The sequence below is a fragment of the Nocardioides daejeonensis genome, assembly GCF_003194585.1.
GTDB lineage: Bacteria > Actinomycetota > Actinomycetes > Propionibacteriales > Nocardioidaceae > Nocardioides > Nocardioides daejeonensis.
In genome coordinates, this window is record NZ_QHKZ01000002.1 from 55,989 (window position 1) to 171,331 (window position 115,343).

Sequence of the window (115,343 nt, forward strand, 5' to 3'; positions counted from 1 at the left end):
CCGCGGCGAGGTTGTCGCAGATCCAGTTGGAGGCGTAACCGTCGACGGTGCGCTTCACGGTGATGGTCAGCGGCTGGTCGAGCACCGGAGAGCTGCTCAGCGAGTAGCAGCGGGCAGCGAGGCCGGTCTGGTCGCTGGGCACCGCGACCGTCAGGAACTGGCCGGGCTTGTAGTCGAAGCGGTCCCGTACATCGTCGGCGATGTCGAAGACGACTGAGCAGGCGTCGGCGGTCTCTCGGATCACCTCACGCACAGGCAGGATGTAGGACTCAGTATCCATCTTCGGCTCCGATGGGGATCTGGCCGTCGCGAACAGCTTTCTCAATGCTCGCCGACAGTCGTTGGCAGGGGGTGTGCACGGCACGACCACTGGTTTCGTGGTCCATTCTTGCGAACTCCGCGCACGCGCCCAGCGCGCGTTCCGACCACTGGATAGATGTGTGGTGGTCTGAGTTCTTCTTCACACTCACCACGGCGAGACAGTCCTGACAGGCGACCTCGACCAGCCGCGCCTGCGTGTAGCGGCGCTGGTCTTCGATCGTCTCGGGGTCAGTAGGGACGAAGGAGGCCATCAGGCGTGCTCGGAGCCTGCACCGGCCAAGGCGTCCTCGGCCGCCTTCCGGGCGAGGTTCTCCTCGACCTCCTTGCGCCAGTACTCGTTGGCCTTGGTGGTGTCGACCTCGAACTCGAAGCGGTCGGTCATCTCGGCGACGACGTCGGCCTTGTCGACGTAGAACTGCTCGTACCAGCGGCGAAGCTGGTAGACCGGGCCGTCCTCCTCGCACAGCAGCGGGTTCTGCACCGGGGCCTTGTTGAGCCAGATGTGCACGTCCTGCTCGAAGCCGCCCTTGAACATGTCGGAGTACTTCTTGCCGATGTACTCCGCGGTGGCGTCGTCGATGCCCTCGGGCTTCTTCACGCACACGCCGTACTGCAGCTTGAAGGAGTTCTGCGAGGTCGGCACGTGGCAGTTGATCAGCACGACCTCGGTGACGAAGCCCTTGTAGTCGACCTCGAGCCAGTTGATCATGAACGACGGTCCGTAGTAGGACGCCTCGGACTTGAGCATCATGTCCTGGTCGCCGTAGCCGCCGGCAACGTCCGGTCGGCCGACCGACTCCATGAACTGCGTGGCGACGTGCCCCTCGAAGACGTTGCGGAAGTTCGTGGGGAACGCGAGGTGGATGTAGAAGAAGTGCGCCATGTCCACGACGTTGTCGACGATCTCGCGGCAGTGCGCGGTCGGCACGTCGAGGACTTCCCAGGTCCAGTCGGTGTACTCGTCGGTGCCGATGCCGGGGAGCTCGGGCGGGAGCACCTCCATGTCGGGCTCGCTGCCCTCCACGTCGTGCCAGATCATCAGCATGCCGTTGTGCACCAGGGCCGGGTAGCGCTGCGTGCGGGCCCGGAGGGGGACGCGGCGGGCGTAGGGGATCTGCTTGCAGCGACCGTCGCCGCCCCAGCGCCAGTCGTGGAACGGACACGCGATCTCGTCGCCCTTGACGGTGCCCTGGGAGAGGTCGCCGCCCATGTGCCGGCAGTAGGCGTCGAGCACGTTGAGGTTGCCCTGGGTGTCGCTCCAGACCACGAGCTTCTCACCGAAGGCATCCACCTTGTGTGGCTTGCCGTCGGTGAACTCCCGCGCGAGGCCGAGGCAGTACCACCCACGGGCGAAGCGCTCGGGAGGCGTGCCGGCGTCCAACAGTCGGGTGTCAGTCATGTCGACTCCTCGGTTTCTCGTACCTCTGGACCAAAACAAGAACAGGTTATAGTTTTCTCGGCAGCGATTCCACCGCACGTCCCAATGTTGTCGCGCCGCGGCGTCAGGAGCCACCCATGCACATCGCCCTCACTCCCGAGCAGGAAGCGCTCCGCGCGGAGCTGCAGAGCTACTTCGCGGAGCTGGTGACGCCCGAGCGCCGCGCGGCGCTCGCCGCAGCGACCGGAGAGTTCGGAGACGCGAAGGTCTACAAGGAGGTCATCCGCCAGCTCGGCACCGACGGCTGGCTCGGCATCGGCTGGCCCAAGGAGTACGGCGGCCAGAACCGCTCGATGATCGAGCAGCTGATCTTCACCGACGTGGCCGCCGTGGCCGGCGTACCGATCCCCTACCTGACCCTCAACACGGTCGGGCCGACGATCATGCGCTACGGCTCGGAGGAGCAGAAGGAGTACTTCCTCCCCCGCATCCTCGCCGGCGACCTGCACTTCTCGATCGGCTACTCCGAGCCGGGCTCCGGCACCGACCTCGCCTCGCTGCGGACCCGCGCGGTCCGCGAGGGCGACGAATGGGTCATCAACGGCCAGAAGATGTGGACCTCGCTCATCCAGTACGCCGACTGGATCTGGATGGCCTGCCGCACCGACCCGGACCTGCCGCGCCACAAGGGGCTGTCGATGATCCTGGTGCCGGCCGACGCACCCGGATTCTCCTACACGCCGGTGCACACGGTGGCCGGCGTGCACACCAGCGCCACCTACTACGAGGACGTGCGGGTGCCGGTCGGCAACCTGGTCGGCGAGCTCAACGGCGGCTGGGCTCTGATGACCAACCAGCTCAACCACGAGCGCGTCGCCCTCACCTCCTCGGCCGCACTGGTCGAGTCGATCGAGCAGGTACGCCGCTGGGCGGTCGAGACGAAGAGGCCGGACGGCTCGCGCGTGATCGACCAGGAATGGGTGCAGATCCTGCTCGGCCGGGCGCACGCCCGCACCGAGGCGCTGACCTTGGTCAACTGGAAGCTCGCCTCCACCATCGACTCCCTCTCCCCCGCCGACGCCTCGGCCACCAAGGTCTACGGCTCCGAGCTGGCCACCGAGGTCTACCGGGCACTGATGGAGATCGTCGGCCCGCACGCCGGGTTGACCGCCGACTCCCCCGGCTCCGCGCTGCTGGGCCGCCTCGAACGCTACTTCCGCAGCTCCCTGGTGATGACCTTCGGCGGCGGCACCAACGAGATCCAGCGCGACATCATCGGCTACGTCGGCCTCGGCCTTCCCGCCGCGAAACGCTGACCCCCCGGTGCTCGAACCGGCCCCGGTCGTCGGGCTTGTCGAGACCACCCACCACACCCAGCCGGTGGTCGAGCTTGTCGAGACCACCCAACACACCCAACCGGTGGTCGAGCTTGTCGAGACCACACGCCACAGCCCCCACCCCATCCCCCACCCAAGGACCTCCGATGGACTTCACCTTCACCCCCGAGCAGGACGAGGCCGCAGCACTGGCCGCACAGATCATCGGAGACCTCGCCACCCCGGAACGGATGCGGCAGGTCGAGCGGGCCGGTGACCGCTTCGACGCCGAGCTCTGGCGCGCGCTGGCCGAGGCCGGTCTCCTCTCCCTGCCGGTGCCCGAGCAGTACGGCGGCGCTGGGCTCGGCCTCATCGAGGCTGCTCGGGTGGTCGTCGAGGTCGGCCGCGGCGTTGCCCCCGTGCCGTTGGCCGTGCACGTGCCCGCTTCGATGGCAGTCGTCGAGTTCGGGAGCGACGAGCAGCGGACCGCGTGGCTGCCCGGTGCCTCGGACGGCTCGAAGGTGCTCACCGCGGCGGTCGCCGAGCCCATGGACCACCTGCCTGTCACGCCGACGGTGACCGCGATCCCGGACGGCGACGGCTGGGTCCTCCAGGGGACGAAGACCCTCGTCCGGGCCGGCACGCATGCCGACCTGCTGCTGGTCACTGCCTCGGCGCCGACGGGCTCCGTCGTGCTCCTCGTGACCCCCGGCGATGCGGGCGTGACGCTCGAAGAACAGCATGTGAGCGACGGCGACGCCACGGCGCTGGTCCGGCTCGACGACGTACGGCTGGGAGCGGAGCGACTGCTCGGCGCGGCCGACGGCGTGGCGGCGGAGCGGCTGGGGCAGCTGCTCACGGTGGCGGGTGCCGCCGAGCAGCTTGGCGTGGTGCGGGGTGCGGTCGCGCTGACCGCGGAGTATGCCAAGACACGGGAGCAGTTCGGGCGCCCGATCGGCACCTTCCAGGCCGTCTCGCAACGCTTGGCCGATGGCTACATCGACGCGCTCTTCGAGGAACTCGTGCTGTGGCAGGCGGTCTGGCGCCTGCAGGAGCGGCTGCCCGCAACCACCGAGGTCGCCGTGGCGAAGCTGTGGGCGGCCGACGCCGGTCACCGGGTGGCGCACACGACCGTGCACGTGCACGGGGGCGTGGGCATCGACCTCGACGGCGTCGCGCACCGCTACTTCACCACCGCGAAGCGCTTCGAGTTCCTCTTCGGCGGCACGACGGAGCAGGCGCTGGTGATCGGTCGCCGGATGGCCACCAGCGCGTGACGCGCCGAGCCCCGAGCGCCAGTGCCTAGTGCCCGTGCCTAGTGCCAGTTCTCAGTCGAGGAGCTTGCCGACGCCGTTGGTGAGGCGCACCGCGAAGAACCCGGTGTTGGCGTCGGAGTACCAGATCGAGCGACGCTTGCGATCCCAGGCCGGCTGCGACATCGCATAGGCGCCGATCGGGTCGGGCACAGTGAGCGTCTTGCGCTTGACGGCGGGCTTGTTGAAGTAGGCGACCTCGCGCGGGTTCTTGACGTCGCGGATGTCGAAGACCCGCAGGCCCGACATGATCATGGAGCAGGCCGCCAGCTTCGGGTTCTTGCGCTGGGGCAGCGAGCAGTAGTGCGCGGAGTAGCCCTGGGCGGGGAACCATGCCCCCGGGTCCTGGTACTGCGGCCCGGAACGCTGATCGGGCTGGTGCACCTTGAGCCGGATGTCGGAGACCACCTTCGGGTGGGCCGGGTCCTCGACGTCGATGATGCGGGCCGCGCCGACGTTGGCGTTCTTGAGGTTCTTCAGGCCGCCCACCGTGAAGAGGTCGATGAACTCGTCGACCTCCAGCAGGTAGTGGCGGCCGTTGCGGGTGAAGGGCTGCGCGACCTGGGGGATGGACATCTCCCGCCAGGTCACCGTGGAGAGCACCTTGGTCTTCGGGTTGCGCACCCTGTCTTGGATCTGGCTGACGTCGACGATGCGGATCCCGCCGCCGGTCAGGCCGCCCGGCCCGGGCTCGCCGTACCAGGTGGCGTACATCGTGCGGCCGTCGTCGGAGAGCCGCAGGCCGTGGTACTGCACACCGAGCTGGGTGTGGATGGTCTTGGGCCGCCGGGGATCGGCGATGTCGATGGCGACCATGCTGACGGTGGAGCTCGCCGCATAGAAGGTCTTCCCGTCGGGCGACATGCCGCTCTCGTGCCCGAGCAGCGCGGCAGGCGTCGAGGAGAGCAGTCGCGGCTTGCGGCAGTTCGTCTTCACGTCGTAGAGGTCGAGGATGCCGGGTGCCGTCGCGAGGGTGCCCATGGTCGCGGCAAGGATGCCGCGCTTCTCGTGCAGCAACAGCGACTCGTGGGGGCTCAGCATGGCCGGCGTCACCAGGTTGGCCGTACGCCGCGGCTTGCGCGGGTTGTTCATGTCGAGGACGACCACACCGAGTCCGGCACCCGTAGCCATGTTGTAGAGGATGTCGCGCGGCACGGTGAGCGTGGAGTCGTAGAACGCGCACACGTTGCCCTTCGCGTCCTTGTAGCGCAAGACCTTGAAGCCGCCCGAGGTGCCGTGGTGGCTGACCTGGCGGGTATTGCACCGATAGCCCTTCGCGGCGCGGCCGTTGGCGTAGTCGGCCTTGGGAACCCGCCCCTGAGAGGCCTCTGGCAGCGAGCCCTTGCCGCACTTCGCGGTCGGCGTCGCGTCAGGGAAGGTGTAGTTGCTGCCCAGGCTGTTGGCCACGCTCACTCCGGCGGCGAGCATGCCGGCACACACGACGGCGGCCAGCAGACGACGACGGGCGGCCCTGGGCGATGACTCCATGCCCGCTCAACGTCCGCTCCCCGGCGTTGGTTATGCCGGTCGCAGCATCGGCACGAGCCTCATCGCCAGGCGAAGGTGGGCTGCTCGAGGTGGTCGACCGGGCTGGGGTCGCCGTCCAGACCGAGCAGGCGGAACTGGAAGAGCACCGCACCCGTAGGCGCGTGGATCAGGTCGTTGCCCAGCGGCAGCTGGATGACCGGACGGTCGCTCTCGGGGATGTCGATGTAGCGAGGCGAATCGGGTCGCAGCAGGTTGTGCAGGCCGATCCGGTAGGCGGCCAGCACCTCGTCCGGCGAGGGCGCGAGGTCGAGCCGGCCACCACCCCAGATCACCACAGGTGTGATCACGTAGCCGGAGCGCGTCGGGTAGTCGTCGAGCAGTCCGAGCACCTCGCTGCGCGGCAGCGGGACGCCGAGCTCCTCGTGGGTCTCCCGGAGCGCTGCGTCGACGGCGTCCTCGCCTTCGTCGAGCCGGCCGCCGGGGAGCGCCCACTGGGCCGCGTGGGCGCGCAACCGCGACGAGCGTCGGCAGAGCAGGAAGGCGGCCCCGCCGGAGACGTTCTCCATCCGACCGTCCAGCCCCTGGGCACCGCCGGGGATCTGGTCCATCGCACGGATGTCCCACGGAGCCGGGTCGATCCGGTCCTCCCCCACCTCCGAGTCGACGAGGACGACGGCTACGGCAGCACGACGCCGGTCGTCGAGCGGCACCTCCCGGCGGACGTGCCCCGACAGGTGTCGGTGCACCCGCTCCTTGAGCTCGCCGTCGTAGGGCACCACCGGGGGTACCTCGACCTGCTGACCTGCCTGGGGGTCCCGCACCTGCATCTCCACCTTGCTCCGAGGCGCTTGGTCGCGCGCTTTCGAGCGCCAGCCTAGGCCTGCAGCAACATCGGCATCAGGCCGCGCACCTGCTCGCGCAACCGGTCGAGCACGTCCTCGCGCTCACAGAGGTGCTCCAGCAGCGCCTGCTGGAACAGGCCGTCGAGCAGACCGTAGGCAGCATGAGGGGTGAGAGCAGGCTCGCGGCCCGACAGGGCGGCGTACGTGCTGACGACCCGCCAGATCATCTCCTCGAGGGTCTGGTCGATCTGCAGGACCGCCTCGCGCAGGCTCTCCTCGAACATGCTCTGCGAGCGCAGGTCGTACCAGAGCCGGTGCATCGGCGCCTCGTCGACGATGGTCTCGACGAGCTTGTCGGCGAACGCTGCGACCAGGCCGTCAGCGGTTGTCGCGTCGGCCACGACACCGTCGTAGCGATGCACGCAGGTGGCCTTGTAGTGACGCACGCAGTAGACGATCAGGTCGAGCTTGTCGCGGAAGTAGTAGTGCACCACCCCGTGGGAGAACTCGGAGTTGTTCGCGATCTCCCGGAGGCTGGCGCGCGCGTAGCCCAGGTCTCCCAAGGTCTGCAGGGCGGATTCGGCGAGGGCCCGTCGACGCTCGTCGTGCTTGTCGGCGGGCGTACGACGCGCAGTTGCGGTCGTCATGGCACCGGAGAGTACCCCCTCGACGCTCCTTTGTGACGCACTGACAACGAATGTCTTGACGCTTGTCATGAAAAATCTTGACAGTCGTCAAGGAAACGGAGTTGTGTGTCTTGCATCACCCCAACGACAGAGGAGTCGCACCTCATGACCGAACCAGAACTCGCCGGGCGCAAGGCGCTGGTGACCGGCGGAGCCCAGGGACTGGGCAAGAAGTTCGCGGAGTTCCTGACCGCGGCCGGCGCCACCGTGGTCGTCGCCGACCTGCAGGACGACAAGGGCAAGGAGGTCGCCGACGCGGTCGGCGGTGCCTACGTCCATCTCGACGTCACCGACGACGCCTCGTGGGAGGCCGGGATCGCCTCCGCCGTGGAGCAGGTCGGTGGGCTGGACATCCTCGTCAACAACGCGGGCATCGAGATCGCCAGCCTCTTCGTCGACCTCGACCCCGACGTGCTCCGCCGGATCTTCGACGTGAACGTCGTCGGCACCTCCCTGGGCGTGAAGCATGCCTTCCGGACGATGGGGCCGGGCGGCGCCGCGGGCCAGGGCGGCGCAGTCATCAACATCGCCTCGGTCGCCGCGACCATCGCCTTCCCGGCGCTGTCGGCGTACTCCGCGTCGAAGTCGGCCGTCGACCGGCTCACTCGGGTGGCGGCGATGGAGAGCGGCAAGCTCGGACTCGGCGTACGCGTGAACTGCGTGTGCCCGGGTCTGGTGCCCAACGAGATGGGAGCGGGCCTGGCCAACGAGATGACCAGGCTCGGCTTGTTCCCTTCGCCCGAGGAGGCCGTCGCCGGCGTCGTCGGGCTGACCCCCTCCGGCCGCCTGGCCACCGAGGAGGAGATCGCGGACGCGGTCGTCTTCCTCGCCTCCGACCGCTCCAAGTTCATCAATGGCGTCGCCCTCTCGGTCGACGGCGGAATGGGAATGTGATCACCGATGCCTGAAAAGAAGCCCGTCATCGTCTACGGCGCCTCCGGCTACACCGGGCGACTGGTCTGCGAGTACCTGCGCGAGTACGGCGTCCCGTTCATCGCCGCCGGGCGCGACGTCGGCAAGCTGAAGGCCTCCATGGAGTCGAACGTCGCCGGGATCGAGACCGCCGACTACGAGATCGTCGAGGTCGGCCACGACGTCGCCTCGCTGACCGAGCTGTTCCGCGGCGCCTCGGTGGTCTGCAACACCGTCGGCCCGTTCAGCAAGCACGGACCCGAGGTGGTGGAGGCGTGTCTCGCTGCCGGCACCCACTACCTCGACACCACCGGCGAGCAGGACTGGCTGATCACCTGCGACGAGAAGTACGGCGCCGACTTCGCGGCCGCCGGCCTGCTCCTCTCCCCCGGGCTCGCCCAGATGTACACGACCGGTGAGATCGCCGCGGAGCTCTGCCTGGAGAAGCCGGGCCTGGACACGCTCGACATCGCGGTCTTCTGGGGCGGCTCGCCGACGATCGCCTCGACCCGCACCATCCTGGTGAACGCCGCAACGTCGGCGGCGCACTACCTCCAGCAGAACCAGTACGTCGAGTTCGACCCGTCGCAGGGACTCGTGCCGCTGGTCGTGCCGGGCCAGCACGAGCTCGCGCAGTCGCTGCCGTGGGGCGGCACCTCGCATCCCGTCTGGTATCGCAAGGACCCGCGGGTCGCCAACTGCAAGGCACAGGGCGGGGTCTTCAACGCCGCGCTGATGAACGGCGTCCCCCAGATCGTCGCGGGAGCGCTCGAGGCGACCAAGGACATGAGCGAGAGCGACCGCGACGCGGCCCTGACCGCCACCGCGGCGCAGGTCATGAACCAGATGCCGCCGCGCGAGAACCCGCGGCTCAACAAGTCGCTGGACTCCGTGCACGCCTCTGGGCCGCTGGGGCGCGCACACTGCGTGATCCATGGCAACCAGAACTACAAGCAGACCGGGATGCTCCAGGCGTACGCCGCGTACTCGTTGCTCCAGCAGCCGCCGTTGCGGGTCGGCTTCTCCTCGGGCTGCAAGGCGTTCGGCCACCGGGAGCTGCTCGGCCAGCTGCGCGCGTTCGGCCTGGTCTCCGAGCCGGTGCTGACGGTCGAGGGCTGACCCGGTGCGACTGGTCGACTACCTTGACAAGGGCGCGTCGCTCGACGGCGGCGCGCCCTGCCTGGTCCGCGACGGGCGGACGTGGACCTACGACGAGACCTCCGCGCTCGCCGGCCGGATCGCGTCCGCCCTCGTGGCCCGGGGCGTGCACCCCGGCGACAAGGTCGCGATCCTCTCAGCCAACGATCCGGTGGCCTTCACCTGTGTCTTCGGGATCAGCCGGGCCGGCGCCGTGTGGTGCCCCATCAACCCGCGCAACGAGGCGAGCGAGAACCGTGAGCTGCTGGAGCTCTTCGAGTGCACGACGCTGATCTTCCAGGCGGCGTACGCCGGGTTGGTGGCGGAGATCCGCAGCGACCTCCCGGGCGTCACCACGCTGGTCTGCCTCGACGATGCGCCGGAGTGGGCCCTGTCGTGGGAGGAGTTCCTCGCCGGTGGCGACGGCGTCGAGCCCGTTGACCGCCCGGCTGACGACGACCTGGCGATGATCGTCGGCACCGGTGGCACCACGGGGCGCCCCAAGGGGGTGATGCTGACCGGCACGAATCTCGAGACGATGACGGCGATCACGCTGATGAGCTACCCGTGGCCCGCGCCGCCGGCCCGCCCGACGTACCTCGCGCTGGCGCCGCTCACCCACGCCGCGGGCGTGCTCTGCTTTCCGGTGCTCGCCTCCGGCGGCTCGATCGTGGTGATGCGCAAGCCAGACGTCGGCGGCTTCCTGGCGTCGATCGCCGAGCATCGGGTGACGCACACGTTCCTACCGCCGACGCTGATCTACATGGTGCTCGACCATCCCGAGCTGGAGTCGACGGACCTCTCCAGCCTGGAGTGCTTCTGGTACGGCGCCGCCCCGATGTCGGCGCGCCGGCTGGAGGAGGCGCTCACCCGGATCGGCCCGGTGATGGCTCAGCTCTTCGGGCAGACCGAGGCGCCGATGATGATCTCGACGATGGCGCCACGCGACCACTACCTCCCCGACGGCTCGGTGGCTCTCGAGCGCTTGTCTTCCGCCGGGCGGCCAGCGCCGCTGGTCACGGTAGCGATCATGGCGGACGACGGGAGTCTGCTCGCTGCGGGTGAGCGGGGCGAGATCGTGGTGCGCAGCTCCCTGGTGATGCGCGGCTACTTCAAGAACCCCGACGCGACGGCTGAGGCGTCGGCCCACGGCTGGCATCACACCGGCGACATCGGCTACCTCGACGACGAGGGCTTCCTCCATGTCGTCGACCGCGCCAAGGACATGGTGATCACTGGCGGCTTCAACGTCTACTCCACCGAGGTGGAGCAGGCGCTGATGGCCCACCCCGCCGTCGCCGACTGCGCCGTCATCGGCTTGCCGGACGAGAAGTGGGGTGAGCGCCTGACCGCCGTGCTGCAGCTGCGCCCCGGCCAGTCCGTCACGCCGGCCGAGGTGCAGGCCTTCGTGAAGACCCGCATCGGCAGCGTCAAGACTCCCAAGCAGATCGAGGTCTGGGACGACCTGCCTCGGTCGAAGGTCGGGAAGGTGTTGAAGACGGAGATCAAGGCGACGCTTGGGTGAGGTGAGGATCGCGGAGGCCGGATCGCGTTCACCTCCGTACCACTGAGAACAAATCGTGCACCGCTGGCATGACCTGGCGCGTACGACACCGCTACTGGGAACATCACTCCACCCAGAATGACGCGGGTGGCATGTGCGGCGCCAGCCGGGAACAGCGGGAACTCGTTCTGTCGCAGGATTCCGCCGCAGCGGACCACTCGTGACGCCTCCTCCGCGGGGCGCTGTCCGGGTGAGCACCATAGGGTTGGCCTCTCAGCACGAACACGGAGGAATCGGCATGGCACAGAGGCAGGGCTCGTCAACGCAAGACGCACCGGGCTACGCGGCGTTCGAGAGCCGCGACGACCTGGCGGAGTACGGCGACAACGCGCTGTTGCTCTTCGTCGCCCAGTTGCGGCTCGGCTTCGACGACGTCGACACGTTCGCGTCCAACTGCCTGACGGACAGCAACAATGATAAGAAGTGCGACCTCGTCGCTGTCTCGGCCGACAAGCAGCGGATCGTGCTGGCCCAGGGCTACATGTCCAAGACCACCTCCGGCGAGGCGCCCGCGAACAAGGCGAGTGACCTGAACACCGGGGTCAGTTGGCTTCTTTCCGGTGATCTCGACGGTCTGCCCGAGACACTTCGAGGCGCAGCGCAGGAGGTGCGCGACGCCCTCGCTGGGGACGAGATCCGCGAGCTCCAGCTCTGGTACGTCCACAACCGCCAGGAGTCGAAGAACGTCGCCGACGAGTTGACACAGGCCCTGAGGACGGCGGACGGGATCATCAAACGGGAATTCCCGGACCGCGACGTCGACGTCTCCGCCGTCGAGATCGGTCGGGCCGCGCTGGAGGAAGAGTACGCCCGGATGCAGGCCCCCATCCTCGTATCAGACGAGTTCACTTTCGACGTCCCGGGTGGCTTCGAGATCGAGGCTGCGGACTGGAGCGCTTTCTCGACTGCCGTCGAGGTGACGGCCCTGAGGACCCTCTGGGAGACACACAAGACCAAGTTGATGTCGCCGAACATCCGCGACTACCTCGGCGTAGTCCGTTCGAGTGGCAACATCAACTTCGGCATCAAGGAGACGGCGAAGGGGCAGCCGGACAACTTCGCGATCTTCAACAACGGGATCACCGTGCTGGTCAATGACTACGAGTTGCAGTCCGGGGACGACGAGGGGAAGCAGAGTCTCCGCATCGAGGGCGCGGGCATCGTGAACGGCGGCCAGACCACCGGCGCGCTCGGCAGTCTGAACCCGACCGAGGCCGAGTCGACCGCGGGCGCAATGGTCATGGCGCGCTTCGTTAAGTGCACGAACACCGCGGTTCTGGGCGACATCGTGAAATACAACAACACCCAGAACAAGGTCGAGGCCACGGACTTCCGCAGCAAGGACGCCGTGCAGGACCGGTTGCGGAAGGAATTCGAGACCGTCCCGGACGCCGACTACCGAGGGGGTCGACGCGGCGGCGCCACCGACGCGATCCAGCGTTCGAAGACGCTCGTTCCGGACTCCTCCGTCGCGCAGGCCCTCGCTGCCTTCCACGGCGAACCGAACCTCGCCTACAACGAGACGCGGAGCATTTGGGACAACGACGCCGTCTACTCGCGTGTCTTCCGCGACGCCGTCACCGCAACCCACATCGTGTACGCCTACGGCCTACTGAAGGCGATCGAGCAGGCCAAACTGAAGATCCTCGGCATCGCGGAGGACGAGCGGACAGACGCCCAGAAGAGGCACGCGGCGTTCTTCAGCGCCCGCGGGTCGAACTACCTGCTGCTGGCGGCCATCGGTTCGTGCATCGAGACGATCCTGGGAGTCGCGGTAGCGGACCGCCACTCGCTGCGGTTCAAGAAGAACCTGTCGCCCGCGCAGTCGACCGCGGCGTGGCAGCCAGTGGTCGATCTGGCGATGGCGTTCTCGGGTCACCTGGCGCCCGCGACGGACCGTGGCTTGAAGGCCCAGGATCGAGTGAAGAAGGCGATCGAAGACTTCAGCTCCATGCTCGAGGCTGTTCGGTCGGCGAATCCCGTTCCGTTCGACGCGCTCGCCGCGGCGACCCAGAAGGCTTAACCTCGACCCGCAGGACCGGTGCGTATGGCAGACCGGCAACGCGGAGTTCTACTTCTCCGAGGAATAGAGGTCGCGACCCCGGACGGGGCTACTCCACGAACTGGTGTCAATCTGATGTAGCCCAATCCGCCGCAATCGTCGCGCCCTGGCCGACAAGCCTGCAGGTTCCTATCTGCAGGCAACTAACCCGGATCGTTCACGGCTCGGTGGCGTGATCGGCGCGTAGAAGCACCGAAGTGCCCTCTGAACAGGGGAAACTTGGACTTGTCGAAGGTGGTCTGTCCGTTACGGCCGATGGTGGTCACGACCGCGGCCAGGTGCTGGTCGACGTCGCGGTGATGCTCACTGACGGCGGCGAGGCGATCGCCCAGGTCCCTCGCCCCCACCGCCGAAAGCTGCTGATCCGTAGCGACGGTGCCGGTGCGTCCCACGGGCTTCTCGACTGGCTCACCGAACAGGGCAAGGTCCGTGGCCGCAGCGTGGGTTCGCGATCACCGAGAAGCTCCGCGACAATCGGCCACGCTTTGTCACCTCTTCTATTCACCGCGCGATCCAGTTCATCGCATCGGTCTCTGCGATCAGATCGGTCGCAGTGATGTAGGGCGTGGACATCGGCATGGCGACTCGGCTGCTTGCGAACGTCGAGAATCCGTCTGCCGAGATTGCGTACCTGCCGAACCTTTGCGTGGACCACAACTCGTCAACCGTCGCCATCGCTGCAACCTCATGTTCCGCCACCACCAGGAGCCGGCACCCCGGCTTCAGGTGAGTCGCCATCAGGTCGAGAAAGTGCCTCTCGCGCCCGCGCCACCCAACTGTTACAACGGTGGTCACGTCGCCGAGGTCTCTAGCGAGCGCATCGAGATGAGATTTAGGGCAAGAGAACGTGGCTTTGGACCGCGCTGGAACGGCTAGAGCGGGCAGCCAGTAGGTATGATTCTGTGAGTCTCTGTGAGGGTCGCCGTCCTCCGGATCATCAACGCGATAGTCATTGGGCAGCCACTCGAGATTCGCGGCTAGCTCGATGAGAACGTGAAGAACATCGTCTGGCTCCTGCTCTCCCAGCCAGAGATCTTGAGCCAACTTGGCTGCTTGGCTCCAGTTCACGGACCCGTGCGGTTTGTACAGGTGCACTTCAGGCGACGAGATGTAGTCCTCGATCTCCCGGAACCTCTTACCGTAGACATCCTGGATGGCATACTCCAGCAGTCGGTCATAATTGAACGTCACGAATCTCGCGCCTTGGCCACTCTGCTCGACTACCGGGGCCAGCTCGTTGAGCAGGGACACGTAGTTCGTCTGACCCACGGCATCCTCATGCCATTGATCTGGGAGTTTCGTCAGGAGACGCGACAAGTACGCCCGCAGCGCCGTCAACTGTGGCTGCAGAGCGCTGAACGACTGCCTCTCGCTCTGGTACGTCTCCAGAACCTCCTCAATATCGTCGCCCGCGGCCGCCGCACTCCTGAGATGCATAAGCAACGGGCTGGCGCGTACGAACTCAAGAGCACAGTCCCTTGCCTCACGGCTGGACGGCTCAAAGAGGCGCGTAGCCAGGGGCGGTCGCCACTCGCCGTCCTGCATCCGCTCCTCATGCGGATCGAGAATGAAGCGCCGCTTCGGGTCGCTGTCGAACGACGCGCCCGCGCCAAAGATGAACATGAACACAAGAGCATCGTGCCTCGTGCGCGCTTACCCTGCCCGCGGCGCGCTCATCGACATGCATTCAAGTGGTCGAAGCCGTCGCAGCAGCTACTCGGGCGTGTGACCAGTGATCAAACACAGCCCGCGGGGCAATCGCGCACCTGACCACTCGTGGGCGCCTCATTCCGCGACAGCGGCCAGCGTCATACCGCCGCCAATGCCCGCATCGCAGAAGCGGCGCCTCGGTGGTCAATCGTTCGCTGGACCGGGCATCTCTCGAAACACCCTGCGAACCATTTGATCGATGTGCTGGTCTACCAGCTCGTCGGTCTCGGTGCCCGCCTTCTTCGTCAGCTGACTAATCACGCCGCCGAGGACCACGGAGACCAGTAGAAGGATCCACGTCAAGTAGCTCGGCACTGGGCCGCCTCAGCGGTCATTGCAAGGATTAAGGCTTGAGTGACGCCAAGACCTCCCGCGAGGATCATCAGACATCGCACGAGTAGGAGCTTCCGCCGCACACCGACAACGGCTAACTCAGCGACGTGACGCTGTACGGCGGAGTTGAGGTACTCGGCGAGGCGATTCTTGCCCTCGCTTGCGGGCAGGGCAGCCAGTAGATCGGCATGCGCCTTCAGCGCACTCACTCGACGAGTTGAGGCTGATGCGAGCCAGTTCGCGCCAACCGCGAGGCCGATGGCCGAAATGACTAAGGAGCCGAGCGACTGCCACCACATGTGCGGCACCTTAGAGCGAGGCTCCGACACTCTGGACGGACCCGCGGGTTGCGCGCTTCCCGCGTGGGACTCGAGCTGCGCGCGTTGACCCTATACCGACGCAGGCCGCTTCCTTAGGTGCGTCGAACCGCCGCCTCTGACTGGGGGCCTGGCTTCAGGGAAGCGTGAATACGGGTGCGGGCTACGGCCGTCTTGGAGCCGTCGCATCACGCGACATCTGCTGCGGTCTGAAGCCGCATTTCATGTGAGGCGACGCATCTCGCCTCAGCCGCGCGTCCTCACCACCCAGCAGGCAACCCCGTGAAGTCGGGCGCGCGCCCCTCGGCGAAGGCAGTGAGCGCCTCGAGGTTGGCAGGCCCACCCATGAGCTCGGCGAAGCAGGCGTTCTCGCGGTCGCGGGCCTCGCGCACCGCCGTACGGTGGGGTTCGGTCATGGTGCGCTTGACGGCGCGCAGGCTGGAGATCGGCTTGGCAGCAAGGACTTCCGCATGATCGCGCGCCACGGCAAGCAACTCTTCAGGTGAGCAGACCTTCCAGACCAGTCCCATCTCCAAGGCGACCTCGGGCGAGATCCACTCCGAAGACATCAGCACCCAGGCGGCGTTCTGCCGACCGATCAGCTGGGGGAAGAGCAGGCTGGACGCCGCTTCCGGAGCCACCCCGAGCGAGGTGAAGGGGCACTTGAACTTCGCGGCCGTCGACATGAAGGCCAGGTCGGCGAAGCCGAGGATCGTCGTACCGATGCCGAGACCGAGGCCGTTGACGGCCAGAACCAGCGGCTTCGGGAACTCGACGAGAGCGTCCAGGAAGCCGATGAACCCGTGCTTGCCCGGCACGAACGCCGGATCGGTGGCCCGGGCGTGCATCTCCAGCAGATCCGTGCCGGCACTGAAACCACGACCGGCACCCGTCAGCAACACCACCGCCACCGAATCATCGGCAGCGGCCGCCAGGAGCGCCTCCGCGGTGGCGTCGTACAACTCCTCATTGAAGGCGTTGAGCGCGTCCGGCCGGTTCAGGGTGATCGTCCGGACGCGCTTCGCGTCCTCGATGAGGAGGACCATCAGCGACCCAGCTTGGTGAGCCGGTCGACGGTCTCCTCGTACTCGCGCACGAGATCTGCCATGACGTCGGCGACCGGACGCACCTCGTTGGTGCGGCCCACGATCTGGCCGGCCGGCATGGAGATGGTCTCGGGGTTGTCGCCCGAGTTCATCCGGTTGTGGGCGTCGGCGACCAGCAGGTTCTGCAAGGGCATCGGCAGCGGGGTCGGCGCGTCCTCGGTCTCCCAGGCGTCGGTCCATTTCGTCTTGAGCAGGCGCGCGGGCTTGCCGGTGTAGACCCGCGTGCGCACCGTGTCGCCGGAGCCCGCCTGCAACAACGCGTCGCGGATCCCGGTGCCGGCCGAGAGGTCGTACTCCTCCACCGTCAGCCACAGCGAACCGGTCCACGCACCCTGCGCGCCGAGTGCCATCGCCGCCGCCATCTGGCGACCGGAGCCGATGCCACCGGCAGCGAGCACAGGTACGTCGGGTCCCACCGCGTCGACGATCTCGGGGGTGAGCACCATCCCGGCGATCTCCCCGGTGTGGCCGCCCGCCTCGTAGCCCTGCGCCACGATGATGTCGACGCCGTTGCGCACGTGCGAGAGCGCATGCTTCGCAGCGCCTGCCAGCGCCGCCACCTTCACGCCCGCGGCGTGCGCCTGCTCGATGACGTCCACCGGCGGCGAGCCGAGCGCGTTGGCGATGAGCACCGGCCGGTGCGCCAGCGCGACGTCGACGTGAGAGCGGGCCACCGAGTGCAGCCAGCCCAGTACTCCCTCACGCCCCTCCCCCTCCGGCAGCGGCGGCACGCCGAGCTGCTGCAGCGTGCGCTCCACGAACGAGATGTGCTCCGGCGGGATCATCGCCGCCAGATCGACCGCCTTGCCCTCGGTCGGCACCTTCATCGGCATGACGACGTCGACGCCGTACGGCTTGCCGTCGGTGTTGTCGTCGAGCCAGTCGAGGGTCTTGTCGAGCTCGTCCGCGTCGTTGAACCGGACACAGCCGAGCACGCCCAGCCCACCGGCCTTCGACACCGCGGCGGCTACCTTCTCCGACGGAGTGAAGGCGAAGATCGGGTACTCGATGCCGAAGGCTTCACAGATAGGGCTACGCATAGTTGGTCACTCCTCGCCGTCGCGGTCGGCCAGGGCGATCTCCTTGGCCTGCGGGTACTGCGCCTTGCCGGTGGCGTTGCGCGGGATCTCGGGCACGATCGTGAGGCCACGCGGCAGCTTGTAGCCGGAGAGGTGCGCACGCAGGTAGTCACGCAGCTCCTCCAACGCCAGCTCGACGCCCTCACGCAGCTCGACCACCGCGTGCACGGTCTGGCCGTACCGCTCGTCCGGGAGGCCGACGACCAGCACGTCGTACACGGCGGGGTGGCTCTTGACGGCCTGCTCGACCTCTTCGGGGTAGACCTTCTCGCCGCCGGTGTTGATGCAGTTCGAGCCACGGCCGAGCAGCGTCATCCGGCTGCCCTCCTCCATGCGGGCGTAGTCGCCGGGGATCGCATAGCGCACCCCATCGATGTCGATGAAGGTCTTCGCCGACTTCTCCGGGTCCTTGTAGTAGCCGACCGGCACGAAGCCCGCCTTCGCGGTGCGGCCGACCTTGCCCACATCGGTGGCCGGGTCGAGCACGTTGTTGTCGTCGTCGATCAGCACCGTAGCGTGGCCGATGGAGACCACCGGGCCGTCGCTGGAGAGGGCGCTGGCATCCTGCAGCCCGGTGCCCTGGAAGCCGGTCTCCGAGGAGCCGACCGAGTCGGTGAAGACGGCGTTGGGGAACTTCGCCATCCACCGCTCCTTCACGGTCTTGGAGAAGATGGCCGCGCTGCTGGCGATCGCGAAGAGGCTCTGACCGTCGAAGTCGCCCTCCTCGTAGGCCTCGATGAGCGGGCGCGCCATGGCGTCGCCGGTCATGAACATCATCTGGACCTTCTCGCGGTCCACGATCTCCCAGGTGCGCACCGGGTCGAACTTGGGCTCGAGGATCGTCAGCTGGCCTGCGAAGAGGTGCATGAGCAGGCTGGACTGAGCGCCGCCGTGCATCAGCGGGCTGAGCGGCAGCGTGATCAGGTTGGCTCCCTCGGCGGCCGCCTTGGACTGGTCGTACTCGCCCCTGAGGTCACCGGTCATGAAGTCGACGCCACCGCCGAGCACCCGCCAGAAGTCCTCGTGGCGCCACATCACACCCTTGGGGAACCCGGTCGTGCCCCCGGTGTAGATGATGTGGATGTCGTCGGCACTGCGGGGCCCGAAGTCCCGCGCATCGCTCTGCCCGGCCATGGCATCGTCGAGCAGCACCCCGCCGTACGCCGTCACGTCGCTCTGGTCGTCCGGCTCCAGGCTGTTGGGCACGGCGATGATGGTCTTGAGCGCCTCGAACTTGGGCGCCACCTCGCCGACGAGGCCGGCGTACACGCGGTCGTGGACCAGCCCGACGAGGTCGGCGTTGCCGAACAGGTACTCGAGCTCGCCCGCGACGTAGCGGTAGTTGATGTTGATCGAGACCGCGCGCACCTTGAGGATCGCGACCAGCGCGATCACGTGCTCGATGCTGTTCTTGGAGTAGAGCCCGACGTGATCACCGACCCCGATGCCCTGGGCGGAGAGGTAGTGCGCGAGTTGGTTGGCCTTGCGCTCCAACTCGGCGAAGGTGATGGTGTCCTCGCCCACCTGGACGGCGAGCCGGTCAGGCACGGCGTCGACGGCGTGCTCGAAGAGATCAGCGATGTTCAGAGCCATGGCAGCACACTAGAACACGTTCTCGTTTTGGGCTAGCGTTCTTTGCATGTCAAACGAATCTCCGCACGCGCTGGTGGAACTGGTCGACCACAAGCTGGTCGTCACGATGAACCGCCCCGAGGCGCGCAACGCACTGTCCGGCGAGATGCTGTCGATCATGGAGCAGGCGTGGGAGCGCGCCAACACCGATCCCGAGGTGCGCGTCGTGATCCTCACCGGTGCGGGCGGCGCGTTCTGTGCCGGCGCCGACCTCAAGGCGATGTCGAAGGACTCCCCCGGCGAGAAGTTCGAGTCCGGCTCCTACGACCCCAGCATCATCAAGGCGCTGCTCAAGGGCTACCGCCTGACCAAGCCGCTGATCGCCGCGGTCGAGGGCGCGGCGATCGCCGGTGGCACCGAGATCCTCACCGCCACCGACATCCGCATCGCCGGCGAGTCCGCGCGCTTCGGCGTCTCCGAGGCCAAGTGGAGCCTCTACCCGCTCGGCGGCTCCGTCGTGCGCCTTCCCCGCCAGGTGCCCTACACCGTGGCGATGGACCTGCTCCTGACCGGACGCCACATCAAGGCTCCTGAGGCCAAGGAGATCGGCCTGATCGGTCACGTCGTGCCCGACGGCGAGGCGCTCGCGAAGGCACACGAGATCGCGGACCTGATCTGCGCCAACGGACCGCTGGCGATCCAGGCCATCATCAAGACCGTGCGCGACTCCGAGGGGCGCCACGAGGACGAGTGCTGGAAGGACGACGCCACCATCGGTGCTGCCGTCTTCTCCAGTGACGACGCCAAGGAGGGCCCCCGCGCCTTCGCCGAGAAGCGGAAGCCGAACTTCCAGGGGAAGTAGGCGACGCTCCCGTGCGGTGGTCGAGCGTGTGGTCTCGACAAGCTCGACCACCGAGGCGGCTCGACCACCGAGGCGGGGTCTCGACAAGCTCGACCACCGAGGCGGCTCGACCACCGAGGCGGGGTCTCGACAAGCTCGACCACCGAGGCGGCTCGACCACCGGGGCGGATCAGCCGACGGTGCGGCCGTGCCCCTCCCAGAAGCGGTCGCGCAGGGCCTTCTTGTCGGGCTTGCCGAGGCCGGTGAGCGGGAGGGCGTCGACGGCGAGGATCTGCTTGGGCGCCTGCACCGAGCCCTTGCGCTCCTTGACCATCGCCTGGATCTCCTCGATCACCGCATCGGTCAGCTCCTGCCCCTCGCGTACGACGACCACTGCCGTCACGGCCTCGCCGAACTTCTCGTGCGGCGTACCGATGACACTCACCTGGGCGACCGCCGGGTGCTCGGCGACGACGTCCTCGACCTCGCGCGGGAAGACGTTGAAGCCGCCGGTGACGATCATGTCCTTGGTGCGGTCGACGATGTACCAGAAGCCGTCGGCGTCCTCGCGGGCCACGTCGCCGGTGCGCATCCAGCCTCCACGCCACGTCTCGGCGGTCTGCTCCGGAAGCCCCCAGTAACCTCCGGAGACGAGCGGGCCGGCCACGCAGATCTCGCCCGGCTCGCCCTGAGGGACGGGCTCGCCGGCCTCGTCGAGCAGCGCCGCACGCACCAGGGCGCTCGGCCGCCCGCACGAGGTGAGCCGCTCCATCGCGGGCACTCCCTCGGCGTCCACGTGGTCGCCCTTGGCGAAGTAGGTGATCGCCATCGGCGCCTCGGACTGCCCGTAGTACTGGGCGAAGATCGGCCCGAAACGCTCGATCGCCTCCTTCAACCGCACCGGGTTGATCGCGGACGCGCCGTAGTAGACGGTCTCGAGCGAGGAGAGGTCGCGGGTGCGGCTGTCGGGGTGGTCCATCAGCGCGTAGAGCATCGTGGGTACGAGCATCAGCGAGTTGATCCGCTTCTCCTCGATCATCGCCAGCACCTCGGCCGGGTCGAAGCGCGCCGTCACGAAGAGGGTGCCGCCCTTGATCACCACTGGCACGAAGAACGCCGCGCCCGCATGGGAGAGCGGCGTGCACATGAGGAAGCGCGGCTCGGCCGGCCACTCCCACTCGCTCAGCTGGATGCTGGTCATCGTGTTCATCGACTGGGCGAGACCGATCACGCCCTTGGGCTTGCCGGTCGTGCCGCCCGTGTAGGCGAGCGAGACGATGTGGTCCGGTGGCAGCAGCCGGGCTGCCAGCGGCTCGGCGGCACAACCCGCGGCGACCTCGATGAGGTCCGCCGTCCGCCGACCCGAGGCGGCGGCCGCCTCCGCGAGCTCGGCGGGCACCGGGCCGAGGGTGAGCACCTGGCTCAGACCCGGGCAGAGCTCCAGCAGCTCGATCGCACGCGGTGCGAAGTAGGGGTCGACCACCAGCACCGTGATCTCGGCGTCGTTGATCACGTAGGCGTGGTCGGCAGCCGACCCGAGGGGGTGCAGCGAGACCCGGCGGAAGCCCTGGGTCTGCCCGGCACCCAGCACGAAGAGCACCTCGGGACGGTTCAGCGCCAGCAGCGCCCCGGAGACGCCGGTGCCGGCGTCCAGCTGCTCGAAGGCCTGCACGTACTGGCTGATCCGCTGCGCGACCTCGCCTCCGGTGAGGCTGACGTCGCCGAGGTGGATGATCGGGCGGTCCTTGTGGCGACGCAGCGCCGACACCATCAGATGGCCGTTGTGCGGCCCCCAGCGCAGGGTCGCGTCGGCGTCCTGGATCGCGGTCATGCCAGCACCTCCGCAACCTGGCGCACCTCGGCGGCCGAGCGCAGGCTCAGCAGGAGCGTGGTGACGCCGGTGGACTCCCACTGCGCCACCCGCTCCTTGACGTAGCCGGCGTCGCCGATGATGTGCATGTCGTCGACCAGCTCGTCCGGGATGAGGGCGGTGGCCTTCTCCTTCTCCCCCGCCAGGTAGAGCTCCTGCACCTGGTCGGCCAGGTCGCCGTACCCCATCCGCTCGAAGACGTTCTTGTGGAAGTTCGCCTCCTTCGCACCCATGCCACCCATGTAGAGCGACACGAACGGCTTCATGGCATCGAGGACGGCCTGCTTGCTGGCACCGTTGTCGGGCGTGATCGTCAGGTTGCAGGTGGCGGCGATCTCGAAGTCGTCGCGCGTACGCCGCGCCCCGGGCCGCGCGAAGCCCTCGTCGAGCCAGGGCTGGTACATCGCTGCCGACTTCGGCGTGTAGAAGATCGGGATCCAGCCGTCGGCGATCTCCGCCGTCTGCGCGACGTTCTTCGGACCCTCCGCACCCAGCCAGATCGGCAGGTCGGCGCGGAGCGGGTGCACGATCGACTTGAGGGGCTTCCCCAGGCCCGTGGCACCGGGGCCGTCGTAGGGCAGCGGATGCGCCGGCCCGTCAGCGGTCACCGGGGCTTCGCGGGCCAGCACCTTGCGGATGATCTCGACGACCTCGCGGGTCCGTGCGAGCGGCTTGGCGTACGACTGGCCGTACCAGCCCTCGACGACCTGCGGGCCGCTCACGCCCATGCCGAGGATGACCCGGCCGCCGCTGAGGTGGTCGAGGGTCAGCGCATGCATGGCGATCGAGGTCGGCGTGCGCCCCGACATCTGCACGATGGAGGTGCCCAGTCGGACCTTCTCGGTCTCCCGGCCCCACCAGGCCAGCGGGGTGAAGGCATCGGACCCCCAGGCCTCGGCGGTGAAGATCGCGTCGAACCCGGACTGCTCCGCGGCAGCGACGAGTTCCGCGGTGCCGGACGGGGGCTGCGCACCCCAGTAACCGAGTTGCAGGCCGAGCTTCATCTGGGTTCCTCCTGGCGGTGAGATGCTTGTCAGACACACTAGAACATGTTTCACTTCTGGGCCATGACCACTTCCCAAAGCAGGACCTTGAGTTCTCCGGTCCGCGTGAGTTTCGACTACACACGATCGACCGGGCCGGTGCTCGGTCGCTACCTGGAAGGGCTCCGCGAGGGCATCGTCCTCGCCGGTCGCACCTCCGACGGCCGGGTGATCACCCCGCCACTGGAGTTCGACCCCGGTACGCATGCTGCCACGACCGACCTGGTTCGTGTCGCCGAGAGCGGGACCGTCACCTCGTGGACGTGGTGCCCCGAGCCCGTGGAGGGCCAGCCCCTCGACCGGCCCTTCGCCTGGGCGCTGGTCACCCTCGACGGTGCGACGGCACCGATGCTGCACGCGCTCGACGTCGCCTCCCCGTCCGAGGTGCACACCGGTCAGCGCGTCCGGATCCGCTGGGCCGCCGAGCGCCAGGGACTGGTGACCGACGTCGCCTGCTTCGAGCCGGTCGACGCGCTCGCCGACGGCACCTGGCCCCAGCCGGCCGACGCCGTGCCTGCGCGGGACGCGGTCGCAGCCGACGGTCCGGGTGAGCCCACGCCGGTCGCGATCACCCCCGTTGCCCTCGACTACACCTACGCCGCCAGCCCGGAGGAGAGCTCCTTCTTCCGCGGGCTCGCCGAGGGCCGCATCGTCGGCCAGCGTTGCCCTGCCTGCAACAAGGTCTACGTGCCGCCCCGGGGTGCCTGCCCGGTCGACGGCGTACCCACCCATGACGAGGTCGAGCTCGCTCAGACCGGCATCGTCACCACCTTCTGCGTGGTCAACGTGCCGTTCCTCGGCCAGCAGATCAAGCCGCCGTACGTCTCGGCCTACATCCTGCTCGACGGTGCCGACATCGCGCTGCAGCACCTGATCCTCGACATCCCTGCCGACGAGATCCGGATGGGCATGCGGGTCGAGGCCGTCTGGAAGCCACGCGAGGAGTGGGGAACCACCATCGAGAACATCAGCCACTTCCGGCCGACGGGCGAGCCCGACGCCGACTACGACACCTACAAGCACCACCTCTGAGGAAGGAGCCTGCACATGCGTGACGTCGCCGTTGTCGGGTACGCCCAACGACAGACAGCCCAGTTCGACGGCTCCCCCACGATGGTGGAGGTGCTCGTGCCGATCTTCCAGGAGCTCTACGCGAGCACTGGATTCGCCAAGTCCGACATCGGCTTCTGGTGCTCGGGATCCTCCGACTACCTGGCCGGGCGGTCCTTCTCGTTCGTGCAGTCCGTTGACGCCATCGGCGCCCTGCCGCCGGTCAACGAGTCGCACGTCGAGATGGACGCCGCGTGGGCGCTCTACGAGGCCTGGTTGAAGATCCAGACCGGCGAGGTCGACACCGCGCTGGTCTACGGCTTCGGCAAGGCCTCGGCCGGCACCCTCCGGCGGACCATGAGCCTCCAGCTCGACCCGCTGACCATGACCCCCCTGTGGCCCGACACCGTCTCGATCGCCGGCCTCCAGGCACGGCTCGGCATCGACGCCGGACTGTGGACCGAGCGCGACATGGCCGAGGTCGCTCAGCGCTCACTCACCGACGCGGAGTCCAACGAGCACGCCGTCCGCAAGGGCGGAAGCAGCGTCGAGGAGCTCCTCGCCCGGCCGCTGTACGCCGACCCGTTGCGCAAGCACGACTGCTCCCCCGTGACTGACGGGGCGGCGGCGATCGTGCTGGCCGCGGGAGACGTGGCGCGGCGCGCCACCGAGCGACCCGCCTGGATCACCGGGCTGACCCACCGCATCGACCCGCTCCACCTCGGAGCCCGTGACCTGACCGAGGCGCCTTCCGTCCGCGCCGCGGCTGCAGGTGTCGACCTGGCTGGCGTGCAGGTCGCCGAGCTGCACGCGCCCTTCTCCCATCAGGAGCTGATCCTGCGCCGGGAGCTCGGCCTGGCTGACGACGTACGGATCAACCCGTCGGGCGGTGCACTCGTCTCGAACCCGCTCTTCACCGGCGGGCTCAACCGGATCGGCGAGGCGGCCCGACGGATCTGGGACGGCTCCGCCGACCGGGCGCTGGGCCACGCCACCTCGGGCCCGGCGCTGCAACAGAACCTTCTCTGCGTCATGGATGGGAGCAACTGATGGGCAAGCAGGCGGCCGCCGTCATCGGCGTGGGCCAGACCCACCACCGGGCGAAGCGCGACGACGTCTCCATCGCCGGCCTCTGCAGGGAGGCGATCGACCGGGCCCTGGCCGACGCCGGCGTGACCTTCGACGACATCGACGCGATCGTGGTCGGCAAGGCGCCCGACCTCTTCGAGGGCGTGATGATGCCCGAGCTCTACCTGGCCGAAGCCCTCGGCGCGGTAGGCAAGCCGCTGATCCGCGTGCACACAGCCGGCTCGGTCGGCGGCTCCACAGCGATCGTCGCTGCGTCGCTGGTGCAGTCCGGCGTGCACAAGCGGGTGCTCACCGTGGCCTTCGAGAAGCAGTCGGAGTCCAACGCGATGTGGGCGCTCTCGGTGCCGGTGCCGTTCGTCATGCCGGTGCACGCCGGCGCGGGCGGCTACTTCGCCCCGCACGTGCGCTCCTACATCCGTCGCGCCGGCGCTCCGAACCACATCGGCGCGATCGTCGCGGCCAAGGACCGGCAGAACGCCCTGCGCAACCCCTATGCGCACCTGCACAACGCCGACACCACGGTCGAGTCGGTGCTCGCCTCGCAGATGCTCTGGGACCCGATCCGCTACGACGAGACCTGTCCCTCCTCCGACGGCGCCTGCGCCATGGTGATCGCCGACGCCGACACCGCGGCCTCGGTCGACTCGCCGGCGTGGATCCACGGCACCGTCATGCGGTCGGAGCCGACCACGGCCTCCGAGCGCGACCAGGTGAACCCGCGCGCCGGCCGCGAGGCGGCGGCGTACCTGTGGAAGCAGGCGGGCATCACCAACCCGCTCGAGGAGATCGACGCTGCCGAGATCTACGTGCCGTTCTCCTGGTTCGAACCGATGTGGATGGAGAACCTCGGCTTCGCCGCCGAGGGCGAAGGGTGGAAGCTCACCGAGTCCGGTGCCACCGCCATCGACGGCAAGCTGCCCGTCAACAGCAGCGGCGGCGTCCTCTCCTCCAACCCGATCGGCGCCTCCGGCATGCTCCGCTTCGCCGAGGCCGCCCTCCAGGTCCGCGGTCGGGCCGGCGACCACCAGGTCGACGGCGTACGCCGCGCCCTCGGTCACGCCTACGGCGGCGGCTCGCAGTTCTTCGCCATGTGGGTCGTCGGGGCCGAGCGCCCCGCCTGACCGAATGTGGATTCCCCGCCCGGGCGGGGAATTGGTTGCCTGTGTGCTGTAGCTACAGCACACAGGCAACCAATTTCGTCACACAGTGTGACTGCTGAGGCGTTCCCGGGTTCGCCGGCCACTCCCCACCAGACATAGGCTCAGACCCATGATCGAGCTTCGCACCCCTGCCCAGATCGAAGAGATGCGCCCCGCCGGGCGGTTCGTCGGCGAGGTGCTCACGGCACTGGCCGACAAGGCCGCGGTCGGCGTGAACCTGCTCGAGCTCGACGAGTTGGCGCACCAGATGATCCGCGACCGCGGTGCGGAGTCCTGCTACATCGACTACCACCCGTCGTTCGGCGCCTCCCCCTTCGGCAAGGTGCTCTGCACCTCGGTGAACGACGCCGTCCTCCATGGCCTGCCGCACGACTACACCCTGGCCGACGGAGACCTGCTCAGTGTCGACTTCGCCTGCAGCGTCGACGGCTGGGTCGCCGACTCCGCACTCTCCGTCGTCGTCGGTACGCCGCGCCCGGAGGATGTGGCGCTCATCGACACCACCACCCGCGCCCTGTACGCCGGCATCGAGGCCGCGCAGGCCGGCAACAAGCTTGGCGACATCGGTCACGCCATCGGTTCGGTCGCCCGAGACGCCGGACTGAAGATCAACCTGCAGTTCGGTGGCCACGGCGTGGGGCGCACCATGCACGGCGACCCGCACGTCCCCAACGACGGGCGACCCGGACGCGGGTTCCCACTCCAGCCCGGCCTGGTGATCGCGATCGAGCCGTGGTTCCTGCACACCACCGACGAGATCTACACCGACAAGGACGGCTGGACGCTCCGTTCCGCGGACGGCTCCCGTGGAGCCCACATGGAGCACACCATCGCGATCACACCCGACGGTCCGTTGGTGTTGACCGCGCGCGCCTGACGTACCGAATCGCGGGAAGGGAACCCCGCCGACGGCCGGTTCGTCCTACCGTGGATCCCCACGTCGTCTCGGTCTCGGAGGTTCCCACGTGTCGCTCACCCGTCTTCTCGCTCCCACTCTTCCGCTGGCACTGCTGGCGACCGCGCTCGCCGCTCTCGGCAGCGCCTCCGCGGTCACCGACGACGACGGTGCCCGGACCGCCACGGACGCACCCACCATCCACACGCCGTACGCCGTCCCGATGGACAGCGCGGTGCGCCTGCGCTCCGATCGCGTGAGTCCTCGCAAGCGACCGTGGCCGGTGCGGCAACGCGTCGGCGTGACCGTGGAAGACACGGATCGACGCGGCGTCCCCGCCCAGCAGCTCCGCTCGGCTCGCATCGTGCAGGACTTGCCGACGGGCACCGTGAGCGCCTCCGTCACCCTGCGTGCCGCGCCGACGGCCGCGACCGACTCGATGGTGTTGATCGGCTTGGGCAAGGTCAGCGCCGACGGTGACTACTGCCAGTACCCCGGTGAGGCCACCGTCTACTGGAGCGCCTACGGCAGCAACGCGACCGGCCTGCTTCGCGATGGCGCGAAGATGACACTGCTGCCGTTCCCCGCCGATGTCTTCGCGCAGAACCGCTTCAACTGCGCGTTCGCCGAGACATGGCAGATCGAGCCCGAGGGGTCCGAGCAGTGGCAGGAGCTGCTCAGCGGCCGCGGCGCCTGGTCGCTGAAGACGGTCTACGACACCCCGACGCTGAAGCTGCGCTCGCCGAAGTCGGTCAAGACCGTCGGCAGCCGCTGGAAGACCGTCAAGGTCAAGGTCCGCAACAAGAGCCCCCGGGTCACGGCGCCGAAGGTGAAGGTCACCGTGAAGGCAGGCGGCGTCACGGCGACCACGGTGAAGCTCGGCAAGATCAAGCCCGGCGCGACCAAGACGGCCAAGGTGCGGCTACGGACTTTGCCCGGCGCGGCGCGCAAGGCGAAGGTCGTCGTCCGCACCCTCGACGTCACCAAGAAGCGCGCCCTTCGGCTCCGCTGACCTGCGCAGTTCTCATCAACGCCGACGTCCGTCGCACCTGGGTTCGACCCCAGGTACGACGGACGTCGGCCTTGTTCTGAGCCTCGGGCTCAGGCGGTGTAGTTGGCGTGCAGTTCCTTGACCCCGTTGATCCAGGCGCTGCGCAGGCGGCGCGGGGTGCCAGTGGGAACGATGTTGGGAATCTTGTCGGCGATCGCGTTGAACATCAGGTCGATCTCCTTGCGCGCCAGGTTCGCACCGATGCAGTAGTGCGCGCCGTGACCGCCGAAGCCGAGGTGCACGTTGTTCTCACGCAGGATGTTGAACGTGAAGGGGTCCTCGAAGACCTCCTCGTCGTAGTTCCCGCTGGTGTAGAACATCAGCACGCGGTCGCCGGCCTTGACCAGCTGGTCACCCACCATGACGTCGTTGATGGCGGTGCGCTGGAAGACGCTCACCGGCGTGGCCCAGCGCACGACCTCGTCGACCATGGTCGCGGGACGCTCACGCTTGTAGAGCTCCCACTGGTCAGGGTTGTCGAAGAACGCCTGCATGCCGTGGGTGATCGCGTTGCGCGTGGTCTCGTTGCCCGCAACGGCGAGCAGGATCACGAAGAACCCGAACTCGTCGTCGGTGAGCGCACCCTCGCCGTCCTCGCCGACCGTCACCAGCTTGGTGATGATGTCGTCCTTGGGGTTCTTGCGGCGGTCGTCGGCCAGCATCATCGCGTAGCCGAGGATCTCCGCCGCGGCAACGGCCTCGTCGCCCTCGACCTCAGGGTCGTCGTACGCGAGCATCTGGTTGGACCAGTCGAAGAGCTTGCCCCGGTCCTCCTGCGGGACGCCCAGCAGCTCTGCGATCGCCTGCAGCGGCAGCTCCGCGGCAAGGTCCTCGACGAAGTTGCCCGAGCCCTTGGCGATGGCGGCCTCCACGATCCGCTCGGCCCGCTCCTTGAGGGCGTCCTCGATGGCGGCGATCGCTCGCGGCGTGAAGCCCCGCGAGATGATCTGGCGCATCGAGGTGTGCGACGGCGGGTCGTGGTGGATCAGCATCGCGCCCTGCAGCTCCACCTGGTCACGGGTCATCTCCGGCGAGAACCGGACGATCACGCCGTTCTTGGCGGTGGAGAAGTCCTTGCTGTTCTTCGAGATCGCAGCGATGTCGGCGTGCTTGGTCACCGCCCAGTAGCCGGTGTCGAGGAAGCCGGCGCGCGCCTCGGGCGCCTGCTCGACCCAGACCACCGGTGCGGTCTGCCGAAGCTGCCGGAAGGCCTCGTGCGGGACTGCCTGCTCCATCTGATCGGGGTCGGTGAGGTCCAGACCGTCATAGGCCGGAGGGGAAATGGTCACGGTGCTTCCTCCACGTTTTCTGCAACACGTTCTAGTGAGGATCGTTACATACCAACGGTTTGTTTGGAAGGGGTACGGCCCCTGAATTTCCTCAGCGGGATCCGGAGTTGTCGGACCAAGGAACGTGTTCTAGTTTCACAGGCGGGCCCCCGGCAACCGCGGAGGTCGAACCACCCTGATCGGAGTGAGGCAAGCCATGGGCAACCCCGTCATCGTCGAAGCAGTGCGTACGCCGCAGGGCAAGCGCCGCGGTTGGCTCGCCGGGCTGCACCCGGCTGAGCTGCTGGGCGCCGTACAGACCGAGGTGATCAAGCGGGCCGGAGCCGACGCCGAGTTGATCGAGCAGGTCATCGGCGGCTGTGTCACCCAGGCCGGCGAGCAGTCCAACAACATGGTCCGGCGCGCCTGGATGCACGCGGGCCTGCCTAACCACACCGCCTCCACCGTCATCGACGCCCAGTGCTCGTCTGCCCAGCAGGCGACCCACCTCATCAACTCGATGATCGCTGCCGGCGCCATCAAGGCGGGCATCTCGTGCGGTGTCGAGTCGATGAGCCGGATCCCGCTCGGCGGGAACGTTCCCCAGGGTTTGGGTGACCCCCGCCCTTCGTCGTGGGACATCGACCTGCCCGACCAGTTCACCGGTGCCGACCGCATCGCCCACGACCGCGGCTTCAGCCGTGCCGACGTGGACCAGTTCGGCCTGCGCAGCCAGGAGCGCGCAGCTGCGGCGGTCGCCGAGGGTCGCTTCGACCGCGAGATCATGGCGATCGACGCGCCCGTGCTCGACGAGGAGGGAAAGCCCACCGGCGAGACCCGGACGGTCACCTCCGACCAGGGGCTGCGTGCCACCACTCTGGAGGGGCTCGCCGCGCTCAAGCCGGTCATGGAAGGCGGCATCCACACCGCCGGCACCTCCTCGCAGATCTCCGACGGCGCCTCCGCCTTGCTGCTGATGGACGAGGAGCTGGCCCGCTCGCTCGGCCTGACGCCGCGCGCCCGGATCATCACCTCCTGCCTGGTCGGCGCCGTCCCCTACTACCACCTCGACGGGCCGGTGCAGGCCACCGAGAAGGCGCTCAAGGACTCGGGCATGAGCATCGCCGACATCGACCTCTGCGAGGTCAACGAAGCCTTCGCCGCGGTCGTCATGTCGTGGGCGAAGGTCCACGAGGTCCCCGAGGACAAGTACAACGTCAACGGCGGAGCTATCGCGATCGGCCACCCGGTCGGCTCCACCGGCACCCGCCTGCTGACCACCGCCCTCCACGAGCTGGAGCGCCGCGACGCCAGCACCGCCCTGGTCTCCATGTGTGCTGGCGGCGCTCAGGCCTCGGCCACCATCATCGAGCGGATCTGAGGCGCCCGCATGTTCGAGTGGAGCGAGGAAGAGCTCGCCGTCCGGGACGCCGTACGCCAGTTCGTCGACAAGGAGATCCGGCCCCTGCGCGACGATCTCGAGCACGGCGGGATGCCGCCGTACGAGGTCTGCCGCAAGTACTACAAGACCTTCGGCCTCGACGAGGCCGGCGCAGAGCTCTTCGACTGGCAGATTCGCCGCGACGAGGCACGCGACGCGGGCGCCGAGTTCGACGAGCCTGCTCCCGAGGGCAGCGGCGTGGCCATGGGGCCGATCGCCAACATCGAGCTGGTGAAGGTCTCGATGGGCATCCCGACCGCCATCGGCGTCTCTGTCGGCATGGTCGCAGGCACCATCAACGCCCTCGGCACGATCGAGCAGCGCAAGCGCTGGGCGCGCGACATCATGACGCTCGACAAGATCGGCTCCTGGGCGATCACCGAGCCCGACGCAGGATCGGACGCCTTCGGCGGCATGCGCACCACCGCGAAGCCTGATGGCGACGGCTGGGTGATCAACGGCCAGAAGACCTTCATCACCAACGGCCCGTACGCCGACACGATCGTCGTCTACTGCAAGCTGGACGACGGCAGCGAACCAGACCGGCGCAAGCAGCCGGTCCTGATCTTCGTGCTGGACGCCGGCATGGAGGGACTGACCCAGGGCAAGCCCTTCAAGAAGATGGGGATGGCCTCCTCCCCCACCGGCGAGCTCTTCTTCGACAACGTCCGCGTCGGCCCGGACCGTCTGCTCGCGGGGCAGCCCGGGTCGGACGGTCGTGAGTCCGCGCGCAAGAACTTCATCGGCGAGCGGGTCGGCATCGCCACCTTCGCCCTGGGCATCATCGAGGAGTGCCAGCGGCTCAGCATCGACTACGCCAAGCAGCGCGAGCTGTGGGGCCAGCCGATCTCGGGCTTCCAGCTGATCCAGCTGAAGCTGGCCGAGATGGAGATCGCCCGCGTCAACGTGCAGAACATGGTCTTCAAGGGCATCGCGGCCCAGCGCTCCGGGAAGATGGATCTGGCCGAGGCATCGGCCATCAAGCTCTACTCGTCCCGCGCGGCCTGCGAGGTGGCGATGGAGGCGGTGCAGCTCTTCGGCGGCAACGGCTACATGGCGGAGTACCGCGTCGAGCAACTGGCTCGCGACGCGAAGTCACTGATGATCTACGCCGGCTCCAACGAGGTCCAGGTCACCCACGTCGCCAAGGGCCTGCTCCGCCGCTGACCGCCGAGAAGCCAGCTTCAGCACGTTGAGAAGCCACGTCTAGCACGTTGAGAAGCCAGTTCCAGCACGTTGAGACGCCAGTTCCAGCACGTTAAGACGCCAGTTCCAACGCACCCGAGTAGCGCGGAAAGCGGCGCACCGTGCTGAAGTTGGCGCCTCAACGTGCTGAAGCTGGCGTCTCGACGAGTCAGGCGCGGACGCGGAGGACGCTGACCGCGAAGTCGGACTCGCGGGTGAAGGGCTCGAGGTCCCAGGTCGCGAAGCGGTGCTCCAGGGTGAGGCCAGCGGCCGTGATGTCGGCGTCGAACCGGCCGTAGGAGTACTCGTCTGCCCGACGGAAGCCGATCACGATCCGTCCGCCCGGGCGGACGTGGGCGGCAAGTCGCTCCAGGACGCTGCGTTCGGTCCCGGGTGCCACGAAGAGCATCACGTTGCCCGCGACGACTGCGATCTCGAACGGCTCCTCGTCCGCCAGGTCGAGGGTGGCCAGATCGCCGACCAGCCACCGCGGCCCGGGGTGATCCTCCTCGGCGGCGGCGATCAACTCGGGATCGACGTCGACCCCGACCACCACGTGTCCGCGGGCATGCAGCTCCCCACCGAGCCGGCCCGGCCCGCAACCGGCGTCGAGCACCCGTGCGGTCCGCGGCAGCATGGCGTCGATCGTCCGTGCCTCACCGGCCAGGTCCACTCCCTCGGCGGCCATCGTCCGGAACCGGTCGATGTACCACTGCGAGTGTCCGTCCTTGGTGTCGGTGAACCAACGTGGCTGGGTGCTCATGCCGCCAGTCTCCCCCGCTCAGGTGCGGGCCGTCGTACCGGGTCTGCAACGTCCTGCGCCCCGGTCGCCAGAGCAACCAGGGCGCAGGACATTACGGGGGACGTCCTACGAGGTGGTCGCCAGAGCAACCAGGGCGCAGGACGTTACGGAGGGCGTCCTACGAGGTGGTCGCCAGAGCAACCACGACGCAGGACGTCAGCTTCTGCTCAGGTGCCGTAGACCGGCTCCGGGGTCGCGCCCTCGGCCAGCAGAGCGTCGACGACCTCGCCGAGCTCGGCAGCCTCCCAGCGACGGCCGGCGTCACGGCTGGCGCCGTGGCGCCACGCGTCCTCCAGGGTGAGCTTGCCGCCGTCGATCTCGAAGACGCGCCCGGTGACGTGGCCGGCCTCCTCGGACGCAAGCCAGGCCACGACCGGCGAGTTGTCCTCGGGGAGCGCCATCTGCGAGGTGTCGAACGCGCCTTCGGTCATCCGGGTCTTCGCGACCGGCGCGATGGCGTTGACCGTGACGCCGACGCGACCCAGCTCGGCGGCGGCGACCAACGTCATCGTCGCGATCCCGCCCTTCGCGGCGGAGTAGACGACCTGGCCGATGGAGCCCTGCAGGCCCGCACCCGACGTGGTGTTGATGACCCGGGCAGCGCGCTGGCGGTCGGCCTTGGACTCCGCGCGCCAGTACGCCGCCGCATGCCGGAGCGGGGCGAAGTGGCCCTTGAGGTGGACCCGGATGACCGCGTCCCACTCCTCCTCGGTGGCGTTGACCAGCATTCGATCGCGGACGAATCCGGCATTGTTGACCAGGATGTCGAGGCCACCGAAGGTGTCGATCGCCTGCTGCACCATGGCGCCGGCCTGCTCGAAGTCAGCGACGTCGGCGCCGTTCACCACGGCCTGACCGCCCATCGCCTCGATCTCGGCGACGACCTGGTGGGCCGGTGAGTCTTCCTTCTCCCCGTTGTTGGAGACGCCGAAGTCGTTGACGACGACCTTGGCGCCCTGGCGGGCGAGCTCCAGCGCGTGGGCACGGCCGATGCCGCGACCGGCTCCGGTGACGATGGCGACGCGGCCATCCAGGATCTTGCTCATGTGAGGCTCCTTGGTTGACGCAGGCCTGATCAGGCCTGGTTGAGGACGTGTTGGAAGACGGGTGGCTCGCCGCCGCCGTGACACTCGATACGGGCGCCGGTGACGTAGCTGGCGAGGTCGGAGGCGAGGAAGAGCGCCGTGGTGCCGATCTCCTCCGGACGTGCCATCCGTCCCATCGGGATGGTCTTCTCGATCGCGGCGACCGTCTTGTCGCCGCCGTAGTGGTCAGCAGTGTCGCTGGTGCGACACAGCCCCACGGTGATCGCGTTGACGCGCACCTTCGGCGCCCACTCCATTCCCGCGGTCACGGTGAGCTGGTCGACGGCCGCCTTCGCGGCGCCGTACACGGCGGTGCCGGGAGAGGGACGCCGCGCCGAGATGGAGGAGATGTTGACGATGCTCCCGCCCTGCTCCTGCTGCTGCATCACCCGGTTCGCGGCCTGGGCAACCAGGAGGACCGAGGTGAAGTTGAGCCCCATGATCTTGTCGTGGAACCGCGGCGAACCGTCCGCCAACAGCGCGTACGGCGCTCCACCGGCGTTGTTGATCGCCACGTCGAGCCGACCGTGCTCGGCGACGATCCCGTCGATCATCGCCTCCACCCGCTCCGGATCCCGTACGTCGCAGATCACGTGACTCGTGCCGGGCGCGGGCGTCTCGATCGCCGAGCGCGCGCACGTCACGACATGGGCTCCCGCGGAGACGAAGGTCCGGGCGATCCCGGCACCGATCCCCTTGGTGCCACCGGTGACCAGGACGACCCGGCCAGTGAGGTCAATGGAGAGTGACATGCTGGTAGGCTACCAAGCAAACGTTTGGTTGTGTGGATCTGGTCCGTCCGATGCAGGACGCGCCGGTCACTGCGAAAGGTCGTAAGCGATGGCAATCACCTCCGAGCTCCGTGAGGACCACATCCGGGTCATCACGATGGAACACGGCAAGGTCAACGCGCTCCCCGTCTCCGACTGGTACGCCGTCGCGCAGGCCCTCGACGAGGCCGGGCGGGACCGGAGCACCCACGTCGTCGTGCTGCGAGCCGAGGGCCGGGGCTTCAACGCCGGGGTGGACATCAAGGAGATGCAGAACACCAGCGGCTTCGAAGCCCTGCTGGGCGCCAACTCCGGCTGCTACGCCGCGTTCAAGGCCGTCTACGAGTGCCCGGTCCCGGTGATCGCCGCGGTCAACGGTCACTGCATCGGCGGGGGCGTCGGCCTGGTCGGCAATGCCGATGTCGTGCTGGCCTCCGAGGACGCCTACTTCTCGGTGCCCGAGGTCAACCAGGGCGCCCTGGGCGCTGCCACCCACATGGCCCGCCTGGTGCCGCAGCACATGATGCGCACCCTGTACTTCACCGCCGGCAAGATCGCCGCCACGGACCTGCTGCAGTTCGGCTCGGTCCACCGCGTGGTGCCTCGCGAGGAGCTCGACGAGGCCGCTCTCGAGGTCGCTCGGGTGATCGCCGGCAAGAACAACAAGGTCATCCGGGCCGCCAAGGAGGCCATCAACGGGATCGACCCCATCGACGTCAACAAGAGCTATCGCTTCGAGCAGGGCTTCACCTTCGAGCTCAACCTCATGGGTGTGGCCGATGAACTCCGCGACGACTTCGCAGGCACGAGCAAGGCCAAGGAGGCCACCAAGTGACACGACCGCGCAGCAAGAAGATGACGATCGACGAGGTCGTCGCCCAACTCTCCGACGGCATGACCATCGGCATCGGCGGCTGGGGGCCGCGGCGCAAGCCGATGGCTCTGGTCCGCGCCATCCTGCGCTCGGACCTGAAGGACCTCACCATCGTCTCGTGGGGCGGCGCCGACGTCGGCCTGCTCGCCGAGGCCGGCAAGATCAAGAAGCTGGTCTACGCGTTCGTCACCATGGACACCGTCCCGCTGGAGCCGAACTTCCAGGCAGCCCGCCAGAACCGCACGATCCCGGAGATCTGCGAGTGGGACGAGGGCATGTTCCAGACCGGCCTGAAGGCAGCCGCTGAGCGACTCCCCTTCCTGCCGATGCGCGCCGGCCTGGGATCCGACGTACTGGTCAACAACCCGGACCTCAAGCTCGTCGCCAGCCCGTACGCCGACGAGAACGGCGATCTCGAGGAGTTCGTGGCGGTGCCGGCACTCAAGCTCGACGTCGCCCTGGTGCACCTGAACCGTGCCGACGAGCACGGCAACGCGACGTACCTCGGGCCGGACCCGTACTTCGACGACCTCTTCGCGATGGCTGCGGAGAAGACCTTCGTGTCGTGCGAGCAGATCATCGACACGGCCGGCCTCACCACCGACGTTCCGGTGCAGCGCGTGCTGCTCAACCGGATGATGGTCGCCGGCGTCGTGGAGACGCCGAACGGGGCGCACTTCACCAACTGCGTGCCCGACTACGAGCGCGACGAGAAGTTCCAGAAGCACTATGCGGCCTCCACCAAGGACCCCGAGGCGTGGGCTGCGTTCAAGGAGCGCTTCCTCTCCGGTGACGAGGCGGCCTACCAGGCCGCCGTGCAGGCATTCCACGCTGAGCAGGCTTGAGGAGTAGACGATGACTGACGTGAACAGCACCATCTCCCGCGCAGAGGTCTGCGCCGCTGCCATTGCCGACGCATTCGCCGAGGACGGCGAGATCTTCGGCTCCCCGATGGGCACCCTGCCCATGCTCGGGGTCCGCCTCGCGAAGCTCACCTCGAACCCGGAGCTGGTGATCTCCGACGGCGAGTCCCTCTTCCTCGGCGGCGTGCCGCCGCTCTTCGCGAAGGGCGACGTCGTGGAGGGCTTCATCCCGTTCCGCCGCGTCTTCGACGTGGTCGCCTACGGCAAGCGGCACGTGATGATGGGCGCCACCCAGGTCGACAAGCACGGCAACCAGAACATCTCCGCGATCGGTGACTTCGCCCAGCCGCAGCGCCAGCTGCTCGGGTCGCGCGGCGCTCCGGGCAACACAGTCAACAACCGCACCTCCTACTGGGTGCCGAAGCACAGCCCGCGAGTCTTCGTCGAGAAGGTCGACATCGTCTCCGGCGTCGGCCCCAAGGCGGCCAAGGCTGCTGGACCGGCGGCGGCGAAGTACAACGACATCCACCGGATCGTCTCCAACCTGGGCGTCTTCGACATGCGCGGGCCCGACGACACGATGCGGCTTCTCTCCGTGCACCCCGGCGTGACTGTCGACGACGTGGTCGCCGCCACCGGCTTCGCCCTGCACATCGAGGGCGACGTGCCGACCACCCGCGAGCCGGACTCGACCGAGCTGATGATCATCCGGAACGTCCTCGACCCGAAGAGCATCCGTGACCGCGAGGTCCCGCCGGTGGAGGCGGCGAAGTGACCACCGAGCAGCTCCTGCGTACGCCGCTGACCGAGCTGGTCGGCGTACGGCACCCGGTCGTGCAGACCGGGATGGGTTGGGTCGCCGGGCCGCGGCTCGTCTCGGCGACCGCCAACGCGGGCGGCCTCGGCATCCTCGCCTCTGCGACGATGACGCACGCCGAGCTGGAGCAGGCGATCCTCGAGGTGAAGGGCCGCACCGACCAGCCCTTCGGCGTGAACCTGCGCGCCGACGCTGCGGACGCACCGGCCCGCTGCGAGCTGCTCATCGAGCACGGTGTGAAGGTCGCCTCGTTCGCGCTGGCCCCGAAGCCGGAGCTGATCGCGAAGCTGAAGGAGCACGACATCGTCGTGATCCCGAGCGTCGGACTGCCCAAGCACGCCAAGAAGGTCGCCTCCTGGGGCGCCGACGCGGTGATGATCCAGGGCGGCGAGGGCGGTGGCCACACCGGTTCGACGCCGACCACGCTGCTGCTTCCGTCAGTGCTCGATGCGGTCGACATCCCGGTCATCGCCGCAGGCGGCTTCTTCGACGGCCGCGGTCTCGCCGCGGCGCTCTCCTACGGAGCCGCCGGCATCGGCATGGGCACCCGCTTCCTGCTCACTGCCGACAGCGCGGTGCCGCAGGCGGTCAAGGAGCTCTATCTGACCTACGGCCTCGACGGCACCGTCGTCACCGCCAAGGTCGACGGGATGCCGCACCGGATGCTGCGGACCCCGTTCGTGGAGGAGATCGAGGAGACCAGCGCCGTACGCCGCCTCGGTCCCACGGTCCGCCGCACCCTGGAGTTCAAGAAGATGTCCGGCATGTCCTGGCTGCAGCTCGCCAAGGACGGCCGCGAGATGAAGAAGACCCAGGGCCGCACCCTCGCGCAGATGACGCTGGCCGCCAACACGCCGATGATGCTCAAGGCCGGTCTGGTCGAGGGCGACACCGACGCCGGCGTGCTCGCCGCCGGCCAAGTCGTCGGCGTCCTCGACGACCTCCCCACCTGCGAGGAGCTCATCGACCGCGTCGTCACCCAGGCCGCCGCCGAGCTCGCTCGCGCCCACTCCTACCTGGCCTGAACTGGTGTGGATTCCCCGCCCGGGCGGGGAAACTGTCGCTTGGTGTGCGTAGCTACGGCATACAAGCATGCAAAAACGTCACACAGTCCCTGAGCCCGTACGGCGCACCCGCCTTACGGGCTCAGGGTCGTCGTACGCGCTGGCGCGAGTCGTCGGTGCCGCGGGCGCTACCGAGGGACGTCGACCGCGGCGGCAGGGCTCTCGGGGAGAGGCTCACTCACAGAGCTTCATCGCAGCGTCACGCACGAGGCGGGCCTGTACGGCGGTGGCGTCCTCCGCCCACGGCCGCCGACTCAGGTCCGGATCGAGGAGGCCCAGTGTGTTGCCGTTGACGGTGAACGTCGGCATGACGCCCATCTCGCAGGCAAGCACGCCTCTCTCCACGGCGAAGGGCCACGCATCTCCGTAGGAGTCACGATCGATCTCCTTCGACACGATGCCCTTGGACTCCTGGGTGCCACCGTCTGAGAAGCAACCCGCGGTGAGGACGACAGCGAGCAACGCGGCACCGGCGAGGCACGGTCTCCTGGTCGCCACACGGCCCCGTCAGGCGTCCAGCGCTTGCGCGTCGACCTCGTAGGCACCCTGCACGATGAACTCCTTGCGCGGAGCGACCTCGGAGCCCATCAGCAGCTCGAAGACCCGCGAGGCAGCGTCGGCATCGTCGACGGTGATCCGGCGCAAGGTGCGGTGCCGCGGGTCCATCGTGGTCTCGGCCAGCTGGTCGGCGTCCATCTCGCCCAGACCCTTGTAGCGCTGCACCGGGTCCTTCCAGCGCACGTTCTTCTTCGCCAGCTCGGCGAGCTTGCGCTGCAACTCGGCGTCGGAGTAGGTGTAGACGTACTTGTCCATGCCCTTCTTCGGGTTGGACAGCTCGATGCGGTGCAGCGGCGGCACCGCGGAGTAGACCCGGCCCTCCCGGATCAGGTCGGGCATGTACTTGAAGAAGAGCGTGGCCAGCAGGCAGCGGATGTGCGCGCCGTCGGAGTCCGCATCGGCCATGAAGATGATCCGGCCGTAGCGCCGTGCGTCGAGGTCGAACGTCCGCCCGGAGCCGGCGCCGACCACCTGGATGATCGAGGCACACTCGGCGTTCTTGAGCATGTCGCCGACCGAGGCCTTCTGCACGTTGAGGATCTTGCCGCGGATCGGCAGCAGCGCCTGGAACTCCGAGTTCCGAGCGAGCTTCGCGGTGCCGAGGGCCGAGTCACCCTCGACGATGAAGAGCTCGGAGAGGTCGTTGTCGCCGGACCGGCAGTCGGCGAGCTTCGCAGGAAGCGTCGAGGACTCGAGCGCGTTCTTGCGCCGCTGGGTCTCCTTGAGCTGGCGCGCGGAGATCCGGGTCTTGGCCGCCCCGGCGACCTTCTCCATCACCAGCTTGGCCTGGGCCTTCTCAGCCCGCTTGGTGGAGGTGAGGAACTCCTTGAGCTCCTTGGCCACCACCTTGCGTACGACGCTGCGGGCGGCCGGGGTCCCCAGGATCTCCTTGGTCTGACCCTCGAACTGCGGCTCCGCAAGGCGCACGGTCACGACGGCCGTCATGCCTTCGAGCACGTCGTCCTTGATCACGTCGGCGTCGTTGTTCTTCAGCGCCTTCGTCTGCCGCATGACCTCGTTGAAGGTCTTCGTCGCAGCCTGCTCGAAGCCGGCCACGTGGGTGCCGCCCTTCGGCGTGGCGATCACGTTGACGAACGACTTCATCTGGTGCTCGTAGCCGTGCCCCCAGCGCACCGCCACGTCGACGGCGAGCTCCCGCTCGACCTCCTGTGGCGTCATGTGGCCCTTGTCGTCGAGCAACGGCACGGTCTCGGTGAAGGTGCCCTGCCCCTGCAGGCGCAGCACGTCGGTCACCGGCTGGTCGGAGGCAAGAAACTCCACGAACTCGCCGATTCCGCCATCGTGCCTGAACTTCTCCTCCACCAGCTCCGGGCCGCGGTGGTCGCTGATCACCAGTTCCAGACCGGGCACGATGAAGGAGGTCTGGCGCGCCCGGGCGACGAGCTCGTCCCAGACGTAGGTCGCGTCCTTGGTGAAGATCTGCCGGTCCGGCCAGAACCGGATACGGGTGCCGGACTTCCCCTTCACGACACGCTTGCCCTTGCGGGTCAGGCCGGACTGCGGCGCGAACGACGCCGAGGGGCCCTCCCCCTCGAAGATCCCGGGTACGCCGCGCCGGAAGCTCAACCCCTGCGTTGCGGGCGAACGGTCGACGTCGATGTCCATCCGACTCGACAGGGCGTTGACGACCGACAGGCCGACGCCGTGCAGGCCACCGGTCGCGACGTACGAACCGCCTCCGAACTTGCCACCCGCGTGCAGCTTCGTGGCGACCACCTCGACGCCGGGGAGACCGGTGCGCGGCTCCTTGTCGGTCGGGATGCCGCGACCGTTGTCGTACACCTCGACCGAGCCGTCCGGGTGCAGCGTCACCTCGACGGCGGTCGCGGCGCCGGCGAGCGCCTCGTCGACACCGTTGTCGATGATCTCCCAGACGCAATGCATCAGGCCCCGCGTGTCGGTGGAGCCGATGTACATCCCTGGCCGCTTGCGCACCGCCTCAAGTCCCTCGAGGACGAGCAGATGCGCTGCGTTGTACGTGTTGTCGATGATGCAGTCCTTCGTCGTGTCCGAACGAGGTCGAATCTAGTCGCTCGGCACGACGATCCGGCGATGACCCGCCCGACGGACGTACGCCGAGGGCAACCGAAACGTCCCTTTCGCCGTCATAGGAGGTGAGCACGTCCGTCTCTTGAGAAAGACACGCGCGGTCCAACCTGTGGAGTGGTAACCCACCAGTCCATTGCCTTCATGGTTGGATGGTGAGTGCCGATCGGTGAGAGGAACACCACTCGGGGAATCATTTCCCGAGATGCCTCGTTGAGAGGTGAGAACACACGAGAAAGTGAGGCCGATTGTGACTACTGCAGTTGCCCCCAGCACCTCCCTGACTGCGGAGGATCGCTGCGACCGGTGCGGAGCCCAGGCCTATCTCCGCGTAGAGCTCGCCTCTGGCCTGGATCTCCTCTTCTGTGCCCACCATGCCCGGGAGCACGGCACCAAGCTCCGCGAGGTGGCCACGACCGTCGTCGACGAGACCCACAAGCTCTCCGGTATGCCGTCAGCGGACTGACCCCTACTCACCGCGAGGCCCCGACCACCACCTGGTGGCCGGGGCCTCGCGCGTCTCGTCCGCGATTCGTGGGACGCCGCGCTCGGGGCAGAGGGCTTAGGTTAGCCACCTTCTTGGACATCAGTCACCGGGTGGAGCTGCTGCGACTCCTGCGTGACCTCAACCGCTCTACGGGCCGGACCATTGTCAGTGTCCTCCACGACCTCAGCCTGGCGTGCCGCTACAGCGACCACCTGGTGGTCGTGCCCGATCCCGTCTCAGGCACGCCGCTGATCGTCCCCGCAGGTGACTGAGGGCGCACGGGGCATGGCAGGCTGAGCGTCGTGAGCACCCTGGAGATCCTCGTCGCCCTGGCCATCGCGGTCGGGATCGTCGGCGTCGTGCTGCCGATCCTGCCCGGCACCCTCCTGATCGCGGCCGCAGTCGTCGTCTGGGCCGCCCAGGTCGGCGGCACCACAGCGTGGATCCTCACCGGTCTCGCACTCTTGCTCCTGGTCGCGGGCGGGATCGTGAAGTACCTGCTCCCGGGCCGGAATCTGAAGCGCAGCGGCATTCCCAACGAGTCGCTGCTGATCGGCGCGGTGCTGGGCATCGTCGGCTTCTTCGTCATCCCGGTGATCGGCATCGTCATCGGCTTCGCCGGCGGCATCTACCTGGCCGAGGCCAAGCGGGTGGGTCCTGCCGAGGCCAAGGTGACTACCTGGGCAGCGGTGAAGGCCGCCGGACTCTCGATGCTCATTGAGTTCGTCGCCGCCGTCCTGGCCGCCGCCACTTGGGCGACGGCCGTCGTGATCACCTAGAACGGCACGCGGACGGGCCGTCTACCGCGGTCAGTCGCTGACGACCCAGGGACTGAACGCCCGCTTGCCCGGCGCCCAGTCCGTGACAGGGTGCGACCCATCCCAGGAGTCGACCATCTTCTGGCTCACCCGCACCGTGCTCGCAGACTTGAAGCAGGCCCGATCCAGGCGGAGCTTGGTGAAGTCCTTCGCCCAGTTGATCCGGAACCTGTAGTCGCAATCGACTCGTCGGTCGGTGAGCTTCCACTTCTTGACCTTGACCAGTGCGTAGTCGGTCCCGGACTCCAGTCCGGAGGTCAGGGCCAGCTCCGGACCCTTGCGCGACTTGTTGCTGTCGATGTAGATCGTCGTGCCCGATCCTCCGCCGTCACTGTGCTTGCGCAGGTCGGTGTGCGTCGTGCGCACCACGAGGCGGTCCTGCTTGTGCTTGACCTTCATCGCCACGATGTCGTGCGGTGAGGCGGTGGCGTCGGCGCCGTCCTCGACCACCACCGTGCCGGCGTACGCCGCGGGGATCGTCAGCGCCAGGCTGGCGAGGGTCGCTCCGACAACGATCAGACCGTTCTTCATGCGTCTCCTCCACTGTCTCGGGAGGGTCTCCGAGTAGTCCCTCTCCACACAGGAGACGCGCGACCTCGCACGGAGGTTGCACGTCCAGGGACCGTGTCCCAGTCCCTGGGTACCCGGAATCGCGGTCAGGCACACATCACCGCGGCCCGGCGCGAGATCAGTCCAGGTAGTCGCGCAGCACCTGCGAGCGCGACGGGTGCCGCAGCTTCGACATCGTCTTCGACTCGATCTGACGGATCCGCTCGCGGGTCACACCGTAGACCTTGCCGATCTCGTCGAGGGTCTTCGGCTGCCCGTCAGTGAGGCCGAAGCGCATCGAGACCACACCGGCCTCGCGCTCGGACAGCGTGTCGAGGACCGCGTGCAGCTGCTCCTGGAGCAGCGTGAAGCTGACCGCGTCAGCCGGGACGATCGCCTCGGAGTCCTCGATCAGGTCACCGAACTCGGAGTCGCCGTCCTCGCCGAGCGGAGTGTGCAGCGAGATCGGCTCCCGCCCGTACTTCTGGACCTCGACGACCTTCTCCGGGGTCATGTCGAGCTCCTTGGCGAGCTCCTCGGGCGTGGGCTCACGGCCCAGGTCCTGCAGCATCTGGCGCTGGACGCGGGCAAGCTTGTTGATGACCTCGACCATGTGGACCGGGATCCGGATGGTGCGGGCCTGGTCGGCCATGGCGCGGGTGATCGCCTGCCGGATCCACCAGGTTGCGTAGGTCGAGAACTTGTATCCCTTGGTGTAGTCGAACTTCTCGACCGCACGGATCAGACCGAGGTTGCCCTCCTGGATCAGGTCCAAGAAGAGCATGCCGCGGCCGGTGTAGCGCTTGGCGAGGGACACCACGAGGCGCAGGTTGGCCTCAAGCAGGTGATTCTTGGCGCGACGACCGTCGTCGGCGATCCACTCGAGCTCTTCGAGCATCTTGGGGCTGATCTTGCCGCCCTTGGCCATCTTCTCCTCCGAGAAGAGGCCCGCCTCGATGCGCTTGGCGAGCTCGACCTCCATCTCGGCGTTGAGGAGGGGGACCTTGCCGATCTGCTTCAGGTAGTCCTTGACCGGGTCGGCCGTCGCGCCGGCGACCATGACCTGCTGGGCCGGCTCGTCCGTGTCGTCGGCAGCGGAGACGACGAAGCTGGAGGTGGCGGTGGCCTCCTCCTCGTCCTGCTTGATGCTGGGGTCGGCGGCGACGTCCTTCTCGAACTGCTCGTCGGAGATGTCCGGGAGCACCTTCTTGCCGTCCGGGCCGATGACCGCGGCCTCGACCGGGGCAGCCGATGCCTTCTTGGCGGCTGTCTTCTTCGCCGGTGCCTTCTTGGCGGGTGCCGCCTCGGCGGCGGGCGCGGCCTCGGCAGGTGCAGCGGCCTTCTTCGCCGGCGCCTTCTTCGCAGCGGTCTTCTTGGCCGTTGCGCTGGCACTCGCCTTGCGGGGGGTCGCCGCCGCGACCGCGCGACCCTGGTCCTCCACGTTGAGCGTCACCGTGATGCCGCGCTCGGTGAGGTGCACGAGCAGCGCACGCAGGTGCCGAGGCTCGATCGCGGCCTGCTCGCTCGCCCGGCGCACCGCGTCAGGGGTGATCGTGCCGGTCGGGGCCGCCTCCTCGACGAGTCCGACGATCGCCGGGTGCGCAAGCACCTCGGCCGGCAACAACTTGCGTGAGTTCGAAGACACGAACACCTCTCGGTCAAGCTTTGGGGCGCGGCAAGTCCCGGTGTCGTCAAGAGCCGCTCGCACATTCTGACACGGCCCCCCTGAGGTTGCCCGCATCGGGCCACCCTCCCCGCCGGGAGTGCCGACGATCAGGCCGTCGGCTTGGCCGCTTTCGCGGCCGCCTTCATCTGCTTCTTGAAGTCGCGCACCTTCTGCAACGACTCGCCGTCGACGACGTCTGCGACCGATCGGTAGCCCTCCAGCGCGTAGTCGCCGGTGACCTTCTCCCATCCGTCGAGCTGCACCCCCAGCTGCTTGGCAAGGAGCGCCTGCAGGATCTTGGCCTTCTGAGCGCCGAAGCCGGGCAGTGCGCGGATCCGCTTATCCAGGTCCTTGGCGTCCTTCGCCTCGGTCCAGAGCCGCTCGGTCGAGCCGTCGTACTCCTCGACCACCAGCCGGGCCAGCTCCTGGAGACGCGCGGCCATCGAGCCCGGGAACCGGTGCACCGCCGGGGTCACTGCGCACAGCGCCGCGAACTCCTCCGGGTCGGCACCCGCCACCACCTCCGGGGTGAAGCTGCCCAGACGCGAGAGCACCTTGTGCGGGCCGCGGAACGCGTGCTCCATCGGGTACTGCTGGTCCAGCAGCATCCCGACCAGCAAGGCGAAGGGATCTCTCGTCAGCAACTCGTCAGCTGCGACATCTTGGGCGATCTGGATCGACATGCCTAGATCCTCCCACCACCACTCCCCCGCTTGTAATCACCCAGGCTTCCGGGTCACTTCAGGCGCCGTCGTCGGCCTGCCCTGGCCCCACAGGGAGACGGTAGGCGGCGTAACGCAGAGAACGGCCAGGGACGGGCTCAATCAGCCCATTCTTGATCATGTTCTTAAAGATTCGCTTGACTGAGTTTTCGGATCCGTTCCCAGTTAGTCCGCGGACCACCGAGTTCGTGATCTCGTCATGCGCCTGAAGGTATTCCAGGACCAATTCTTCAGGACTCGCGAGGCGCTGATGACGAATCAATACCAGGACCGAGGTTCCGCGATCAATGACCTCGGGAGCCCTCAATTTCATCTCGCGCATGGCATCAATCGCCGCCTGCAGCCCTTCACCAACATCCTTGTTGGGCGGGTCGGGAAACTTGGTAATCCATCTTACGATGTTTCCATTGCGCGAGAAACGTTCGGTCAAGATCGTTTCGGGAGTAATGTTTGAGGGGAGCCCTCCGGGGCTCTCTACTTCGATCCTGTTGTCAAACACGCGAACATGGACGTCATCAGCAATGCTGTAATCACGATGCAGTACCGCATTCGTGATAATCTCATGAAGAGTGACTTCAGGATACGTAACCTTCTCAAGCCCCGCAGGCCCCATGACTCGGATGCCCTCCATCATCTCTACGGTCGCACGCACCGCGTCCTTGATCAGGTTGTAGGCGTTCCCCTCGATGGTCTGAGGCTGCCCAACCAGGCTGGCACGCGTACCCTGATCCTCGGTTGTGGTGTACCGATACAGCTTCAATCCGGTCTGCTTCGGCAGTGCAGACTGTGGTTCGTCCGCAAAGAGAACCAAAGAGGCGACCGTGGGCTTGCCCTCGCGAACAAGCAATTGCTTCCGCAGGAAATCGATCGGCTCCCTTGAGGGAACCACCTCAAGCATGAACCCGATAATGCTTTCAGAATTCGAGACAAAATCGATCGGGACATCGACAGGATGAGTCTCGAAACTACGAGTTCCCTTGCGGTACTCCAGTCGCGTCAGCGCTTCCCCTGTAGCGGGGATGCACTGTGCCCCTCGTCGGACATACGCCCTCTGGTCAGTCGAGTATGACACTCCACTGGAGCGCCGCACTGAGACCTTAAGGACGTAGCCAGCCTCCCTATTTGATTCCAAACTCAGAAACTCGTAGTCGACCTCGTTTCCAAGAGGAAACACGGACTCGAATGCTTGAATGTGGCCATTTGCATCTTCGATCGACGAGAATCCCCGCCATTGGAAGACTTTGTTTTCTTTATCTTCCGAAATTCCAATATACAGATCGCCGCCATCGGAATTCGCAAACGCAGATAGGGCGCGCGCACTCTTGGACGGTGCAATTTCGGTCGCCTTGAAGTCAAGCACATAGCCCTCCTCTTCCCCGAGGAGAACATTTGCAGAATCGTCGTTAATGACGGTGGTTTCAAAACTCATATGGCGCAGTTTGCCACAGGCATACGGGAATCGACGGGGATTCTCCCTAGATGAACCGCCAGCTTGCCTGAACCATCAGGCCGCGAACTGCGACACGTTGTCCATCGGTACTGCTGGTCGAGCATCATGCCCGCGACGAGGGCGAAGGCGCTGCTGGAGAGCACCGCGTCCGCGTCCGGGTCCTGACAGATCTGGAGGTCCACCATGGGGCCAGTCTGCCAGCGCATCGTGCCTGTGGAGAGCGCCTGCCGTACGTCGGCCCGGTGAGGCACGCTGGCGAGGTGCCCGATTCCTCCACTCCCCCGTCGCGTACACCCCTGTCGCCGCGAGGACGGGCGCTGCGTCAGGCCGTGCTGGCGCTGCGACAGGAGCACCGCGGATGGACGTTTCCGGCACGTCTGCGGGTCGGCGTGGTCGCACGGTCGCAGGTCGAACTGACGATCACCGACGCCCCGGGGCCGGATCCGGCCCTGCGAGCCGACGTCGTCGACGCGCTGGTCGAGCACGCGCTGGTGCGCGCCGCCCTTCCGCACGACGAGACCGGCGATGGGTGGGTGCTCCGCGCCGGTGCCCTGCTCCCCGACGAGGAGGAGTGCGCGTGGCTGCACGAGGTGGACCGCGCCGTACGACTGCGAGGGCTGCTGGCCCCGCACCTGCTCCTGATCACCAAGACGGGCTGGTACGACCTGCGTGACGGGAGCAGCAAGACCTGGAAGCGACTGCGGGAGCGGCGCGCCTAGCGCACGGGACTCAGGAGTCCCAGGTGTGCACCGGCGCGTTCTCGTGCATGAGCTCGCGGTAGTCGACCAGGGCGCGACGTACCGCCTCCGCACGCCCCAGGTCGGCGTCGCGGGCGTGCATCCGGTCGGCGAACCAGGAGGCGCCGTTGACGCCGGTGACGCACCGCTGCTCGATGATGCCGAGGAGCCGGTCAGAGTTCTCCGCACGCACACCCCACGCAGCCAAGCCCTCGGCGGCGACCGGAAGCAGTCGGCGCAGCACGAGTTCCGCGGCGCGCACCTGACCCAGCCCCGGCCAGTAGACCTCCGCCTCGATCCCGTGCCTGGCAGCCTGGTGGAAGTTCTCCTCCGCTGCGCTGAAGGACATCTGCGACCAGAGCGGGCGCTCGGAGCCGGAGAGCTGCCGCACCAGCCCGAACCAGAACGCCGCGTTGGCGAGGGTGTCGACGACGGTCGGCCCGGCAGCGAGCACCCGGTTCTCCACGCGCAGGTGCGGCACCCCGTCGGCGATGTCGTAGACCGGCCGGTTCCACCGGTAGATGGTGCCGTTGTGAAGCCGCAGCTCGGGAAGCGTCGGCACACCACCGTCGGCGAGCACCTGCTCCGGGTCCTCGGCGTCCGTCACCGGGAGCAGCGCCGGGAAGTAGCGGACGTTCTCCTCGAAGAGGTCGAAGACCGAGGTGATCCAGCGCTCGCCGAACCACACCCGCGGGCGCACACCCTGTGCCTTGAGCTCTTCGCTGCGCGTGTCTGTCGCCTGCTCGAAGAGAGGAATCCGCGTCTCGCGCCACAGCTCCCGGCCCAACAGCACCGGCGAGTTCGCGCCCACCGCCAGTTGGATGCCGGCGACGGCCTGAGCCGCGTTCCAGTGTCCGGCGAAGTCGTCGGGCGAGCACTGCAGGTGGAACTGCGTGCTGGTGCATGCGGCCTCGGGGATGATCGAGTCCGCCGTGGTGCGCAACCGCTCGACGCCGGCGATGTCGATGACGATGTCCTCGCCGCGGCTGTTGAGGATCTGGTCGCTCAGCAACCGGTAGCGAGGGTTGGGACTGAGCGCGTCCTGGGTGAGGTGGGCATCAGCCAAGGTGGGCAGGATGCCGATCATCACCATGTGGGCACCCACCTCGCGGGAGCGCTGCTCCGCATGGTTGAGGCTGCGCCGCAGCTCCTCCTCGTAGACCTCGAGCCCGTCCTTGTGGAGGTGCCGCGGCGGCACGTTGATCTCCACGTTGAACTGGCCGAGCTCGGTCTGGAAGTCGGGATCGGCGATCTGCTCCAGCACCTCGGCGTTCTTCATCGCCGGCAGGCCGCGGTCGTCGACCAGGTTGAGCTCGATCTCCAGCCCGATCATCGGATCATCGGTGTCGAAGACCGACTCGCGCAGCATGCGGGTGAAGACGTCGAGGCACTGTCGCACCTTCTCCCGATAGCGGGCCCGATCGGCACGGGAGAACTCCTGGGAAGCGATCTCTTCACCCATGACGGCAGCGTAGTCGCCCCTCTCGCGCCTGGAAACGCTCACGCAGCCTTGCCGAGGCCGCTCAAGCGCCCCAAGCGCGCGGCGGGACGGCTCCCTGCAGCTTCTCGGCGACGAGGGCCGCGACCGGATGCCGCGGACCAGCCGCGTCCGCCCGGTCGACGGCACACCAGGCGAGCGCGCCCTCCCCGGCCAGCCACGCGGCCATCGCGGTGACTGCCGCGACGGGCGCCAGGAGCTCCGGCGGCGTCCGGCGCAGCACCCCACACCAGAACTCGGCGCGGGCGCTCGCGATCGCGTCGCGGCGCATCCCGTGGACGACCCGCTCGACGGTCGCCTCATCAGCGAGCAGTGTGGCGAGCTCTGCCACCAGCTCGGCGTCTGGCACTCGGCCGCCCCGCAGGTGCCGGCGTACGACGGCGCGCACGCGGTGCGCCGCTCCCTCACCTCGCTGCGGCACCGGGAGGTCGGGCAAGATCGCACGCACGGCCGCTACGCCGTCCGGGTCGGGATCGAGACTGGCCGCCAGCGCCTCGCGACTGCGATAGGTGATCCGGCCCTCCAGCACCCCGCGCATCGTGAGCGGATGGTGATCGATGTCGAAGGGCACACCGTCGACACGGGCGCCCGCGACGCCGTCGACCAGCGCGAACCACCGATCCTCGTGAACGCGCAGCACGATCAGCACGCCGATGCCTGCCAAGAGGAAGCGGAGCATGATCAGGTCGGTCAGACGAGCAGCGATCCGCACGTCGTCGGTGTAGAGGACGAAGGCCGCGGTCGCGACCTGGTTGCAGTTGGCCGCCGAGAGCAGCTGGCCGAGCACCTGCTCGTCGTCGGTCGGCGAGGCCGGCAGATCGACCCGCGCATGCATGGCGGTGGGGCCGGCACAGGTGAGCATCACCACCGACGCCGTGGGCTGGAACCCGATCACGAACGGCACCATCGCGAGAAGGTCCTCGGTGGTCCTGATGACGAAAGCTGATGTCGTGTCCATACCTGGGTGCTCCCCGACCCCGAACGGACCAATCCGAGCACGCGCGACCTGTGGAGGAACCGGCCACCGACGCGGTCCGACGGCCAAGATCGGGCTACGTTGCGTGCATGAGGTCTGAGGCGTCGGTGCTCCACATCGACCTCGACGCCTTCTTCGCCGCGGTCGAGCAGCGCGACAAGCCCTCCCTGCGCGGCAAGCCGGTCATCGTGGGCGGCGTCGGCGGCCGCGGCGTGGTCGCGACCGCCTCCTACGAGGCCCGCGTCTTCGGGGTGCGGTCCGCGATGAGCACTCGCGAGGCCCGCGCCCGCTGCCCGCATGCGGCGTTCTTGACCGGTCGCTTCCATGCCTACCGCGCCACCAGTCGGATCGTCATGGACCTGCTGCGCTCGATCTCGCCCCTGGTCGAACCACTCTCCATCGACGAAGCCTTCGTCGACCTGGAGCCGAGCGGCGTCGACACCACCGACCTGGTCGCAGTGCGCCGCTTCGGCGAAGAGCTCCGCGAGCAGGTCCGCACCTTGACCGGCGGCCTGACCGCGAGCGTCGGCATCGGCACGTCGAAGTTCATCGCCAAGGTGGCCAGCGACCTGGAGAAGCCAGACGGCCTGGTGCTGGTGGCCCCCGGCACCGAGCGGGCGATGCTGCGTCCGATGCAGGCCACCGTGCTGCCAGGAGTCGGGCCCGCGACGGCGGAGCGGCTCCGGCGGGTCGGCGTACACACAGTCGCGGAGCTGGAGAAGCGCAGCGAGGGCGAGCTGATCCGAATCCTCGGGCGGGCCCATGGCCTGTCGCTCCACCGACTCGCCCGGGCCATCGACGACCGGGCCGTCGAGCCCGAGCGGGAGACGAAGTCGGTCAGCACCGAGGGCACCTATGCCGACGACCTCACCGACCGTGCGGTGATGGAGGCGCTGCTCACCCGCTATGCCGGCGACGTCTCGCGGCGCCTGAGCAGGAGCGGCCTGTCAGGACGCACGGTCACCATCAAGGTGCGGCTCCACGACTTCACCACGATGAGCCGCTCCGCCACCCTCGCCTCGCCCACCGACGACGCCGGCCTCATCGCGCGCACCGCGCGGTCGCTGCTGGCCGACCTGGAGACAAGCGGCGGCGTACGGCTGCTGGGTGTCGGGGTCTCCGGCCTGGCCGACTGGGTACAGGACGATCTCTTCTCCCTCACGGACGAGCCAGAGGACCCGGAGCCCGAGCCCGAGCTGCCGACGCCGCTGCGGCGCGGATGGGCGCCCGGCATGGACGTGGCCCACCCGGAGTACGGACGAGGCTGGGTCTGGGGGTCCGGCCGTCAGGTGGTGACCGTCCGCTTCGAGACCGCCGAGACGGGGCCCGGGCCCGTGCGCAGCTTCCATGTCGACGACCCCGACCTGACGACGGTGACGGAGCCGGATCCCGCCTCCGGCGGCGAGCCGACGCGTGACCGGCCGGTCAGCGACGTGCAGGACGGAGAGTGACCCGCTCTCCCGGACGCAGCTGCGCACACACCGGCAGGTCCCCGGCGTCGACCACCGCAACGACCGGGTAGCCACCGGTCACCGGATGATCGGCAAGGAAGACGACCGGCTGCCCGTCGGGCGGTAGCTGCACGGCACCCGCGACCATGCCTTCGCTGGCGATCTCCCCCTCCCTGCGGGGCACCCCGGCTCCCTGCAAGCGCAGCCCGACGCGATTCGACGCGGCGCCCACCGACCAGGAGGTGGCCAGCAGCTGCTCCCATGCGCCCGGCGCCAGCCAGTCCCGGCGCGGGCCGGGCCACACGCGTAGCGAGCGTCGTCTCGCCACCGGACCCGGCGCCTCGACACCGGTCGGCGACCCGGACGGCACACCGAGCGGCAGGACCGCACCCGCGCGCAGCACAGGGGGGCCGACCCCCGCGAGCGTGTCGGTGGAGCGTGATCCCAGCACAGGCTCCACGGCTACACCACCCGCGAATGCCACATAGGCCCGCACGCCCCTGGCCGCCGCGCCGACCTCGACCACGGCTCCGTCCGGCACCCACACCGCGGTGTGACGCGGTGCCGGCCGCCCCGCGATCGTCAACGGGCCGTCGGCGCCGGTCACCGCCATCCAGCGGGCACCGTCGACCCGGGCGCTCATGCCGCCGACGGTCGTCTCCAGGAGAGCCTCCTCCGGCGATGCACCGACCAGCCGGAGGGCCAGCGCGGCACTGACAGTGTCGAGCACCCCCGCCACGGGCACGCCCAGGTGCGCCCAGCCCGGCCGACCACGGTCCTGCACCGTCGTCAACGGGCCGGGGTCCAACACCAGCAGGCTCATCGCGCCACGAACCGGACGCGCGTCCCCGGAGTGAGCAGGGCGGGGTCGGCGCGTAGCGCATCCCAGAGCACCACCTCCGTGCGGCCGATCAGCTGCCAGCCGCCGGGGGTCTCGGCCGGATAGATCCCCGACCAGCGATCCGCCAGGCCGACCGCCCCCGCCGGGACACGCGGGCGCGGCGTGGACCGACGGCCGACCGACGGCCACGTCTCCTTGGTGGCGAGGTAGCCGAACCCCGGGGCGAAGCCCGTGAAGAGCGCCACCCAGGTGACCGACGTGTGCCGGGCGACGACCTGCTCGGAGTCGACCTGCCAGCGCGTCGCCACCTCCTCAAGGTCGGGACCGTCGTAGGTCACCGGGATCCGCACCGTCGGGCCATCGGGAGGGGTTGCCGCCACCGGTTCGGAGACGACGCGACGGCGTACCTCCTCCGGGTCGCGGACGCCGTCCAGCAGCACGGTCGCGGCCGCCGGCACGACATCGACGGCCCAGTCCTCCGCGCGGGCCAGCTCCGCGAGGGCCAGCGACCGCCAGGGGCCGTCGGTCTCGACCAGCAACGCCTTCGGCCCCATCGACAGGCAGCGCATCTCAGCCCACCTCGAAGGCGGCCAGCGTCCAGCCTGACTGCTCGAGCGCCCGGCGTACGGCGCGGGCATGGTCGACCGCCCCCGGCGAGTCACCATGCAGGCAGAGCGAGTCGACCTCGCGTGCCAGGCGAAGGGCACCGGCGACGATCTCGGGCTCGATGGTGACCAGCGCGCCGGGCAGGTCGCGCGGCACCAGTCGGCCCTCGCTCGTGTAGCCCCGATCGGGGAAGCCTTCGCGCCAGGTACGCCGCCCTGCCGCCGCGGCCTGGTCGAGCAGCACCCCGCCCGGCAGACCGAGCACCGGCAGGTCACCGGAGCCGGCCAGCACGGCGGCAGCCTGTTCTGCGTCTTCGACGACGCGGTTGTAGAGCGCACCGTGCGGCTTCACGTAGGCGACCCGGGTTCCCGCGGCCGCGGCGTGCCGGCGGAGGGTGTCGACCTGCTCAGCGACCTGCTCAGCGAGGAGCCCCGCATCGATGTCGAGGCGACGACGGCCGAAGTGCTCCCGGTCCCGGTAGCTCACCTGAGCTCCCACAACGACGCCGTACGCCGCGGCGCCCTCGCAGACCGACCGCATGACGCCATCGTTCCCGGCATGGAATCCGCACGCGACGTTGGCGCTCGTCACCACGGCGAGCAGCGCATCGTCATCGGTGATCTCCTCGCCCAGGTCGGCATTCAGGTCGATGGTCCGCACAGGGTCAACCTAGTGGTGCGCACCGGCCCTGGGTCGACCTCATAGGGTCTGCGACATGACGCACCCGCAGCCGACCACGCCTCCTGCCGCACGGCAGGAGCGCCTTGTCACCCTCCACCACGGCCACGAGAAGGCCGACGACTACGAGTGGCTGCGCGACAAGGAGAACCCTGAGGTCATCACTCATCTCGAGGCCGAGAACGCCTGGACCGAGGCCCGCACCGCCCACCTGGCGGGTCTCCGGCAGCAGATCTTCGACGAGATCAAGGCACGCACCCAGGAGACCGACCTCTCCGTGCCTACCCGGATCCGCGGGCACTGGTACTACTCGCGCTCCTACGAGGGCAAGGAATACGGCGCCTCCTGCCGGGTCGCGGTCGCCGACCCGGACGACTGGACGCCGCCGCGGCCGGCCGAGAACACCGCCGCCGACCAACCGGCACTACCGGGCGAGGAGGTGCTGCTGGACCTCAACGAGCTCGCCGCCGGACACGACTTCTTCTCCCTCGGCGGCTCGGCGATCAGCCCCGACGCCCACCTGCTCGCCTACTCCACCGACGTCGTCGGGGACGAGCGCTTCACGCTGCGGGTCAAGGACCTGCGCACCGGGACGGTGCTCGACGACGAGATCACCGGTGTGCTCGGTGGCGCCACCTGGGATCCGCGCGGCGGCGCCTTCTACTACGTCACGGTCGACGAGAGCTGGCGTGCGGACAAGGTCTGGCGGCACGTCCTGGGCACCGCGCAGACCGAGGACGAGCTGGTCTTCCACGAGACCGACCCGCACTTCTGGGTCGGGGTGGGGGTCAGCCGCACCGACCGTTTCGTGCTGGTGATGTCGGGCGCCAAGACCACCACCGAGTTCCGGGTGCTCGACACCCGGGCCGCCGAAGTCGGCTTCCGCGTCTACACGCCGCGAGAGACCGGGGTCGAGTACGGGCTCGAGCACGCTGTGCTTGCCGGCGAAGACGTCTTCCTCGTGCTCCACAACGGCAACGGGCCGAACTTCGAGCTCGCGACCGCGCCGGTCGAGCCGACCCCACGGAGCCGGTGGCAGCCCCTCCTGGCCCACAGCTCCGAGGTGCGCTTGGAGGACGTCGACGCCTTCGCGAGCCATCTCGTGGTCCATCAGCGGCGCGACGGTCTGACGCAGCTGCGGATCCTCCTGCTCGGCGCCGACGGCGTCGTCGACGACCGCCAGGTGGCGTTCCCCGACGAGGTCTACACGATCGGCTCGGGAGGCAACCCGGAGTTCGCCCAGCCGGTCGTGCGGCTCGGCTACACCACCCTCGCCAAGCCAGGGGCGGTGCACAACTACGACGTGCGGACCGGAGAGCTCACCTTGCTCCGCGAGACCCCGGTCCTGGGCGGCTACGACCCTGCCCACTACGAGGAGCACCGGCTGTGGGCGACCTCGCCCGACGGAACTCGCGTGCCGATCTCACTCGTGGTGCCCGCAGGCAGTCCCCGGGACGGCTCCGTTCCGGTCCTCCTCTACGGGTACGGCGCCTACGAGGCCTCGATCGACCCGTACTTCTCCATCGCTCGGCTCTCCCTCCTCGACCGCGGCGCGGGTTTCGCGATCGCTCACGTGCGCGGCGGCGGCGAGATGGGCCGGCACTGGTACGACGACGGCAAGCTCGAGCACAAGCAGCACACCTTCACCGACTTCATCGCCTGCGCGCGGCATCTGGCGGAGTCGGGCTGGAGCAGTCCGGACCGGATCGTCGCCGAGGGCGGCAGCGCCGGCGGCCTGTTGATCGGGGCGGTCGCCAACCAGGCACCCGAGCTCTTCGCCGGGTTCGTGGCGGCTGTGCCCTTCGTCGACGTGCTCACCACCATGCTGGACTCCTCGCTGCCTCTGACCGTGATGGAGTACGAGGAGTGGGGCAACCCCGAAGCCGACCCCGCGGCGTACGAGCGGATCGGTGGCTACGCACCGTATGAGAACGTCGCGGCTCTTGACTATCCCCCGATCCTGGCCGAGACGTCGCTCAACGACACCCGCGTCTTCTACGTCGAGGCGGCCAAGTGGGTGGCCCGGCTCCGGGCCACCGCCGTCGGTCGGCGCGACTTCCTGCTCAAGACAGAGATGGCGGCCGGCCACGGCGGGGTCTCCGGGCGCTATCAGGCCTGGATCGATCGCGCCTTCTCCCTGGCGTGGATCCTCGACCGGATGGGCTTGGCGGACGCGGAGCCACACCGTCCCTGACCCATCCCCTGAGAAGTCCCTGAGAACCCGGAAAACAGGCAACTTCCGGGCGTCCCTACTCGTCAGAACCAGTGAAGACGTTCGATGCGGAGCGGGAACACAACCGCCCCGGAACACGTTGAACTGAGCGTGTGGGCCCGTCCACCGATGGGTACCCACCTGACGAAGGAGGGTGACGAGATGGCCACGAAGACCACCACCAACCGGGAGATCGAGGGACGCGACAGCGTCGGCCTCTACCTGGACGAGATCGCCCGGACGCCGCTGCTCGACGCAGCGACCGAGGTGGAGCTCTCCAAGACCATCGAGGCGGGCCTGTTGGCCGAACACCTGCTGGCCGAGGGCCGGGTCGGGCGCCGCAAGGGCGGCGCACCGAAGTCGGCGACCCAGGAGGAGCTCGAGTGGCTGGCAGCCGAGGGCCAGCGGGCCACCCAGACCTTCATCAACGCCAACCTTCGTCTGGTCGTCTCCATCGCCCGTAAGTACGGCCGCTCGCAGATGCCGATGCTCGACCTGATCCAGGAGGGCAACACGGGCCTGATCCGTGCGGTCGAGAAGTTCGACTACGCCAAGGGCTACAAGTTCTCCACCTACGCCACCTGGTGGGTGCGTCAGGCGATCACCCGTGGCATCGCCCAGCAGGGACGGGTCGTTCGTCTTCCCGTCCACGTGGTCGAGGAGCTCAACCAGGTCGGCAGCGCGCGGCGCACCCTGGAGCGCCAGCTCGGCCGTGACGCCGAGCCGCACGAGATCGCCGAAGAGCTCGGCATGGAGGTGGAGCGGGTACTCGACCTGATCCGCTGGGGACGCGACCACGTCAGCCTCGATACCCCCGTCGACGAGGACGGCGACACCTCGCTCGGCGACCTGATGGCACAGGAGACGACGCCGAGTCCCGACCTGGAGGTGCTCGACACGGAGAGCCGCGACCGACTGAACGCGCTGGTCTCCCAGCTCGACGACCGAGCAGCCGACATCATCCGCTCCCGCTACGGTCTCTCCGACGGCCGCCAGCACAAGCTGGCCGACATCGGCGCCAAGCACGGGATCTCAGCCGAACGGGTGCGCCAGCTCGAGCGCGAGGCACTGCAGAAGCTGCGCGGCTTCGCCGACCCCGACCTGGCTGCCTGAGCCGACTCGGCTGCCCGCCCCCGGTCAGCCCTCCCGCTGCCCCGCCGGGTTTCCCCCTTCCCCGTGGCGCAGCACCTCGACGACCTCCGCGATCCGAGCGCGGAGGTCGTCGAGCGTTCCGGTGTTCTCGATGACGTGTGTCGCGATCGCCAGGCGCTGCTCCCGGCTCGCCTGAGCCGCCATCCGGGACTCGGCATCCTCCCGCGTCCAGCCACGGTCGCGAAGCATCCGCTCCACCTGCACCTCGGGAGGGACGTCGACCACGACCACCGCGTCGAAGGTGTCGGCACGACCGGACTCGGCAAGCAGTGGGATGTCGTGCACGACCAAGGCGCCGGCTGGCGCTGAGGCCTCCAGCTCCGTGATCCGTTGGAAGACCAGCGGGTGCACGATCGCCTCCAGCCGTCGCCGGGCGCCTTCGTCGTTGAAGACCAGCGCCCCCATTCGTGGCCGGTCGAGCTCCCCCGACTCGGTGAGCACCTCGGGACCGAACGCGGCGACCACAGCCGCGAGGCCCGGCGTACCGGCCGCGACGACCTCACGGGCGAGTGCGTCGGCGTCGATGAGCACCGCACCCGCCTCGACCAGCATCGTCGCAACAGTGCTCTTGCCTGAGGCGATGCCTCCGGTCAACCCGATTCTCATGACGGCGAGGGTAGTGCCCGCCGCCGACCGCACGCTCCGGCGGTGGCAGGATCGGCCGTATGGAGACGCTCGCGGCACTGGAGGCAGGCGACCGGGTGGCGCTGCTGGTTCCCGGGAGCGCCGACTACCTCGACGTGGTGATCGCGCTGCTCGCGCGCGGGGTCTTTCCGGTGCCGCTCGACCCGCGCCTCACGGTGAGCGAACGCGAGCGAGTGCTGGAGCCGATCCAGCCGCGGCTCCGCATCACCTCCTCGGAGCAGCTGTCGACGCTGTGGGACCAGACCGACCCCGGCGAGCGCCGGGCCTTGCCGCTCGGACGGCCGATGCACGTGACGAGCGGCACCACCGGCACTCCCAAAGGGGTCTTCAGCGGCGTGCTCGCCTCCGCTGACGCCGCAGCGCTGGTAGCGGAGGAACGGGACCTCTGGGGCTTCTCTTCCGACGACGTGAACCTGGTGCTGAGCCCGCTCTACCACTCGGCGCCACTGCGCTTCGCGCTCGGCACGCTGCTGGCCGGAGGACGGGTGGTCGGCTTCGACCGGACCGGGCGGCAGCCCGCCTTCGATCCGGCAGCGGTCACCCAGACGATCGTGAACGAGCGACCGACCACGATGTTCTGTGTGCCGGCGCACCTCCAGCGGCTCTTCGCGCACTGGGATGACGTCGGCGTGCCTGACCTCTCCAGCTTCCGCTTGGTCGCCCATGCCGGCGCCGCCTGTCCCCCTCATCTCAAGCGGCGGCTCATCGACCTCTTTCCACACGGCACGACCTGGGAGTTCTACGGGTCGACCGAGGGACAGTTCACCGCCTGCCGCAGTGAGGAGTGGCTCGAGCGCCCGGGCACCGTGGGCCGGGCCCGACCCGGCCGGCGTCTCACCGTCGACCCGGACGGCCAGATCTGGTGCACGGTGCCCGAGCACGCCCGGTTCAGCTACTTCGGCGCTCCGGAGAAGACGGCGGCTGCTTGGCGGGACACCCCGGAGGGCCCGGCCTTCTCGGTCGGAGACCTCGGTCGCCTCGACGACGGGTGGCTCTATCTCGACGGTCGTCGGGAGGACCTGGTGATCACCGGGGGCGTCAACGTCTATCCGGTCGAGGTCGAGAGCGTCCTCTCCGCGCACCCGGGCGTCGTCGAGATCGCCGTGCACGGTCGCCCCGACGAACGCTGGGGGCAGCAGGTGACCGCGACCGTGGTCGGCACGGCAACTGCCGACGAGCTCGCCGCCTTCGCGCGCGAGCACCTCTCCCCACCGAAGCGGCCCAAGCAGTACGTGTTCGTGGAGACTCTCCCCCGCACACTCACCGGAAAGATCCTGCGCCGGCAGCTGGACTGAGGCCGGGGGCGCAGCGGTGGGGCGGCCGGATCAGCCGCCCGTCGCAGCGAGTGCTGCGGGGCGTCGGAACGTTCGGCGGTACTGCTGCGGACTGACGCCGCGGCCCCGGGTGAAGTGGTGGCGCAGCGTGGCAGCATTGCCGAAGCCCACCCGGTCGGCGATCCATTCGACCGGCTGCTCGGTGGTCTCGAGCAGCTCCTCGGCCGCGACCAGGCGCTGGGCGGTGATCCATGCGTGCGGGGTGGTGCCCGTCTCCTCGCGGAAGCGGCGCGCGAAGGTGCGAGCGGAGAGGTGGCTCCGGCGGGCGAGCTCGGTGACCGACAGGTCCTCGGCGAGATGGTCGAGCATCCACTCCAGCAACGGGCCGAGCGTCTCGGCGCGGCAGTCGGGCACCGCGCGGGCGATGAACTGTGCCTGGCCGCCGTCCCGGTGCGGGGGCACCACCATGCGGCGGGCCGTCGTCGCGGCGACCGCGGCGCCGAACTCCTGGCGCAGCAGGTGCAGGGCGGCATCGAGGCCTGCCGCCGACCCGGCGCCCGTCACCATCCGGCCGTCCTGCACATAGAGCACCTCAGGGTCGAGGATGCCTGCCGGGAACGCCTCCGCCATCGCCGCCGCGTGCCGCCAGTGGGTCGTGTAGCGGCGCCCGTCGAGCAGCCCCGCGTGGCCGAGGATCCAGGCTGCGGTGCAGTGCCCGAACACCCACGCCCCGCGAGCATCGGCGGCGCGGGCCACCTCCAGCACCTCGGGATCCGGCTCCGGCATGCCACGCACCGGGGCGAAGCAGACCAGGTCGGCGTCGGCTGCCTGGGCAAGGCCGTTCTCGACGACCAGGTCGAAGCCGCTGGATCCCTGCACGCGGCCCGGACGTGGCGTGACGACCTGGAAGTCGAAGACGGGATTGTCGTCCTCCGGGTGGTAGGGCTCTGCCCAGACCTCGCACATCGCGCCCAACCCGAATGCCTCGACGCCGTCCTGCACCACGACCACAACCTTCTTCATGGCGACTATCGTGCGCGCGATGTGGCAGAAAATCAATGGAAGGCGTCATAACTGCCACTGGTGGCTGCAAGGTCAGGGGCGAAGACTTTCTGCCATGACCACCGCACTCATCCTCCTCCTCGCCCTCGCCGGGCTGTTGGTCGTCGTCGGCCGGATGATCCGCAACGACGGTCACGGCTCCCGCGCCGCCAACGAACTGCCGCGCAGCCACCCCCGTGACCTCTTCGACCCCGCCCGCCGCTGACCGCTTCTCCCTCAGACGCGCCGAGGGCCCGGATCCTTGCGGATCCGGGCCCTCGTCCTCGTCAGCGACGCGTGCGGTCGCTCACGATGGGGACTTGCTCAGGCACCGCCGGTGAGCTTCTCGCGAAGCGCCTGCAGCGCCTCGTCGGAAGCAAGCGAGCCACCGGTGTTGCTGGTCTCGACCTCCTGGCTGGAGTACGACGTCGCCTCGCCCGCCTCAGCCTCGGCCGCCTTGGCCTCGGCCTGCTGCTTGACGTGCGCCTCCCAGCGGGCGTGCGCCTTGGCGTACTGCTCCTCCCAGGCGATGCGCTGCTCGTCGTAGCCCTCGAGCCACTCGCCCGTCTCCGGGTCGAAGCCCTCCGGGTAGATGTAGTTGCCCTGCTCGTCGTAGGAGGCGGTCATGCCGTAGAGCGTCGGGTCGAACTCCTCCGCGTCCGCGGCAGCGGCCGTCTCGTTGGCCTGCTTGAGCGAGAGCGAGATCCGACGACGCTCGAGGTCGATGTCGATGATCTTGACCATGACGTCGTCGTTGACCTGGACGACCTGCTCCGGGATCTCCACGTGACGCTCGGCCAGCTCGGAGATGTGCACCAGGCCCTCGATGCCCTCCTCGACCCGCACGAACGAGCCGAAGGGAACCAGCTTGGTGACCTTGCCGGGCACGATCTGGCCGATCTGGTGGGTCCGGGCGAAGTGCTGCCACGGGTCTTCCTGGGTCGCCTTGAGCGACAGCGAGACGCGCTCGCGGTCCATGTCGACGTCGAGCACCTCGACGGTGACCTCGTCGCCGACGGTGACAACCTCGGACGGGTGGTCGATGTGCTTCCAGGAGAGCTCCGAGACGTGCACCAGACCGTCGACGCCACCGAGGTCGACGAACGCACCGAAGTTGACGATCGAGGAGACGACACCCTTGCGGATCTGACCCTTCTGGAGCTGGGTCAGGAAGCCCTGGCGCACCTCGGACTGGGTCTGCTCGAGCCACGCACGGCGCGAGAGCACCACGTTGTTGCGGTTCTTGTCGAGCTCGATGATCTTGGCCTCGAGCGTCTGGCCGACGTACGGCTGCAGGTCGCGGACCCGACGCATCTCCACCAGCGACGCGGGCAGGAAGCCGCGCAGGCCGATGTCGAGGATGAGGCCGCCCTTGACGACCTCGATGACGGTGCCCTCGACGACGCCGTCCTCTTCCTTGACCTGCTCGATCGTGCCCCACGCCCGCTCGTACTGAGCGCGCTTCTTGGACAGGATCAGGCGGCCTTCCTTGTCCTCCTTCTGAAGGACGAGCGCCTCGACGGAGTCACCGACGGAGACGACCTCGGCGGGGTCCACGTCGTGCTTGATGGACAGCTCGCGCGAGGGGATGACGCCCTCGGTCTTGTAGCCGATGTCCAGCAGGACCTCGTCGCGGTCCACCTTGACGATGGTGCCGTCGACGATGTCACCGTCGTTGAAGTACTTGATGGTCTGGTCGATGGCGGCCAGGAAGTCTTCTTCGGACCCGATGTCGTTGATCGCCACCTGGGGCGCGTCGTGGTCAGGAAGAGTGGGGATGGTGCTCGTCATTGGGAAAGGAATTCCTCGGAATGGATGGGGTCGTGCCGGTACGCCGACCGATCCGTTCCGCACCCCGCGAGGGGGCTGGGCCGCACTCCACTCCGTCTGGGAGCTGGGCAGACCGCTGGCGCAACCATAAACACTACGCGGCAGCGCCCCGGCGCGTCCAACCGGGGCGCCCCTCCGTGCCTGGCGCGGGTGAGTCCGTGGGTGAATCGGACCACCCTCGGCGCCTGGATGAGCCGCACTCGCGCGAACGGCTCAGATCACACCGTCACCAGGCGTCACGAATGGGACATTCGCTCGTTGGCCCCTTCGAGCACCGGGTCAGCAGAGACCGGGTGGGACGAGAGGCGGGGCTTCTCCGGCGCCGCCGACAACTTGGGGAGATGTAGACGAACATGCGTATGCGCAGATTCGCGGCGGGGCTGGTCAGCCTCTCGACCGCTGCGACGATGTCAGTGCTCGTGGTGAGCCTGACGCCGGCCGAGGCAGCGCCGGCTCCGGCCATCCCAGGCCCGACCAAGGCGGCAGCGACCGCCGAGATCGCCCGGGTCACGGCTGTGAGCCTTCCGCTGCTCCCGCTGCCGGCCGTCGCCGACCTCGGCCTCGGTCACACGGCGGGCAGCCTCGACGGGGGCGCGACTCCTCGGACGAAGGCCGCGGCGGTGAACCTGAAGGACGGCGCGCTCGGCATCCCGCTGGAGATCCTGGCCAAGGCCGAGCAGCAGGCACCGCCGACGAACCCGCAGGCGACCTCGAAGGTCATCCCGAGCACCAACCTCGTCGTCGCCTCCCTGGGCGTCTCCGAGGCACGCGCGCACGCACGCTGGTCGGCCGGCAACGACTGCCTGCCTCTTCAGGACACCTACTCCGAGTCGCTCGTCAGCACCGCGAACGTGGGCGTCGTCGACATCCCCGGCATCGGCGCACTGCTCAAGCTCCCCGGCACCGTCGAGTCCTCGCAGACCCTCGACCTGGTGCCCAACCCGACCACCCCGACCCACTCGGACGTGGTCTCGCGGGCAGCCGGCGACACCGCCAACGTGAGCCTCTTCGGCGGACAGCTCGAGGTGCAGGTCGCCAACGACCCGATCCTCACCGCTCGCGCCTCCGGCACGCCCGGCGGCGCGACGGTCGACTGGACCGCTCCCCTGGTGACGATCAAGGCGGGCAACACCACCTACCCGCTCGACGTGGCGGGCTCGCCGCTCAACCTGACGCTGCCCAACAACCCCCTGGTCTCGCTCGAGATCTCCCTGGGCCAGCCCTCGAACGTGGTCAAGAGTGCCGACGGCACCCGCGCCGCGGCCGACGTCACCCTGCTCCGCGTGCACGCCGAGCTGTTGCCGATCCTGGGCACGGGCTCCGGGCTGGAGCTGGCGCATGTCGACCTGTTCCCGCTGCACGCGGAGGCCACCGCGCCGGCGGGCGGCGTCGACTGCAGCCAGGTCGACAGTGACGGCGACGGTCTCACCGACGCCATCGAGCGCGAGATCGGCACCGACCCGACCAAGAAGGACAGCGACGGCGACGGCGTCAGCGACTTCGACGAGGACACCGACGGCGACGGCCTCACCAACGGCGAGGAGGTGACCGGCAGCAAGAACACCGGCTACAACAACGAGCCGACCAACCCGGGCAAGGCCGACACCGACGGCGACGGCCTCACCGACTCCCAGGAGATCGACCTCACCGGGACCGACCCCAACAAGGCCGACACCGACGGCGACGGCACGAGCGACGCGGACGAGGACGCCGACAACGACGGTCTCACCAACCTCGAAGAGGTCAGCGGCAGCAAGAACACCGCGCACGGCAACCAGCCCACCGATCCGAAGAAGGCCGACACGGACGGCGGCGGCGTCAACGACGGCGTCGAGGTCGGACGCGGCAGCAACCCCAACAACCCGGCCGACGACAACCCGCCGAACCCGGGTGACACCGACACCGACGGCGACGGCCTCACCGACGCCGAGGAAGCCACCCTCGGCACCGACCCCAACAAGGCCGACACCGACGGCGACGGCCTCACCGACGGCGCCGAGGTGAAGACCTACAAGACCGACCCGAAGAAGGCGGACACCGACGGCGGCGGCGTCAACGACGGCGTCGAGGTCAACCGGGGCACCAACCCGCTCGACCCGAAGGACGACCTCCCGTCGACCACCGACGCGGACGGCGACGGCCTCAGCGACGCCGACGAGGCGACGCACGGCACCGACCCGGCCAACCCGGACACCGACGGCGACGGGCTCACGGACGGCGACGAGGTCCACAACCACAACACCGACCCGACCAAGGCCGACACCGACGGCGGCGGCATCAACGACGGCGTCGAGATCAGCCGGGGCACCGACCCGCGTGACCCGGCCGACGACCTGCCGAGCACTGACGACGCGGACGGCGACGGCCTCAGCGACGCCGACGAGGCGACGCACGGCACCGACCCGGCCAACCCGGACACCGACGGCGACGGGCTCACGGACGGTCACGAGGTCCACGACCACAAGACCGACCCGACCAAGGCCGACACCGACGGCGGTGGCGTCAGCGACGGCGCCGAGGTCAACCGCGGCACCAACCCGCTCGACCCGAAGGACGACCTCGACAGCACCAACGACCAGGACGGCGACGGTCTCACCGACGCCGAGGAAGCCACCCTGGGCACCGACCCCAACAAGGCCGACACCGACGGCGACGGCCTCACCGACGGCGCCGAGGTGAAGACCCACAAGACCGACCCGACCAAGGCCGACACCGACGGCGGCGGCGTCAACGACGGCGCCGAGGTCAACCGCGGCACCAACCCGCTCGACCCGAAGGACGACGTCCCCGGCACCGGTGACACCGACACGGACGGCGACGGGATCAGCGACGAGGACGAGGCCGAGATCGGCACCGATCCCAACAAGGCCGACACCGACGGCGACGGCCTCACCGACGGCGAGGAGGTCACCGGCTCGGCCAACACCCGCTACGGAAGCAAGCCGACCAACCCGCTGAAGAAGGACACCGACGGCGACGGGATCAACGACGGCGTCGAGGTCAAGGGCTACGTCATCTCGCAGAAGGTGAAGCGCAAGGGCCAGAAGGCCAAGGCGATCGGCAAGGTCTACACCGACCCGACCAACAAGGACACCGACGGCGACAAGATCATCGACGGCGTCGAGCGCAAGGGCTACAAGATCAAGCAGAAGGTGATCACCAACAAGGGCTCCTACAAGATCGGCAAGGTCCAGAGCGACCCGACGAAGAAGGACACCGACGGTGACGGCCTGAAGGACAACCAGGAGCGGACCGGCAAGAAGAACAAGAAGTTCAAGAAGCACAAGTCCGACCCGACCAATTGGGACACCGACAAGGCCGGCGTCTCCGATGGCCAGGAGATCAAGAACGGGAGCGACCCCACGGTCGCCCAGAAGAAGGTGAAGCCCCGCCTCGTTCTCCCTCGGCTGACCTTCTGATCGGCTCAGCCACTACGCACCACTGACGTGGGCGCCGGACCTCGGTCCGGCGCCCACGTCGCATTCGAGGGGCCGTATTCTTGGGCCGTGGAAGCAGCAGCAGCTCATCCGCCGGTCACGGCGGAGCGGCGGCCGGCCGGCGAGGAAGAGTCCCGCCGCGCCAACCGGCGCGACTGGGACAGGTATGCCGACGAGTACCAGGCCACCCACGGCGCTTTCCTCGGCGACGTCGGCTTCGTGTGGGGACCCGAGGGCACGACTGAACAGGCCGTCGGCGCCCTGGGCGACGTCGACGGCCGCGACGTGCTGGAGCTCGGCAGCGGCGCGGGTCAGTGCTCGCGCTGGGTGCGGCGGCAGGGAGGCCGGGCGGTCGGGCTCGATCTGTCGCACCGACAACTGCAGCATTCGCGGCGCATCGACGACGAGACCGGACTCACCGTGCCCTCGGTCCAGGCGACCGCGACGGCGCTCCCCTTCCGGTCGGGGAGCTTCGACATCGTCTTCTCGTCGTTCGGTGCGCTCCAGTTCGTCGCCGACGGGGACTCGCTGATGCGGGAGGTGGCCCGGGTGCTGCGTCCACGGGGGCGCTTCGCCTTCTCGGTCACCCACCCGACGCGCTGGATGTTCCCCGACGACCCGGGGCCCGAGGGGTTGGTCGCCTCGCAGTCCTACTGGGACAGGACGCCGTACGTCGAGGTCGATGACGCCACCGGCGAGGTGAGCTATGTCGAGCACCACCGCACGATCGGTGACTGGGTCGACCTGCTCGCCTCCGTCGGCCTCGCGCTGGTCCGCTTCGTGGAGCCGACCTGGCCCGAGGACCACGACCGGGTCTGGGGCGGATGGTCACGTACCCGGGGCCTGGTGACCCCGGGTACGGCGCTCTTCGTGGCCGACCGGCTCAGCTGACGGCCGGCCGCACCCGAGCCTCGATCAGGCCTCGGCGTGCTCTCCGCGGCTGCGCATGCGGACGACCGCGAAGCCGACCAGCGCCAGTCCCACCAGCAGCAGGAGCAGCGGCAGCAGCGTGCGGAGCAGGAAGAGCATGGTGCTCAGCGAGCCGTAGGTGTCGACGTTGTCCTGGATGGTCTTGTTGTCGAAGCCCGTGGTCACGTCGGTCGTGACGATCCGGTCCTCACCGTCGTACCGGATCGTGTTGTGCTGCTGCTCGGTCCGCTTGATGACCACACCGGTGCGCGGCTCGACCCAGAGCGTGCGGATGTTGGAGTAGGTCATCTCGGCCTCGAGGTTGCCCTCGCCCTCCTCGCCCAGCAGGCTGGCGGGGACATCCTGGGTGCCCACCACGGTGGGCTCGATGGTCTGCTCGAACTTGTAGGTGTTGAGGCCCTTGACCTCTTCCTCCTTGACGTACTTGATCGGCACCGCCTCGCCGAGGTCGGCATCCCACCAGTCGTAGGTCTTCTTCTCCGTGTTGAACGGGAACTTCACGAGGAGCCCCTTGCGCTTCACCAGGACGTTGGTGCCCTCGGTGTCGGACTGGTACTCGTCGCAGCAGTTCACCGCCTCGCCGGTGTGGGCGTTGAAGGCGATCCGCTCGACACTGCGGGAGCGGACCACGCCGTCGTCGCTCTTCGTGGACGTCGTCGTCTCCCAGACGACGACGTCGTCGGGTGCCTTCTCCGTAGCCTTGACCAAACCCACCGTCTTGGCGGTGGTGGTCAGGTTGGTCGTGATGTTCTCCAGCGAGCCCGTGTCGAACACGTTCGCGTCCGGTCCGACCAAGGTGTTGATCGAGTTCTGGTCGATGGGGGCCACCGCCAACTGGTCGTAGGCGTAGAACCGCAACAACCCCGCGGTCACCAACATGAAGATCCCCACCCCGAGCAGGATCTGGGTTGCCTTGCCTCGCATTGCACGTCCTCCCTACGACGATTCCGGGAACCCCGACCTCGGGGCCGCTCCCTCGCCGCACTCCCACACGGCGCCGTGATGTTAACAACATTCCTTGGACATCTGGCCCAGTCCGAGTGGCCAATTTTGTTCCCGTGTCCAGATCGTTGCCTTCGGGAGGGGCTCAGAGACGCCGCAGCACCAGCCACAGGTTCCAGCTGAGCAGCTCGCGCAGCAGCGGGATCCGGAGCAGGAAGCGCGACCACGGCGGCAGGTACCGCGGCCGGGCCTCGACCAGTTCGAGGCCCGGCGTGGACCGTGCCCAGCGCATCCCCTCGGCCACCGAGGCGGCGTACATCGACTCGCCGAAGCGGTTCTTGGGCGGGTGACCGTGCTTGCGCTCGTAGCGGCGCGCGGCCCGGTGTCCGCCGAGGTAGTGCCAGGGAGAGGTCTCGTGACCGCCCCAGGGGCCGAGCCATGCCGTGTAGCTGAGCACCACGTAACCGCCCGGCCGCACCTTGCGCGCCATCTGGTCCGCCACCGCCGCCAGGTCGGGCACGTGCTCCAGCAGGTTGCTGGAGAAGACCAGATCCATGCTGCCGTCGGCGATCGGGCTCTGCTCGGCGAGCGCCTGGACCGACAACGGATGCCGCCGGTGCGAGGTGATCTCGGAGCGGTCCGCATCGACCACCACCGAGACCGCGCCATGCCGCGCGAACGCCTCCGAGTAGAAGCCCGGGCCTCCCCCGAAGTCGACCACCCGGAGTCCGTCCAAGCCGGTGTGTCGCGAGATCAACGTGACGGCGTCCTCCGCGATCAGGCTGTAGAAGCCGACGGGGTCGGTCTGCTCGGTCAGGAACGACCGGAAGAGCCGGACGCTGCGCCGAAGGTCGTCGCCGGAGCCGGATCTGCGAAACGAGGTGGTCTGCACGCCGCGAATGTTAGCCTCGCTTGTCGGGTCGCTTGGGGAGGGAGAACTCATGCGGACTGCGCCTCAGCGGCGACAGCACTCCGGGGAGCACGTCGTGTTCCTCAGCTGGCGCGACCCCTGGCACCCGGAGGCCGGCGGCGCCGAACGCTGGCTCCTCGAGGTCGCCGAGCGTCTGGCAGCCGACGGCACCGAGGTCACCGTGTTGAGTGCCCGCTACCCCGGGAGCGCGTCCGAGCTGCACCACCGCGGGATCCGCTGGGTACGCCGCGGCGGGCACCTCACCCTCTACCTGCACGCCGCACTGATGCTGCTGACACGACGCCTCGGCCGCGTGACCTCGGTCATCGAGGTGCAGAACGGCATGCCGTTCCTCGCCCGCCTCTTCACGCGCGCACAGGTCGTCGTCCTGGTGCACCACGTGCACCGGGAGCAGTGGCCGGTCGTCGGCCCGGTGCTGGCACGGGTCGGCTGGTTCCTCGAGTCCCAGGTGGCGCCGCGCGTCAACCGCGGCCTGCGCTACCTCGCCGTCAGCGACGTGACCCGCGGCGAGCTGATCCAGCTCGGGGTCGACCCGCGAGCGATCACCATCGCCTGGAACGGCTGCCAGCCGGTGCCCACCACGCTCCCGCCGGTCTCCCCCAACCCGGCCCCGAGCCTCGTCGTACTCGGCCGGTTGGTCCCGCACAAGCGGGTCGAGCACGCGGTCGCCGCCCTCGCCGCGCTTCGCCACGAGTTCCCCGGACTCACTCTGCGCGTGGTCGGTTCAGGTTGGTGGGAGGAGTCCCTGCGCGCCGAGATCGACCGCCTCGGCGTGGCGAGCGAAGTGGAGCTCGTCGGCCACGTCGACGAGACCACCAAGTACGTCGAGCTCAGCCGCGCCTGGGTGCACCTGCTCCCCTCCCTCAAGGAGGGCTGGGGGCTGAGCATCGTCGAGGCCGCCCAGGTCGGCGTGCCCTCGGTCGCCTACGCAGACGCCGGTGGCGTGCGCGACTCGATCCTCGACGGCACCACCGGCCTCCTGGCGCGGGACCAGACCGACTTCGTCGATTGCGTACGCCGCCTGTTGCGCGACGACGTCCTGCGGCGGGAGCTGGGCACCAAGGCACGCGCTCGCACGGCGGAGTTCACCTGGGAGGCCACCACCGCCACCGTCCGCACTGCCCTGCGCGACTAGGCCGTCCTGCCGGGGGCGCCTGGCCCAGCCGGCGCGCCGCCTCACGGCGCGCGGCAGGCGCGACTGATCGGCGTTTCCCGCACGGTGCCTGGCAGGGAGACATCGGAGCCGGAAGAAAGCGATGTGCCTCCACCGCGGACGGTGGAGGCACACTGTCGAAGAAACTCAGGCGCCGCGACGGCGCTCCGGCTCAGTCGTCGGCGTAGGTGACGTTGCTGCCGTTGACGATCGTCGGCACCGAGTCCTTGTCGATCGTGGCCGCCTGGTAGGTCTGCACCCCACCGACGACGGTCACCGCGGCCAGACCGGCCCCGACCAGACCGAAGATGATCGTGTTCATGCTCTCGTCCCTCCACTGACGCTGTGGTCACTCCCGCGGGCGACTATACCCGCGGAGACGCCTGATCGGCAGCATCATCGCGAGGACGGCGACCAGCACCCCGATGTCCAGGGCGATCCACCGGCCCAGGTGCCGGGGCCCGTGGCCGTCATCGATCTCGGCGCCCAGGTCCACCACGACCAGCCGATCACCGCTGTGCATCGTCTCCCCAGCCGGCAGCGGTGCATCGACCACACCCTGGTCGGCATGGGCGACGACCCAGCGCACGCCGGCGCCGCGCAGCAGCAGGGTGAGTCGTTCCGGATCGTCCTTCACTGCGCGGATCCTCGCGGCGAGAGGGTCCTCCCCGGCCACCGTGCCGTCCCGTACCTCGAGCGCGTCGTCGGTCACCACGTCGCCGGGAAGGTAACGCGGTAGCGGGTCCAGCACCGCGTGGCCGCCGTTCCAGTCGAAGCGTCGATAGAGCCCGAACGGCAGCACGACGGTGCGTGCCTGGTCTGCACCTGCACGCTCCAGCGTCGTCCGGACCTGGCTCCACTCCGTCGGATAGGGGTGCGGCGTGAGGAGTCCGCCCAGACCCCACCCGAGGGACGGGAGGAGCAGCACCGGAAGCAGCGCACCGGCCACCAGGAGCGGCAGCGGCTGCCCGTCGCGGCGGCGTACCCACGCGGCGAGCTCGTCGGCAGCTGCCGCGAGTCCCCAGCAGAGACCCGGGACGGCGAGCGCGACCCACTTCTGCGAGTCACGAAGCAGGCCGCCACCCGGCAGGTCGGTGACCGCCCACTCGGCGATCCGCTCCCCGACGCCCGTCGTGGGCAGCAACGCAAGCGCCAGGCCGAGTGCGGCAAGCGCGGCGAGGGGCACCGCGGGGGCGACCGCACGACGTACCTGGTGGAGCAGGCCGGCCAGCGCCGCCACGGAGAGCGCCAGCGCGAGTCCCCCGAGCAACACCGTGTCGCGCCCGGGCGCTGCCACCGACTCCTTCCAGATGCCGCCGAGGCTGAGCACCGAGCCCAGGACTCCCCACGGGGTGTCCGCGCGCGCCGCGAACGCCTGCACACCGAAGGGGTCCGCAGGTGCCGCCGTCGCGTTGACCACCCCCGGCACCAGCCACGGCAGGTTGACCAGCAGCGCCATCGCCACCGCAGCGGCGAGCCGGCGGGGCGACCCGATGAGCAGGATCACGAGGGTCAAGGCGGCGAGCACGCCTCCCGTGGGGCTCGCACCGGCCGCAACAGCGAGCGGCCAGAGGACCGACCGCCAGCCGCCGTACTGCCCTGCGCGCAGCCGAGCCGCTCCCACGACCAGCCAGGGCAGCATCGCGTAACCGACCAACAGCGCCCAGTGGCCGATCGCCAGCCGCTCGTAGACGAAGGGGTTCCAGGTCGCCAGCACCACGGCCGCCGACCGCGCCGGGATCGAACGCCCCCGGGTGAGCAGGGCCGTGCCGGCCCCGGCGAGCACCAGACTCAGGAACAGCACAGCCCGCTGCACCAGCTCACCCGGAAGTACCGTGCCCAGGGCCCACGTGACCGCGTCCGTCGGCACCGCCCGCGGGACGGAGCCGTCCGCCCCGATCCACCGTGGCTTCCACGGCTGGTCCGGCAAGAACACCATGTCGCCGACCAGGGCGTACCCACGGCCGAGCAGCAGCGGAGCCAGGACGAGTGCGGCAAGCGCGCTCGGCAGTCCCCAGACGAGAAGCGCCTCGCGGCTGGGTCGCGGCACCCTCGGGCGGGCTACTCCTCGGGCCACGGCGTCCCCACGGTGATCTCGGTCAAGCACTGCCTCGGCAGCCTCTCACGGGCGCCCGGCCACGGCGTGAACCACGCCTCCACGGCTCCGGCCTCGGTAGGCAGCCGCATCCATGCGCTGTGCAGGCCGCCCCGGACCGCGACCGCCTGCTCGAGGTCACCGGAGCGCAGATGGAGCACCGCGTCCCGGTTGAGGAAGAGGTCCACCCGGGCCAGACGGGCCTCCGCAGTGTCTCCGAGCACCATCAGCTCCACCGGTGTCGTCCCGAGCCGCCATCCGCAGTCGGGCTCGTCGCCACGCGCCTGGAGCGCGCCGGCGAGCCGGACCGGAAGCAGCTGCCCCCGAGAGTCCGGCATCACCGCACGCAATCCCGGCTGGTCGAACGCCTGCTGCCTCCCGAGCGCCTCGAACAGGTCAGGTGTCCGGGTGCTGACCGACACCTGGTAGGAGGTGTTGGTGGCCAACACCAAGGTGTCTCCGTCACCCAGTCCGCTCTCCAGGTGGGCGACATAGCCCTCGCCGATGTCACGCTGCACGACAGGGAGCAGCTGGATCGACGAGGTCAGGGCGGAGAGCAGCACGAGTGCCCCCAACGCCAGCGGACGACGCCACGGCTCGCCCGACCGCCCCGTCCGGGTCTCTCCGACCCGGCGACCCCGACGATGGCGGCGCGGAACCGCGAAGGCGGCGCTGATGCCGATGACGGCCAGCGGCAGCCAGTCGGTCACGTAGCGGGGGTCCCTGGCGACGAGGCCCAGGTACTCGCCACGGCCGACCACCAGCAGCCCGAGATCCGCGACGAGGCAGCCGATCACGAGCACCCAGCCGCCCAGCGCGGCCCACCCGCCCCGGAGCAGGCTCGCCAGGAACAGCAGGCCGAGCAGGCCGGCTGCCAGGATCACCGCGCCGGTCCCCGTGTCGGCGTACAGCGAGTTCTCTGCCCCGTCCACGTGCCAGGGCAGGCCGAACATGCCGGGCACCGTCATCTGGAGCACACTGACCCGAACCAGCTCGAGCAGCGTCACCTCGCGCTCGGAGGCCATCGGGCCGGAGGCGGTCAGGTGCAGGTAGACGGCCACGTAGCCGAGCCAGCCGAGGAGATGAGCCAGCCACCAGCGCCACCCCGCCAGGAGCACGCGGAGCCGGTCGCCGATCGTGCGACCAGCCAGGACGACCAGCAGGTACGTCGCCAGCACCGCAGGCAGGATCAGCAGCGCCTTCTCCCAGAAGAGAAGCCCGAGCGCGTGCGCGACCAGCGCGAGCAGCCCCCAGGCAGTCGCATGCGGGCCGCCGCGATGCAGGCGCGCCACGCCGAGCAGCGTGCCGAGCAGGAAGAGCTGGAGGGGAAATGCCTGCATGCCGGCCGCCCACCAGGCGCCCGTGATCAGGCCCAGCGGCGTGAACAGATAGGCGGCGAAGGGCACCAGCAGCCAGGGAGACGGCCTGAAGAGTGTCCGCAGCACGCCCCACAGGAGCAGGGAGACGAGCAGCTGCGAGCCGACCAGGAAGAGCGCCGCGGCGGTGAAGTCGCCGGAGAGCCCGGAGAGGAGCCAGAAGACGGCGTACTGGCCGACCTCGAGGTGTCCGGAGTAGTCCCGCACCAGGAACTCCTCGCTGAGTCCGAGACGGTGCGCCAGGGCAAGGTGCAAGAAGTCGTCCTGCCAGAACCACGAGCCGGAGGCAAGGACCCATCGCAACCCCACCTGGCCGGCGACCAGAAGCAGCGCGGCCGCCGTCAGCCGGTCGATCCGGGGCCGCACGGCAAGGGTGATCCGCAGTCGCCGCCTCCTGGCGACGCCGCCGACGAGCAGGCCCACAGCAGCGGCCGCCGTCGCGTTGGCGAACTGCCCGGGCTGACCCGGAGCATCGATCGCAGCACCAGCCCCGGCCGCGAGGAGCGCCGTCCCCGCGAGCAGCGCGAGCGGCCGTCGGGTGAGCCAGGCCGAGAGCAGCCAGCCGACGCCTGCCCAGGGACCGCCGGCCAGCGTCAGCAGCAGGCCGCAGCCCCACCAGAGCGACCAACGACCCTGCCAGGCCGGTCCGGGCGTGGCGTGGCCGGACTCCGGCCGGCGCCGCTCGCGTACTGCCCCGACCAGCGCCCCCAGCAACAGGATCAGGGCCAGCCCGGCCCCCGCTCCGAGGCCAGCGCGATAGGTGCGGTCGGGGGTGAAGGTCAGCTGCACGTCGCCCCCGGCGCCGGCGGGCACGACGTACCCCTGCTGCCAGCCGTCGATCGTCACCTGGCGCAGCGGCGTGCCGTCGAGCTCCGCGGCCCACCCCGGATTGACGTTCTCGGCGACCCGGAGCACCGACTCCTCCCCCGGCCCGACCCGCACCGTACGGCGAGTGTCGCCCCAGTCGCGGAGCTCGAAGGAGCGCTGCGCCAGAGGTCCCGTCTCTGGAACGTCCAGGGCGTCCAGAGCCAGCGTGGCCGGGGTGAACTGGAGAGTGGGTCGCACCTGGATCCGGTGCACCCCCGGGCTCAGGGCGACCGGCCGGTCGCACACCTCCCAGGCCAGCGGCGTACCGCGGAGCAGGTCGCCGACCGTGCCGCGCACCCGGGTGTGATGGACGATGCCGTCGACGACGACGGCCGGGCCCAGACCGCAGTCGGCGCCGGTCGTCCCATCCCGGTCGGGAGCGTGGCGGAGCCGTTCCGCGCCGCTCAGCTCCACCTCGGCGATCCCGAGGGGAAGGTCGGCGTCCGCCGTCTCGTCGGCAGTCCGGAACTCGATCTCGAGCCGTCCCTCCACACGCAGCGGCTCGAAGGTGCCGAGGCCGTCGAGACGGACGGTTCGCACCTCGTGCCCGCTCCGCAGCTCCGCGACGGCCGGTCGGCGAGACGGCTGAGAGGCTGCGGTGATCCGCAGTCGGTCGATCGTCCGTGCGCGTCCGGGCCAGCTCCAGGTCAGGATCGCCGACGTGTCGCCGGGCTCACTCAGCCAGGCGGTCTCCGGGCGCCCGTCGAAGGCGAAGACGCCGGCCACGGCGGGATCCCCGGCGAACACCCGGTCGGCCACCACGTCCGCGGCACGCCCCACCGGCGCGAGCAGCGCCGCCACCGGAGCGCCCGGCTGCGGGAGGACGGTGCCGGTGACCCTCCAGCGCCCCGCCTCCGTCACGCGGACGGTGCGGTCGAGCGCGAGCTCCTCGCCGTAGCGGGTGCTGTCGTCGTCGCAGCGTGCTCCCCCGCCCGCATCCAGACAGGGGCGGCGCGGGGGTTGCGTGCCGAGGACCAGGTCGGTCCCCGCGGCGAGCTCACCGGGCACGGTGATCGTCTGACCTGCGTCGTTGCCAGGCAGGACGACCTCGGCCACGCCCACCGTCCCCAGTCGGGAGTCGTCGTCATCGGCCCGGAGGATGTCGATCCGGACGGTGCGGACCCCGTCCGCCGGCACCGGAGCGGCGATCACACCGGTCTCCGGCACGGCGAGGACCCTGGTCGTGCCGCCCATCCGCACCGCGACCTGACGCACCGCGGCCAGGTCGGCATCCTGGGCGAAGCGGACCAGGACCGTGCCCGGACGGGGCAGCGGCGCCTGGGTACGCAGTCGCAGCCACTGCCTCCCCGGGTCGGTGAACGGTGCGGAGCGCCAGGCGGTGCCGGCGTCACCGTCGTAGGCGGCGCCGGGCGCAGCCGCGGGGCGGATCGGGCCGAGCGCGTCGGCGTAGCCGACCGAGCTGGAGGCATCGACCTCCACGCGGGAGTCGCGGGTGCGCACCGAGCTCGGCACCCCCTCGACACCGGCGAAGTCATGGGCGGGCCGGCGGAACTGGTAGGGCTCCGCTGCGGTGAGCGTCGCCCCGACCGCGTCGTGGACCCGGCCGAACTGCCGCTCCTGCCGTCGATAGCCGTCACCGACGAGCGATCCCTGTGCGGGAGCGGCACCGTCGATCACGGTGGGCTCGTCGACGGCGAGCAGTCCCGTCTCCGCCGCGCGCAGCAGGTCCTCCGGAGCGCCGTTGAGGTGACGCAGGGCGGCCGCGGAGGTCAGCGAGACGCGCGGCGCCTCGACGCCGACCGCGAAGACGTCGACCATCGGCTGTCCGTACTCGGTGTTTCCGAAGCTCGCGACCGGCACGAGACCAGGTGAGGCTTGGAGAGCCGACTCGGCACGCGCGACCGATCCGCTGTCGGCGTACTGCTGATCGATGTCGCGGCGCAGCACGACGTGCGTGACGCCGGCGCGCGCCAGGAACGAGGCGAGCGCGGGGCTTCCCTCGCCCGAGGCGAGGCGCTGCTCGACGGCGTCGAGCCAGCGAGCTGTCGGTCCCGGCACCAGCGGCACCTGGCTCCGAGTGACCCAAGGCGACCTGGCGACGCCCTGGAGCGGCTCATCGACGGTCCATCCCCACCGTTGCAGGCCGAAGCCGGAGCCGGGGACGACGATGGCCCTGCTGCCCTCGATTCCCGCCAGCCAGTCTGCGGTCTGCGACCAGGCGCTGGGCAGATCGCGCCACCCCGCCATCCGGAGATGACCGTTCCACAGGGGGGCCGCTCCCGCGAGCACAGTCAGTGCGAGCACCGCGCCGATCCCTCGACGCACCGCACCGGGTTGCCAGCCGGGGCGGCGACGCCCGACCTCCTCGGCGAGGAGCATCGCTCCGTGACCGAAGCCCAGAGCGAGCGCGAAGCGGACGAGCGGATCGACCTTGTGCACGTTGCGCAGCGGCGCGAGCATCCCGTCGAGGAGTCCTCGCACCGGGAGGTCGACCAGCGACCCGCCTCGGGCAGCGGCACCTGCCGTCAGGCAGAGCAGCCCGACGACTGCCGTGGTCAGCAGCGCCCCGCGCCAGGGCATCCGCCGGTGCGCCAGCCCGACCAGGCCGATCGCCGCGACGATCGCCCCCAGAAGGATGAGGGCAGGCGTCGTCGCCAGCTCGTGAGCGCCGGGCCACCACGCGCGATCACCGGTCACCGACCAGTTCAGCCAGTGGTCGGTGCCGCGCACGGCGTTCGACCACCCCGTCGTTGAGGTCGTCGCCGCAGAGGTCTCGATGTAGTCGAGGAAGGGCGGACTGTAGCGACCGAGCAGGAGCAACGGGACCAGCCACCAGGCACAGGCCAGGCCGGTGGCGACCAGCCACCAGCCGAGCAGGCGGCGGCCGTGCGGACGCCGCCACTGGGCAAGGACGACGGCGAGTGCCGCCGGCAGGGTGGCGAAGGTGCCGACCGCATTGACGCCGCTCATCGCCAGCACCGCGACGCCGGAGAGCAGGGCGCCCGTGCGCGGCGACCAGCGCCCGGCGCCCACGAGGACGAGTGGCAGCACCGCCCAGGGGAGGAAGACCGACGGCAGGATCTCACCGCTGAGCACCCCGGAGGCGCCGAGCAGCCGCGGGGACAGCGCGTAGACGAGCCCGGCGAGGATGCCCGCCGTCGCGGGCAGCCGCATCGCTCTGGCGACCTGGCGGCACCCTTCATAGGCGAGGACGAGCAGCAGGCCGGACCAGAGACGTTGGGCCACCCAGTCCGGCATGCCGAGCAGCTCGGCTCCGAGGAACCAAGGCCCCTGGGGGAAGAGATAGCCGTACGCCTGGTTCTGGAGCTCGCCGAAGGAGGACTGCGGGTTCCACAGGTGCAGACTGCGGGCCAGTAGCCCGCCCGGGTCCGCGGTCAGGTCGAACTTGGTGTCGAAGGTCGTCCGGCCGGGCTGCTGCAGCAGGGAGCCAAGCAGGAGCAGCGGCCACACCAATCTGCCGACGATGTCCGACCTGACGGTGCTGATGAGATCCCTCCCCGGAACTCGACCCCATGACTGGAGTAGGGTGCCGCGGAAGTCTAGTGCCGGTCGAGAGGGTCCCGTGAACGCAGCGTCAACGTTCGAGGCGGCCTGGCAGGTGGCCGACGGCATCCCGGGCTGGCTGAAGCGGGGGCAGGCCGAGTTGCTCTGGGAGGAGGCCCGACGCCTTCCTGCCGGTGCGACGGTCGTGGAGATCGGCAGCCACCAGGGTCGCTCGACGGTCGTCCTCGCGCGCGCACTGCAGCCGGGAGGTGGCCGCCTGATGGCCATCGACCCGTTCGTGGAGGGGCGCCTCTTCGGGGGTACGCCGACCCGGCACGCCTTCGAGCGCCACGTGCGTGACGCCGGTGTCGAGGGCACCGTCGAGCTCGTGGCGGACTACAGCACGGCTCTGCGCCCCCGGTGGACCACACCGTTCGACCTGCTCTACATCGACGGCAAGCACGACTACTGGACGGTCCGCGACGACCTGCTATGGCGACGCCATCTCGCCGACGACGGGGCCGTCGTGATCCACGACTGTTTCTCCTCGATCGGCGTCACGCTCGCCATCCTGCGCCATGTGCTCTTCGCAGGCGACCTGGCCTACGAGCGGCGTAGCGACTCGCAAGCGCTCTTCCGCAAGCGCCGGCCTACCGCCCGCGACCGCTGGCGGATCGTCGCGGAGCTGCCCTGGTGGACGCGCAACGTCGTGCTGAAGGTGCTGCTGCGGCTCCGGCTCCGACCGGTCGCACGCCTGCTTGGCCACGACTCGCCGTACGACCCCTACTGACCCGACGCAGCCGAAGGGGTCAGACCCGGTAGACGCGTGGCTCCAGCACCGTTCCGTCACCACGACGCAGCTCGGGTTTCACGATGTCGTCGAACCGGATCCGACGCGCCCTGATCCGGCGCTGCTGGCGCATGGTCAGCAGGTCGGTGGCACGACGGATCGCCCCCGCGGTGAGGCCACGCGGGTGCCCTGGGAGCGTCAACGCCCGCTCCATGAAGGCGGCCGGGACCTCGCCGTCGACCCGGTAGTCGATGCGACCCGCCCAGTGCAGCATCACGACCCTGTCCTCGAAGCGGCTGTCGAGCACCTTGGCGACCTTGGCGTCCAGACCGGTCCGGTCCAGGTAGGCGCCGATCTCAGGGTCGAAGTGGCGCTGCTCCTTCGCTGTCAGCACCAGGGTCTCTCCCACCATCCGGCACCACCAGACGTGGCTCGGGAAGTCGACGATCTTGGCACTGGCCGCCTCCGGGACCTCGATGTAGCCGGCTCGCGAGACCCGCATCAGCTCCTCCAGCACCGCTCCGGGGTCGGGGACGTGCTCGAGCAGGTTGGAGCAGATGGTGTAGTCGAAGGCGCCGTCGGCGAACGGCATCGCCGCGGCATCGGCGTCGAAGAGCGGCCTCGTCACCCGAGCACCGGCGCTCCCTGAGCGCTGGCCGGCGTACTCCTCGCCGACGTAGCGATCCAGGAGCACGTCAGCCCGCCAGGAGGGCTTGTCGCCGCTGCCCACGTCGAGCACCAGAGCGGACTCGTCGACGGGGAACGCGACCCGACGCTCGACGAACAGGCGGATCTGGCTCAGCAGGGACACATCGGCATCCTGCCATTCACACCGCGCCGGTCGCCGACCGGCCGTATGGAAGACTCCACCCTCGTGCCTGCTCCCACCCGCCGCCCCCGCCTGCTCGGCGGAGCCGGGAGCATCGCGGTCGCCATCGTGGTGATGAACATCGGCACCTATGCGTTCACGATGCTGGCCGCCAGGTTCCTCGGGCCCGGTGACTACGGCGCGTTCGCCGGGCTGATGGCCCTGATCCTGGTGATCGGCGTGCTGCAGCTCGGCGTGCAGACCGCGGCCGCCCGCAGGATCGCCTCGGCACCCGAGGAAGCAGACGCGACGGCGGGCGCCGTGATGAGGGTCAGTTGGTGGGCCGGCCTCGCCGTGGCCGTGCTGATGCTGCTCCTCGCCCCCGCCGTCGACAGGCTGTTGCGTCTGGACAGCCTGCTCTCGGCGGCCCTGGTTGCCATGGTGGTGCTGCCGATGACGGTCATGGGCGGTCAGGCAGGCATCCTGCAGGGGCAGCGCCGGTGGGCACCGCTCGCTCTTCTCTTCCTCGCCAACGGGGTGCCTCGTGTGCTGGTCGGCGGCGCGCTGGTCGCCTGGCGCCCGGACACCGTCACGGCGATGATCGGTGTCGCCCTCGGCCAGTGGGCGCCGGTCATCGTCGGTGCCGTCGCCCTGGGCCGGCGCCCCGGCGCCCCGGCGCCCCGGCGCGCGGCGATCGAGGTGCTGCGGGAGGCCGTGACCAACTCGCAAGCGCTCTTCGCCTTCTTCGCTCTCTCCAACGTCGACGTGCTGGTCGCGCGCAACCTGCTTCCCGAGCACGAGGCGGGGCTCTACGCGGGCGGGCTGATCCTCACGAAGGCGGTGCTCTTCCTTCCCCAGTTCGTGGTGGTGCTGGCCTTCCCCTCGATGAGCACCCCCCAGGAGCGGCGTACCGCCCTGCTCCGGTCACTCGCCGCCGCGTTCGCCCTCGGTACCCTCGCGACCGCTGGCGCTGCGGCGCTCTCCGGCCTGGCTCTGGTCTTCGTCGGCGGCGACGAGTACGCCGACCTGCAGCACCGGCTCTGGCTCTTCGGCCTGCTCGGCACGGTGCTGTCGCTGCTGCAGGTGCTCGTCTACTCGGTCGTCGCCCGCCAGGGCCGCCGCTCCATCGCGGTCGTGTGGTCGGCACTGGTGCTGCTGGTGGCCGTCGGGCTGACGACCGACTCGGTCTCCGGACTGCTGGCCGTGGTGATCACCGTGGACGCTGTGCTGTTCCTCGGCCTGCTGACGCTGAGCCTGGTCAGGCTCCGCGAGGAGCCCGCCCGAGCCGCGACCTAGCGCTAGTGGGCGGCCTCGTGCCAGCTCCGCCCGGTGCCGACGGAGACATCGAGGGGCACCGTGAGCTCCGCCGCGCCGGCCATCTCGGCACGCACCAGGGCCTCCAACGCCTCCCGCTCGCCGGGAGCCACCTCGAAGACGAGCTCGTCGTGCACCTGGAGCAGCATGCGCGAGGTGAGGCCGGAATCGCGCAACGCCCGATCCGTGCGAAGCATGGCGACCTTGATCAGGTCGGCCGCGGAGCCCTGGATCGGCGCGTTCAGGGCCATCCGCTCAGCACCCTCACGACGCATCCGGTTGTCGCTGGTCAGATCGGGCAGGTAGCGGCGGCGTCCCATGATCGTCTCGGTGAAGCCGGTGCGGCGCGCCTCGTCGACCACGCCGGTGAGATAGTCGCGGATCCCGCCGAAGGTCTCGAAGTACTCCTCCATCAACCCGCTCGCCTCGCGAGGCTCGATGCCCAGCTGCTGGGAGAGCCCGAACGCGGAGAGTCCGTAGGCGAGGCCGTAGTTCATCGCCTTGATCTTGGCCCGCATCTCGGGCGTGACCTGGTCGGGCGCGACATCGAAGACCCGCGACGCCGTCTCCGCGTGGAAGTCGCGTCCGGAGCGGAATGCCTCGATCAGGAGGGCGTCCTCGGAGAGGTGCACCATGATCCGCATCTCGATCTGGCTGTAGTCGGCGGTCATCAGCGACTCATAGCCGCTGCCGACGACGAAGCTCTCCCGGATCCGGCGCCCCTCCTCGGTCCGCACCGGGATGTTCTGCAGGTTCGGCTCGGTGCTCGAGAGGCGACCGGTCGCGGCGATCGTCTGGTGGAAGGTCGTGTGGATGCGGCCGTCCGGCTGGACGGTCTTGAGCAGACCTTCGATGGTCTGGCGCAGCCGTATCACCTCGCGGTGGCGCAGCAGGTGCAGCAGGAACGGGTGCTCGGTCTGCTTGAAGAGGCCCTGCAGCGCATCGGCGTCGGTGGTGTAGCCCGTTTTGGTGCGCTTCGTCTTGGGCATGCCCAGCTCGTCGAAGAGCACGACCTGGAGCTGCTTGGGCGAACCGAGGTTGATCTCCTTGCCGATCACGGCGTACGCCGCCTCCGCCTCGTTGCGCACCTCCTCGCCGAAGTGAGTCTCGAGCCCCTCCAGGCGGTCGGTGTCGATGGCGATGCCGGTCTGCTCCATCGCCGCCAGGATCCCGACCAGCGGCATCTCCACCTCGGTGAGCAACCCACGGCCGCCGGCCCGCTCCACCTCGTCGCTCAGCTCGGCCGAGAGATCGAGGGTGGCCCGCGCATGCACCATCGCGGTGGTCGCGATGCCGGTCTCGGCGGTGCCCTCGTCGAAGAGCAGCTCGCCCTGGTCGGGGTCCTCGGAGGCGGCCAGCTCGCGGTGCAGGTAGCGCAGCGTGAGGTCTGCCAGGTCGTAGGAGCGCTGGTCGGGCGCCACCAGGTAAGCGGCCAGCGCGGTGTCCTCGACCACTCCGGCCAGGCTCCAGCCCTGCGCCGCAAGGGCGAGCAGCTGCCCCTTCGCATCGTGGAGCACCTTCGGCCGGGTCGGGTCCGCAAGCCATGCCGCCACCGCTGCGTCGTCGGCGACACTCATCGCCTCCGTGTCGACGTACGCCGCCCGGCCGTCGGCCAGTGCCAGCGCCAGCCCGGTGACGCGACCCGTGCCGCTCCCCCACGAGCCACGCACGCTGAGACCCACCGTCTCCGTACCGAGCGCCCCGAGCCAGGCGGAGACCGCGTCGGGCGCCAGCACCGCGCCGTCGAGCTGCACTCCGGCCTCGACAGCGACCTCCTCGCCCGGAGCGATCACGTCCAGGATGCGGGTCCGCAGCTCACCCCGGAACTCCAGCTCGTCGAGGAGCTCCAGCGCGGCGGCACGGTCCCACTCCTGCCGGGCCAGGTCGTCGATGGCGACGCCGAGATCGAGGTCGCAGACCAGCGCGTTGAGGCGGCGGTTGCGGATCACGTCGGTGAGGTGCTCCCGGAACGCCTCACCCTTCTTCCCGGAGATCTTGTCGGCCTGCGCGATGACGTTGTCGAGTCCGTCGTAGGCGTTGATCCACTTCGCCGCGAAGCCCACACCCACCCCGGGGACCCCCGGGAGGTTGTCGGACTGCTCGCCGACGATCGCCGCCAGCTCGGGGTAGCGGTGCGGCGGGACGCCATACTTCTCCTCGACCGCGGCCGGGGTCATCCGCGCCAGGTCCGAGACGCCGCGCATCGGGTAGAGGACCGTGGACCGCTCACTCACCAGTTGGAAGGAGTCCCGGTCGCCGGTCAGGATGAGCACGTCGAACTCGCTCACGCCGGTCTCCGCCAAGGTCTGGGTGACCAGGGTCGCGATGATGTCGTCGGCCTCGAAGCCGGGCGACTTGAGGTAGCGGATCGAGAAGGCGTCCAGCATCCGCTCGATCAGCGGCAGCTGGCTGCTGAACTCACCCGGCGTCTTGTTGCGCTTGGCCTTGTACTCGGCGTACTCCTCGGTTCGGAACGTCTGCCGAGAGACGTCGAACGCCACCGCCACGTGGGTGGGCTGCTCGTCGCGCAGCACGTTGACCAGCATCGAGGTGAAGCCGTAGACCGCGTTGGTGTTCTGGCCCGAGGCAGTCGAGAAGTTCTCCACCGGGAGCGCGAAGAAGGCCCGGTAGGCGAGCGAGTGGCCGTCGAGCAGGAGGAGACGTGGGCGGGCGGCGGGCTCGGCTGTCGTGGTCACGGCTCGACTCTATCCAGTGCGCGGGGTGCGACCGGGGTGGGCCAGAATGTGCCCATGAGTGACACGGGAGCGCAGGCTGGCATCGACATCGACACCCTGCTGGCGCAGATGCCGCAGGGCATGGGCCGGCTCAATGAGAAGATGGGCGTGGAGCTGGTCGAGGTGACCCCCGAGCGGGTCGTCGCGACCATGCCGGTGGAGGGCAACACGCAGCCCTACGGCCTCCTGCATGGTGGCGCCTCGGTGGTGCTCGCCGAGACCCTCGGCTCCATCGGCTCGGCGATCCACGCCTACCCGGACCGGATCGCGCTCGGCGTCGACATCAACGCGACTCATCATCGTGCGGCCTCCTCCGGCACCGTGACCGGTGTCGCCACGCCGATTCACCTGGGGCGGACGATGGCCTCGTTCGACGTCGTCATCAGTGACGAGCGCGGGCGCCGGGTCTGTACGTCGCGGATCACCTGCACCCTGGTGCCTGCCGACCGGCTCGGCTGACCCCTCAGCTCGACTCGAGCTGGCGGCGCTGGCTGCGCCGCTGGGCGAGCACCGCCGACAGCGACGGTCGTGGGGCGCCGGGGGTCCGGGGCCGCTGCGCGGCCAGCTTCGCGCGCACCACGTGGGTCGGCGCGGTCCGGAGCATCGCCACCGGCGACAGGGCAAGCCGCGCCATGAAGCGGTGCGCCGACCTGGAGTTGTTGGCGGACGCCGAGCGCACCTGGGCAATGCCGGCGACCTCCGCCTGCTGAACCCCGGCCTCCATCAACGCATGGCCGATCCCGTGTCGCTGGAAGGTGGGCACCACCCCGGTCAGGAGCAGGTTGAGCACCGGCTCCGGGTCGACGACCGAACGCGGCGCCACCTGCAGGTAGACCGCGCCAGCGAAAGCGCCTTCATAGGTCGCCACGACGATCCGGTCGCCGGCAGCCTCCTCCGCACGCTTGATCACCAGGCGCATGTCGTCCTCGGGAGCCATCGAACGCGGCAGGTAGTCCGCCCAGAGCGCGACCAGATCGGCAGCGTCCTCCGGAACGGCGTCACGCAGGACAACGCACGAGCGGCTCATCACGCACCCCAGCTTCCTACCAACCCCCACGGTCAGGCGCTCAGAATACGCCCCGTCGAACACCCGTGCCAGAGGACCACCGATATCGGATCGTTGCCTGGTTGTTGTCGAATCCGGGGTCCGCCGACAAGTGCTGACCCCTAATGTGAAGCGACCCAGGTCACATCGCATGGATGTGACCCAAGTCACGTATAGTCGCCGCGTTGGCGAACCGCTGAAGCACTTTCCGGCCCGAGGCAGGAGCACTATGCCCTTGAGACGACTCGCGTGCATCTCCGTCCTGATCGCGCTCCTAGCCGGGCTGTTCGGCCTGTTCTGGTCGAGCACCGCCAGCGCGGCCTCTGGCGCGGTCGCCGACGAAGCCGCCGCCGGCGCCAACTGCGCGAAGGCGGAGCGCGACGACGACACCATCCACGTGCGGGTCTGCCTGCGTGACCGTCGGGGCAACGCCAACGATCCCGTCCCGGGCGTCAGCGTCAGCGTGGAGACGCTGGACGGCACGCCGATCGGCGAGACCGTCACCGATGCCGATGGCCTCGCCGACATCGATCTCGGCAACGCGATCGACGTGCTCGGCAACCAGTACCGGATCAAGATCGACACCGACACCCTGCCCGAGGGCACCGCGCTGCAGAACCCCAAGGACGTGGAGCGGGTCACCCAGAAGCTCCAACTGCAGACGGACTATGCGGTGACGTTCCCGATCGACGACGAGATCGTGGAGCCCTCCAACTGGGATCTCGCGGTCAACCTGCTGGCCACCGGACTTGTCTACTCCTCGATCCTTGCGATGGCCTCGCTGGGACTCAACATGGTCTTCGGCACCACCGGGCTGACCAACTTCGCCCACGGTGAGCTGATGACCTTCGGCGCGCTCATCGCCTTCGCGATCGACAGCCTCCCAGGCAGCATCTCGATCGCGGGCCACGACTTCTCGGTGGTGGTCGCCTGCCTGGTCGGCTTCCTCGCCTCCGGCATCTTCGGTTGGCTCAACGACAAGGGGCTGTGGCTGCCGCTGCGCAGGCGGGGCACCGGCGTCATCGCGATGATGATCGTCTCCATCGGCCTCTCGATCTTCCTGCGGAACCTCTACCAGTACTTCGCGGGCGGCCAGAACCACAACTACTCGCAGTACACCAACATCTCGCCGATGACCTTCGGCCCGCTCCAGGTGACCAGCCTGCAGATCACCGTGTTCATCGTCTCGGTGACCGTGTTGGTCGTCGCCTGCCTGCTGCTGCAGTACACCCGGCTCGGCAAGGCCACCCGGGCTGTGGCCGACAACCCGGCCCTCGCCGCCTCCTCAGGCATCAACGTCGAGCGGGTCATCAACCGGGTCTGGGTCTTCGGGGCCGCCCTGGCCGGGCTCTCGGGCGCGCTGCTGGGCGTCACCCAGGGCTTCAACTACCAGGTCGGCTACAAGGCGCTGCTGATGATCTTCGCCGCGGTCTGCCTCGGCGGCCTCGGCACCGTCTGGGGCGCCATCGCCGGAGCGTTCGTGATCGGCATCTTCATCGAGCTCTCGACACTCGTCGTACCCGACGAGCTCAAGTACGTCGGCGCCCTCGGCGTCCTGATCGTGGTGTTGATGGTGCGACCCCAAGGAATCCTGGGTCGACGAGAGCGGATCGGATAGGAGGGAACCACCATGGACTTCAGCTCACTCTTCTCCGACTCGCTGCAGCAGGCCTTCGGCACCAGTGCCATCGTGTACTGCCTGGCTGCGATCGGCCTCAACATCCACTTCGGCTACACCGGCCTGCTGAACTTCGGCCAAGCCGCGTTCATGGCCGTCGGCGGCTACACGATGGCGATGTTCGTGACCCAGTGGGACGTCTCACTGTGGCTGGCGATGCTGGCCGGACTCGGACTCACCGCGGTCCTCGCGATCCTGCTCGGCATCCCGACCCTGCGGTTGCGCGCCGACTACCTGGCGATCGTGACCATCGCCGCCGCGGAGATCGTCCGGCAGGTCTACGGCTCCATCGCCTTGAAGAAGTACTTCGGCGCGCAGGACGGCCTGACTGCCTTCTCCGCCGACTTCCGCGCCCTCAACCCGTTCGACGGCCCGGTCGACCTCGGCATCGTCTCCTGGGGCAAGAACGACGCCTGGGTCGTTCTGGTCGGCTGGTTCGTGGTCGCGCTCTGCTGCCTCGTGGTCTGGCTGCTGATGCGCAGCCCGTGGGGCCGGATCCTCAAGTCGATCCGCGAGGACGAGGACGCGGTCCGCTCCCTCGGCAAGAACGTCTACTACTACAAGATGCAGTCGCTGATGCTGGGCGGCATGATCGGTGCCCTCGCAGGCTTCGTCACGGCACTGAAGAGCGCCGCGATCAACCCATCGTTCTTCGCCACCGACGTCACCTTCTTCGCCTACACCGTGCTGCTGATCGGCGGAGCGGCACGCGTGCTCGGCCCCGTCGTGGGAGCGATCATCTTCTGGTTCCTGCTGACGTTCCTCGACCTCTTCTTCAGCGCCGCCACCGACGACGTCGGCTCGGTACTGATCCCCTCCTCCATCATGACCAACCAGCAGGCGTCCCTGGTCCGGTTCATCGTCATGGGGCTAGCCCTCATGCTCCTGATGATCTTCCGACCACAAGGCATCTTCGGCGACCGAAGGGAGTTGGCGATCGATGGCCGCTGAGACCTCACTGCCGACCAACATCGAGACCTCGAGCGAGGAAGGACTGGCTCGGTCGGCGGCCGCACGCGCCGCTCTGGCCGACGTCGCCCGCGAGCCGGGGGCAGCGAAGCCCGACCCGATCCTCGTCGCGGACGGCATCACTCGGGCCTTCGGCGGTCTCAAGGCCGTCGACGTGGCACACCTGGAGGTGCAACGTGGCGTCATCACCGCGCTGATCGGGCCGAACGGCGCAGGTAAGACCACCTTCTTCAACCTGCTCACCGGGTTCGACCGGCCCGACGACGGCACGTGGAGCTTCAACGGCACCAAGCTCAACCGGATGCCGGCGTATCGGGTGGCCCGGCTGGGCATGGTGCGCACCTTCCAGCTCACCAAGGTGCTCTCCCGGCTGACGGTGCTGGAGAACATGCGCGTCGCGGCGCGCGGCCAGACCGGCGAGCGCTGGTGGGCCGCACTCTTCGCTCCGCTCTGGCGCGGCCAGGAGAACGAGAACACCGACCGTGCCCACGACCTGCTTGCTCGGTTCCTCCTGGACAAGAAGGCCGCGGACTTCGCCGGCTCACTCTCCGGTGGACAGCGCAAGCTCCTGGAGATGGCACGGGCACTGATGGTCGACCCCGAGCTGGTGATGCTCGACGAGCCGATGGCAGGCGTCAACCCGGCGCTCAAGCAGTCCCTGCTCGGCCACGTGAAGTCGCTGCGGGACGAGGGCCGCACGGTCCTGTTCGTCGAGCACGACATGGACATGGTCCGCGACATCTCCGACTGGGTCGTCGTGATGGCTCAGGGTCAGGTGATCGCGGAGGGACCCCCGGACTCGGTCATGGCCGATCCCCGGGTGATCGACGCCTACCTGGGCGCCCACCACGACACCAAGCTGACCTTCGAAGCCGAGGAGAAGATCCTCGACGCCGCCCAGCAGGAGCTGGCCGAGGAGCAGGAGAACGAGCAGTGAGCGACACCACTCCGGAGCGCACCGCACACCTGGCCCACGCCGACGGCGCCGTCCTGCGGGCCGACGACCTCATCGCCGGGTACCTGCCGGGCGTCAACATCCTCAATGGTGCAGACCTCTACTGCAAGAAGGGGGAGCTCGTCGGCATCATCGGCCCCAACGGAGCCGGTAAGTCGACGCTGCTGAAGGCGCTCTTCGGGCTGGTCAAGATCCACTCCGGTACGGTCCGTCTCGGCGACACGGAGATCACCAACCAGCGCGCCGACACCCTGGTCGCCGCCGGTATCGGGTTCGTGCCTCAGACCAACAACGTCTTCGGGTCGCTGACGATCCAGGAGAACCTGGAGATGGGCTGCTACCAGCGGCCCCAGTCCTTCACGGAGCGCTTCGACTTCGTCTGCTCGCTCTTCCCCACCCTTGGCGAACGGCGGCACCAGCGCGCCGGGTCGCTCTCGGGCGGCGAGCGGCAGATGGTGGCGATGGGCCGGGCCCTGATGATGGACCCCTCGGTGCTCCTCCTCGACGAGCCGTCGGCCGGCCTCTCCCCCGTCATGCAGGACGAGGTCTTCGTGCAGACCCGTCGCATCAACCGGGCGGGAGTCTCGGTCATCATGGTGGAGCAGAACGCCGCACGGTGCCTGCAGATCTGCGACCGCGCCTACGTCCTCGACCAGGGACGCAACGCCTACACCGGCACCGGCCAGCAACTGGCCACGGACCCGAAGGTGATCGAGCTCTACCTCGGGACACTCTCGAAGGCCTAGGAAGGCAGCGGCTGCGGCAATCGCGGCAGCCGGCGGACCGCACAACGAAGGTGGGCCCCGACCGTACGGTCGGGGCCCACCTCCGTTGCGGTGCTGTCAGCTCACTCGAGGATGCCGGTGACGCTGTCGATCTGGGAGTACTTGTTGCCCTTGGCGTACTCCTGGATGCCGATCGTCGCCTTGTTCGGGCTACCCGAGTCGTTCATGTCGGTCGGACCGGAGACACCGTCGTAGTCGATGTCCTCGCCGGCCTTGACCAACTCGGAGCAGTCGGCCCAGGTGGTGCACTTCGTGCCGTCCTTGGACATCTCCACGATCTTCGCCGCGATGGCGGACGGGTCGTCATCGCCCGCGGCCAGAGCAGCCAGGGCGATCAGCATGACGGCGTCGTACGCCTGCGGACCGTAGGTGAAGTCCTTGATCTTCGGGTCGACCTTGAGCAGCTTGTCGTTGAAGGTCTTGTCCACCTCGGCGGGTGCCGGGAAGGTGCCCTTCACGCCGGCCAGGTCGAACTTCTGGTCGGAGTAGTCGGCCATGTTGCCGTCCACGAAGTAGTACTGGACGTCCTGCGGGCCGACGCCCTTCGAGATCAGCTGCGGGACGATCTTCGTGGTCTCGTTGAAGCCGATCAGGACGATCGCGTCCGGCTTGGCGGCCGCGACCTTGTTGACCTCGGCCGTGAAGTTCTCGGCCTCGGCACTGTAGAGGATGTACTCGGCGACGTTGGCGCCCTTCTCCTCGAGGGTCGCCTTGACCTGCTCGGCAAGACCCTCACCGTAGGCGTCCTGGCGAGCCATCACAGCGACGTTGGAGAAGCCGTCCTCCACCGCCATGTTGCCGATGACCTGGCCCTGGAGCCGGTCGGAGGGCGAGGTACGGAAGTAGAGGCCCTTGTCGTCGTAGGTGTCGAACGCGGCGGCGGTGTTGGCCGGGGAGAACATGACCTTGCCGGCGTTCACGATCTTGTCGATCACGCTGAGCGAGACGCCGGAGGCGGCCGCGCCCACGATCACGTCGGCGTTCTGGCCGAGCAGCTTGTCGACCGAGGCGCCGGCGATGTCCGGCGTACCGTCGCCGGAGTCCGCCTTGACCTGGGTGACCTGCTGACCGTCGATGCCACCAGCCGCGTTGATCTCGTCGATCGCGAGCTGGACGCCGGCGAACTCCGGGGGCCCGAGGTAGGCGAGGTCACCGGTCTGCGGCAGCAGGGTGCCGATCACCAGCTTGCCGTCGCCCTTCTTCGCCCCAGCCGGGGTCTCGCTACCCGAGCCTTCAGACGTGGACGTGCTGGGCTTGTCCGTGGCGTCCTTGTCGTCATCCTTGGAGTCGGACCCACAACCGGCCAGGGCGAGCGAACCCACCAGGGCCAGGGTGGCGACTCGAGCAAAGGTGCTGCTGCGCTTCATGAAGCCTCCGTTGATCAGCGAAGTCTCCGACGAGGAACCGTCGAATTGACCTGAAACTACTGCCAATCAGGGCGCTCCATGTGACCCAGGTCATGTCTCGTTGTCAAGTTGTGACCTGCTGGTAGCCGAGCTCGCGAGACTGGTCTAGCCGGAGATCTCCGGGCCGTGCTCCACGACGCCTTCAGCGACCTGGCGCATCGAGTAGCGCAGGTCCATCGCGGTCCGCTGGATCCAGCGGAACGCCTCGGGCTCGGTGAGCCCGAGCTGGGTCTGCAGCACGCTCTTCGCCCGGTCGACGATCTTGCGCGTCTCCAACCGCTCGTGCAGGTCGGCCACCTCGCCCTCGAGCTGGGCGAGCTCGGCGAACCGGCTCACTGCCATCTCGATCGCCGGCACCAGGTCGCTTCGGGTGAACGGCTTCACCAAGTAGGCCATCGCGCCCGCGTCACGAGCCCGCTCCACCAGCTCCCGCTGGGAGAACGCGGTCAGGATGACGACCGGCGCGATCCGCTGGGAGGCGATCCGCGCTGCGGCCGCGATGCCGTCGAGCTTGGGCATCTTCACGTCGCAGATCACCAGGTCGGGGAGCAACTCCTCCGCGAGTGCGATCGCTCGTTCGCCGTCAGCGGCCTGACCGACGACGTCGTACCCCTCCTCCGCCAGCATCTCGGCCAGGTCCATCCGGATCAGTGCCTCGTCCTCCGCGATGACGACGCGGCGCGCGGCCGTGGGCTGCTGGGCGGAATCTGTCACGGAGACAGGGTAGGGGATCCGCCCCCGCGGGTGCGGTACTGGTGCCGCAGTGCGCTACTCTTTGCCAGCCCCCAGCCGGGTTGGCGGAACGGTATACGCGATGGTCTCAAACACCATTGTCCGAAAGGGCATGTGGGTTCGAATCCCACACCCGGCACCAGCATCTCGACATCCTGTCGGTCCCCCTCTCCATCCTGGAGAGCGTGTACAGGCAGAAAGCCTCGGAGTGTCCGAGATGCCACGGCGCGCACCTTGACGAGCTCGCCTACGCCGAGATTCTGGGTTGGTACCTCGGCGATGGCCACCTTGCTCGCGGGCGTGGCCGCAACAGGGTGTTGAGCATCGTGAACGACGCTCGCTACGTCGAGACCAACGCTCGGCTCCCGATGCTCCTGAGTCGGATCAAGCCGACCGGGAGTCCCTACCAGCGGCACCGGCCCGGGTGCGTGATCACGGCTATGTGGTGGATGCACTGGCCCTGCCTGTTCCCGCAGCATGGCCGAGGGCCCAAGCACACCCGACGAATCGCCCTCGAACGATGGCAACAGAGGATCGTCCACGACCAGCCAGCGGCGCTGCTGCGCGGCCTGTTCCATTCCGACGGGGCCCGTGTTGCCAACTGGGCCACGCGGCCCCTCAAGAACGGCGTGACCAGACGCTACGCGTACCCCCGATGGCAGTTCAGCAACCGGTCCGACGACATCCATCGGATCTGCCAGGACGCACTCGACCTGGCCGGAGTGCCGTGGCGTCGCTCCTCCGCCGTGCACACCTCGGTATCGACCCGAGCCGGGGTGGCCGCGCTGGATGCGCTGATCGGGCCGAAGCGATGACCCGAGCGGTCACCTGCAACAGACGCGGTCGACTACCGACGCTGGTAGGCGGGGACCACCCCGTTGATGGCATCGCCCATCCGGTGGATGTGTACGGCGTTGGTCGAGCCCGGGATGCCCGGAGGAGCACCGAAGATGATCACCACCAGGTCGCCCTCCGCCGCACGCCCGTGCTGCAGGAGGGCCTCGTCCACCTGCATCACCATCTGGTCGGTGTGCTCGACCTCCGGGGTCCGGAAGGTCTCCACCCCCCAGGTGAGCGCGAGCTGGTCACGCACCTTGGCCAACGGCGTGAAGGCGAGCACCGGGATATGGCCGCGATAGCGGGAGACGCGTCGCGCCGAGTCACCACTCTGCGTGAAAGCGACGAGGTAGCGGGCTTCAACCCGCTCCGCGACCTCGGCAGCCGCCTTGGCGATGATGCCACCCTTGGTGTGGGGCTGCCAGTCGATCACGGCGGTCTTGTCCAGACCGCGTTCCTCGGCCGAGGTGAGGATCCTGGCCATCGTCCGGACCGTCTGCAGGGGGTACCTGCCGATGCTGGTCTCCCCCGACAGCATCACCGCGTCGGCGCCGTCGAGCACCGCGTTGGCGACGTCCGACGCCTCCGCCCGGGTCGGTGCCGGCGCGCCGATCATCGACTCGAGCATCTGGGTCGCCACGATGACCGGCTTCGCGTTGCGCCGCGCCTTCTCGATGACCATCTTCTGGATGAACGGCACGTCCTCCAGCGGGCACTCCACGCCGAGGTCGCCGCGAGCGACCATGACCGCGTCGAAGCAGCGGATGATGTCGTCGATGTTCTCGACCGCCTGCGGCTTCTCGATCTTGGCGATCACGGGGACCCGCACACCGACCTCGTCCATCACGGCGCGGACGCCGTCGACGTCGTTGCCGTTGCGCACGAAGGAGAGCGCGATGAAGTCCACGCCGAGCTCCAGCGCGAACCGGAGATCCTCGATGTCCTTCTCCGAGAGCGCCGGCACCGACACCGCGACGCCGGGCAGGTTGATTCCCTTGTGGTCGCTGATCGGCCCACCGACCTCGACACGCGTCTCCACCGTGTCGCGGGTGAACGCGGTCACCCGGAGGCGCACCTTGCCGTCGTCGATCAGCACCGGGTCGCCGACGTGCACGTCCTGCGGCAGCCCTGCATAGGTCGTCGACGCAAGCTGCGCGTCGCCGGGTACGTCGCGGGTGGTGATCGAGAAGAGCTGCCCGTGCTCAAGCAGGACCGGGCCGCCGGCGATGTTTCCGAGACGGATCTTGGGACCTTGGAGGTCGGCGAAGACGCCGACCGCGCGCCCTGCTGCGGCGGCGGCCTCCCGGACTCGCTCGTAGTTCTGCCGGTGGTCGTCATGGGTGCCGTGGCTCATGTTCATCCGCGCCACATCCATGCCGGCGTCGACCAACGCACGGATGTCTTCAGGGGCAGAGGAGGCAGGGCCGAGGGTGCACACGATCTTCGCTCTTCGCACCCCTGAACCCTACTCGGCCGAGTTGTCCGCAACGTGAACGGAGCCGGGCCTCCGGCAATCGAGCCCCTGGTGATCGAGCTTGTCGAGATCACAGACCGGTCTCGACAAGCTCGACCTCCGGGAGCGGCCAACTCCCAGGAGCCTTTGACCTCCGGGAGCGTCCGACCCCGGGGGGCCGGGCTGCTCAGACCGCCAGGGGGCGGGCGGTCGGCGGGATCGGGGCAGGCAGCGCCGTGGACCCGGTGAGATAGGCATCGACCGCGGCGGCTGCCGAGCGGCCCTCGGCGATCGCCCACACGATCAGCGACTGGCCACGGCCGGCGTCGCCAGCGCAGAAGACGCCCTCGACGGTCGTGGCGTAGCTGCCGTCACGGACGATGTTGCCGCGCTCGTCCAGTTCGACGCCGAGCTGCTCGACGAGGCCCTCCCGCTGCGGGCCGACGAAGCCCATCGCGAAGAGCACCAGCTGCGCCGGGATCTCCCGCTCGGTGCCCGGCACCGGCTGGAAGGAGGCGTCGACCTCGACCAACCGCAGCGCCCGCACGTGCCCGTCCTCGTCGCCGAGGAACTCCTGCGTCGAGACGGCATAGACCCGGCTCTGTACGTCGAGCTGGGCGCCCTCCTCATGGGCCGACGAGACCCGGAAGAGCATCGGATAGGTGGGCCAGGGCTGCCCCGTCGGCCGCTCCTCCGTCGGACGACTCATGATCTCCAGCTGGGTGACCGAGGCGGCCCCCTGGCGGAGCGCCGTACCGAGACAGTCGGCGCCGGTGTCGCCGCCGCCGATGATCACGACGTCCTTGCCCGTGGCGAGGATCTGCTCGCTCTCGTCGTCCGTGGCCGGCATACCGACGGCGACTCGGTTGGCCTGCGGCAGGTACTCCATCGCCTGGTGGATGCCGCCGAGCTCCCGCCCCGGCACGGGCAGCTCCCGTGGCAGGGTCGAGCCGATCGCGAGCACGACCGCGTCGAACCGGTTGCGCAGCTGCTCCCCCGTCACCGAGGCGCCCACGTCGACACCGGCCCGGAAGACCGTGCCCTCGCGGCGCATCTGGTCCAGCCGACGGTCGATGTGCGACTTCTCCATCTTGAACTCGGGGATGCCGTAACGGAGCAGTCCGCCGATCTGGTCGGCACGCTCGTAGACAGCCACCGTGTGACCGGCGCGGGTGAGCTGCTGGGCAGTGGCCAGCCCGGCCGGCCCCGAGCCGACGACGGCGACCGTCTTGCCGGTCAGCCACTCCGGCGGCTGAGGCGCAACGCCGCTCTCCCAAGCACGGTCGATGATCGAGACCTCGACGTTCTTGATCGTCACCGGGTCCTGGTTGATCCCCAGTACGCAGGCGGTCTCACAGGGTGCCGGGCAGAGGCGCCCGGTGAACTCCGGGAAGTTGTTGGTCGCGTGCAGCCGGTCCATCGCGCCCGACCAGTCGTCGCGCCAGACCAGGTCGTTCCACTCCGGGATGATGTTGCCCAGCGGGCAGCCCTGATGGCAGAACGGGATGCCGCAGTCCATGCAGCGTCCGGCCTGCTTGCTGATGATCGGCAGCAGGGCACGCCCGATCCCACCGGGGTAGACCTCGTTCCAGTCCTGCACACGCTCCTCGACGGGACGGCGCTCGGCGATCTGCCGACCGTCCTTGAGGAAGCCCTTGGGGTCAGCCATGAAGCACCTCCATGATCCGGGCCTCGGTCTGGTCCTCGTCCAGACCTGCCGCGCGGGCCTCGGCGCGTGCGTCCAGCACGCGGCGGAAGTCCCGGGGCATGACCTCGGTGAATCGACCGAGCGCGTTCGCCCAGTCGGCCAGCAGTTCCTCGGCGACCGTCGATCCGGTCTCCTCGTGGTGACGGACAACGAGCTCGTGGAGCTCCTCGGCCGCCTTGTCGCTTACCGGTCCCAGGTCGACGAGCTCACGGTTGACACGGCTCTCGTCGAGGTCCAGCACGAACGCGTAGCCGCCTGACATGCCGGCCGCCAGGTTGCGGCCGGTGGGTCCCAGGACGACGACCCGGCCACCCGTCATGTACTCGCAGCCGTGGTCACCGACGCCCTCGACGACGGCGGTCGCGCCAGAGTTGCGCACGCAGAAACGCTCGCCGGCCAGGCCACGCAGGAAGAGCTCGCCCGAGGTCGCGCCGTACCCGATCGTGTTGCCGGCGATCACCTGCTCGCGCGCTTCGAACCGGGCCTCACGGGCGGGCCGGACAACGACCCGGCCGCCGGAGAGTCCCTTGCCGACGTAGTCGTTCGCGTCGCCCTCCAGCCGCAGGGTGATCCCCGACGGCAGGAACGCGCCGAAGGACTGGCCCGCGGAGCCGGTGAAGGTCAGGTCGATGGTGCCGTCCGGAAGGCCGGCGCCGCGATAGCGCTTGGTGACCTCGTGACCGAGCATGGTGCCGACCGTGCGGTTCACGTTGCGGACCGCGATCTGCGCCCGCACCGGCTCGCCGCGTTCGAGCGCCGGAGCGGCGATCCGGATCAGCTCCTGATCAAGCGCCGCCTCAAGCCCGTGGTCCTGCTCGGTGGTACGGCGCAGCGCAGCCCCGACCGGCAGCTCCGGCAGGTGCAGCACCGGGCTCAGGTCGAGACCGGCGGCCTTCCAGTGGTCGACCGCACGCTCGACGTCGAGCGTCTGCACCTGGCCGACCGCCTCCTCCAACGTACGGAAGCCCAGCTCCGCCAGGAGCTCTCGCACCTCCTCGGCGATGTAGGTGAAGAAGTTCTCCACGAACTCCGGCTTGCCGGTGAACCGTTCACGCAGCACGGGGTTCTGGGTGGCGACGCCGACCGGGCAGGTGTCGAGGTGGCAGACCCGCATCATGATGCAGCCCGAAACGACGAGCGGCGCGGTCGCGAAACCGAACTCCTCGGCACCCAGAAGGGCGGCGATCACGACGTCGCGGCCGGTCTTGAGCTGACCATCGGTCTGCACCACGATCCGGTCCCGCAGTCCGTTGAGCAGCAGGGTCTGCTGGGTCTCGGCCAGACCGAGCTCCCAAGGACCTCCCGCATGCTTGAGGGAGGTGAGCGGAGACGCGCCCGTGCCGCCGTCGTGCCCGGAGACGAGCACCACATCGGCGTGCGCCTTCGAGACGCCTGCCGCGACCGTGCCGACACCGACTTCGGAGACCAGCTTCACGTGGACCCGCGCCGCCGGGTTGGCGTTCTTGAGGTCGTGGATCAGCTGGGCGAGGTCCTCGATCGAGTAGATGTCGTGGTGCGGCGGCGGCGAGATCAGCCCCACGCCCGGGGTGCTGTGCCGGGTCCGCGCCACCCAGGGGTAGACCTTGTGGCCGGGCAGCTGCCCGCCCTCACCCGGCTTCGCACCCTGGGCCATCTTGATCTGGATGTCGTCGGCATTGGTGAGGTACTCGCTGGTGACGCCGAAGCGGCCAGAGGCAACCTGCTTGATCGCCGAGCGACGCTCCGGGTCGTAGAGCCGGTCGGGGTCCTCGCCGCCCTCACCGGTGTTGGACTTCGCGCCCAACCGGTTCATCGCGATCGCCAGGGTCTCGTGTGCCTCCCGGCTGATCGATCCGTAGGACATCGCGCCCGTCGAGAACCGCTTGACGATCTCCGAGGCCGGCTCGACCTCGTCGATCGGCACCGACGCCCGGCCGGTCGCATCCTCACCCTTGAACCGGAAGAGGCCGCGCAGCGTCATCAGCCGCTCCGACTGCTCGTCGATGCGCGCCGTGTACTGCTTGAAGATGTCGTAGCGCCCGGCCCGGGTCGCGTGCTGGAGCCGGAAGACGGTCTCGGGATCGAACAGGTGCGGCTCACCCTCGCGCCGCCATTGGTACTCACCGCCGATCTCCAGCTCCCGGTGCGCCGGCAGGATGCCGTTGCGGGGGTACGCCGTTGCGTGGCGGCGCGCGACCTCTTCGGCGATCGTGTCGATCCCGACACCGCCCAGCTTCGACGTGGTGCCGGTGAAGTACTGGTCGACGAGTTCGTGCGAGAGACCGATCGCCTCGAAGACCTGGGCTCCGGTGTAGGAGGCGACGGTGGAGATGCCCATCTTGGACATCACCTTCAGCACGCCCTTGCCGAGCGACTTCACGAGGTTGCGAACCGCGACCGCAGGCTCGGCGCTGACGAAGTAGCCCTCCGCAGCCAGGTCCTCGACCGACTCCATGGCGAGGTAGGGGTTGACTGCCGCGGCGCCGTAGCCCACCAGCAGCGCGACATGGTGGACCTCGCGCACGTCGCCGGCCTCGACGACCAGACCGACCTGGGTGCGGGTCTTCTCCCGCACCAGGTGGTGGTGGACCGCCGCGGTGAGCAGGAGCGACGGGATCGGGGCAAGATCAGCGGTGGAGTGCCGGTCGGAGAGCACGATGACCTGAGCGCCGTCGCTGATGGCCGTCGACACCTCGGCGCAGATCTCCGTCAGCCGCTCGGCCAGGGCGGCGCCTCCCCCGGCCACCGGGTAGAGCCCCCGCGCCACGTGGGTGCGCAGGCCCGGCAGGTCGCCCTCGCGATCGGCGAACCGGATCTTCGCGAGCTCGTCGTTGTCGATCACCGGGAACGGGACCACGATCTGACGGCAGGAGTCGGGGCCTGCGTCGAGCAGGTTGGCCTCCGGCCCGATGCTGCCGTTCAGCGAGGTCACCAGCTCCTCACGGATGGCGTCCAGGGGCGGGTTGGTGACCTGGGCGAAGAGCTGCGTGAAGTAGTCGAAGAGCAGCCGCGGCTTCTCCGACAACGCCGCGATCGGCGAGTCGGTGCCCATCGACCCCAGCGGCTCGGCAGCGGTGTTGGCCATCGGCGCGAGGAGGACCCGGAGCTCCTCCTCGGTGTAGCCGAACACCTGCTGGCGCCGGGTCACCGACGCGTGGGTGTGCACGATGTGCTCGCGGTTGGGGATGTCGTTGAGGTTGATCAGGCCGCCGTCGAGCCAGTCGGCGTACGGCGCGGCACCGGCCAGGCCGGCCTTGATCTCCTCGTCCTCGATGATCCGGTGCTGCTCGGTGTCGACCAGGAACATCCGGCCCGGCTGGAGCCGGCCCTTGCGGACGATCGAAGCGGGGTCGAGGTCGAGCACGCCGACCTCGGAGGCGAGCACGACCAGACCGTCGTCGGTGACCCAGTAGCGGGACGGGCGCAGACCGTTGCGGTCCAGCACCGCGCCCACCTGCGTGCCGTCGGTGAAGACAACGCAGGCCGGTCCGTCCCACGGTTCCATCAAGGCCGAGTGGAACTCGTAGAAGGAGCGCCGCGCCGGATCCATCTCCGGGTTGTTCTCCCATGCCTCCGGGATCATCATCAGCACTGAGTGGGGCAGTGAGCGACCACCGAGGTGGAGCAGCTCGAGCACCTCGTCGAACGAGGCCGAGTCGGAGGCTCCGGGGGTACAGATCGGGAACAGCCGCTGCAGGTCGCCCGGGATCAGGTCGCTGGCCAGCAGCGCCTCGCGGGCCCGCATCCAGTTGCGGTTGCCCATGACGGTGTTGATCTCACCGTTGTGGGCGATGAAGCGGAACGGGTGGGCCAGCGGCCAGCTCGGGAAGGTGTTGGTCGAGAAGCGCGAGTGCACGACCGCGACCGCGCTGGCGACACGCTCGTCGACCAGGTCAGGGAAGACCTGGTCGAGCTGGTCGGTAGTGAGCATGCCCTTGTAGGCGAGCGTGCGCGAGGAGAGTGACGGGAAGTACACCTCGGTCTCCCGCTCGGCCCGCTTGCGCAGGCAGAAGGCCAGTCGCTCCAACGCCATCCGGTCGCCGCTGGGCCCGGAGACGAACAGCTGCGCGAACGCCGGCATGCAGGCCAGCGCGGTCGCGCCGAGTGAGGCGGGGTTCACCGGCACCTCACGCCAGCCGAGCACGCTGAGCCCTTCCTCCTTGGCGATCTCCTCGATCCGGGCGCGGGTGCCGGCCACCTGATCGGGGTCGCCGGGCAGGAACGCGGTGCCCACGGCGTACTCCCCCGGTGCCGGCAGCTCGAAGCCGGCAACAGCACGCAGGAACGCGTCGGGAACCTGCATCAGGATGCCGGCGCCGTCGCCGGAGTTGGTCTCGGCGCCAGCGGCGCCTCGGTGCTCGAGGTTGCGCAGCGCGGTGAGCGCCTGCGCCACGATGGTGTGACTGGCTTCGCCGGTCAGGGTTGCCACGAAGGCGACGCCGCAGGCGTCGTGCTCGAAGCGGCCGTCATACAACCCTTGCGGCGGCGGGAATGCGTGCATGACATTCTCCCGTCGTCGTCAGCGACGTGTCGGCCAGGAGAGATGCCCGGGGCCACGTCGCGGTGGAAAGTGCAGACTGCACGGGACGACGTTGGCCCGGCGGGTGGCGCAACTCTAACACCGACCGCCCACCTGCTTGTCAACTCAGCCGTGGAGACCATGAGTGACCCGGTGGGAGCGACCCCGGTGGTCGAGCTTGTCGAGACCCGAGACCCGAGACCCGACTACTCGAGCGGCGTAGCGCCGTCGGGGCTGACCAACCAGCGTTGCTGGTGCCGGTTGGTCCAGAGGTAGGACCCATCGGCCAGGCGCCGGTAGCGCCACCGGCCGGTTGTCTTGACCAGGTGATGCCGCCGGCACAGGGGCGCGAGGTTCTCTGATCGGGTCTGCCCCGGCGGGCCGCCGGCATCAGGTGGGACGTAGGGATCGATGTGGTCCAGGTCGCAGTCCCAACTCGAACGCCTACAGCCCGGATAGACGCAATTCGGGTCGCGGAGCCGGACCTGGGTGTCGAGCCACCCTGGCGGATCATGCGAGTCGGTCCGCTCGCTCGGATCCCTTCCGCGCGCCATGTCGATGACCGGAGCGACCGTGGCAAGGGACCCGTGGCGACGGAGCCAGTCCCGTAGTTGTGTGGTGAGGATCTGCCCGAGGCGGTCGGTAGAGACGATCCCGACGTCATCGCCCGGATCGGCTCCGAAGCCCTCCGGCGGCTGGCCGGTCAAGGCGAGCAGATCGGTCAGTGAGAGGTGCGCGAACACCCGCAGCCCCGACTCGGCGCGGGACGTGGTGCGCCGCCCGTCCCGCCGCCGGCAGCGGCGTTCGCGGTGCTGTCGCCCTCCGCTCTGCCGTGTCCGGGGCTGTCGTGGCCGCGGCCCGTGGTGCCGGCCTGGTCGAAGCCCAGCGTGGGCTGACCGTCCTCCGCCAGCCGGCCAAGGGCTGTGGCGCGGCGTTGTTGCAGGGTGCCGGTGTCTCCCAGCACCGCGAGCGCGGCAGCCTCGGTCGTGAGCAGGTCGAGGAACCGGGCCAGGTCCAGCGAGTCGCCGAACGCCGTGAGTTCGCTGGTGCCGCCCACCGCCGCGCAGACAGAGCCGTCGCGGGCCTGGGGATGTTGGACCCAGACTCCCCAGTCATCACGACTCTTCGGGGCTCGGGGGTCACGGACGAGTTCGGGGTGGAACGTCACCGTTGCCTGCGCCAGGGTCCGTTCGATGGTCGGCCACCCGGTGCGACCGGTCTTGTGCAGCTCGGTGTCGAACCATCGGGCGGCGCGGAAGGAGAGGCGACGGGTGAGCTCGGCGACCCGGCGGGCCGTCCATCCCGGCATCGCCAGGTCTTCGACCTTGCTCCACAGCAGAGGGAGGCGGTGGTGGAGGTCCAGGGTGTCGGCGATCAAGGCCAGCGCGGCAGCACGGGAGATGCACGCAGCGGCCGAGAGGTCTTCGACCGCCAACACCGCCACATCCGGGGTGCCTTCACCCGACACCTTCAGGTCAGCGTCGTCGGGGTACAGGCACTGCTCGGCCAGAACCGCACGTGGCTGGTCGGCAGTGGGCGGGTTCAGGACCGCCCACTGGTAAGCAAGACGGAGATCGCGGCGAGCGCCCTTCCACCGGCGCACCCGGTCTTCGGAGATGAGGCCGAGCAACGTCCCGCCGTCGAGGTCAGCGACCTCGTGCGGCTGGTGCCTGGCATCGATCTCGATCATGACGACAGTCCAGCACGAGGCCCCGACGCAAGCCGGGTCTCGACAGGCTCGACCACCGCCCCGGTCTCGACAGGCTCGACCACCGCCCCGGTCTCGACAGGCTCGACCACCGCCCCGGTCTCGACAGGCTCGACCACCGCCCGGGTCTCGACACGCTCGACCACCGCGCGGGGATCAGCCGAGACCGGCGCCTACCAGGCTGCCGATCCAGAAGGTCAGCACGAAGGCCGCACCGCCCAGCAGCACCTGGCGCAGCCCGCCGAACCACCAGGGGCGACTGGTCAGCCGCGTCACCACCGCTCCGCAGAGGAACAGCGCGACGAGGGTGAGCCCGATCGCCCATGGCAGGGCGTCGCCGTCGACGAGGAACGGAACCACGGGAACGAGAGCACCGAGCGAGAAGGAGAGGAAGGAGGAGACGGCGGCGACGGTCGGCGACGCGAGCTCGTCGGGGTCGACACCGAACTCCTCCATCGCATGCACCGCCACGGCCGCGTCGACGTTGCGGTGCACCTGGGTCGCCACCTCTTCGGCGAGCTCGGCATCGAGCCCCTTCTCGGTGAGCATCTCGACCAGCTCGGCCCGCTCGGCCTCCGGGTTCGTCAGGATCTCCTGGCGCTCCTTGGCGATCTCTCGTTCTGCGGCCTCCGACTGGCTGGCGACCGAGGCGTACTCTCCGGCTGCCATCGAGAAGGCACCGGCAGCGAGGCCCGCCAAGCCGGCCAGGACCACCGCGTTGCTGTCCGTCGCGTCCTGCGTGCCGCCTGCCACGCCCGCGATCAGCGCGGCGTTGGAGACCAGGCCGTCCATGGCGCCGAAGACCGCCGGTCTCAACCAACCGCCGGAGACATCGGAGTGCTCGTGCCCGATCGGTGGCGTCTCAGGCGTCTCCACGCTCGGCGGCGTCGACGCCGTCACCGGGCTCGGCTCCGGCTGCGGAGGTGTCATCGACTGGCTCATGGCCCTCACGGTAGACCGATTCCTCACGTCCTGGGGCACGTCGCAAGGAGAGGATGAAGTAGAGCGCCGCGGCGGCGAAGAGCAGGATCGAGGTCCACACGTTCCACCGCAGGCCGAGGACGTCATCGAGCTGGACGGAGTCGATGCGCAGCATCTCGATCCAGCCGCGCCCGGCGGTGTAGGCCATCACGTAGAGCGCGACCATGCGGCCGTGACCGACCCGGAAGCGGCGGTCGAGCCAGAGCAGCAGCGCGAACGCGGCGAGGTTCCAGATCGCCTCGTAGAGGAACGTCGGGTGGAAGGTCGTGCCGGCCGGATAGCCTGCCTCGATCGCCGTCGACGGTGAGACCGAGAGCGCCCAGGGCAGCTCGGTGGGCTTGCCGAAGAGCTCCTGGTTGAAGTAGTTCCCGAACCGTCCCATCGCCTGGGCGACCAGAACCCCCGGAGCCAGTGCGTCGAGCACGGGCAGGAGCCGTAGCCCCATCCGTCGAGCGCCGATGACGGCACCGACCGCACCCAGCGCGATCGCTCCCCAGATCCCGAGGCCGCCCTGCCAGATGTAGAGCGCCTCGACCGGCCGGCGCGGGGCACCGTCGCCGAAGTAGAGCTGCCAGTCGGTGAGCACGTGATAGAGACGTGCGCCAACGATCCCGAACGGCACCGCCCACACCGCCACGTCGGTCATCTGGCCCGCCTGGCCACCGCGAGCCACCCAGCGTCGCTCGCCGATCCAGATGGCCGCGACGATGCCCAGGACGATGCACAGCGCGTATGCCCGCAGCGGGAGCGGCCCCAGGTGCCAGATGGACTCCGAGGGGCTCGGGATGGTCCAGATGCTCACGAATCCTCCAACAACAGGGAGATGTCCTGGGCGAGAGCCTGTGCGCTCACATCCTGCGACCAGTAGTGACCGACCTCGCCGGCGGCATCGAGCGCGAAGATCTGAGTGCCGTGGGTGACGTCGTACCCCCCGGAGGGGAGCTTCTTCTCGGTCTCGAAGACGACGTGGAAAGAGGCTGCTGCCTCCTCCAGGTCGGCGAGCGAGCCGGTGAGGCCGATGAACCCGGGGTTGAACCGGTCGAGGTAGCGGCGCAGCGCCGACTCGGTGTCACGTGCGGGGTCGGTGGTCACGAACACCACGTCGACATCCTTCACCTCGTCACCGATGCGGGTCAGCGCACTGGCGATGTTGCCCATCACCATCGGACAGATGTCAGGGCACTTGGCGTAGCCGAAGAAGACCAGGGTGAGCGGCTTGCTCGGCTGCTCCGCCAACGAGTAGGAAGCGCCGGAGGTATCGGTCAGAGCGGTAGCAGCGGCGGTCCACGGCGTCTTGAGCACCTGAGCGCTCAGCTCACCGTCCTTGGTGTCGGCCTTGGCACAGCCGCTGACGATCAGGGCGCCGGCGAGCACGACGGCCCCGAGCGCTCGGCGCCGTCGCGAGCCGATGCCACTACGCACCGCGTACTCCCGCCGCCAACTCCTCGGTCAGGGCGCGCAGCGCCTTGACCGCCGCCGCCTGGTCGCCGGCCTGCTGGATGGCGCGGACGAACGCCGAGCCGACGATGACACCGTCGGCGAACCGGGCGACCTCAGCAGCCTGGGCGCCGGTGGAGACGCCGAGGCCGACCCCGACCGGCAGGTCGGTCGTAGCCTTCGTGCGGGCGACCAGAGGCTCGGCCAGGTCGCTTGTCGTGGTGCGGGCACCGGTCACCCCCATGACCGCGGTCGCATAGACGAAGCCCCGGCAGCTCGCCGTCGTCATCGCGATCCGCTCGTCGGTCGAGGACGGTGCGACCAGGAAGATCTTGTCGAGGTCGTGCGCGTCCGCCGCGGCGATCCACTCGCCGCCGTAGTCAGGCGTGATGTCCGGAGTGATCAGGCCGGAGCCGCCGGCGTTGGCAAGGTCCGCGGCGAAGCGCTCGACGCCGTACCGCTCGACCGGGTTCCAGTAGGTCATCACGACCGTCGGCACGCCCGTCGCCGCAACGGCCTCGACCGTGCGCAGCACGTCGGCCGTGCGGATCCCGCCCTCGAGTGCCGCCTGGGCGGCTGCCTGGATCGTGGGCCCGTCCATCACGGGGTCGGAGTAGGGCAGGCCGATCTCGACCACATCGACGCCGGCTTCGACGATGGTGGTGATCGCCTCGATGGCACCGGGGACGTCGGGGAAACCCGCCGGAAGATAGCCGACGAGCGCGGAGCGACCCTCCGCCTTGGCCCGGTCGAAGGCGCGCTGGACGCTCATGAGGTCTCCTCCCCGCCGAGCCCGAACCATTCGATGGCGGTGCCCATGTCCTTGTCGCCGCGACCACTGAGGTTCACCAGGAGGAGGGCGTCCTCGCCCTTCTCCTCGCGCAGCCTCGGCGCGATCCGCAGTGCACCGGCGAGCGCATGGGCCGACTCGACTGCCGGGATGATGCCCTCGGTGCGGCTCAGCAGCGCCAAGGCGTCCATCGCCTCGGTGTCGGTGACCGGCTCGTAGACGGCCCGGCCGACGGCGGCGAGGTGGGAGTGCTGCGGCCCGACGCCCGGGTAGTCGAGACCGGCCGAGATCGAGTGCGATTCGATCGTCTGGCCGTCCTCGTCCTGCAGCACGTAGGTGCGGGCACCGTGCAGCACGCCACTCTGGCCGGCGTGGATGGTGGCGGCGTGGCGGGGCGTGTCGACCCCCTCCCCCCCAGCCTCGAAGCCGTAGATGTCGACGCTCGGGTCGTCGAGGAAGGCGGTGAAGAGCCCGATCGCGTTCGACCCACCGCCGACGCAGGCGGCGATGGCGTCCGGAAGCCGTCCGAACTGCTCCAGGCACTGGGCGCGAGCCTCGTCGCCGATCCCGCGGCAGAAGTCGCGCACCATGCTCGGGAACGGGTGCGGACCCGCGGCCGTGCCGAAGAGGTACGCCGTGTGGTCGACGCTGGCGACCCAGTCGCGCAACGCTTCGTTGATGGCGTCCTTGAGGGTCGCCGAGCCCGACTCGACCGGGATCACCGTGGCTCCCAGCAACTGCATACGGGCGACGTTGAGGGCCTGCCGACGCGTGTCGACCGCACCCATGTAGACCGTGCAGTCCAGGCCGAAGTACGCCGCAGCGGTCGCGCTGGCCACCCCGTGCTGGCCGGCACCGGTCTCGGCGATCACCCGGGTCTTGCCCATCCGCTTGGTGAGCATCGCCTGGCCGAGGACGTTGCGGATCTTGTGCGCCCCCGTGTGGTTGAGGTCCTCGCGCTTGAGCAGCACCGTCACGCCGGCCTGCTGGGAGAGCCGCTCGGCGTGGTAGAGCCGGCTCGGGGCACCCGCGTAGTCACGGATGATCGCCTCGAAGTCGGCGATGAAAGCAGGGTCGGCCATCGCCTCGCGCCAGGCGACGTCGAGCTCGTCGAGCGCTGCCACCAGCGCCTCAGGCATGAAGCGGCCACCGAAGTCGCCGAAGAAGCCCCGCTCGTCTGCGGCGTACTGGGTCACGACTGTCCTCCCGGAGCAGTGGTTGCGGCGGTGATGCCGGTCATGGCACGGACGGCGCCGGTGGGGTCGCCGTCCTTCACCAGGGCCTCGCCGACCAGCACCACGCGGGCGCCCTCGCCGGCAAAGCGGCGTACGTCGGCAGGCCCGGTGATCCCGGACTCGGCCACCAGGACGCGATCGTCGGGGACCAGGGGGGCCAGTCGACCAAAGGTGTCGTTGTCGACGGCCAGGGTCTTGAGGTTGCGGGCGTTGACGCCGATCAGCTCCGCGCCGAGGTCGACCGCGCGGCGCGTCTCCACCTCGTCGTGCACCTCGATCAGCGGGGTGAGCCCGAGCGCGACCGCCTCCGCATGCAGCGCGTGCAGCCGGGTGTCGTCGAGGGCGGCGACGATGAGCAGCACCAGGTCGGCGCCGGCGGCCCGCGCCTCGTGGATCTGGTAGGCGTCGACCACGAAGTCCTTGCGCAGCAATGGCGTCTCCACCGCGCTCCGCACCGCCCGCAGATCAGCCAGGCTGCCGTGGAAGCGGCGCTCCTCGGTGAGCACGCTGATCGCGGCAGCGCCGCCCTGGGCGTAGGCATCGGCCAGCACCGTGGGGTCGGGGATCGGTGCCAGGTCGCCCTTGCTGGGACTGCGGCGCTTGATCTCGGCGATCACGCTGATGCCGGGCGCCCGGAAGTGGGGCATCGGGTCACGAGGTTCAGGGGTGGCCGCAGCCAGGGCGCGGATCGCCTCGTCGTCCACCTCGGCCCGGCGCGCTGCCAGGTCGAGCCGGACACCGGCCACGATGTCATCGAGCACGGACATGCCCAGTTCTCACCCTTCCACGTCGGAGACCACGACAACCTTCTCACCCCGCTCCAGCCTGCCGCGCCCGGGCTCGTCATGCGGGCGCCGGGGCAGCCCCCCTCCGTACGTGCGCTCAGGCGGCGAGCCAGGAGCCGAACGGCAGATTGCGCACGACGGTGAAGCCGGCCAACAGCACGAGAGCCGATCCCCAGGCCCACGTAGGCACCGCCGGGAAGCCACCGCTCCCCCGGCGCAGCCGGAGCACCCAGAACAACCAGGTCAGCACCGCGACCGGAACGACCAGGACGACGATCAGGTTGCTGGAGGCTGCACTCAGCACGTCACCATGGGTCAGGTCGTTGACGGCTCGCAGGCCGCCGCAGCCGGGGCAGTCGACCCCGAGGAGCAACTTCCAGGGGCAGTAGCCCCAGGAGCCGGACTCATGTGGATCGCGCAGCCGCAGCGCCACCGTGGCAGCCAGTGCCGCAGCGGCGGTGCCGAGCGGCCACCACCAGCGACGAGCCGTCGTCGCCGGTGCGGGCCGTGCCAGGTCAGGCGTCTCCGTAGCCCATCTTGGTCATCACCACGAAGATCACCAGGGAGACCGGGACCATGCCGAAGCCCACCCACATCAGCGGCAGGCTGATCGGCGACAGCATCAGGGCGATGCTCGCCACCAGGAAGCCGGCCATGGCCACCGCCACAGCGGTCCAGGCTGCCGGGGTGTTGCCGTGGTGTGCAGACATGCGGTGCGTCTCCTCGCAGAACGGGGCGGATCGGGAGTGAGTCTAGACGAGGTGCTCCGGGAGGAGCTCAGGCGGTGGGGTCCTCGCCCTCGTCGATCGCCTTCCAGATGTCCAGATTGTCCTCAGGCACGGCAGAGCCGGCGCCCGGGGCTGAGGACGGGGCGTCGTACCGGCTGCCCATCTCGGGCCACTGAGGAGCCAGCCGCACGCCGAGGGCCGACGCAATCACGGCCAGGGGCGAGGCGACCACGGCGGTCCAGAACCAGCCCGTGTAGCTGGGATCCGCCGAGCGATCACCGAGCACCGCCTGGGCGCCCGGGTCGCTCAGGTTCTCGCGTAGCAGGTCAGGCCCCTGCACCCCGGTCCAGATCGTGGTGACCATCAGGCCGATCGCGGCAACCAACGCAAGCAGTGCGACCAGACGGCGGGCACGTCCACGGGTCACCAGGACGACACCCCAGCAGGCGAGCAGCACCAGGGCCAACGCACCGGCCAGAGGAGCGTCGACCACCCAGCTGTCCCACAACGTGGAGCCGGCGGGGTTGCTCTCGCGAGCGAGGTCGGGGACCACCCAGTCCTTGGTGCCGGCGACGGCACACAGTGCGCCGGTCCCGAGGCCGAGCAGCACCACGGGACCGAAGGTCCCCCGAGGCGTCATGCGTCCAACCGGTCTGCGTCGAAGCAGGTGCGGTCGCCGGTGTGGCAGGCAGCGCCCTCCTGGTCGACCTTGACGAGCAGGGTGTCGCCGTCACAGTCCAGGCGGACCTCCTTGACCCACTGGCGATGGCCTGAGGTCTCACCCTTCACCCAGTACTCCTGGCGGGAGCGCGACCAGTAGGTCGCACGCCGGGTGTCGAGGGTGCGGGCCAGTGCCTCGTCGTCCATCCAGCCGAGCATGAGCACCTCACCGGTGTCGTGCTGCTGGACGACGGCGGGCACCAGCCCGTCTGCCGTGCGCTTGAGGCGAGCGGCTAGAGCAGGGTCGAGTGCGGTCACCGGTCCATTATCTGTGCTGCCTCCCGCCCGGGCCCACCCGGTGCGCACTCTGTCGCAGGCCGTCAGCGTCGAGGCACCCGAACCACGACGACGACACGGCTGCTCCGCACCGACCCGGCACCGAGGTAGCGGACCACCAGCCGGTGCTTCCCGGGGCTCAGCCGCACCCGGGTGGAAGTGCGACCACCCTCGAGACGGGAGCGGGCGATCCTGTCACCGTGCTCACGCACCTCGACCCGACCCGACGCCGCGCCGACGCCGACGGCGACGACCTTCGTGTCGACCCACATCCGGGAGCCGGTACGCCGGAAGCGTGCCGTGGTCTTCGACGTGGCGGTCACCGGCCCGGCGGCCGAGGACGTGCGGACCGCGGCGTCCCCGTCGAGGGAGTAGGTCACGGCGACAGAGAGGAACGCACCCAGGTCGGCCGCGTCGACGCGATGCGTCCGCGCGGTGGCTCCGGCGATCGGCTGTCCGTCGCTCAGCCACTGGTAGGCGACCTCGGCCTGCGCCGGCTCGTAGGCACCGGGAGCAGCGCTCAGCAGTGCGCCGACCCGGGCCTTGCCGCTGATCGTCGGCGCTCCGGGGTGGAGCACCAGCGCCGGGATCGTGACCGGCGCGGAGACCGCGACGCCGTCCTGGTAGCCGGAGCTGCGCGCGGTGACCTGGAAGGCCAGCCGGTGTCCGGCATCTGCCGCGGTCACCGTGTAGGTGGCCGTTTCGGCTCCCGGGATGACCGCACCGTCGCGCAGCCACTGGCGGCCCACCGAGCCGGGCGTCGGCGCCCAGGTCCCGTCGGTTGCGGTCAGCTGGGCACCGACTGCCGGCGTCCCACTGACCTGCGGGAGGGTCAGGTTGGAGACGGTCTGCGCCTCTCCTGGGTCGACGACGGAGGGCTTGATCGGTGCGGTGGTGGCCGACCGCGCGGTGGCGGGCTCGTAGCCGGCCTTGCTGGCGGTGACCGCGACCGACATCCGGGAGCCCTCGTCGCCCGCGCCGGGCGTGAAGGTCGCGGCCGTGGCGCCGGGCACGGCGATGCCGTCGCGGTACCACTGGAAGGTGTGCGCAGTGTCCGCGACCGACCAGCTCCCGACGCCCGCGGTGAGCGGACGGCCTACCTGGGGCGTTCCGGTGATGGCCGGAGTCGCCAGGGAGACCAGGGAGCCGCTCCGGACCGGGGCGCTGGCCGTCGAGGTGGCGGTGGCGCCAGATGCCTCGGTCACCTTCACTTGCAGGCTCTTGCCCAGGTCGGCCGCGCTGGGCGTGTAGGTGGCGCCTGTCGCACCGGTCACCGGCACCCCGCCCACCAGCCACTGACGGGTCAGCGTGCCAGGAGTCACGCTCCACTCCCCTGTGGTGGAGCTGATCGGGTCACCGACGCGCGGGCTCCCGTCCAGGCGCGGCAGCGCGCGGTTCTCGAGGGCCGGGGTGCCTCCGCCGAGCAGGTCGCTCGTGAACGGCGTGGTCGCCAGCGAGCGGACCGTCGTCGGCAGGTAGCCGCTCCGGGTGGCCGTGACCGCGATCGAGTACGACGCGGACGTGCCACCCAGCAGGTCCTTCGGAATGGTGAGAGTGGTGCCGGTGGCTCCGGCGACGGGCGTCCCGCCGGCGTACCACTGCACCGTCAGGGCGGCGTCGGCCGGGGCCCAGGTGCCGAGGTGCGCGGTCAGGGTGTTGCCCTGCTTGTTGTGTCCCGCGATCCACGGGTCTCGGACGACGGCGACCGCCGACTTGCCCCAGGCGAAGTCGAGCCCGCTGAGCGACCGAACCATCCGCAGCGTCGTCGCGTCGCGGAAGAGGGTCACGCCGTCGTACCACTGGTGATAGGCGACCGGTGCGTTGACGGGCGTGCGGGCGTCGAGCCGATAGGTGGCGTGACGAGCCTGCAGCTGCCAGGTGCCGTCGGCCGCGGTGGCGGTCGCCTGCGTAGGACGCCACTCGATCTCGCGGACCGGGGTCTGCGGGACACCGTCGACGATCTGCTCGACCAGGGACTGGTGGAGTGCCACGCGAGCGTCCTTGATGCCGCTACCGTCGACCCGGACCCGCCCGGAGAGGGTCCCGAGGACGGGAAGCACAGAGGGCGCCATCCGGAGCGTCTCCTCCGAGGCGACGGTGAGCGACGGGGCCTCGTCGAGGCCGACGTAGCCGGGCAGGAAGCCGGCGCTGCCGTCGTCGAGAAGCACCTTCAGCCGATAGGTCCCGCCGGGGACGTCGAGCGAGAAGCGACCGCTCTCGACATCGTCGGTGGCCACCATCGTCCAGGACGTGTGCGGCAGGCTGTCGCGCTCGCCGTTGTCGGTCCAGGTGTACTCGCGCCACAGCTCGACCTCGGCATTCTCCTCCGCGGTGAGCGATCCGTCGGCCTCGACCAGGCTGCCGAGCACTCGGCCCTTCTTCGGCAGGCTGGCGTTCACCGAGGGCGTCAGCTGGCCGGCGACGAAAGCAACGAACTCGCCCTCGTCTGCCACCGTCGCGTTCGGGTAGTAGCGGGTCTCGAAGCCGCCCGGAGCGCTGAACTGCAGGCGGTAGCGCCCGGTCGGCGCCTCGAGCCGGTAGACCCCGTGCCCGTTGGTGACGGCGGCCGCACCCGGCACCGGCTCCCAGGTGCGCAGGCCGGCGGCGGTCACACGCAGCGAGAGCGCGGTCACGGTGACACCGGAGATCGGCTCACCGGCGGTGTTGGTCACCACACCGGCGGCAGCGCCGGCGCGGACCAGCGCGGCGTCGATACCGGCCTCCTGCTTGCCGGAGGTGATCCGCAGCCTGGTCGCGTCCTCGCGCGAGCGCGCGTCGTCGTAGTAGCGCGTGGCGTAGCCGTCGGCGTGGAATCCGACCACGTAGCCCTCGGCACCGGCGGCGGTCTCGGCCACCGACACCGTGTAGCGCCCGGCGGAGTCGGTCACGGCCGGGGTGACCTGCACGTCGGTCCACGTCTCGTTGCCATCGGCGGCGACCTGACGCGTCTCCACGGAGATCCGCACGCCGGCTACCGGCACCCCGCCACTACGGACCGTGCCGGTGATGGTGCCCGGCGTCGCGGCAGTGGCGCTGGGGAGAGCGCCGAGACCGGCCAGGGCGACCGCGAGGCACGTGAGCACGGCCAGCAGTGCCTGACGTACCCCTCGAGTGATCGTGACGGACATCAGTGCGAACTCCCCCTGTCGTGGCAGGCCGACCGGATGAGCCGAACCTCGCTGCCGCAACGACGTCGCGCGATAGGCCGTTACGAGCGTCGAGATCGAGGTCTAGACCTCAGGAGACGCGGTCCCGAGGTTCCTCGTCAGGTGGTCCAGACCGGAGCCCGGCGCCTTGCTGGGCGACCCAGGAGGCATGCAGGGCTGCGTACGGCCCGGGCTCGGCGAGCAAGTCCGCATGCGGCCCGCGCTGGACGATCCGCCCGGCATCGACGACCACGACCTCGTCGGCGTTCTCGGCGGTACTGAGCCGATGAGCGATGGTGATCGAGGTGCGACCGCGCATGAGCTCCTCCAGCGCGCGTCCGATCCGCATCTCCAGGCGCGGGTCGACAGCGCTGGTCGCCTCGTCCAGCACCAGCAGGTCAGGATCGGCCAGGTGGGCGCGCAGCAGCGCCACCAGCTGCCGCTCCCCCGCTGAGAGCGACTCGCCCCGCTGGCCGACCCGGGTGTCGAGGCCGTGCGGCAGCCCGTCGAGCCAGTCGCCCAGTCCGAGCGCGGCTGCGGACTCGCGGAGGTCGCGATCGCTGGCGTCGAGACGGCCGTAGCGGACGTTGGCACGCAGCGTGTCGTCGAAGAGGAAGCCCTCCTGCGGCACCAGCACGACCGAACTGCGCAGCGACCGCGACCGCACCCGGCGTACGTCGACGCCGTCGAGGAGGACGGCCCCCGTGTCGGGATCCATCAGTCGGGTCAGCAGCTTGGCGAAGGTGGACTTGCCGGAGCCCGTCTCGCCGACGATCGCGACCCGGGTGCCGGCCGCCACGGTCAGGTCGACGTCACGCAGCACTGGCGGGCCGCCGGGATACCGGTAGCTCACGTCGGCGAAACGGACGTCGATCGGCCCGCGCGGCAGGTCGACGCCCGCGTCGCCCGGATCGGCGAGGTCCGCAGGGGTCTCCAGCACCGCGATCACCCGGCGCCAGCCGGCGATGGCGCTCTGGGCGTCAGTGAGGATCTGCGTACCCATCTGAACCGGCCCGACGAACAGCGTGACCAAGAACGCGAAGGCGAGCACCTCGCCGGCAGTGATGTCGCCGGCGAAGCCCAGCAGGATGCCGATGACCAGGACGCCGGCGTTGGCGAGCCCGCCTGAGAGCCCACCGAGCGAGAACGAGAAGGCGGTGAAGCCCTGAGCCCGGGTGCTGGCCACCTTGTAGATGTCGATCGCGGTGTCGATCTTCGCCTGCGTCCGCTCCTGCACGGCGTAGGAGCGCACCACCTCGGCGCCCACGACCGGCTCCGAGATCGCCGAGAGCATCGCGCCCACCTGCTGACGCACCACGCCGTAGGCCGCCGACAGCTTCCGCTGGAAGTAGCGCAGCGAGAGGAGCAGCGGCCCGAAGCTCACCCAGACCACCAGGGTCAGCTGCCAGGAGTAGACCAGCATGATGACCGTGGCGACGAGGATCTGGCCGACGCTGACGATGAAGAGGATGCCGCCGAAGACGAGGAACTGCGAGACCTGGTCGACGTCGGAGGTGACGCGGGAGACGAGGGAGCCACGACGCTCGGTGTTCTGGGTGAGCACCGGAAGCTCGTGGACATGGCGGAACGCCTTGATCCGCAGCGTCGCGAGACCTCGCTCCGACTGGCGGAAGAGTCGCGACGTCATCAGGTACGACGCGACCCCGGTCACCAGCACCGCGAGCGCCGCCAGCAGACCCATCCGCAGCACGTAGTCGACGTCGACCCCGCCGGGAGCGTCCAGCCCGTGGTCGAGCGTCTGCTGCACTGCGATCGGCACGACGACCTGTCCGGCGGTCGCCACCAGCGCGAGGAGCAGCGTCGGAACGAGGCCGGTCCGCAGCTCCGGCGAGTGGGCCAACCCACGGCGGATCGTCTCGATCGCCCGGAGGTCATCGCCACTGCTCACGGTGGTGCTCACCCGACCACCTCCTCCTGCTCGTAGGCGTTCACCAGGTCGGCGTAGCGCCGGCTCCGGGCGAGCAGCTCGGCGTGGCCGCCCCGGTCGACGACCCGGCCGTCGGCGAGGTGGAGCACCTCGTCGGCCAGGGCGATCGTGGCCTTGCGATAGGCGACGACGAGCAGCGACGTGCCTGCGCCGCCGGCACGCAGCGCGCCGAGGATCCGGGACTCGACCTCGGGGTCGACCGCGGAGGTCGCATCGTCAAGCACCAGCAGGCGCGGCCGGCGTACCAGTGCCCTGGCCAGCGCGATCCGCTGTCGCTGCCCGCCGCTGAGGGAGGCACCGCGCTCCCCCAGCCGAGTATCCAGACCATCGGGCAGCGCGGCCACGAAGCCGTCTCCCTGCGCGGTCCGCAACGCCTCCCAGATCTGCTCGTCGGACACCTCCGCGCCCAGTGCGATGTTGTCGCGAACAGTGTCATCGAACAAGAAAGCGGTCTGCCCGACGAGGGAGATCCCGCGCGCGAGCTCGCCCGCGGCGAGCTCCCGGACGTCGACGCCGTCGACCCGCACCGTGCCCGCGGCCGGGTCGATCAGCCGGGCGACCAGGGCAGTGAGCGTGGTCTTGCCGGAGGCGGTCTCACCGACGACGGCGACGCTCCCACCTGCCGGCACCGTAAACGAGACCTCCTCGAGCAGGGGTTGCTCGTCGGCGTAGCGGAAGCGCACTCCGTCGAGCTCCAGGCGCAGCCCGGTGCCCGGGCTCGCCGCCGGCAGCACCGTCGCGCCGTACGGCGTGTGGTCGATGGCGTCGAGCACGGACCGGACCCGGCGGAATCCGACGACGCTTCGAGGGAACTCCCCGAGCAGCCAGCCGATGGAGCGGATCGGGAACGCGACCACGGTGAGCAGGTAGGAGATGGTCACCACCGAAGAGGCGACGCTCGCTCCGGTCTCGACCCGGGCGACGCCGACCGCCAGCACCGCAAGCACACCGAGGCTGGGGAGCCCGGCGAGGATCGGGTCGAAGGCCGCGCGTATGCGGCCGGCGCGGACGAGGACGTCCCGTAGCTCGTGGCTCTTGGCAGCGAAGCGGGCGGTCTCCTCCTCCTCACGGCCGAGGGTCTTCACCACCAGCGCCCCCTCGAACGACTCATGGGCGATCTCGCTGACTTCGGCCCGAAGCTGCTGGGCCCGCGTCATCAGTGGCGAGGAGAGCCGTTGGAAGACCAGGTTGGCCACCACGACGGCCGGGAACACGAGCAGGCCGACCGCGGCGAGCACTGCGTCGGTGAACAGCATCTGGGCGACGGCGATCACCATCATGGCCACCGTGCCGACCGCCATCGGGAGCGGCGCGATCGGCCCCCAGGCCGCCTCGACGTCCGCGTTGGCGTTGGAGAGGAGCTGGCCGGTCGGATGGCGCTGGTGCCAGGCGATCGGCAGGTCGAGGTACTTGCGGGTGACCTCCCTGCGGTCGTGCGCCTGCATGCGGTACTGCATGATGCCGGCACCGAGACGGCGGGCGACGATGCCGACGGCACGCACGATCGCGACCCCGACGAAGAGGGCGACGACCGCCCAGAGCACGCCGGAGCCGATCTCGCCGTCGCGGAAGGCCGGGATGACGGCATGCTCCGTCGACCAGCCGAGCACCCATGCGTCGGCGACCGTCAGCGCCCCGAAGAGCACACTGCCGATCGTGGAGACAGCGAACACCCAGGGCTCACGCCGAATCGCCACGGCGAGCACCGCGAAGCCGTCACGCATCGCGGAGGCTCGCTCCCGCCCCATCGCCGCTGTTGTCGCCACCCGTACCCCTCGTCAGACGTCAACGGAGGCTAACCCGCAAGGCGTTGCGTTGATTCCCGGGCGAGGAGACGGTCAGGCGCCTGCCGCCTGGAGCAGCACGCCCGCCAGGGCCAGGCTCTGCTCCTTGAGGCTGTCGAGGTCGGCCTCGGTGGCGCCCTCGGCCTCGACCTCGATCCCGAAGACGTGAGTGTCGGTGCACAACTGCAAGATGGCTTCGATGTCGATGGTGCTGGTGCGCAGCCAGGAGGCTGGCACTCCGAGCCCGGGCACCTCAGTGGCCGGCTCGCCGAGGTGATCGAGCCGTGGGCAGGTCAGCACCCCGTCGGCGAAGTCCTCGGCGGCGGAGACCTGGAGGGTGACCTCCAGCCCGTCGTCGATCTCCTCCTGCCAGGAGCAGGTCCGGTACTTCCACTGCACGCCGTTCTCGTCGCTGCCGCCGCCGCCGACACCACCCCACACCATCGGGCGGGCGTAGGCGGTGGTGGCGTCCTGCGGCGTCAGCAGGTCACAGGGCTGCACCTCGCCTTGGGCATCCGGGCTCCGGGTTGCGGACGACTCCTCGGGTGCGATGGAGACAGTCGAGGTAGCCGTCGGGGCCTCTGTCGGTGGCTTGTCGGCCTCCGTCGAGTCGTCCTGGCAACCGCTCACCAGCAGCAGCGCCGCCGCGACGACGACCAGCCATGAACCTACGCGCATCTCGTCCCCCGTCAGTGTGGTCCGAGCACTTTAGTGGGATCGAGGCGCGCCACGCGTCATCCTTTCGGATGCTCCTCTGAGGCTCCGTCAGTAGGGGCTGTCGACATTCGCCCCTGCTGTCGGAACCTCCTAGCGGACCGGGTGCCCGGCCTCGCTCAGCGCCCGCTTGACGTCGGCGATCCGCAGGGTGCCGAAGTGGAAGACGGTTGCGGCAAGCACCGCGTCCGCCCCCGCATCCACCGCCGGGGCGAAGTGTTCGACCGCACCGGCGCCACCAGAGGCGATCACCGGGACGCTGACCTCGCGGCGTACGGCGCGCAGCAGCTCGAGATCGAAGCCGTCCTGGGTGCCGTCCGCATCCATCGCGTTCAGCAGGATCTCGCCGGCGCCCAGCTCGGCTGCGCGGACCGCCCAGGCCAAGGCGTCGAGCCCCGCTGAGCGGCGGCCGCCATGAGTGGTCACCTCGAAGCCCGAGTCCGTGGCGTTCTCGGAGCCCGGCGCGACGCGTCGGGCATCGACCGAGAGCACCAGCACCTGGTTGCCGAAGCGGTCGGCGATCTCGGCGACCAGCTCGGGGCGGGTGATGGCGGCGGTGTTGACCGCAACCTTGTCGGCACCCGCCCGCAGCAGCCGGTCGACATCGGCGACCGAGGAGA

At 69.2% G+C, this 115,343-nt stretch carries 100 protein-coding genes and 1 tRNA gene (2 of these 101 cut by a window edge); 39 read left to right on the forward strand and 62 right to left on the reverse strand.

The features are described 5' to 3' along the window. The 3 genes in view from DNK54_RS04990 to DNK54_RS05000 are tightly spaced (each overlapping or abutting the next) and all read right to left on the reverse strand, a layout consistent with a single transcriptional unit that may run on beyond the window. Window positions 1-280: the beginning of a ferredoxin--NADP reductase gene (locus DNK54_RS04990; protein ID WP_110205878.1), read on the reverse strand. Its footprint begins 806 nt before the window's first position; only the first 280 of its 1,086 coding nucleotides appear in the window; it begins with the start codon at window positions 278-280; the stop codon falls past the left edge of the window. Then, the gene (locus DNK54_RS04995; RefSeq protein WP_110205879.1) at window positions 270-572 is read right to left on the reverse strand and encodes a hypothetical protein; all 303 of its coding nucleotides are present in this window, start codon (window positions 570-572) and stop codon (window positions 270-272) included. The genes DNK54_RS04990 and DNK54_RS04995 overlap by 11 nt, the downstream gene beginning before the upstream one ends. Beyond that, window positions 572-1,720: a 3-ketosteroid-9-alpha-monooxygenase, oxygenase component gene (locus tag DNK54_RS05000; protein ID WP_110205880.1), complete on the reverse strand. Its 1,149-nt coding sequence runs from the start codon at window positions 1,718-1,720 to the stop codon at window positions 572-574. The genes DNK54_RS04995 and DNK54_RS05000 overlap by 1 nt, the downstream gene beginning before the upstream one ends. Window positions 1,721-1,836: 116 nt before the next feature. Here DNK54_RS05000 and DNK54_RS05005 point away from each other — a divergent pair, with 116 nt between their 5' ends. Both DNK54_RS05005 and DNK54_RS05010 read left to right on the forward strand, forming a co-directional pair. Next, the gene (locus DNK54_RS05005; protein ID WP_110205881.1) at window positions 1,837-3,015 is read left to right on the forward strand and encodes an acyl-CoA dehydrogenase family protein; all 1,179 of its coding nucleotides are present in this window, start codon (window positions 1,837-1,839) and stop codon (window positions 3,013-3,015) included. Between the two features lie 167 nt (window positions 3,016-3,182). Further along, window positions 3,183-4,292, forward strand: a complete 1,110-nt coding sequence (locus DNK54_RS05010) for an acyl-CoA dehydrogenase family protein (protein ID WP_110205882.1) — start codon at window positions 3,183-3,185, stop codon at window positions 4,290-4,292. Between the two features lie 51 nt (window positions 4,293-4,343). Here the strand turns inward: DNK54_RS05010 and DNK54_RS05015 are convergent, their stop codons facing one another. From DNK54_RS05015 to DNK54_RS05025, 3 genes are read right to left on the reverse strand one after another with little or no spacing between them, the layout of a single operon-like run. Continuing rightward, complete coding sequence (locus DNK54_RS05015; RefSeq protein ID WP_110205883.1) at window positions 4,344-5,816, reverse strand: LVIVD repeat-containing protein; 1,473 nt, start codon at window positions 5,814-5,816, stop codon at window positions 4,344-4,346. Between the two features lie 59 nt (window positions 5,817-5,875). After that, the gene (locus tag DNK54_RS05020) at window positions 5,876-6,637 is read right to left on the reverse strand and encodes an NUDIX hydrolase (protein ID WP_239459928.1); all 762 of its coding nucleotides are present in this window, start codon (window positions 6,635-6,637) and stop codon (window positions 5,876-5,878) included. A 53-nt stretch (window positions 6,638-6,690) separates the two neighbouring features. After that, complete coding sequence (locus DNK54_RS05025; protein WP_110205885.1) at window positions 6,691-7,305, reverse strand: TetR/AcrR family transcriptional regulator; 615 nt, start codon at window positions 7,303-7,305, stop codon at window positions 6,691-6,693. Window positions 7,306-7,449: 144 nt separating this feature from the next. Between DNK54_RS05025 and DNK54_RS05030 the strand changes: the two genes are divergently transcribed. From DNK54_RS05030 to DNK54_RS05045, 4 genes are all read left to right on the forward strand, one after another. Further along, complete coding sequence (locus DNK54_RS05030) at window positions 7,450-8,238, forward strand: SDR family NAD(P)-dependent oxidoreductase (protein WP_110205886.1); 789 nt, start codon at window positions 7,450-7,452, stop codon at window positions 8,236-8,238. 6 nt (window positions 8,239-8,244) lie between these two features. After that, window positions 8,245-9,375, forward strand: a complete 1,131-nt coding sequence (locus tag DNK54_RS05035) for a DUF5938 domain-containing protein (protein WP_110205887.1) — start codon at window positions 8,245-8,247, stop codon at window positions 9,373-9,375. A gap of 4 nt (window positions 9,376-9,379) precedes the next feature. Then, window positions 9,380-10,918, forward strand: a complete 1,539-nt coding sequence (locus DNK54_RS05040) for an acyl-CoA synthetase (RefSeq protein ID WP_110205888.1) — start codon at window positions 9,380-9,382, stop codon at window positions 10,916-10,918. Window positions 10,919-11,195: 277 nt separating this feature from the next. Then, window positions 11,196-12,980, forward strand: a complete 1,785-nt coding sequence (locus DNK54_RS05045; RefSeq protein ID WP_110205889.1) for an AIPR family protein — start codon at window positions 11,196-11,198, stop codon at window positions 12,978-12,980. Between the two features lie 182 nt (window positions 12,981-13,162). On the opposite strand, the gene DNK54_RS21255 is transcribed toward DNK54_RS05045, so the two are convergent. The 5 genes from DNK54_RS21255 to DNK54_RS05070 all read right to left on the reverse strand — a co-directional run bounded on the left by DNK54_RS21255 (window position 13,163) and on the right by DNK54_RS05070 (window position 19,157). After that, entirely contained in the window at window positions 13,163-13,411 is a 249-nt protein-coding gene (locus DNK54_RS21255; RefSeq protein WP_204164435.1) for a hypothetical protein, read from the reverse strand. Between the two features lie 109 nt (window positions 13,412-13,520). Beyond that, window positions 13,521-14,642, reverse strand: a complete 1,122-nt coding sequence (locus DNK54_RS05055; protein ID WP_239459983.1) for an SIR2 family protein — start codon at window positions 14,640-14,642, stop codon at window positions 13,521-13,523. 997 nt (window positions 14,643-15,639) lie between these two features. Then, window positions 15,640-16,425, reverse strand: coding sequence for an enoyl-CoA hydratase/isomerase family protein (locus tag DNK54_RS05060; RefSeq protein WP_110205891.1), 786 nt, complete (start codon window positions 16,423-16,425; stop codon window positions 15,640-15,642). Beyond that, entirely contained in the window at window positions 16,425-17,525 is a 1,101-nt protein-coding gene (locus DNK54_RS05065) for an NAD(P)H-dependent flavin oxidoreductase (protein ID WP_110205892.1), read from the reverse strand. The genes DNK54_RS05060 and DNK54_RS05065 overlap by 1 nt, the downstream gene beginning before the upstream one ends. A gap of 6 nt (window positions 17,526-17,531) precedes the next feature. Beyond that, entirely contained in the window at window positions 17,532-19,157 is a 1,626-nt protein-coding gene (locus DNK54_RS05070; protein WP_110205893.1) for an acyl-CoA synthetase, read from the reverse strand. Window positions 19,158-19,203: 46 nt separating this feature from the next. Between DNK54_RS05070 and DNK54_RS05075 the strand changes: the two genes are divergently transcribed. Beyond that, window positions 19,204-19,998 carry a crotonase/enoyl-CoA hydratase family protein gene (locus DNK54_RS05075; protein ID WP_110205894.1) on the forward strand — a complete coding sequence of 265 codons (795 nt, stop codon included), beginning with the start codon at window positions 19,204-19,206 and terminating at the stop codon, window positions 19,996-19,998. A 169-nt stretch (window positions 19,999-20,167) separates the two neighbouring features. On the opposite strand, the gene fadD8 is transcribed toward DNK54_RS05075, so the two are convergent. After that, window positions 20,168-21,808, reverse strand: a complete 1,641-nt coding sequence (fadD8, locus tag DNK54_RS05080) for a fatty-acid--CoA ligase FadD8 (RefSeq protein WP_110205895.1) — start codon at window positions 21,806-21,808, stop codon at window positions 20,168-20,170. After that, window positions 21,805-22,851, reverse strand: a complete 1,047-nt coding sequence (locus DNK54_RS05085) for an LLM class F420-dependent oxidoreductase (protein ID WP_110205896.1) — start codon at window positions 22,849-22,851, stop codon at window positions 21,805-21,807. The genes fadD8 and DNK54_RS05085 overlap by 4 nt, the downstream gene beginning before the upstream one ends. 105 nt (window positions 22,852-22,956) lie before the next feature. Here DNK54_RS05085 and DNK54_RS05090 point away from each other — a divergent pair, with 105 nt between their 5' ends. The 5 genes from DNK54_RS05090 (at window position 22,957) to DNK54_RS05110 (ending at window position 28,096) form a co-directional block, all read left to right on the forward strand. Continuing rightward, complete coding sequence (locus DNK54_RS05090) at window positions 22,957-23,922, forward strand: Zn-ribbon domain-containing OB-fold protein (protein ID WP_239459929.1); 966 nt, start codon at window positions 22,957-22,959, stop codon at window positions 23,920-23,922. Between the two features lie 15 nt (window positions 23,923-23,937). Then, window positions 23,938-24,990, forward strand: a complete 1,053-nt coding sequence (locus DNK54_RS05095) for a thiolase domain-containing protein (protein WP_110205898.1) — start codon at window positions 23,938-23,940, stop codon at window positions 24,988-24,990. After that, a complete protein-coding gene (locus tag DNK54_RS05100; protein ID WP_110205899.1) occupies window positions 24,990-26,150 on the forward strand; it encodes a thiolase domain-containing protein in 1,161 nt (386 codons plus the stop codon). The genes DNK54_RS05095 and DNK54_RS05100 overlap by 1 nt, the downstream gene beginning before the upstream one ends. A gap of 148 nt (window positions 26,151-26,298) precedes the next feature. Then, complete coding sequence (gene map, locus DNK54_RS05105) at window positions 26,299-27,066, forward strand: type I methionyl aminopeptidase (protein ID WP_110205900.1); 768 nt, start codon at window positions 26,299-26,301, stop codon at window positions 27,064-27,066. Window positions 27,067-27,154: 88 nt separating this feature from the next. Beyond that, window positions 27,155-28,096 (forward strand): hypothetical protein, encoded by a 942-nt coding sequence (locus tag DNK54_RS05110; RefSeq protein ID WP_110205901.1) that lies wholly within the window; start codon window positions 27,155-27,157, stop codon window positions 28,094-28,096. An 89-nt stretch (window positions 28,097-28,185) separates the two neighbouring features. Here DNK54_RS05110 and DNK54_RS05115 read toward each other — a convergent pair whose 3' ends face one another. Then, on the reverse strand, window positions 28,186-29,424 hold the full coding sequence (locus DNK54_RS05115; RefSeq protein WP_239459930.1) for a cytochrome P450: 1,239 nt from the start codon (window positions 29,422-29,424) through the stop codon (window positions 28,186-28,188). Between the two features lie 184 nt (window positions 29,425-29,608). On the opposite strand from DNK54_RS05115, the gene DNK54_RS05120 reads away from it, so the two are divergent. Both DNK54_RS05120 and DNK54_RS05125 read left to right on the forward strand, forming a co-directional pair. Further along, complete coding sequence (locus tag DNK54_RS05120) at window positions 29,609-30,784, forward strand: steroid 3-ketoacyl-CoA thiolase (RefSeq protein WP_239459931.1); 1,176 nt, start codon at window positions 29,609-29,611, stop codon at window positions 30,782-30,784. Window positions 30,785-30,793: 9 nt separating this feature from the next. Further along, window positions 30,794-32,011, forward strand: coding sequence for an acyl-CoA dehydrogenase family protein (locus DNK54_RS05125; protein ID WP_110205903.1), 1,218 nt, complete (start codon window positions 30,794-30,796; stop codon window positions 32,009-32,011). Window positions 32,012-32,198: 187 nt separating this feature from the next. On the opposite strand, the gene DNK54_RS05130 is transcribed toward DNK54_RS05125, so the two are convergent. The 3 genes from DNK54_RS05130 to DNK54_RS05140 form a co-directional block, all read right to left on the reverse strand. Beyond that, on the reverse strand, window positions 32,199-32,792 hold the full coding sequence (locus DNK54_RS05130; RefSeq protein ID WP_110205904.1) for a class I SAM-dependent methyltransferase: 594 nt from the start codon (window positions 32,790-32,792) through the stop codon (window positions 32,199-32,201). A gap of 206 nt (window positions 32,793-32,998) precedes the next feature. Next, a complete protein-coding gene (locus DNK54_RS05135) occupies window positions 32,999-33,877 on the reverse strand; it encodes an SDR family oxidoreductase (protein WP_110205905.1) in 879 nt (292 codons plus the stop codon). A 29-nt stretch (window positions 33,878-33,906) separates the two neighbouring features. After that, a complete protein-coding gene (locus DNK54_RS05140) occupies window positions 33,907-34,668 on the reverse strand; it encodes an SDR family oxidoreductase (RefSeq protein WP_110205906.1) in 762 nt (253 codons plus the stop codon). Window positions 34,669-34,756: 88 nt separating this feature from the next. On the opposite strand from DNK54_RS05140, the gene DNK54_RS05145 reads away from it, so the two are divergent. Genes DNK54_RS05145 through DNK54_RS05160 form a run of 4 tightly spaced genes read left to right on the forward strand, consistent with a single transcriptional unit; the run spans window position 34,757 to window position 38,265 of the window. Next, complete coding sequence (locus DNK54_RS05145) at window positions 34,757-35,521, forward strand: enoyl-CoA hydratase family protein (RefSeq protein ID WP_110205907.1); 765 nt, start codon at window positions 34,757-34,759, stop codon at window positions 35,519-35,521. Beyond that, entirely contained in the window at window positions 35,518-36,405 is an 888-nt protein-coding gene (locus tag DNK54_RS05150) for a CoA transferase subunit A (RefSeq protein ID WP_239459932.1), read from the forward strand. Before DNK54_RS05145 ends, DNK54_RS05150 begins: the two co-directional genes overlap by 4 nt. Before the next feature lie 10 nt (window positions 36,406-36,415). Next, window positions 36,416-37,198 carry a CoA-transferase subunit beta gene (locus tag DNK54_RS05155; protein ID WP_110205908.1) on the forward strand — a complete coding sequence of 261 codons (783 nt, stop codon included), beginning with the start codon at window positions 36,416-36,418 and terminating at the stop codon, window positions 37,196-37,198. Then, window positions 37,195-38,265 (forward strand): NAD(P)H-dependent flavin oxidoreductase, encoded by a 1,071-nt coding sequence (locus tag DNK54_RS05160; protein ID WP_110205909.1) that lies wholly within the window; start codon window positions 37,195-37,197, stop codon window positions 38,263-38,265. Before DNK54_RS05155 ends, DNK54_RS05160 begins: the two co-directional genes overlap by 4 nt. A 213-nt stretch (window positions 38,266-38,478) precedes the next feature. Here the strand turns inward: DNK54_RS05160 and DNK54_RS05165 are convergent, their stop codons facing one another. Both DNK54_RS05165 and DNK54_RS05170 read right to left on the reverse strand, forming a co-directional pair. Continuing rightward, entirely contained in the window at window positions 38,479-38,802 is a 324-nt protein-coding gene (locus DNK54_RS05165; protein ID WP_162602306.1) for a hypothetical protein, read from the reverse strand. Window positions 38,803-38,811: 9 nt separating this feature from the next. After that, window positions 38,812-40,908 (reverse strand): DNA gyrase/topoisomerase IV subunit B, encoded by a 2,097-nt coding sequence (locus DNK54_RS05170; RefSeq protein WP_110205911.1) that lies wholly within the window; start codon window positions 40,906-40,908, stop codon window positions 38,812-38,814. A 268-nt stretch (window positions 40,909-41,176) separates the two neighbouring features. Between DNK54_RS05170 and DNK54_RS05175 the strand changes: the two genes are divergently transcribed. The 3 genes from DNK54_RS05175 (at window position 41,177) to DNK54_RS05185 (ending at window position 42,195) form a co-directional block, all read left to right on the forward strand. Continuing rightward, the gene (locus DNK54_RS05175; protein ID WP_420846367.1) at window positions 41,177-41,395 is read left to right on the forward strand and encodes a DUF7455 domain-containing protein; all 219 of its coding nucleotides are present in this window, start codon (window positions 41,177-41,179) and stop codon (window positions 41,393-41,395) included. A gap of 113 nt (window positions 41,396-41,508) precedes the next feature. Beyond that, a complete protein-coding gene (locus DNK54_RS05180; protein ID WP_204164436.1) occupies window positions 41,509-41,688 on the forward strand; it encodes an ATP-binding cassette domain-containing protein in 180 nt (59 codons plus the stop codon). A gap of 30 nt (window positions 41,689-41,718) precedes the next feature. Beyond that, window positions 41,719-42,195 carry a DUF456 domain-containing protein gene (locus DNK54_RS05185; RefSeq protein ID WP_110205913.1) on the forward strand — a complete coding sequence of 159 codons (477 nt, stop codon included), beginning with the start codon at window positions 41,719-41,721 and terminating at the stop codon, window positions 42,193-42,195. Window positions 42,196-42,225: 30 nt separating this feature from the next. Here DNK54_RS05185 and DNK54_RS05190 read toward each other — a convergent pair whose 3' ends face one another. The 4 genes from DNK54_RS05190 to DNK54_RS05205 form a co-directional block, all read right to left on the reverse strand. Beyond that, the gene (locus DNK54_RS05190; RefSeq protein WP_110205914.1) at window positions 42,226-42,765 is read right to left on the reverse strand and encodes a hypothetical protein; all 540 of its coding nucleotides are present in this window, start codon (window positions 42,763-42,765) and stop codon (window positions 42,226-42,228) included. A 157-nt stretch (window positions 42,766-42,922) separates the two neighbouring features. Continuing rightward, window positions 42,923-44,434, reverse strand: coding sequence for an RNA polymerase sigma factor (locus DNK54_RS05195; protein WP_110205915.1), 1,512 nt, complete (start codon window positions 44,432-44,434; stop codon window positions 42,923-42,925). Window positions 44,435-44,556: 122 nt separating this feature from the next. Next, window positions 44,557-45,132 carry an HhH-GPD-type base excision DNA repair protein gene (locus DNK54_RS05200; protein ID WP_110205916.1) on the reverse strand — a complete coding sequence of 192 codons (576 nt, stop codon included), beginning with the start codon at window positions 45,130-45,132 and terminating at the stop codon, window positions 44,557-44,559. Between the two features lie 58 nt (window positions 45,133-45,190). Continuing rightward, entirely contained in the window at window positions 45,191-46,600 is a 1,410-nt protein-coding gene (locus tag DNK54_RS05205; RefSeq protein ID WP_110205917.1) for an ATP-binding protein, read from the reverse strand. A 281-nt stretch (window positions 46,601-46,881) separates the two neighbouring features. On the opposite strand from DNK54_RS05205, the gene DNK54_RS05215 reads away from it, so the two are divergent. After that, window positions 46,882-47,340 (forward strand): hypothetical protein, encoded by a 459-nt coding sequence (locus DNK54_RS05215; protein WP_162602307.1) that lies wholly within the window; start codon window positions 46,882-46,884, stop codon window positions 47,338-47,340. 10 nt (window positions 47,341-47,350) lie between these two features. Here the strand turns inward: DNK54_RS05215 and DNK54_RS05220 are convergent, their stop codons facing one another. Both DNK54_RS05220 and DNK54_RS05225 read right to left on the reverse strand, forming a co-directional pair. Next, on the reverse strand, window positions 47,351-48,820 hold the full coding sequence (locus DNK54_RS05220) for a glutamate-cysteine ligase family protein (protein WP_110205919.1): 1,470 nt from the start codon (window positions 48,818-48,820) through the stop codon (window positions 47,351-47,353). Window positions 48,821-48,881: 61 nt separating this feature from the next. Next, window positions 48,882-49,814: a DUF4192 domain-containing protein gene (locus DNK54_RS05225; RefSeq protein WP_110205920.1), complete on the reverse strand. Its 933-nt coding sequence runs from the start codon at window positions 49,812-49,814 to the stop codon at window positions 48,882-48,884. Window positions 49,815-49,921: 107 nt separating this feature from the next. Between DNK54_RS05225 and DNK54_RS05230 the strand changes: the two genes are divergently transcribed. Beyond that, window positions 49,922-51,283 (forward strand): DNA polymerase IV, encoded by a 1,362-nt coding sequence (locus tag DNK54_RS05230; RefSeq protein WP_110205921.1) that lies wholly within the window; start codon window positions 49,922-49,924, stop codon window positions 51,281-51,283. On the opposite strand, the gene DNK54_RS05235 is transcribed toward DNK54_RS05230, so the two are convergent. Genes DNK54_RS05235 through DNK54_RS05245 form a run of 3 tightly spaced genes read right to left on the reverse strand, consistent with a single transcriptional unit; the run spans window position 51,258 to window position 53,390 of the window. Next, entirely contained in the window at window positions 51,258-52,106 is an 849-nt protein-coding gene (locus DNK54_RS05235; protein ID WP_110205922.1) for a 5-oxoprolinase subunit C family protein, read from the reverse strand. The two genes, DNK54_RS05230 and DNK54_RS05235, sit on opposite strands and share 26 nt — an antisense overlap. Beyond that, the gene (locus DNK54_RS05240; protein ID WP_110205923.1) at window positions 52,103-52,693 is read right to left on the reverse strand and encodes a 5-oxoprolinase subunit B family protein; all 591 of its coding nucleotides are present in this window, start codon (window positions 52,691-52,693) and stop codon (window positions 52,103-52,105) included. The genes DNK54_RS05235 and DNK54_RS05240 overlap by 4 nt, the downstream gene beginning before the upstream one ends. A 1-nt stretch (window position 52,694) precedes the next feature. Next, window positions 52,695-53,390 (reverse strand): LamB/YcsF family protein, encoded by a 696-nt coding sequence (locus DNK54_RS05245; RefSeq protein WP_110205924.1) that lies wholly within the window; start codon window positions 53,388-53,390, stop codon window positions 52,695-52,697. Between the two features lie 55 nt (window positions 53,391-53,445). Between DNK54_RS05245 and DNK54_RS05250 the strand changes: the two genes are divergently transcribed. Further along, window positions 53,446-55,602, forward strand: coding sequence for a S9 family peptidase (locus tag DNK54_RS05250; RefSeq protein ID WP_110205925.1), 2,157 nt, complete (start codon window positions 53,446-53,448; stop codon window positions 55,600-55,602). Window positions 55,603-55,782: 180 nt separating this feature from the next. Continuing rightward, on the forward strand, window positions 55,783-56,733 hold the full coding sequence (locus tag DNK54_RS05255; RefSeq protein WP_110206430.1) for a sigma-70 family RNA polymerase sigma factor: 951 nt from the start codon (window positions 55,783-55,785) through the stop codon (window positions 56,731-56,733). A gap of 24 nt (window positions 56,734-56,757) precedes the next feature. On the opposite strand, the gene coaE is transcribed toward DNK54_RS05255, so the two are convergent. Then, on the reverse strand, window positions 56,758-57,378 hold the full coding sequence (gene coaE / locus DNK54_RS05260; protein WP_110205926.1) for a dephospho-CoA kinase: 621 nt from the start codon (window positions 57,376-57,378) through the stop codon (window positions 56,758-56,760). Window positions 57,379-57,437: 59 nt separating this feature from the next. Between coaE and DNK54_RS05265 the strand changes: the two genes are divergently transcribed. Then, the gene (locus DNK54_RS05265; protein WP_110205927.1) at window positions 57,438-58,712 is read left to right on the forward strand and encodes a class I adenylate-forming enzyme family protein; all 1,275 of its coding nucleotides are present in this window, start codon (window positions 57,438-57,440) and stop codon (window positions 58,710-58,712) included. 30 nt (window positions 58,713-58,742) lie between these two features. Here the strand turns inward: DNK54_RS05265 and DNK54_RS05270 are convergent, their stop codons facing one another. Then, complete coding sequence (locus tag DNK54_RS05270; protein ID WP_110205928.1) at window positions 58,743-59,714, reverse strand: GlxA family transcriptional regulator; 972 nt, start codon at window positions 59,712-59,714, stop codon at window positions 58,743-58,745. A 94-nt stretch (window positions 59,715-59,808) separates the two neighbouring features. On the opposite strand from DNK54_RS05270, the gene DNK54_RS21020 reads away from it, so the two are divergent. After that, the gene (locus tag DNK54_RS21020; RefSeq protein WP_162602308.1) at window positions 59,809-59,958 is read left to right on the forward strand and encodes a hypothetical protein; all 150 of its coding nucleotides are present in this window, start codon (window positions 59,809-59,811) and stop codon (window positions 59,956-59,958) included. Between the two features lie 98 nt (window positions 59,959-60,056). Here DNK54_RS21020 and rpsA read toward each other — a convergent pair whose 3' ends face one another. Then, window positions 60,057-61,523: a 30S ribosomal protein S1 gene (gene rpsA, locus DNK54_RS05275; RefSeq protein WP_110205929.1), complete on the reverse strand. Its 1,467-nt coding sequence runs from the start codon at window positions 61,521-61,523 to the stop codon at window positions 60,057-60,059. A gap of 392 nt (window positions 61,524-61,915) precedes the next feature. On the opposite strand from rpsA, the gene DNK54_RS05280 reads away from it, so the two are divergent. Continuing rightward, the gene (locus DNK54_RS05280; protein ID WP_162602309.1) at window positions 61,916-64,981 is read left to right on the forward strand and encodes a hypothetical protein; all 3,066 of its coding nucleotides are present in this window, start codon (window positions 61,916-61,918) and stop codon (window positions 64,979-64,981) included. 87 nt (window positions 64,982-65,068) lie between these two features. Further along, entirely contained in the window at window positions 65,069-65,890 is an 822-nt protein-coding gene (locus DNK54_RS05285) for a class I SAM-dependent methyltransferase (protein ID WP_110205931.1), read from the forward strand. A 24-nt stretch (window positions 65,891-65,914) separates the two neighbouring features. Here the strand turns inward: DNK54_RS05285 and pgfA are convergent, their stop codons facing one another. Together pgfA and DNK54_RS05295 are read right to left on the reverse strand one after the other, a co-directional pair. Continuing rightward, complete coding sequence (gene pgfA / locus DNK54_RS05290) at window positions 65,915-66,853, reverse strand: cell envelope lipid trafficking protein PgfA (protein ID WP_110205932.1); 939 nt, start codon at window positions 66,851-66,853, stop codon at window positions 65,915-65,917. A 163-nt stretch (window positions 66,854-67,016) separates the two neighbouring features. Continuing rightward, window positions 67,017-67,763, reverse strand: coding sequence for a class I SAM-dependent methyltransferase (locus tag DNK54_RS05295; protein ID WP_239459933.1), 747 nt, complete (start codon window positions 67,761-67,763; stop codon window positions 67,017-67,019). A 49-nt stretch (window positions 67,764-67,812) separates the two neighbouring features. Between DNK54_RS05295 and DNK54_RS05300 the strand changes: the two genes are divergently transcribed. Further along, complete coding sequence (locus DNK54_RS05300; protein WP_162602310.1) at window positions 67,813-68,937, forward strand: glycosyltransferase family 4 protein; 1,125 nt, start codon at window positions 67,813-67,815, stop codon at window positions 68,935-68,937. 190 nt (window positions 68,938-69,127) lie between these two features. Here the strand turns inward: DNK54_RS05300 and DNK54_RS21025 are convergent, their stop codons facing one another. Genes DNK54_RS21025 through DNK54_RS05310 form a run of 3 tightly spaced genes read right to left on the reverse strand, consistent with a single transcriptional unit; the run spans window position 69,128 to window position 76,725 of the window. Then, entirely contained in the window at window positions 69,128-69,277 is a 150-nt protein-coding gene (locus DNK54_RS21025; protein WP_162602311.1) for a hypothetical protein, read from the reverse strand. A 27-nt stretch (window positions 69,278-69,304) separates the two neighbouring features. Next, entirely contained in the window at window positions 69,305-71,005 is a 1,701-nt protein-coding gene (locus tag DNK54_RS05305) for an MmpA family trehalose lipid delivery protein (RefSeq protein WP_110205935.1), read from the reverse strand. Window positions 71,006-71,016: 11 nt separating this feature from the next. Then, window positions 71,017-76,725, reverse strand: coding sequence for an alpha-(1->3)-arabinofuranosyltransferase domain-containing protein (locus DNK54_RS05310; RefSeq protein WP_239459985.1), 5,709 nt, complete (start codon window positions 76,723-76,725; stop codon window positions 71,017-71,019). Window positions 76,726-76,837: 112 nt separating this feature from the next. On the opposite strand from DNK54_RS05310, the gene DNK54_RS05315 reads away from it, so the two are divergent. Further along, entirely contained in the window at window positions 76,838-77,548 is a 711-nt protein-coding gene (locus DNK54_RS05315) for a class I SAM-dependent methyltransferase (protein WP_204164437.1), read from the forward strand. 19 nt (window positions 77,549-77,567) lie between these two features. Here DNK54_RS05315 and DNK54_RS05320 read toward each other — a convergent pair whose 3' ends face one another. Then, the gene (locus DNK54_RS05320; RefSeq protein WP_162602313.1) at window positions 77,568-78,359 is read right to left on the reverse strand and encodes a class I SAM-dependent methyltransferase; all 792 of its coding nucleotides are present in this window, start codon (window positions 78,357-78,359) and stop codon (window positions 77,568-77,570) included. 63 nt (window positions 78,360-78,422) lie between these two features. Between DNK54_RS05320 and DNK54_RS05325 the strand changes: the two genes are divergently transcribed. Beyond that, on the forward strand, window positions 78,423-79,652 hold the full coding sequence (locus DNK54_RS05325; protein ID WP_239459934.1) for a lipopolysaccharide biosynthesis protein: 1,230 nt from the start codon (window positions 78,423-78,425) through the stop codon (window positions 79,650-79,652). 2 nt (window positions 79,653-79,654) lie between these two features. On the opposite strand, the gene polA is transcribed toward DNK54_RS05325, so the two are convergent. Further along, a complete protein-coding gene (gene polA / locus DNK54_RS05330; RefSeq protein WP_110205938.1) occupies window positions 79,655-82,366 on the reverse strand; it encodes a DNA polymerase I in 2,712 nt (903 codons plus the stop codon). A 54-nt stretch (window positions 82,367-82,420) separates the two neighbouring features. On the opposite strand from polA, the gene DNK54_RS05335 reads away from it, so the two are divergent. Next, the gene (locus DNK54_RS05335; protein ID WP_110205939.1) at window positions 82,421-82,864 is read left to right on the forward strand and encodes a hotdog fold thioesterase; all 444 of its coding nucleotides are present in this window, start codon (window positions 82,421-82,423) and stop codon (window positions 82,862-82,864) included. A gap of 4 nt (window positions 82,865-82,868) precedes the next feature. On the opposite strand, the gene DNK54_RS21030 is transcribed toward DNK54_RS05335, so the two are convergent. After that, on the reverse strand, window positions 82,869-83,432 hold the full coding sequence (locus tag DNK54_RS21030) for a GNAT family N-acetyltransferase (protein WP_162602314.1): 564 nt from the start codon (window positions 83,430-83,432) through the stop codon (window positions 82,869-82,871). 247 nt (window positions 83,433-83,679) lie between these two features. Here DNK54_RS21030 and DNK54_RS05345 point away from each other — a divergent pair, with 247 nt between their 5' ends. From DNK54_RS05345 to DNK54_RS05360, 4 genes are read left to right on the forward strand one after another with little or no spacing between them, the layout of a single operon-like run. Continuing rightward, on the forward strand, window positions 83,680-85,068 hold the full coding sequence (locus DNK54_RS05345) for a branched-chain amino acid ABC transporter permease (protein ID WP_162602315.1): 1,389 nt from the start codon (window positions 83,680-83,682) through the stop codon (window positions 85,066-85,068). Between the two features lie 12 nt (window positions 85,069-85,080). Then, complete coding sequence (locus tag DNK54_RS05350; protein WP_110205942.1) at window positions 85,081-86,079, forward strand: branched-chain amino acid ABC transporter permease; 999 nt, start codon at window positions 85,081-85,083, stop codon at window positions 86,077-86,079. After that, window positions 86,069-87,034, forward strand: a complete 966-nt coding sequence (locus DNK54_RS05355) for an ABC transporter ATP-binding protein (RefSeq protein ID WP_110205943.1) — start codon at window positions 86,069-86,071, stop codon at window positions 87,032-87,034. The genes DNK54_RS05350 and DNK54_RS05355 overlap by 11 nt, the downstream gene beginning before the upstream one ends. After that, window positions 87,031-87,798, forward strand: coding sequence for an ABC transporter ATP-binding protein (locus DNK54_RS05360; protein ID WP_110205944.1), 768 nt, complete (start codon window positions 87,031-87,033; stop codon window positions 87,796-87,798). Before DNK54_RS05355 ends, DNK54_RS05360 begins: the two co-directional genes overlap by 4 nt. Window positions 87,799-87,899: 101 nt before the next feature. Here the strand turns inward: DNK54_RS05360 and DNK54_RS05365 are convergent, their stop codons facing one another. Next, on the reverse strand, window positions 87,900-89,204 hold the full coding sequence (locus tag DNK54_RS05365) for an ABC transporter substrate-binding protein (protein ID WP_110205945.1): 1,305 nt from the start codon (window positions 89,202-89,204) through the stop codon (window positions 87,900-87,902). A 144-nt stretch (window positions 89,205-89,348) separates the two neighbouring features. Then, a complete protein-coding gene (locus DNK54_RS05370; protein WP_275426246.1) occupies window positions 89,349-89,957 on the reverse strand; it encodes an ANTAR domain-containing response regulator in 609 nt (202 codons plus the stop codon). A 74-nt stretch (window positions 89,958-90,031) separates the two neighbouring features. Here DNK54_RS05370 and DNK54_RS05375 point away from each other — a divergent pair. Together DNK54_RS05375 and DNK54_RS05380 are read left to right on the forward strand one after the other, a co-directional pair. Next, window positions 90,032-90,117, forward strand: a tRNA-Leu gene (locus tag DNK54_RS05375). Between the two features lie 184 nt (window positions 90,118-90,301). Next, window positions 90,302-90,790, forward strand: coding sequence for a hypothetical protein (locus DNK54_RS05380; RefSeq protein ID WP_110205947.1), 489 nt, complete (start codon window positions 90,302-90,304; stop codon window positions 90,788-90,790). 32 nt (window positions 90,791-90,822) lie between these two features. Here DNK54_RS05380 and pyk read toward each other — a convergent pair whose 3' ends face one another. From pyk to hisF, 21 genes are all read right to left on the reverse strand, one after another. Further along, window positions 90,823-92,268, reverse strand: coding sequence for a pyruvate kinase (pyk, locus tag DNK54_RS05385; protein ID WP_110205948.1), 1,446 nt, complete (start codon window positions 92,266-92,268; stop codon window positions 90,823-90,825). Window positions 92,269-92,452: 184 nt separating this feature from the next. Further along, a complete protein-coding gene (locus tag DNK54_RS05390) occupies window positions 92,453-93,934 on the reverse strand; it encodes a glutamate synthase subunit beta (RefSeq protein WP_110205949.1) in 1,482 nt (493 codons plus the stop codon). Beyond that, window positions 93,927-98,453 carry a glutamate synthase large subunit gene (gltB, locus tag DNK54_RS05395; protein WP_110205950.1) on the reverse strand — a complete coding sequence of 1,509 codons (4,527 nt, stop codon included), beginning with the start codon at window positions 98,451-98,453 and terminating at the stop codon, window positions 93,927-93,929. Before gltB ends, DNK54_RS05390 begins: the two co-directional genes overlap by 8 nt. Before the next feature lie 224 nt (window positions 98,454-98,677). Then, the gene (locus tag DNK54_RS05400; RefSeq protein ID WP_110205951.1) at window positions 98,678-99,214 is read right to left on the reverse strand and encodes an HNH endonuclease signature motif containing protein; all 537 of its coding nucleotides are present in this window, start codon (window positions 99,212-99,214) and stop codon (window positions 98,678-98,680) included. Beyond that, window positions 99,193-100,161 (reverse strand): hypothetical protein, encoded by a 969-nt coding sequence (locus tag DNK54_RS05405; RefSeq protein ID WP_110205952.1) that lies wholly within the window; start codon window positions 100,159-100,161, stop codon window positions 99,193-99,195. The genes DNK54_RS05400 and DNK54_RS05405 overlap by 22 nt, the downstream gene beginning before the upstream one ends. Further along, window positions 100,158-100,325, reverse strand: a complete 168-nt coding sequence (locus tag DNK54_RS21035; RefSeq protein WP_162602303.1) for a hypothetical protein — start codon at window positions 100,323-100,325, stop codon at window positions 100,158-100,160. Before DNK54_RS21035 ends, DNK54_RS05405 begins: the two co-directional genes overlap by 4 nt. Window positions 100,326-100,335: 10 nt before the next feature. Beyond that, on the reverse strand, window positions 100,336-101,121 hold the full coding sequence (locus DNK54_RS05410) for a VIT1/CCC1 transporter family protein (RefSeq protein WP_110205953.1): 786 nt from the start codon (window positions 101,119-101,121) through the stop codon (window positions 100,336-100,338). After that, window positions 101,042-101,962, reverse strand: coding sequence for a prolipoprotein diacylglyceryl transferase (gene lgt / locus DNK54_RS05415; RefSeq protein ID WP_110205954.1), 921 nt, complete (start codon window positions 101,960-101,962; stop codon window positions 101,042-101,044). The genes DNK54_RS05410 and lgt overlap by 80 nt, the downstream gene beginning before the upstream one ends. Further along, window positions 101,959-102,582: an SCO family protein gene (locus DNK54_RS05420; RefSeq protein ID WP_110205955.1), complete on the reverse strand. Its 624-nt coding sequence runs from the start codon at window positions 102,580-102,582 to the stop codon at window positions 101,959-101,961. The genes lgt and DNK54_RS05420 overlap by 4 nt, the downstream gene beginning before the upstream one ends. Next, window positions 102,575-103,369 (reverse strand): tryptophan synthase subunit alpha, encoded by a 795-nt coding sequence (gene trpA / locus DNK54_RS05425; protein ID WP_110205956.1) that lies wholly within the window; start codon window positions 103,367-103,369, stop codon window positions 102,575-102,577. The genes DNK54_RS05420 and trpA overlap by 8 nt, the downstream gene beginning before the upstream one ends. Continuing rightward, entirely contained in the window at window positions 103,366-104,583 is a 1,218-nt protein-coding gene (gene trpB, locus DNK54_RS05430) for a tryptophan synthase subunit beta (protein ID WP_275426247.1), read from the reverse strand. Before trpB ends, trpA begins: the two co-directional genes overlap by 4 nt. Next, window positions 104,580-105,389 carry an indole-3-glycerol phosphate synthase TrpC gene (gene trpC / locus DNK54_RS05435; RefSeq protein WP_110205957.1) on the reverse strand — a complete coding sequence of 270 codons (810 nt, stop codon included), beginning with the start codon at window positions 105,387-105,389 and terminating at the stop codon, window positions 104,580-104,582. Before trpC ends, trpB begins: the two co-directional genes overlap by 4 nt. 115 nt (window positions 105,390-105,504) lie before the next feature. After that, a complete protein-coding gene (locus tag DNK54_RS05440; RefSeq protein ID WP_239459935.1) occupies window positions 105,505-105,840 on the reverse strand; it encodes a DUF2752 domain-containing protein in 336 nt (111 codons plus the stop codon). 82 nt (window positions 105,841-105,922) lie between these two features. Further along, complete coding sequence (locus DNK54_RS05445) at window positions 105,923-106,117, reverse strand: HGxxPAAW family protein (RefSeq protein ID WP_110205959.1); 195 nt, start codon at window positions 106,115-106,117, stop codon at window positions 105,923-105,925. A gap of 67 nt (window positions 106,118-106,184) precedes the next feature. Next, a complete protein-coding gene (locus DNK54_RS05450; RefSeq protein ID WP_110205960.1) occupies window positions 106,185-106,775 on the reverse strand; it encodes a Trp biosynthesis-associated membrane protein in 591 nt (196 codons plus the stop codon). Then, window positions 106,772-107,113: a phosphoribosyl-AMP cyclohydrolase gene (hisI, locus tag DNK54_RS05455; RefSeq protein ID WP_110205961.1), complete on the reverse strand. Its 342-nt coding sequence runs from the start codon at window positions 107,111-107,113 to the stop codon at window positions 106,772-106,774. Before hisI ends, DNK54_RS05450 begins: the two co-directional genes overlap by 4 nt. Window positions 107,114-107,175: 62 nt before the next feature. Beyond that, window positions 107,176-110,259 (reverse strand): carboxypeptidase regulatory-like domain-containing protein, encoded by a 3,084-nt coding sequence (locus DNK54_RS05460; protein ID WP_110205962.1) that lies wholly within the window; start codon window positions 110,257-110,259, stop codon window positions 107,176-107,178. A gap of 109 nt (window positions 110,260-110,368) precedes the next feature. Continuing rightward, on the reverse strand, window positions 110,369-112,198 hold the full coding sequence (locus tag DNK54_RS05465) for an ABC transporter ATP-binding protein (protein ID WP_110205963.1): 1,830 nt from the start codon (window positions 112,196-112,198) through the stop codon (window positions 110,369-110,371). Beyond that, window positions 112,195-113,991 (reverse strand): ABC transporter ATP-binding protein, encoded by a 1,797-nt coding sequence (locus tag DNK54_RS05470; RefSeq protein ID WP_338036272.1) that lies wholly within the window; start codon window positions 113,989-113,991, stop codon window positions 112,195-112,197. Before DNK54_RS05470 ends, DNK54_RS05465 begins: the two co-directional genes overlap by 4 nt. A gap of 72 nt (window positions 113,992-114,063) precedes the next feature. Next, complete coding sequence (locus DNK54_RS05475; protein ID WP_110205965.1) at window positions 114,064-114,687, reverse strand: hypothetical protein; 624 nt, start codon at window positions 114,685-114,687, stop codon at window positions 114,064-114,066. Between the two features lie 129 nt (window positions 114,688-114,816). Beyond that, on the reverse strand, window positions 114,817-115,343 hold the 3' portion of the coding sequence (gene hisF, locus DNK54_RS05480) for an imidazole glycerol phosphate synthase subunit HisF (RefSeq protein WP_110205966.1). 250 nt of this gene lie beyond the right edge of the window; 527 of the gene's 777 nt are visible here — the last part of the coding sequence; its start codon lies beyond the right edge, outside the window; its stop codon occupies window positions 114,817-114,819.

Excerpts from the sequence above, each read along its gene's own strand:
- DNK54_RS04995 (WP_110205879.1), bottom strand. The coding sequence starts at position 572 with ATGGCCTCCTTCGTCCCTACTGACCCCGAGACGATCGAAGACCAGCGC.
- DNK54_RS05000 (WP_110205880.1), bottom strand. The coding sequence starts at position 1,720 with ATGACTGACACCCGACTGTTGGACGCCGGCACGCCTCCCGAGCGCTTC.
- DNK54_RS05005 (WP_110205881.1), top strand. The coding sequence starts at position 1,837 with ATGCACATCGCCCTCACTCCCGAGCAGGAAGCGCTCCGCGCGGAGCTG.
- DNK54_RS05010 (WP_110205882.1), top strand. The coding sequence starts at position 3,183 with ATGGACTTCACCTTCACCCCCGAGCAGGACGAGGCCGCAGCACTGGCC.
- DNK54_RS05015 (WP_110205883.1), bottom strand. The coding sequence starts at position 5,816 with ATGGAGTCATCGCCCAGGGCCGCCCGTCGTCGTCTGCTGGCCGCCGTC.
- DNK54_RS05025 (WP_110205885.1), bottom strand. The coding sequence starts at position 7,305 with ATGACGACCGCAACTGCGCGTCGTACGCCCGCCGACAAGCACGACGAG.
- DNK54_RS05030 (WP_110205886.1), top strand. The coding sequence starts at position 7,450 with ATGACCGAACCAGAACTCGCCGGGCGCAAGGCGCTGGTGACCGGCGGA.
- DNK54_RS05035 (WP_110205887.1), top strand. The coding sequence starts at position 8,245 with ATGCCTGAAAAGAAGCCCGTCATCGTCTACGGCGCCTCCGGCTACACC.
- DNK54_RS05045 (WP_110205889.1), top strand. The coding sequence starts at position 11,196 with ATGGCACAGAGGCAGGGCTCGTCAACGCAAGACGCACCGGGCTACGCG.
- DNK54_RS05055 (WP_239459983.1), bottom strand. The coding sequence starts at position 14,642 with ATGTTCATCTTTGGCGCGGGCGCGTCGTTCGACAGCGACCCGAAGCGG.
- DNK54_RS05060 (WP_110205891.1), bottom strand. The coding sequence starts at position 16,425 with ATGGTCCTCCTCATCGAGGACGCGAAGCGCGTCCGGACGATCACCCTG.
- DNK54_RS05065 (WP_110205892.1), bottom strand. The coding sequence starts at position 17,525 with ATGCGTAGCCCTATCTGTGAAGCCTTCGGCATCGAGTACCCGATCTTC.
- DNK54_RS05070 (WP_110205893.1), bottom strand. The coding sequence starts at position 19,157 with ATGGCTCTGAACATCGCTGATCTCTTCGAGCACGCCGTCGACGCCGTG.
- DNK54_RS05075 (WP_110205894.1), top strand. The coding sequence starts at position 19,204 with ATGTCAAACGAATCTCCGCACGCGCTGGTGGAACTGGTCGACCACAAG.
- fadD8 (WP_110205895.1), bottom strand. The coding sequence starts at position 21,808 with ATGACCGCGATCCAGGACGCCGACGCGACCCTGCGCTGGGGGCCGCAC.
- DNK54_RS05085 (WP_110205896.1), bottom strand. The coding sequence starts at position 22,851 with ATGAAGCTCGGCCTGCAACTCGGTTACTGGGGTGCGCAGCCCCCGTCC.
- DNK54_RS05095 (WP_110205898.1), top strand. The coding sequence starts at position 23,938 with ATGCGTGACGTCGCCGTTGTCGGGTACGCCCAACGACAGACAGCCCAG.
- DNK54_RS05100 (WP_110205899.1), top strand. The coding sequence starts at position 24,990 with ATGGGCAAGCAGGCGGCCGCCGTCATCGGCGTGGGCCAGACCCACCAC.
- map (WP_110205900.1), top strand. The coding sequence starts at position 26,299 with ATGATCGAGCTTCGCACCCCTGCCCAGATCGAAGAGATGCGCCCCGCC.
- DNK54_RS05125 (WP_110205903.1), top strand. The coding sequence starts at position 30,794 with ATGTTCGAGTGGAGCGAGGAAGAGCTCGCCGTCCGGGACGCCGTACGC.
- DNK54_RS05130 (WP_110205904.1), bottom strand. The coding sequence starts at position 32,792 with ATGAGCACCCAGCCACGTTGGTTCACCGACACCAAGGACGGACACTCG.
- DNK54_RS05135 (WP_110205905.1), bottom strand. The coding sequence starts at position 33,877 with ATGAGCAAGATCCTGGATGGCCGCGTCGCCATCGTCACCGGAGCCGGT.
- DNK54_RS05140 (WP_110205906.1), bottom strand. The coding sequence starts at position 34,668 with ATGTCACTCTCCATTGACCTCACTGGCCGGGTCGTCCTGGTCACCGGT.
- DNK54_RS05145 (WP_110205907.1), top strand. The coding sequence starts at position 34,757 with ATGGCAATCACCTCCGAGCTCCGTGAGGACCACATCCGGGTCATCACG.
- DNK54_RS05155 (WP_110205908.1), top strand. The coding sequence starts at position 36,416 with ATGACTGACGTGAACAGCACCATCTCCCGCGCAGAGGTCTGCGCCGCT.
- DNK54_RS05190 (WP_110205914.1), bottom strand. The coding sequence starts at position 42,765 with ATGAAGAACGGTCTGATCGTTGTCGGAGCGACCCTCGCCAGCCTGGCG.
- DNK54_RS05200 (WP_110205916.1), bottom strand. The coding sequence starts at position 45,132 with ATGTCGATCCAGATCGCCCAAGATGTCGCAGCTGACGAGTTGCTGACG.
- DNK54_RS05205 (WP_110205917.1), bottom strand. The coding sequence starts at position 46,600 with ATGAGTTTTGAAACCACCGTCATTAACGACGATTCTGCAAATGTTCTC.
- DNK54_RS05220 (WP_110205919.1), bottom strand. The coding sequence starts at position 48,820 with ATGGGTGAAGAGATCGCTTCCCAGGAGTTCTCCCGTGCCGATCGGGCC.
- DNK54_RS05225 (WP_110205920.1), bottom strand. The coding sequence starts at position 49,814 with ATGGACACGACATCAGCTTTCGTCATCAGGACCACCGAGGACCTTCTC.
- DNK54_RS05230 (WP_110205921.1), top strand. The coding sequence starts at position 49,922 with ATGAGGTCTGAGGCGTCGGTGCTCCACATCGACCTCGACGCCTTCTTC.
- DNK54_RS05235 (WP_110205922.1), bottom strand. The coding sequence starts at position 52,106 with ATGAGCCTGCTGGTGTTGGACCCCGGCCCGTTGACGACGGTGCAGGAC.
- DNK54_RS05240 (WP_110205923.1), bottom strand. The coding sequence starts at position 52,693 with ATGCGCTGCCTGTCGATGGGGCCGAAGGCGTTGCTGGTCGAGACCGAC.
- DNK54_RS05250 (WP_110205925.1), top strand. The coding sequence starts at position 53,446 with ATGACGCACCCGCAGCCGACCACGCCTCCTGCCGCACGGCAGGAGCGC.
- DNK54_RS05255 (WP_110206430.1), top strand. The coding sequence starts at position 55,783 with ATGGCCACGAAGACCACCACCAACCGGGAGATCGAGGGACGCGACAGC.
- coaE (WP_110205926.1), bottom strand. The coding sequence starts at position 57,378 with ATGAGAATCGGGTTGACCGGAGGCATCGCCTCAGGCAAGAGCACTGTT.
- DNK54_RS05265 (WP_110205927.1), top strand. The coding sequence starts at position 57,438 with ATGGAGACGCTCGCGGCACTGGAGGCAGGCGACCGGGTGGCGCTGCTG.
- DNK54_RS05270 (WP_110205928.1), bottom strand. The coding sequence starts at position 59,714 with ATGAAGAAGGTTGTGGTCGTGGTGCAGGACGGCGTCGAGGCATTCGGG.
- DNK54_RS21020 (WP_162602308.1), top strand. The coding sequence starts at position 59,809 with ATGACCACCGCACTCATCCTCCTCCTCGCCCTCGCCGGGCTGTTGGTC.
- rpsA (WP_110205929.1), bottom strand. The coding sequence starts at position 61,523 with ATGACGAGCACCATCCCCACTCTTCCTGACCACGACGCGCCCCAGGTG.
- DNK54_RS05280 (WP_162602309.1), top strand. The coding sequence starts at position 61,916 with ATGCGTATGCGCAGATTCGCGGCGGGGCTGGTCAGCCTCTCGACCGCT.
- pgfA (WP_110205932.1), bottom strand. The coding sequence starts at position 66,853 with ATGCGAGGCAAGGCAACCCAGATCCTGCTCGGGGTGGGGATCTTCATG.
- DNK54_RS05300 (WP_162602310.1), top strand. The coding sequence starts at position 67,813 with ATGCGGACTGCGCCTCAGCGGCGACAGCACTCCGGGGAGCACGTCGTG.
- DNK54_RS21025 (WP_162602311.1), bottom strand. The coding sequence starts at position 69,277 with ATGAACACGATCATCTTCGGTCTGGTCGGGGCCGGTCTGGCCGCGGTG.
- DNK54_RS05335 (WP_110205939.1), top strand. The coding sequence starts at position 82,421 with ATGAGTGACACGGGAGCGCAGGCTGGCATCGACATCGACACCCTGCTG.
- DNK54_RS21030 (WP_162602314.1), bottom strand. The coding sequence starts at position 83,432 with ATGAGCCGCTCGTGCGTTGTCCTGCGTGACGCCGTTCCGGAGGACGCT.
- DNK54_RS05345 (WP_162602315.1), top strand. The coding sequence starts at position 83,680 with ATGCCCTTGAGACGACTCGCGTGCATCTCCGTCCTGATCGCGCTCCTA.
- DNK54_RS05350 (WP_110205942.1), top strand. The coding sequence starts at position 85,081 with ATGGACTTCAGCTCACTCTTCTCCGACTCGCTGCAGCAGGCCTTCGGC.
- DNK54_RS05355 (WP_110205943.1), top strand. The coding sequence starts at position 86,069 with ATGGCCGCTGAGACCTCACTGCCGACCAACATCGAGACCTCGAGCGAG.
- DNK54_RS05365 (WP_110205945.1), bottom strand. The coding sequence starts at position 89,204 with ATGAAGCGCAGCAGCACCTTTGCTCGAGTCGCCACCCTGGCCCTGGTG.
- DNK54_RS05390 (WP_110205949.1), bottom strand. The coding sequence starts at position 93,934 with ATGGCTGACCCCAAGGGCTTCCTCAAGGACGGTCGGCAGATCGCCGAG.
- gltB (WP_110205950.1), bottom strand. The coding sequence starts at position 98,453 with ATGCACGCATTCCCGCCGCCGCAAGGGTTGTATGACGGCCGCTTCGAG.
- DNK54_RS05405 (WP_110205952.1), bottom strand. The coding sequence starts at position 100,161 with ATGATCGAGATCGATGCCAGGCACCAGCCGCACGAGGTCGCTGACCTC.
- DNK54_RS05410 (WP_110205953.1), bottom strand. The coding sequence starts at position 101,121 with ATGAGCCAGTCGATGACACCTCCGCAGCCGGAGCCGAGCCCGGTGACG.
- trpA (WP_110205956.1), bottom strand. The coding sequence starts at position 103,369 with ATGAGCGTCCAGCGCGCCTTCGACCGGGCCAAGGCGGAGGGTCGCTCC.
- trpC (WP_110205957.1), bottom strand. The coding sequence starts at position 105,389 with ATGTCCGTGCTCGATGACATCGTGGCCGGTGTCCGGCTCGACCTGGCA.
- DNK54_RS05445 (WP_110205959.1), bottom strand. The coding sequence starts at position 106,117 with ATGTCTGCACACCACGGCAACACCCCGGCAGCCTGGACCGCTGTGGCG.
- DNK54_RS05450 (WP_110205960.1), bottom strand. The coding sequence starts at position 106,775 with ATGACGCCTCGGGGGACCTTCGGTCCCGTGGTGCTGCTCGGCCTCGGG.
- DNK54_RS05460 (WP_110205962.1), bottom strand. The coding sequence starts at position 110,259 with ATGTCCGTCACGATCACTCGAGGGGTACGTCAGGCACTGCTGGCCGTG.
- DNK54_RS05475 (WP_110205965.1), bottom strand. The coding sequence starts at position 114,687 with ATGCGCGTAGGTTCATGGCTGGTCGTCGTCGCGGCGGCGCTGCTGCTG.